Genomic DNA, 88,015 nt, shown 5'->3' with positions numbered 1-88,015 from the left:
ACCCCACCGCGAAACCCCCCCCCCCCCCCCCCCCCCCCCCCCCCCCCCCCCCCCCCCCCCCCCCCCCCCCTCCCCCCCCCCCCCCCCCCCCCCCCCCCCCCCGGTCCGCTGATGGGGACTCCCCGCGGCAGCTCCCTCCCGGGAGGGAGGCGGAACCCTCTTCGGCGGGATCCGCGCAGACCGCCGCCCCGGTTGACTGGAGATCAACGACGACCGGGGAGGAAGACCCATGCTGCGCAGGCGAATCGGACGACTGGCGGCCCGGACGGTGGCCCAGGCGGTGGCGGTGGCGGTGCTGGCCGGAGCGGCTGCGGTGCCCGCCGTGGCGGTGCAGGGCGCACCCGGCGACATCCGCGCCGCCATCGAGGCGGTGCCGGGGCTGCGGATCGTGGAGGAGAAGCCCGCCGCGCCCGGTCTGCGCTTCTTCGTCCTGACGCTGCACCAGCCCGCCGACCACCGCCACCCCGAGCGGGGCGGCTTCGAGCAACGGCTCACCCTCCTGCACCGGGGCACCGACCGCCCGACCGTGCTCTACACCAGCGGCTACACCGTCTCCACCAGTCAGTACCGCTCGGAACCCGCCGAACTGCTGGACGGCAACCAGGTGAGCACCGAGCAGCGGTTCTTCGGCACCTCCCGGCCCGAGCCCGCCGACTGGAACGACCTCGACATCCAGCAGGCCGCCGCCGACCACCACCACGTCATCGAGGCGCTGCGCGCCGTCTACCGGGCGCCGTGGATCTCCACCGGCGGCAGCAAAGGCGGCATGACCACCGTCTACCACCGCCGGTTCTACCCCCAGGACGTGGCCGGATCGGTCGCCTACTCGGCGCCGAACAACGTCGACGACCGCGAGGACTCCGCCTACCTGGACTTCCTGCGCACGGTCGGCACCCCCGAGTGCCGCAACGCCCTGCAGGCCGCGCAGCGCGCCCTGTTGGAGCGCCGCACCGCGCTGGTCGCCCGTTACCAGGCGTGGGCCAACTCCCGGGGCGACGGCTTCCGGCTGGTCGGCAGCGCGGACAAGGCGTTCGAGGCCGCCGTCCTGCGCGCGCCGTTCATGTTCTGGCAGGGGCGTGGCCAGACCGCCTGCCCGGCGGTGCCGCCCGCGGACGCCTCCGACGACGCGCTGTACGACTGGCTCTTCAGCGTCGCCCAACTGCCCGTCTACGCCGACGCGGTGGCCACCGAGTTCATTCCGTACTTCTACCAACTCGGCACCCAGCTCGGCTACTTCCCGGTCGACACCGACCGCCTGACCGACCTGATCCGCTACCCCGGCGCCACCGAGCCGCGCACCTTCGTCCCCCGCGACGTCCCCCTGCACTACCAGCCGCAGGCGATGCGCGACGTGGACCGCTGGGTTCGCACCCGCGGCGATCACCTGATGTTCGTCAACGGCGCCGCGGACCCGTCGGTCGCCGAGCCGTTCCGACTCGGGAGCGGCTCCCGGGACTCGTACACTTTCGAGGTGCCGGGCGGGACGCATTCGGTGCGGATCGCCCAACTGCCCGCCGCGGACGCCGAGGTGGCGACCGCCACCCTGCGCCGCTGGGCGGGTGTGTGACGGGCTGACGACCGGGGCGTGACCGGGCCCGCTCGTGCCGTCGCGTCCCGGTGCCCCGGCCACTCGTGCGGGTGAGATGCCGTGTCGTCGCTTCTGAACCCCTCCGTCCGCCCACGAGACTGACCGCACCGATCGGACCTACCGAAGGACATGTGATGGCGGAAGAGCTGTACGCGACGCTGAAGACCACCAAGGGCGACATCGGGATCCGGCTGATGCCGAACCACGCGCCCAAGACCGTCCGCAACTTCGTGGAGCTCGCCACGGGCGAGCGGCAGTGGACCGACCCGAACACCGGCCGGCCGAGCAACGAGCCGCTCTACGACGGGACGGTGTTCCACCGGGTCATCGAGGGCTTTATGATCCAGGGCGGCGATCCCCTGGGCAACGGCACCGGGGGACCGGGCTACGAGTTCGAGGACGAGTTCCACCCGGACCTGGCGTTCACCAAGCCCTACCTGCTGGCCATGGCCAACGCCGGGCCGGGGACCAACGGCTCCCAGTTCTTCATCACCGTCGGACCGACCACCTGGCTCACCGGCAAGCACACCATCTTCGGTGAGGTCGCCGACGAGGCCGGCCGGCGGGTCGTCGACGCGATCGCCACGACGGAGACGAACCCCCGCAACGACCGTCCGGTGCAGGACGTCGTCCTCGAGAAGGTCGTCATCGAGACCCGCTGACACGCGGTGCGCGCGGGCCGGAGCGCGTCGCGCGCTCCGGCCCGGCTGGGGGTGGGGCGGTCAGTACAGGGCGTCGCCCATCGGCGAGCCGTCGCCCGTGACGTACGCACGGATCGCCGCCAGGTACTCCTGGCGGCTGATGCGTCCGTCCCCGTCGCCGTCCAGCGCGTCGAACGCCGCGTCGGCGTTGTCGGCCCGGTTGCCCAGAGCGCGGCGCAGTGCGGTGAACTGCGTCCGGTCCAGGGTGCCGGCCCGGTCGGCGTCGGCGAGGTCGAACAGAGCGCCCAGGGCGTACTGGCAGACGTTGTCGAACTTGTCGGCGTCCACCCAGGCGGCGTACTCCTGGTAGGTCATCACGCCGTCGCCGTTGGCGTCCATCGCGGCCCAGGCCCGCTCGCCGGCGGCACGGGCGGCGACGACCAGGGGATCGTCGTCGGCGCGGCCGGTCGCCCGCTGGGCCCGCTCGATGCGGACGAAGTAGTCGTGCCGGGAGGCGACGCCGTCCCCGTCGGTGTCCAGCATCGCGTAGACACGGGCCTTCGGGCTTGCGGGATCGGCCGGGGCCGTCTGCGGCTCGGCGGAGGGGAGCGGCATGTCGGGTCTTCCTTCGTGTTCGAGGTGGGCGTCCGTCGCCGGGCTGGTCGTTCAGTGGGTGAGGCGCAGCACCAGGGTCGAGTCGAGGGCGGTCTCCCCGGCGGGGGTGCCGCAGCCGGTCCCCGAGCTGGTGCCGATGGCGTTGACGGTGTCGCCCGCGAAGCGCGTGCTGTCGGGGGTGACGGCGCCGGTGACGACCAGCGAGGCGGTGCCGTTCACCTTGACGACGTCGGTCCGGTCGAACCGGAAGGTGGAGACCGTCCCGTCGGTCCAGTGGACGGTCGTGGTCGAGGTGTCGCCGTGTTCGTCGCCGGTGCACTCGGTGGCCGGCATGGTGACGGTCCGCTCGAAGGTGCCGGTGCCCGCGTCGGCGCCGGCGGCGTCCGTACAGGACGCGGTGCCGGTCATGGCCAGGGTGTCGGGCACGGGGAGGTTGGTCCCGCCCGGGCCGACGGCGTGGGCGAAGACGCCGTGCCCCTTCAGCACGCAGGTGGCGTCGATCGCGGGCGCGGCGGCCTCGGCCCTGTTCGGGGCCCCGGTCAGCAGCGGCACGACGGCGAACAGGGGCACGGCGGCGGCCAGCAGCGCGCCCCGGACGGCGATCTTCATGCGTCTTCTCCCGATGGACTCGGCTTCGGAGTGGACGCACCCGCCCGCGGGCCCGCCCCCTGATGGCGGCCTTCCAGCCGCCCTGGGCATGATCAGGGGTGAGGCCCTCGCTGTCCCAGCGACCCGCCATGCGCGATCGCGGATTCGCCCTATCGGGTGGTCGCCGGGTGGTCGGCTTTACTCCTCGGTCGGCTCTACTCCTCGACAGCCACCCGGACGGTGTCCAGGCCGGGGTCCGCGGCGTCCGGGACGAGCATGCCGGCCTCGATGCCGGTGCGCAGGTAGCGGATCACCTCGCCGTTGAGCCGCTCGCCCGGCAGGGCGGCGGGGATGCCGGGCGGGTACGGGGTGAGCATCTCGGCGGCGATCCGGCCGGCGGCCTTCTCGACGGGGACCTGCTCGGTGGGCCCGAAGAAGGCGTCGCGGGGCAGCAGCACCTGTTCGAGGCGCAGTTCGGCGGGGTCGGGGACGTGGACCCGGCCGGCGGGGCGCAGGGTGGGCGCGATGTCGGCGAGTTCGGTGAGGGCGTCGAGGAGGACCTGCGTGGTGGTGCTGTCGTCGGCGTGGCTGAGCTGGGCGCTGATCCGGCGGTGGTCGCACACGTGCAGGTTGATCTGGTGGTGGGAGCGCAGCCAGTCGCCGGCGCGGTAGCCGGTGGTGCCGAGCGCGGAGATGTCGATGACGATCTGGAGCGGGTCGAGGTCGGCGGCGCGCCCCTCGCCGCAGAAGTCCGCGCGGCCGTGGACGTGCAGGCCGTCCAGCCGGTCGATGTCCCGGCGGAGTTCCTGGGCGAGGTGCAGGGCCCGGTCGTAGAGGTCGCGGCCGTGCTGGACCATCTGCCGGCGCCAGCCGTCGAGGGCGGCGTAGATCAGGACGGACGGGCTGGTGGTGCCGAGCAGGTCCTCGCGCTGGCTGAGCACGGCCGGGTCGATCCGGTCGCCCTGGAGGTGGAAGACCGAGCTCTGTTCGAGGGCGGACCCCATCTTGTGGACGGAGGTCACGCACACGTCGGCGCCGGCGTCCATGGCCCACCTCGGCAGCTCCGGGTGGAAGGGCAGGTGCGCCCCCCACGCCTCGTCGACGATCAGCGGGGCGTCCTGGCGGTGGCAGACCTCGGTGATCGCGGCGAGGTCCGCACAGGCGCCGTAGGGCGTGGGCGAGGTGACGAGTGCGCCGCGGGCGTCCGGGTGCCGCTCGAACGCGGCGCGGACGGAGTCGGCGGAGGGCGGGTGCGCGAGGTGCAGGTCCGGGTCCCACTGGGGGTCGACCCACGCCGGGCGGATTCCGGCGAGGATGAGGCCGGCCACGACGGATTTGTGGACATCACGGCCGACCAGCAGCTTCTCGTGGGGGCCGGCGACGGACAGCATGGCGGCCTTCACCGACAGCGAGCTGCCGCAGGTGGAGAAGAACGTGTGGTCGGCGCCGACGGCCTCGGCCATCAGCTCCTGGGCGTGCTCCAGGATGCCCCGGGAGGACGTCCGGTCGTCCAGGCCACCCGTCGCCAGGACGTCGGAGCGGAACACCTCGGCGCCGAGCGCCTGCAGGACGCGCGGGTCGGTGCCACGGCCCTGTCGGTGGCCGGGGGGCGTGAAGCCGGTCATCGGGTTGGCGTGGAAGGCCGCGAGGGCCTCGAGGACGGGGGCTTGGGACTGGTCCATGGGCCGCGCCTGCCCGGACGGGCCGGAAGGAAACGGGACGGCGAGGGTGGGGCCGTCGGCCCGCCGACCGACGGTTCGACCCGGGCCCGGAGGGTAACCGTGCGGATGTGCTGACCATCGGCGTGGAGGAGGAGTACGTCCTCATCGATCCGACCAGCGGCGTGCCGGTGGCCCGTGCGGCCGACGTCCAGGCAGCCGCGAACCGCCAACGCGCCCTCACCGAGGGCGAGGTCCAGCGGGAGCTGAGCCAGGCGCAGATCGAGGTCGCGACCCCGGTGTGCCGCAGTCTCGACGAGGTCGGCGGGCACCTGCTGAGGCTGCGGCACGGTCTGGCCCAGGCGGCCCGGGCGTGCGGCTGCCGCCTCGCGGCGACCGGCTCGGTGCCCTTCACCGACCGGCTGCGCGTCCCCGTCACCCGCGCCCCCCGCTACCTGAGGCTCCGGCGGGCCGCACCGGCCCTCGTCGACGAGCAACTGATCAACGGCATGCACGTCCACGTCGGCGTCCCGGATCGCGAAGCGGGCGTACGGGTCCTCAACGGCCTGCGGCCGTGGCTGCCGGTGCTCACCGCCGTCGGCGCGAACTCCCCTTTCTGGCACGGTCGGGACACCGGGTTCGCCAGCTGGCGCACGGTCGTCTTCGACCGGTGGGGGGTGTCCGGTCCGCCGCCCGCGTTCGCCGGCGCCGCGGACTACGACCGCCGCATCCACGCCCTCGTGGACCACGGGCTGATCGCGGACACCGGGCAGCTGTACTGGCACGCCCGGTTGTCCGAGCGGTACCCCACGGTGGAGATCAGGGCCATGGACGTGCAGCTCACGGTGGACGAGGCCGTGCTGGTCGCCGGGCTCGTCCGGGCGCTGTGCGCCAGCGCCCTCACCGGCGCCGACTGTCTGTTCCCCGAACTTCCGCAGTCCGAGCCCGAGTTCATCCGAGCGGCGGGCTGGTACGCCGCCCGGCACGGGATGACGGGCATGCTGCACGATCCGGTCACCGGCCGCCAGGCGCCCGCCCCACAGGTCACCGGAGCCCTGCTCGCCAGGCTGGACGACACCCTGACGGCCACCGGCGACCGGGACCGGGCGGCCTGGCTGCTCGGGCGCCTCCACCGGGACGGCAACGGCGCCGTCCGGCAACGGCGCGCGCTGCGCCGGGGGGGCCGTGCCGGGTTGGTCGGTCTGATCGTCGAAGAGACCGGTTGAACCACGGTGCCGCCCGCCGTCGGGAGGGGCGGATCCGACGGCCTGATCTACTGGGGGTACCTTTCCGTCCCCTCCCACCGATGTGCGAAGGGTGCACCCATGCGAGGGCAGGAGTCCGCAGCGGCGGCGCCGTCAGGCGTGGCTCCCGAGGTCGGCGACCTCGGCGGCTACCTGGTCGACGGCAGCGGGCGGATCGTCGCGGTCAACGACCACGGCCTCCGGCTGCTGCGGCTGAGCCGTACGGACGCGCTCGGCCACGACCACCACGAGCTGCTGCACCGCAGCCCGGACGGGAGCGCGGTCCCCCGGGCGCAGTGCCCGGTCCTGGACGCCGTGCTGTCCCGGGCCGCGTGCAGCGGTTCGAACCTGTGCTTCCTGCGCGGCGACGGCCTGCTTCTGCCCGTGCACTGGACGGCCACCCCCTGGCCCGGCGGCAGCGCCGGCAGCGGTGCGAACGGCGAGAACGGTGAGAGCGGGAACGGCGCGGTCGCCCTGGTGCTGTTCCACCCCAGCGCGGAGGACATGGCGGTCAACGCCCCGGGGACGCTGTCGGAGCTCGAACGGCTCGCGCTGCTCGCCGAGACCACCACCTCACTGACGTCGACCATGAACGAGCAGGAGACGGTCGACCGGCTGGCCGGGCTGGTGCTGCCGCGGTTGGCCGACTGGGCGGTGGTGGACCTCATCGACGACGGCGGTGACATCTGGCGCACCCGGGTGATCGAGTACCGGGACGGCCGCGCGGTCCGGCACCCGCAGCTGGAGGGGCCGATGCCCGCCCTCACCGAGCAGTCCACGCGGCCGCTGTCGCGTGCCCTGCGCGGAACCGCGGCCTCCCTGGCCGACCCGGGGCTCTACCAGGGCGAGCCCGACTCCGGCATCGCCGTCGTCCAACGCGAGCTGTTCCTCGCCACCGGCATGCACTCGGCCGCCATCGCGCCGATCCGCGGAGCGCGGGAGATCCTCGGCGCCCTCACCCTGGGGCGCAGCGCCAGCCCCGTGCCGTTCGCCACCCGTGACCTGTCGCTGCTGGAGGACATCACCCGCCGGGTGGGGCTGGCGATCTCGAACTCGCGTCTGTACCAGCGCCAGCGCCGGGTCGCCGAGACGATGCAGCGCCACCTGTTGCCCCGCCTCCCCGATGTGCCGGGGGTGGAGCTGCACGCCGGGTACCTGTCCGCGCCGGACGCCTCCCAGGTCGGGGGCGACTGGTACGACGCCTTCAGCCTCTCCGAGGACGCCACCGCCCTGGTGATCGGCGACGTCGTCGGCCACGACCTGGAGGCCGCCGCCGGCATGGCGCAGCTGCGCAACATGCTCCGTGCCCTCGCCTGGTCCCACCAGCGCCGGCCGAGCGGCGTCGTCGAGCAGCTCGACCAGGCCATGGGCCGCATCACCGACCTGCCCACCGCCACCCTCATCCTGGGCCACCTCACCCCGGACGCGGACGGCGGCTGGACCTGGACGTGGACCAATGCGGGCCACCCACCGCCGCTGCTGGTCACGTACGACGGCCGCGCCGACTACCTCCAGGCGCCGCGCAGCCTGCTCCTCGGCAGCGGTCTCTGCGCCGCCCGGGCCGACGCCTCCGTGCGGTTGCCGCCGGGCTCCACGCTCCTGCTGTACACCGACGGCCTCATCGAATCCCGGGCCAGCGGCATCGAGCCGGGCCTGGCCCGGCTCCGCCGCCACGCCGCGGCCCTCGCCCACCACCCCGTGGAATCCTTCTGCGACCGCCTGCTGGAGCGCGTCCGCCCGCCGGACAACGACGACGACGTGGCCCTTCTGGCCCTGCGCGTCCCGCGCCGCCACGGCCGCTGACCCGCGAGGGGTGCCGCGGAACGGGCGGTGCCCGGTGCGCGGCTGTCCCTCGGTGCCGGCGGCCGCCGCTTCAGCCGCGCCGCTCGGTGCCGTCCGGTGCTGGGGCGTCCCGCTTCGGGCCGTCCCGCTTCGGGCCGTCCGGTGCTGGGCCGTCCGGTGCCGGGGCGTCCCGCTTCGGGCCGTCCCGCCCGCCGTCCCGCAGTTCGGTGAGCACCGCCCAGGCGACCGACACCACCGGCACGGCGACGAGCGCGCCCAGCACCCCGGCCAGGACGGCCCCGCCGGTCACCGACAGGGCGATGGCCACCGGGTGGATGCGCACCGACCAGCCGAGCACCAGCGGGTGCAGCAGGTGTCCCTCGATCTGGCCGATGATCACGATCAGGGCGAGCACCAGCAGCGCGACCACCGGCCCGCGCGCCGCCAGGGCGACCAGCGCGGCGATGGCCAGGGCGATCGGGGAGCCGATCAGCGGGATGAGCGTGGCCACGAACTCCAGCACGATCAGCGGCAGGACCAGCGGCACCCGCAGCAGCGCCAGGGCGATGCCGACCAGCGCGGCGTTGGTCGCCGCCACGATCAGCACGCCCCGGGTGTACCCGGCGAAGGTGTGCCACGCGGCTTGCCCTGCCCGGCCGAGGACCGGGCGGGCGCGGACGGGCAGTTGCCGCTCGGCCCAGGACCACATCCGGTCGCCGGAATGCAGGAAGAACACCGAGCAGAACACCGCGAGGGCCAGTCCGGTGACGAACTCGACGGCCCGGCTCGCCCCGCTGAGCGCCGTGCTCAGCAGTGCGGAGCGGTGGGCGGAGATCCAGTTTCCGATCTTGGCCCGCAGGTCCGTGACGGTGCCGGGGCGCAGGTGGAAGGGGGCGCGGGTGAGCCAGTGGTCGATCCGGCCGAGGCCCCCGCTCAGCTCGTTGCTCAGCCGGTTCCACTCGTCGGCGACGTTCGTCCCGACCAGGGCCAGGACCCCGGCGACGACCACCATGGCGAGCAGGAACGCGAGCAGCACGGCGAGCGAGCGGGGCAGCGCCCGGGCGAGCAGGTCGACCAGCGGGCGCAGCACGGAGGTGATGACCAGGGCCAGGAACAGCGCGATCACCGGGAGCTGGAGTTCGCCGAGGATGCCGACGACCAGGTACGCCACCACCCCGAGCAAGCCCAGCCGCCAGGCGTAGCCGGCGGCGGTCCGCAGCCCGGCGGGCACGCGGTCGCCGGGCGGCGCCGGGCGACCCGGGCGGAGCGCCACCCGGGCCGGACGGGGCGCCACCCGGGGCGGGCGGCTGCCGAGCGGCCCGGGGTGGCGGCCGCGCCGGCCCGATCCGCCGCCGTTCACGTCCACGGGGCGCCTCCCTGACGACGGCCGGCCTCGATTCGGTCCTCGCGGCTACCCCCGGCGGGCGGGGCGGAAACGGCCCCGCTCACAGCTGGGCCATGAGCGTCACCAGCATCGCGGCCAGACCCACGGCGAGCCACGCCACGTAGTCGCCGAGCAGCCCGGAGTGCAGGCGGCGCAGCGGCAGCACCGTCGTCCGGTACAGCCCGCCGGTGCCGCGCCTCGGGTCGCGGCGCACGGCCGCGGTCGCGAAGCCGACCGCCAGCAGCGTGGAGAGCAGGCCCAGCCCGACCCCGGAGGCCGTCCACCAGGCCTCGGGAGCGGGGGCCGGGCCGGGGGCCGGGCCGGGATGCCCGAGGACGTCGGCGAGGTAGCCGGCCCGGTCGGTGAACGCCGTCGCCGCGGACGCCAGCGCCCGCCCGACTCCCGGCAGCACCCCCACGGCCAGGCATCCGGCCAGCAGCAGCGCGGGAACGGCGACCATCGGCTTCGGCACCCGGCCCTCGGCCGGACGGATCTCGGGTTCCTCGCCCTCCCCGGTGGTCGCGGCCACCTCGGGACGCTCGACGGGCGGAAGGCCGAACCCGCCGAAGACCCGCAGCCCGGCCCGCAGCACCGCGCCGCCGGTGAGCGCCGAGACCAGCACGAACACGGTGGGCAGCCAGCCGAGTTCACGCCCGGCGGCTTCCTCGGCAAGAGCCTTGCCGAGGCCGGTACCGTACGGGGGCAGTCCCGCCAGGGCGAGCGCACCGAGGATGAACAGCAGCCCGGGAAGCCGGAGTTCGCGCGCCCGGCCGTGCAGGCCGTGTTCGTCCACCGAGCCGTACCGGTCGAGCAGGACGCCGGTGAGCCCGAACAGGGCCGCCTTTGCGCCCGCGTGGCCGGCCACGTACACCGCCGCGCCGCTCAGCCCGGCCGGATCCAGCAGGGCGGCGCCGATCAGGAACAGGCCGACGTGGCCGACGGTGGAGAACGCGAGCATCCGCTTGAGGTGCCGCTGCTCCCAGCACATCGCGGCGCCGACCAGGGCGGTGATGACGCCCAGCGCGAGCAGGGTGTCCCGGACGACGGAGTCCGGGAGTCCGCCCGCTCCGGCGAAGACCACGCGGTGGATGCGCGCCACGCCGTAGACGCCGAGTTCGACCATCGCCCCGGACAGCAGCATGCACACCGGGCTCGGCGCGACGGCGTGGGCGTCCGGGAGCCAGAAGTGGAAGGGTGCCGCCGCGGCCTTCACCAGGGGGCCGGCCAGCACCAGGACGAACGCGATCACGACCAGGGCGTCCCGGCCGTGTCCCGCCGCGGCCCGTTCGTCCAGGGCGGCCCCGATCTGGGCGAGGCCGAGTTCCCCGGTGCGGGCGTACAGCAGGCCGATGCCGAGCAGGGAGAGGTAGGCGGCGGCCGAGTTGACCAGCCCGAAGGCGAGCGCCCCCTGCAGCGGCCGCGGGTCCTCGATCCGGTAGCCGGTCAGCGCGTAGGCGACGGCGCCCATCAGCTCGAAGAAGACGAAGGCGTCGAAGAGGTCCCCGGTGAGCGCGAAGCCGCACATCCCGGCCTCGAAGAGCAGCAGCAGGGCGGGGAACATCCCGCCGTGCTCACCGGAGGGTTCGTCGAAGTACTTCCAGGAGTAGCACAGGACGACCAGGACCAGGACGGCGACGAGCAGCGCGAGGCCACTGCCGATCCGGTCGGCGACCAGGACGATGCCCACGCTGTGGCCGCCCGCCGGCGTCCAGTCGCCCAGCCAGGACACCGCCCGGCTGTCGGGACCGGTGCGGGCCCACAGCAGGCAGAGGCAGACGACGTCGGCGGCGGCCCAGACGGTGGCGAGGGCGTCGCGGCCCGGGCGGGGCAGCCACCGGCCGGCGACGGCCAGAACGGCCGCGCCCAGCAGCGGGATCGCGACGGCCAGCGGGAGGAGGTCCGCGGTGCGCACCCGGCCTCACCCACGCAGCCCGGTGAGTTCCTCCGGGTCCACCGTGCCGTGCCGCTTGCGCAGTTGGATCACCAGGGAGAGCAGCAGCGCGGTGACGGTCGCCCCGACCACGATGTCGGTCAGCGTGAGGGCCTGCACGACCGGGTCGACCACCGGGGCGTCGGTCGGCAGGTCGGAGTAGACGGGGGCGGTGGCGCCGCTTCGGTAGCCGACGGCGAGCAGCAGGACGTACGTCGAGGACTGCGCGACGGCCAGGCAGCCGACCGCATGCACCAGATTGCGGCTGGTGACCAGCCCGTACAGGCCGGCGAGCAGGATCCAGCCGGCCACCAGGTAGGGGAAGACGCTCATGTGTCCACCTCGCTCCGCTCGCTCATGCGTCCACCCGGCGCCGTCGGCTGTGCCCGCTCTGCCTGCTCCGCTTGTTCGGTCGGCACCGCCCGTTCGGTCGGCTCTGCGGTCTGTGCCGGCTCCGCGGGTTCATCGGTCACTCCTTCGGGGGACGACTTCGACCGCCTGGTCCAGGAAGTGCGCGAGCAGCACCACCACGCCGGAGGCGACCTCCACCCCGACGGCGGCGTTGATCACCGCGACCAGCCCGCTGGAGGACATCTGGTTGAAGGTGCCGAACGGCAGGGTGTTGGTCAGGTAGGCGGCGCCCTGGGCGAGGCCGATCAGCCCGAGCCCGGCATACGCCCCGGCGGCCAGGGCGTCCGCCACGTCCAGCACCGCGAGCGGGCGGATCCGCTTGAGCACCACGTAGTCGGCGGCGACGTAGGCCAGGTGCAGGGCGGTGGCCAGCACCACGCCGCCCTGGAAGCCGCCGCCGGGGCTCAACTGGCCGTGGGCGACGAGGTATCCGCCGGCCAGCAGGGTGACCGGCAGCATCGTGGCGCCGAACAGCCGGGTGCTGGGCAGGACGGGTTCGGCGGCTGCGCGGCGCTTGTGCTCGTCCCGGGCCAGGCGCAGCAGTATCCCCGCGCCGAGCACCGAGCCGAACAGGATCGACTCCTCGCCGAGGGTGTCGAAGGCCCGCTGGTCGAAGTTGACGGAGGAGACGATGTTGGCCGTCTGCCGAGCCAGTCCGGCGGCCACCGCCCGTTCCCCGTACGGGTGCCGGGACCCGCCGAAGCCGGGGAGCTGGGTCGCGGCGGTGATCAGGGCGGCGGCGAGGACGGCTGCGGCGGTCAGGAAGAGCCGCAGTCGGGCGGTGCGGCTCACTCGCCGCTGTCCGAACGGTCGTCCGGCTGTTCCTCGCGGCGCACCCGGCGGACGGTCAGCAGGATCAGCAGCGGGGTGATCGCGCTGCCCACGCCGAGTTGGGAGAGCGCGACGTCGGGGGCCTGGAGGACGGTGAACAGGAGGGCGAGGCAGAGCCCGAGCAGGGCGAGGACGGCCGCCTGCCGGACCGGGTTGCGGGTGAGCGCGGCGGCGGTCGCGGTGATGGCGGTCAGCAGCAGTGCGATCACGATCAGGGCGTTGTTCACCGCTTCGTCTCCCGTTCGGCGCGGACGGTGGTTCTGGCGACGGCCATCGTGGTGACGGTCCCGCCGACCGCCAGCAGCAGGCCGATCACCAGCAGCTTCGCGGCCGCCCGGCCCGGCCCGGTGTCCACCGCGAGGGCGAGGGCGACCAGCGGGGCGCCCAGGGCGGCGGCGGGGGAGAGGGCGTGCAGCCGCAGGTAGGGGCCGGGCAGCAGGACGAGGGCGAGCGCGGCGAGCAGCAGTGCGGCGGTGCCGGCGCCCAGCAGGACCAGGGCGAGGGTGTGGCGGCCCATCACCGCTCCCTTCCGGCCAGGAAGCGGGTGAACACCAACGTCCCGGCGGGTGCGAGCACGGCGAGGTCGAGCGCCAGGTCGGTGTAGGAGCTGCGGCTGAACCCCTGGGCGAGCAGCAGCAGGACGACGGACGTCACCATGGCGGTGAGGTTGAGCGCGGCGAGGCGCTGCTCGGCGGCGCCGCGCAGCCCGAGCAGCAGGCAGGGGCCGATCGCGCCGACGGCGAGGAGGGCGGCCGTCAGCAGCCAGGCGTTCACGGGGCCTCTCCGGTCAACGCCCGCTCCAGCGCGGAGGCTTCGTCGCCGAGCGTGTGCACGCTGAGGCTGCCGACCTCGCCGTTCTCGGCGTCCACGGCGAACGCGCCGGGTGTCGAGGACAGCAGCGCCGCAGCCCAGGCCGCACCGGTGCCGGGGGCGAGTCGGACGGTCCGGAAGCCGCCGCCGCGCCGGTGTCGCGGGGACAGGACGGCGAGCGCGAGCCGACCGGTGTCGGCCAGCAGCGTTCGTGGGTACGCCCAGAGGGCGTGGGCCAGTCGGGCCCGTCCACCGACGGTGGCCCCGGAAGCGCGTCGCACCGCGACGGCGCCGGCCGCGCCGAGGCCGGCGATGCCGCCGCCGACCGCCACCTCCAGGGGCGTCACCGAACTGATCAGTACCGTGTTGAGCAACAGCAACACCCCCCACCAGAGCAGGAGTTCGACCGCCGTCCGCATCGCACCACCCCCAAGTCCTCGATGTCGGGGCGCCCGCCGCCGTGGCGGGCGCCCCAGGTCTACCGTCCGATCGGCGTACGCGTGTCGCACGCAACGCCGCCGGGGTCGCGATCGCCGTACCGGACCACCCGTTCGCCGGACGGCGGGGCCGAAACCTCCGATGATCGGCCCGGTCGGCTCAGTCGGGGGTCTCGTGCGGCTCGGACGGGTCGTCGGGCTCCGCGGACGGCTGCTCCGACTCCGGGGCCGGCTCCGTCACCTCGAACTCCGGGCCGTCCTGCGGTCCTTTCCCCGCGTCGGGTGCGGGCGGCGGTCCGCCCTCACCGGTCATCCGGGACTCAGGGGTCTCCACCGGCACCGGCGGGTCCTTCGGAACGGGCTTTCCCGGCTCGTGCATCGCGTTCACCTCCTGGGGCGGGACGGGCGGGTCGGGCCGGCAGTGCGAAGCCCGGGAGCGTCAGGGCTGGAAGAGCACCTTGACCACGCCGTCCTGCTTCTGTTGGAACATCTCGTAGGCGTGCGGAGCCTCGGTCAGCGGCAGGTGGTGGGTGGCGAAGCCCTCCACCCCCAGCGGGTCGCCGTCGCCGAGCAGTGGCAGCAGGTCCTCCGTCCAGCGCAGGACGTTGGCCTGTCCCATCCGCAGCCGCAGCTGTTTGTCGAACATGGTCATCATCGGCAGCGGGTCGGTCATCCCGCCGTAGACGCCGGACAGCGAGATGGTGCCGCCGCGGCGCACCATGTCCACCGCCAGGTGGAGGGCGTGCAGCCGGTCGAGGCCGACCCGGGTCATCAGCCGGGAGGCCACCGCGTCCGGCAGCAGCGAGGTCATCCGCTGGGCGGCGGTCGCGGCGGGGGAGCCGTGGGCCTCCATGCCGACCGCGTCGATCACGGAGTGCGGGCCGCGGCCGTCGGTCAGCTCCCTGGCGGTGTCGACCACCCGGGACCCGTGCCGGGCGAGGTCGAGCACCTCGACGCCGTTCTTCCGGGCGCGTTCCAGCCGCTCGGGCACCAGGTCGACGCCGATCACGGTACCTGCCCCGCGGTGGCGGGCGATGCGGGTGCACATGTCCCCGATCGGGCCGAGGCCGAGCACGGCGACGCTGCCGCCGGGCGGGATCTCCGCGTACTCGACCGCCTGCCAGGCGGTGGGCAGGACGTCGGACAGCAGGACGAAGCGGTCGTCCGGCGGCCCGTGCGGGACGGTGATCGGCAGCGTGTTGCCGAACGGGACTCGCAGCAACTCGGCCTGCCCGCCCGGTACTTGGCCGTAGAGCTTGGTGTAGCCGAAGAGGGCCGCGCCGGTACCGTAGGCGTGCACCTGGGTGGTCTCGCACTGGGACTGCAGGCCCTGCACGCAGGTGTGGCAGGTGCCGCAGGAGACGTTGAACGGCACGACCACGCGGTCCCCCGGCTCGACGGCGTGCACGGCGCTGCCCGTCTCCCGCACCACGCCCATCGCCTCGTGCCCGAGGATGTCGCCCTCGTCCAGGAAGGCCCCGAGGACCTCGTACAGGTGCAGGTCGGATCCGCAGAGACCGGTCGTGGTGACCTCCACCAGGATGTCCGTGGGCTCCTGGATCACCGGGTCGGGGACGGAGTCGACGCGGACATCGCGGCGCCCGTGCCAGGTCACGGCCTTCATACTGGCTCTCCCTCCGGTCGGACCGGGCCGGCGGCCGCACGGGGGCGGCCGCCGGCTGCCCGGCTCAGTCCTTGCCGACGTCCTTGACCTTCTCGGCGGCCTGCTTGAGGTCGCTCTTCATCTGCTTGCCACGGCCCTCGGCCTCGACGCCCGGGTCGTCCGTGGCCTTGCCGGCGGCCTCCTTGGCCTTGCCGTGGACCTTCTCCGCCGCGTTGCGCAGCTTGTCGTCGGTACCCATCGGGTGCACTCCTCTCGTGGCGGGGGCTGGTGACGCCCCGGCAGCGCGTCTGCCCCGCGCCGGGGAATCCACACCGGGAATTCCGCCCCGGCGATTCCGTCCGGGCGATTCCGCGCCGGGGACTCCACATCGGGCCGGGGCGTCAGCCGCCCGACGGTTCGGCGTGGGCGGGCAGCCCGTGGACGATCCGCCCGTCCGGGCCGGTCATGACGACCAGGCCGTCGAGGTGGGCGAGGTGGTACGGCTGGCCGCCGTCGACCATGATCATGTAGACCAGGCCGCAGGGTGCCACCTCGGCCCGGACCCGTTCGTCACAGTCCTGGTAGACCGGGTGCCCGTGCGGGCCCGGCGGACCGTCCAGGGAGACCAGGCACCGGCCGACGGGCGCCGGACACTCCACGAGCCACGCGGGGGGCGGTTCCACGGACACCGGGGCCGCCGTCATGACGCCGTCGGCTCGTTGTGGGCCCGGCTCGCCCGGCGTCCCAGGGCGGTCAGCCGGTGGACCGGGCCGCCGCGCGGGTGCCGGCTCGCGGCCAGGACGCCGGGCACGCCGTGCTCCGGGGCGCCACCCGCCCCCGGCAGCAGCCGTGCCGTCAGGGCCAGCAGGCGGTTCGTGGTGGCGGGTGCGACGCCGTGCGCCAGCACCGCGGCCTTGGCGAGCGGCGTCAGCACCAGCTCGCGCCGTCCGCTCTCGGCCGCCCGGACGATCCGCCGGGCGGCCCGCTCAGCGTCCATCGACACCAGCGGCAGCGAGGCGGCGGTCGCGAACCACGCGTACTCCCGGCCCGCCTGCCCGGCGAACTCGGCGGCGGTCTGCGAGCCGGTGCGCATCAGCCCCGGCAGGACGGTGGTGACCCGGATCCCGTACTGCGCCAGCTCCGCGCACAGGCCCTCCGACAGCCCGGTCAGCGCGAACTTGGCGCTTACGTACGGCAGCAGGTGCGGTGCCGGGATCCGCCCGCCGATCGAGCTGATCATCACGATCGACCCCGCGCCGCGGGCCCGCATCGACGGCAGCACCGCCTGGACCAGCCGCAGCGCCGCCATCGCCATCAGTTCGTGCGCCCGGCGGAAGTCCTGCTCCTGCATCGTCGAGACCGGGCCGACCTGGATCAGGCCGGCGTTGTTGACCAGCAGGTCGACCTCGGCGCCGAAGCGTTCCCGCACCGCCGCCAGCAGGTGGGCCGGCGCCTCGGCGTCCATCAGGTCACAGGTCGTCGCGGCCACCTCTCCTCGGCGGCCGCGCAGCTGCCGCAGGGCCCGCTCCAGCGCCAGTTCGTCCCGGCCGCAGATCATCACCGAGCAGCCGCGCTCCGCGAGTTCCCCCGCGATCAGCAGACCCAGCCCCCGGGAGGAGCCGGTCACCAGGGCCGTCCGTCCGGCCAGGCTCGTGCCGCGCATCGGTCGTACCTCCTTCCGGACCCGGGGTCCGACCCTGCCGCGTGTGTCCGGTCGGCCCGGCCGCAAACCCGGTGTGGTCCGGCGCGCCGGGGGAACCAGCCGTACCGTGACCAGACTGACCACCGCGGACCCGCACGGCCCCGGCTGGCGGCGGCTGCGCCGGGGCCGGGGCTTCGCCTACCGGGACGCCGACGGCGCCCCGCTGCGCGACGCGGCGGCCCTCGCCCGGGTGAAGGCGCTCGCGATCCCGCCGGCCTGGACGGACGTGTGGATCTGCCCCCACCCCCGCGGGCACCTCCAGGCCCTCGGCACCGACTCGGCCGGGCGCCGCCAGTACCTGTACCACCCCGAGTTCCGGGTCCGGCAGGAGGCCGCCAAGCACGACCACGTCCTCGCCGCGGCCCCGGCCCTCCCCCGGCTGCGCCGACGCGTCGAGGAGGACCTCGCCCGGCGCGGCCTCGGCCCCGAGCGCGTGCTCGCCTGCGCCGTGCGCCTGCTCGACCTGGGCTTCTTCCGCATCGGCGCGCCCGGCTACGAGCGCGCCAACGGCTCGTACGGCCTCACCACCCTGCGCCGCGACCAGGTGGCGGTGCGCGGCAGCCGGGTGCGCTTCGCCTACCGCGCCAAGTCGGGCCGCGAGCGCGACCTCACCCTGGAGGACCGCGCGGTGGCCGGCGTGGTCCGGGCGCTGCTGCGCCGCCGCGACCCGGGGCCGCGACTGCTCGCCTTCCGGGAGGGCCGGACCTGGACGGAGGCCGACGCCGCACGCCTGAACGCCTACCTGCGCGAGCACAGCGGCGCCGACCTGTCCGCCAAGGACTTCCGCACCTGGCACGCCACCGTGCTGGCCGCCGTCGGGCTGGCGGTCTCCTGGCCGTCAGCCGGGCTCCCGCCGGCCGCGCGCCGGCGCGCGGAGGCCCGGGTGGTCCGGGAGGTGGCCGACCACCTGGGCGACACGCCCGCCGTCTGCCGCGCCGCCTACCTCAACCCGCGCCTGTTCGAGCTGTACGACCGGGGCATCACCATCGCCCCCGCCCTGCGGGCGCTCGCGCCGGGGGAGGGGCGGGGCCTGCCCGGCACCGGTGAGGAGGTCGAGCGGGCGGTCATCGACCTCCTGAACGGTGCGGACGATCAGCCGCGCCGGCCGTCCGCCCAGGCCAGCAGCCGGTCGCGCGGCCAGGTGGTGACCAGCCGTTCGGGGCCGAGGCCGAAGCGCGCGGCGCGGGCATAGCCGGAGGTGAGCCAGTGCAGTTGCTCCGGTGCGTGGGCGTCGGTGTCGACGGCGAACAGGCAGCCGGCCTCGGCGGCCAGCCGCAGCAGCTCGTCGGGCGGATCACGGCGCTCGGGACGGCAGTTGATCTCCACCGCCGTCCCGGCCGCGGCGCAGGCGGCGAACACCGCCTCGGCGTCGAAACTGGACGGCGGCCGCCCGCGCCCGGTGACGATCCGCCCGGTGCAGTGACCCAGCACGTTCGTCCGGGGCTCGCGCACCGCCGCGACCATCCGGGCCGTCATCGGCTCCCGGTCCGCGCGCAGCTTGGAGTGCACGGAGGCCACCACCAGGTCGAGGCGGTCGAGCAGTTCGGGTTCCTGGTCGAGCGAGCCGTCCTCGAGGATGTCGCACTCGATCCCGGTCAGCAGACGGAAGTCCCCGGCGCGGGCGTTGTAGGCGGCGACGGCGTCGAGCTGGAGCCGCAGCCGCTCGGGGCTGAGGCCGTGGGCGATGGTCAGCCGAGGTGAGTGGTCGGTGAGCACGGCCCAGTGGTGCCCGAGCGCGCGGGCGGCGTCCGCCATCTCCTCGATCGGGTGGCCGCCGTCTGACCAGTCGGAGTGGAGGTGGCAGTCGCCGCGTGCGGCCGCCAGCAGCTCCCAGCCGGCGCGCGCCTGGGGACCCGCCGCCTCCTCCAGCTTGGCGAGGTAGGCGGGTGTGCGGCCGGCCGAGGCCTGGGCGATCACCTCGGCGGTGACCGGTCCGACGCCCCGCAGCCGGCGGGCCCGGTCGGCGTCCACCGGGCCGGGCGGCAGGGCGCGGAGCGCGTCGGCCGCGGTGTGGAAGGCCCGGACGCGGTACGTCGAGGCGCCGTTCCACTCCAGGAGGAAGGCGATCCGCCGCAGGGCCTCCGCCGGCTCCATCGCGGCGCCCGACTCAGGGCGTCGTCCCGCGCACCGCCGCTCACCGCCCCCGGGCGAGGGCGCCGGCGGCGGCGCCGAGCAGGGCCGCCCCGCCGGCGGCGAGCAGCCCGTGGTGCTGGGAGGCCCACAGTTGGGCGCTGTGCTCGCGGGCCTCCCGGTCGAACCGGCCGTGGGCGCCGTGGTCCGTGGCGGCGTCCGCCGGGGCCCAGAGGTTGGCCCGGTCCTGGCCGCGGTGCAGTTCGTCGTCCTGCTGGGCGGCGATCCCGGTGCGGGCCAGGTAGCGGTCGAGCAGGCCGGGGGCGAGCGCGTTGGCGATCAGGGTGGCCGCGGTGCTGCCGCCGACCCAGTACTCCCGGCGCCCGGGGTGGTCGGCGGCGTAGCGGACGGCCCGGGCGGCCAGCTCGGGCTGGAGGACGGGCGGGACGGGCCGGGCGCGGCCGCGCAGCCGGTTCAGCACCCAGTCGAACTGCGGGGTGTTGACGGCCGGCAGCTGCACCATGGTCACCCGCACCCCCGATCCGCTGGCCAGCAACTCGCACCGCAGCGCCTCGTGCCAGCCCTGGATGGCGTGCTTGGCGCCGCTGTAGGCCGTCTGCAGCGGGATCCCCCGGTAGGCGATCGCGGAGCCGACCTGCACGATCGTGCCGTGGTCGCGCGGCAGCATCCGGTTCAGTGCGGCCCGGGTGGCGTTCACGTAGCCGAGATAGGTGACGTCGGTGACCCGCCGGAATTCCGCGGCGCTGATCTCGGTGAAGGGTGCGAACACCGAGACGAAGGCGTCGTTGACCCAGACGTCGATCGGGCCGAACTCCGCCTCGGCCCGGGCGGCCACCGCCTCGCAGGCCTCCGGATCGGACACGTCCGCCAGGATGGTGCGCACCGGCGAGCCCGCCGACTCCGCCTCGGCCGAGGCGGCGCGCAGCCCGGCGATGCCGCGGGCGACCAGCACGAGCCGGTCGCCCCCGGTGGCGAAGGCCCGTACGCAGGCGCGGCCGACCCCGGCCGTGGCGCCGGTGATGACGACGGTGCGGGGCTTGGAACGCTTGCGTCTCGTCATGGCGGGGCGTCTTGCCGGGCGGGCGGCCCCGAAACGTCACGGATCCGAGCCCGTGTCGGGGTCGTCCGGCGGCCGGGTGTACTTGCCGTCGTGCCGGCGCAGGTGCCGGATGGGCAGCAGCAGCCAGCAGGACGCGAACCAGAACATGACGACGCCGGTGATCCAGCCGGAGATCGCCGACCCGGTCGCCACCCGCAGCAGGAGCAGCAGGGCCGCGCCGATCGTCAGTGCCAGCAGTACCAACCCGACGGCCACCAACCGGGCTGCGGCGTCGACCAGTTCGGGCTTCAGCCGACGCCCGGCGAAGATCCGGTGGTAGGCGACCGGGGAGGTCAGCGAGCCGGTGGCGAGCGCCCCGAGGACGACCGTCGAGACGTACAGACCCCGGTCGAAACCGCCGAGTTGGCCGAAGCGCGGCATGAACACCACGCTCAGCAGGAACCCGAAGAGGATCTGCGACCCGGTCTGGGCCACCCGCACCTCCTGCAGCAGCTCGGCCCAGCGCCGGTCCGCCCGTTCCTCGGGTGACTCCCGCCGACCGGTCCGGGGCCGCGGAAGGTGCCCGCGCTCGCTGTCCGGCGTCGCCATGCCGATCGCCTCCACCTCCTGTCCGTCAGGCGTGTAGCCGCGACCGGTCCGGGCAAACGCGGGTCATGGACGAGGAGCGAGTGGCCTTCCCGACCGTCCCCACGGGTCCGTCCGGGGGCTCGGCGGTCCGCGCCGCGCGGCATGATGGTCGGGACGGTACGTCGCCGTCCCGACCACTCAGGGAGCGCGCCATGCCACCGCCAGCCGAAGAACCCACCGGGGCCGACGGGGACCAGGCCCAGGGCGCCTTGCGCATCGCCGTGGCGCGCGCCGGCCCGGTGCGCGTGGTCACCGTCGCCGGGGAGCTGGACCACGACTCGGCGGACAGCCTGCGCACGGTGCTCGCCGACCCGGGCGACGACGGCGTCGACGGCGTCGAGCGGATCGTGGTCGACCTCGCGGGCCTGCGGTTCTGCGACTCCACCGGTCTGAACATCCTGCTGCACGCCCGGATCGAGGCCGAGGCCGCGGGGCTGCGCCTGGAGCTCGCGAGCCCGCGCCCGATCGTGGCCCGGCTGTTCGCGATCACCGGCGCCGACACCGTGCTGCGGATCCATCCGGACCTGAGCGCGGCATTGAAGTCCGCCGACGGGCAGTCCGGGGACGCGGACGAAACTCCCGGAATGGTGTGAGGGGGCTCGGCATGGACCGCTCCGGACCAGGACCGCAAGCGGCCGCCGGGGAGACCAGACGGCTCGTGTTCGACGGCAGCCAGGGCGCCGTCCAGCGCAGCCGCGAGTTCAGCCGTGAGGCGCTGCGGTCCTGGCACTGGTTGCCCACCGTCGACGACGAGCAGGAGGCCGTCGCCGAGGACGTCCTGCTGATGGTCTCGGAGCTGGTCACCAACGCCTGCCTGCACGCCCCCGGGGGTCCGCGCGAGCTGCGGCTGCGCTGGGACGGTGTCCGGTTGCGGGTGGAGGTAATGGACGCCAGTCCGGTGCGGCCGCGACTGCGTCCCTTCGCCGATCCGGGGCGGCCGGGCGGCCACGGTCTGCGGGTGGTGGACCGGCTCGCCGGTGCCTGGGGCAGTGTTCCCTCGGGCGCGGGGAAGTCGGTCTGGCTGGAGGTGCCCTCCCCGCTCGACCGCCGCGTCAGCCCCGCCCGGAAGGGCGGGGCTGACGCGGCGGAGTGGAGCGGAGGACCGGACGGCGAATGAGCCCGGCCGAACCGAGCTCGACCGAACGGCTCGTCAGCGCTGTCCGGGGTGCGGTTCGATGGGCGGTGCCGGGTCGGGGTCGGGCATCGGGAACGGCGGGACGGGCGGGGGCGCCGGATCGGGGTCCTCGCCCGGCCGGGGTGCCGGGTAGGGGTGGGGGATCGGCTCGGTGTCCGGATCCGGGGGTGTCGGAATGGTCATGGCGGAACCTCGCGGACCTCGTCGACGGGGCGCCGGGCGCGCTCAGCGGCCCAGCGCGTCGGCCAGTTCGTTCTTGTTCATCTTCGAACGGCCCTTGATGTTGCGGTGCTTGGCCTCGTTGTACAGCTGGTCGTAGGTCGGGCCCTGGGCACCCGTGTGGGAGCGCTGCCCACCGCGCCGGCTCGACGACATGTCGTGGGTCGAGGTACGGCTCGCGGTCTTCGACTCGCCGTGCCGGGCGCGTTCCTTGTTGACCGTACGGGCGGCGATCTCCTTGGCCCGCTTCTCGCTCTCACCCCGGTCGAGCGCGCTGTCCTTGATGTGCTCGTACTGGCGCTCGCGCTTGGGGCTGGATCCTCGGGGCATGACCGCCCTCCTCTCGTGTCCCAGTGCTGACGCCAGCGCGTCTACCCGGAGGAAATACAAGAAACCCACCCAAAACATGAATTCGAAGTCGCATGTCGGGTAGAACAGCCATGCGGTCGATGGACGAACGGCCGCCCGGCACCCGAACACGGGTGCACCGGGGCCCGCCCGATGGCGCGGGTCCTGGGGAAGAAGCCTCGACGCGCGGGTGCGAGCCCGCCGGGCGTCACCAGGCGTTCACCCCGTCACCTGGAGAGACCAGTGTCCACCTCCCTGGAAACACCTCGCACCGGCGACCGGACCGCCGCCGTGCCGTCGGGCACCGAGCCCGACCTGCCACCGAGGCCGACCGAGGCCGAACTGCGCTCGATGGGCAAGACCGAGGCGCGTGAACTCAGCGACGCGCTGTTCGAGCGCCTGGCCGGGCTCGCCCACGAGACCCACGCCTACAGCTACGTCCGCGGCACGATCATCGAACTCAACATGCCGCTCGTCCGGTTCATCGCGGCCCGCTTCCGGCACCGCGCGGAGGACATGGACGACATCCTCCAGGTGGGTACGATCGGCCTGATCAAGGCCGTCGACGGGTTCGATCCGGCACGCGGCGTCGAGTTCGTCACCTACGCCATCCCCACCATCGCCGGTGAGATCAAGCGGTTCTTCCGCGACACCTCCTGGCCGGTCCGGGTGCCGCGCAGCATGCAGGAGCTGTACCTGACCGTCGCCCGCGGCTCCGACCGGCTCGAACAGGAACTCGGCCGCCTTCCGCAACCCGAGGAGATCGCCGAGGACCTCCACCTCAGCGTGGCGGAGGCCACCGAGGGACTGGTGGCCGGCCGGGTCTACCGCCCCAGCTCGCTGGACGCCCTGCGCGAGCAGAACACCGACGAGACCGGCAGCGCGCTGCTGGACCGGCTCGGCAGCTGCGATCCCGGCATCGAGCTCGCCGACTTCCGCACCGCGGTGCGCCCGCTCCTGGCCAAGCTGCCCGAACGCGAGCAGAAGGTCCTCAAGCTCCGCTTCTGGGACGGCTGCACCCAGTCCGAGATCGCCGACCGGATCGGCGTCTCCCAGATGCACGTCTCCCGGCTGCTGAGCGCCACGCTGACCCTGCTGCGCGAGCAGCTGGAGGACGAGGACGCGCCCGGGTGGGCCGACGAACAGGAGGAAGCCGGCTGACCTTCCTCCCGGTCGGGCGTTTCCGGTCCCCCGCAGCGGTTACCCGCGCTGCGGGGGACCGTCGTGTCGAGGGGAAGGGCCGAGGCAGAAGAGAAGTCGCACGGAGCACGAGAAGCACGGAGCGCGAGAAGGAGGAGCACTGTGTCCCCGAAGGTTTCCGACCACATCCTGGAACGACTGCGTGCCTGGGACGTCCGCTACGTCTTCGGCTACCCCGGTGACGGCATCAACGGGCTGATGGCCGCCTGGGGCCGCGCCGACAACAACCCCGTCTTCGTCCAGGCCCGGCACGAGGAGATGGCGGCCTTCGAGGCGGTCGGCTACGCCAAGTTCTCCGGCCGCACCGCGGTGTGCGCCGCGACCTCCGGCCCGGGCGCGATCCACCTGCTCAACGGCCTGTACGACGCCAAACTCGACCACGTCCCCGTGGTGGCGATCGTCGGACAGACCAACCGCAGCGCCATGGGCGGCTCCTACCAGCAGGAGGTCGACCTGCTGAGCCTGTTCAAGGACGTCGCCGCCGAGTACTGCCAGATGGTGACCGTCCCCGAACAGCTGCCCAACGTGCTCGACCGCGCGCTGCGCACCGCCACCGCCCGCCGCACCGTCACCGCCGTGATCGTGCCCGCCGACGTCCAGGAACTGGACTACAGCCCGCCCGAGCACGCCTTCAAGATGGTGCCCTCCAGCCTCGGCAGCCCGCGCTGGACGGTCGTCCCCGAGGACGGCGAACTGCGCCGGGCCGCGGACGTGCTCAACTCGGGACGCAAGGTCGCGATGCTGGTCGGCCAGGGCGCCCGGCACGCCCGCGAGCAGGTCGAGCGGACCGCCGAACTGCTCGGCGCCGGCGTGGCCAAGGCGCTGCTCGGCAAGGACGCGCTGCCCGACACGCTGCCGTACGTCACCGGGGCGATCGGCCTGCTCGGCACCCGCCCCTCCTACGAGCTGATGCGTGACTGCGACACCCTGCTCACCATCGGCTCCAGCTTCCCGTACACCCAGTTCCTGCCGGAGTTCGGCCAGGCCAGGGCCGTGCAGATCGACCTCGACCCCTTCATGGTGGGCCTGCGCTACCCGTACGAGGTCAACCTCGTCGGCGACGCCGCCCGGACCCTGGACGCCCTGCTGCCGCTGCTGGTCCGCAAGGAGGACCGCGACTGGCAGCGCACCGTCAGCGACAACACCGAGCGCTGGTGGCAGGTCATGGAGCGGCGGGCCCAGGTCGGGGCGGACCCGATCAACCCCGAGTACGCGATCCACACCCTCGACCACCTGCTGCCCGACGACGCCATGGTCACCGCCGACTCCGGCTCCGCCGCCAACTGGTACGCCCGGCACCTGCGCTTCCGCGGCGGGATGCGCGGCTCGCTGTCCGGGACCCTGGCCACCATGGGCCCCGGCGTCCCCTACGCGATCGGTGCCAAGTTCGCCCACCCGGACCGGCCCGCCATCGCCCTGGTCGGCGACGGCGCGATGCAGATGAACGGCCTCGCCGAGCTGATCACCATCGCCAAGTACTGGCAGCGCTGGGACGACCCGCGGCTGGTGGTCGCGGTGCTCAACAACTGCGACCTCAACCAGGTCACCTGGGAGCTGCGGGCCATGGAGGGCGCGCCCAGCTTCCTCCCCTCCCAGGAACTGCCGGACGTCGACTACGCCGGCTTCGCCCGCAGCCTCGGCCTCGGCGCCGAACGGGCGGACGCGCCGGAGGACGTCCAGGACGGCTGGCAGCGAGCCCTTGCCGCCGACCGTCCGTTCGTGCTCGAACTGCGCACCGACCCGGCCGTGCCGCCGATCCCGCCGCACGCCACCTGGGACCAGATCCAGGCCGCCGCCACCTCCGTGCTGCGCGGGGACGCGGACCGCGCGGCGATGGTCCGCCAGGGCTTCAAGGCGAAGCTCCAGGAGTTCCTGCCGTCGTTCGGGGGCCGGCATGGCCGTCACTGAGCTGGCCCGGCGCGGCGTCGACCTCGCGGTGCGCAACGTCCGCACCGGGCGCTTCCAGCGCTCGCTGGCCATGGTCACCGGCGCCGGCTCCGTGATCACGGCCGCCGAGATCTACCTGGAGCACGACCGGGCCGGCTTCGGCAACCGCGTCATGTGGTGGCCGGTCCTGCTCGGACCGGTCGGCGCGGTGGCCGGGGTGGCCGGGGCACTCAGCCCGAAGATGGCCCGCACCCTGCTGCCGGTCGCCTCCGCCGCCATCACCGCCAACGGTCTCCAGGGCACCTGGCTGCACGTGCGCGGCGTCGCCCAGAAGCCCGGCGGCTGGGCGATGGCCCGCTACAACGTCGAGATGGGGCCCCCGCTGTTCGCCCCGCTGCTGATGAGCATGGTCGGAGGGATGGGCCTGGTCGCCGCCGTACTGCGCCGGGAGTCGCGCGATGCCTGAGCCGCGCTTCCCCGGCTACGACGCGCTCAGCCAGTCCCGCCACTGGGACCGCGAGACGGTGGCCGCCGTCCTGGCCCGCACCGGCCCGCTGCCCCCGCTGCGCTTCTTCACACCCGCCGAGGAGGCCACCGCCCGCGCCCTGCTCGACCTACTGCTCGACCACCCCGACGTCCCGCTGCTGCCGATGATCGACGCCCGGCTCGCCGAGATGGAGACCGACGGCTGGCACTACGCCGACATGCCGCCCGACGACGAGGCCTGGCGGCGCACCCTGCGCGCCCTCGACGAGGACGCGGACGGCCCCTTCGCCGCACTCACCGAGGTCCAGCAGCGGGCCCTGGTCGGCCGGGTCCAGGAACTCCACGGCGAGCGCTGGCACGGACTGCCCGCCCAGCACGTCTGGAGCCTGTGGACCAGGTACGCCTGCACCGCCTACTACTCCCACCCCACCGCCTGGAACGAGATCGGCTTCGGCGGCCCCGCCCACCCGCGCGGCTACCTGCGCCTGGGCGTCGACCGGCGCGAGCCCTGGGAGGTCGCGGACGCCCACTCGCGACCGCCCCGGCCGCCCGACGACCAGCCGCCCGCCCCGGTGCCGCCCGCCACCGACCCCGGCCGGCACTCCCGGCTGCGCGCCGCCGCCGAGACCGTACGGGCCAACGCGGCCGCCCAGCGCGACGTGCGCCGCTCCAACGCCTCCGCGTGGCTGCTGCCCGAGCACGGGCACGGCTTCGACCACACCCTGCTGCGCGACATGCGGCGCTACGCGGACTCAGACGAGGTCGACCTGCTGATCGTCGGCTGCGGCGCGGGCGGCGCCACCCTCGCCCAGCGGATGGCCCGCCGGGGCTGGAGCGTCGTCGTGCTGGAGGCCGGGCCGTTCTGGGACCCGCTCACCGACTGGGTCAGCGACGAGGCCGCCTCGCACCACCTGTACTGGACCGAGCCGCGGCTCATCTCCGGCTCCGACCCGGTGCCGCTCGGCTCCAACAACTCCGGCCGCGGCGTGGGCGGTTCGATGGTCCACTTCGCCGGCTACGCGCCGCGCCTCCACCCCTCGGACTTCCGCACCCACACCCTCGACGGCGTCGGTGCCGACTGGCCGATCGACTACGAGGACCTGCGCGAGTCCTACCGGCGCGTGGAGTACGAACTCCCCGTCGCCGGCCAGTACTGGCCCTGGGGCGACCCCCACCCCTACCCGCATCCCCCGCACCCCGTCGGTGGCAACGGCGAGGTCTTCCTGCGCGGCGCCGCCGCCCTCGGCATCGAGGCCCGGGTCGGCCCGGTCGCCATCGCCAACGGCCGCTTCGGCCGCCGCCCGCACTGCATCTACCGGGGCTTCTGCCTCCAGGGCTGCAAGGTCAACGCCAAGGCCTCCCCGCTGATCACCCACGTCCCCGACGCCCTCGCACACGGCGCCGAGATCCGCGCCGACTGCATGGCCGCGGCCGTCGAACTCGACCACGAGGGACTCGCCCGGGGCGTCCGCTACTTCCACCGCAGCCGCGAACATCTCCAACGCGCCCGCACCGTCGCCATCGCCGGGTACGCCATCGAGACCCCGCGGCTGCTGCTCAACTCCACCTCCAAGCGCTTCCCCGACGGCCTGTGCAACGACCACGACCTCGTCGGCCGCTACATGATGGTGCAGGGCGCCCCGCAGACCTCCGGCCGCTTCGAGGAGGAGATCCGCGCCTACAAGGCCCCGCCGCCCGAGGTGTCCACCGAGCAGTACTACGAGACCGACCCGGCCAAGCCCTACAAGCGAGGCTTCGCCATCCAGAACACCTCCCCGCTGCCGATCACCTGGGCCGAACACGTCGTCGCCCAGGGCCACTGGGGCGCCGACCTGCGCGCCTACCTCTCCGACTACGTCCACTGGGCCACCCTCGGCGCCGTCGCCGAACTGCTGCCCCAAGCCGACAACCGGGTCACCCTCGCCGCCGAGACCGACCGGCACGGCCTCCCGGTGGCCCAGTTCGCCTACTCCCAGTGCGACAACGACCGGCAGCTGATCGCCGCCGCCCGCGGGGTCATGGAGTCCATCCTGCGGGCCGCCGGGGCGAGCGAGGTCATCACCATCGACCGCTACGCCCACCTGGTCGGCGGCTGCCGGATGGCCGACCACCCGCTGGCCGGCGTGGTGGACCACCGGCTGCGCACCTTCGCCGTACCCAACCTGCTGATCACCGACGGCAGCGTGCTGCCCACCCAGGGCAGCGCCAACCCGGCGCTGACCATCATGGCCCTGGTCGACCGCGCGGCCGGCCTGCTGGCGGCGGGCGAACGCTCCGGACTGCGGGCGCCGTCGTGAACACGACCGGCCACAGCCGCGCACGCCCGCGGCCCCACCGGGGGCCGACCGGAAGGAGGAGACCATGACCACGACCCCGGCGGCGCTCTTCGACGTCGACGGCACCCTGCTCGACACCGCGTACTTCCACGCCCTCGCCTGGTGGGAGGCGCTCCGGCAGTACGACCGGACCGTCCCCACCTCCCGGGTCCACCGGGCCGTCGGCATGGGATCCGACCAGCTCCTCGACCACCTGCTCGGCAGCGAGCGGGACCACGGCGACGACGAAGCCATCACCAGCGCCCACGACGCCCTGTACGCCCGGTTCTGGCCGCAGATCCAGCCGCTGCCGCGCGCCGCCGACCTGCTGCGCGCCTGCGCCCACCGGGGCTGGCGGGTCATCCTCGCCACCTCCGCGTCCGAACGCGAGCTCGGGGTGCTGCGCCGGGTACTCGACGCGGACGACGTGATCAGCGCGGCCACCTCCGCCGACGACGTCAGCGCCACCAAGCCCGCCCCCGACCTGGTCCACGCCGCCCTGGACCTGGCGGAGGCGGAGCCCGAACACGCCGTGTTCATCGGCGACACCGTCTGGGACGTGACGGCGGCCGGCCGGGCGCGGGTGCCGTGCATCGCGGTGGAGACCGGCGGCTCCGACGCCCGGGAACTCCTCGGCGCGGGCGCCGCCGAGGTCCACCGCGACACCGCCGAACTGCTGGCCGACCTCGAGCGGAGCCTGCTGGGGCGGCCGGCCCGCTGAGACCGGGACGGCGGGCTGCCGCCAGGGGCCGCCGGTGGCACAGTGGGAGCAGGGCGGCACTCGCCGTCCCCCCCCCGCCCGGAGACGTCCCTCCCGGACGCACTCCGGCGGCTCCCTGCGGGAAGGCCGACCGGCTGGACGCGAGATGACCGACACGAGCCAGTTCCCGGACCCAACGGCGGGCCCAACGGCGGACCCAACGGCGGAGGCCCTGGCCGCGACCGTCCGTCGGCTCCAGGACGAGCTCCGGCGACTCCAGGCCGGGGCCCGCGGCCGTTCGGCCGTCGACCTGGCCACCGGGATCCTCGCCGAACGCCTCGGCCTCCTGCCCACCGAGGCGGCGGTCCACCTCGCCCGTCTGGCGCGCGAGGCGGGGGTGCCCGTGACCTCGCTGGCCGCCGAGGTCGCCGGACTGCCCGCCCCCGGGCCCGGCCTCCCGTCCGCGCCCGCCGACGCCGCCGCTACCGTCCCGTCCGCGCTCGCCGCCGTCCCCGACCTGCAGCGCGCCGCCGAATCGGTGCTGGAGCAGGTGGGGACCGCACTCGGCGCCCACGCCGTCGTCGTCTGGCAGCGCCTGCCCGGCGGCGTCCTCGCCCTCGCGGCGCACGCCGGGCTCTCCGCCGCCGAGGCCACCCCGTGGAGCCGCGTCCCGCCCGGGCTCCCCACGCCGGCGCAGCGCTCCGTCGCCGGGGGAACGGAGCTGTGGCCGGGAGAGCCGGGGAGCGAAGGCCCCTCGGTCGGTACCGGCTCGGCACGGGCGGTGCTGCCGATGGTCGACGGCGGCCGGTGCCGGGGCGCGCTGGAGGTCCTCTGGCAGGCGCCCGCCCCGGCCCTGGGCGGGCCGCAGCGCCGCCAGCTGCGGGCGCTCGCCGACCTGTGCGCGACCCTCCTGTGCGAGAGCGGGCCCGCCGCGCTGCCCGAGGACTCCCCGGACTTCCTGGAGGGGCTCGCCATGCCGGCTCTGCTGCTGGAGCCGATCCTGCGGGACGGCCGGGTCGTGGACTTCACGATCCTGCGGGCCAACACCCGGTTCCGCGATCCGCTGGGGCGCCCCCGGCCCCTGCTCGAAGGGGGCTCGCTGCTGGAGGCCTACCCGCTCGCCTCGGCCACCGGCCTGTTCCCGCGGCTGGTGCGGGTGCACGAGACCGGCGAGCCGCTGCCCGGGCAGAACCTGCGGCTGGTCTTCAGCCGCGGCGGGCTCGCCGTCCCCGACACCGTCCTGCTCGCGGTCGCGCCGCTGCACGGCCGGCTGCTGGTCGAGTGGCAGCAGGGGCGTGACCGGGAGCAGGGCCGGGCCGGGCTCGACGAGCGGACCGGGCTGCTGGACCAGGCCCAGCGGCTGGCCCGGGTGGCCGGGTTCGAGGAGAGCCCCGACGGCAGCCGGGCCCAGTGGAGCGCGGGTCTGCGCGAGCTCTTCGGCCTACCGCCGGAGGCCGACCCGGTGCCACTGGGACGGCTCACCCGGCACGTCCACCCCGACGACGTCCCGGCGGTCCGCCGCCTGCTGGACCGGGTGGGCCGCCGCCACCGCACCGCCTCCGCGGTCTTCCGGCTCGCCCAGCCCGACGGCACCCACCGCTACACCCGGGTGATCGCCGAGCCCGTCCTCGACGACGAGGGCCGGATCACCGCGATCCGCGGTGCCTACCAGGACGTCTCCGCCCAGCACTCGACCGAGGTCGCCCTCGGCGCCACCCGGGCCCGCCTCGCCGACACCGAGCACCAGGCGGCCGAGCGCGAGCAGCTGGCCCTGCGGCTCCAGCAGGCCATCCTGCCCGCCGCGCCGCCCGCCCTGACCACCGCCGGCCTCCAGGTCGCCGTGCGCTACCGCCCGGCGGCCCAGCGCGACCGGGTCGGCGGAGACTGGTACGACGTGCTGCCGCTGCCCGACAAGCGCGTCCTGCTGGCCGTCGGCGACGTGGCGGGCCACGGCGTCGGTGCGGCCACCGGGATGGTCGCCCTGCGGCACGCGCTGCGCGGCCTGGCCGTCACCGGGGCCGGCCCGGCGCGGCTGCTGGAGTGGGCCAACACGGTGGCACTGCGGGAGCCCGGCCAGGTCACCGCCACCGCCGTGTGCGCCCTGTTCGACCCGGCGGGCGGGCGGCTGCGCTGGGCCCGGGCCGGGCACCTGCCGCCGGTCCTGCTCGGGCCGGGCAGCGCCGAACTGCTGCCGCTGCCGCACGGCGTACTGCTCGGCGCCCTGGAGGACGCCTGGTACGAGGAGCACACGGTGCAGCTGGTGCCCGGCGACGTCCTGCTGCTGTACACCGACGGCCTCGTCGAGCGCCGGGACCGCCCGGTCGAGGAGTCCGTCGACCAGCTGATCCGCGCCGCCGGGTCCCCCGGCCGTGACCTGGAGGGCTACCTCGACCGGCTGCTCGCCCTCAGCTCCGCCGACACCGACGACGACACCTGCCTGATCGCCGTTCAGGTGGAGTAGGTGGCTGGGGGGCAGGCGGGCAGCCGGAGCGGGCCGGCCGGAGCGCGCCGGCGGGAGTGGCGGGCGCCCGGAGTGAATCCCCGCCGCCGGGGTAGCCGTGGAAGCGCCCCGAAACGCAGGGCCGAGGAGGAGGACGCGATGGACCACCGCGTCGAAGAACCCGATCCGCCCCGGCCGCCGCGCCCGCGGGTGGACGAATGGCCACACGGCGAGACCACCGGGCAGCTGCCCCCGGACCGCACCCAGGCGATCCTGGAGGCGGCGAAGCGGATCGCCTCGCTGCTGAAGGCCAAGGACCACCCGTTCGCGCTGGCGGGCGGCGTGGCCGCCTACGCGCACGGAGCCGTGGTGCGCCTCCAGCACGACGCCGACTTCTGCATCCGCCGGGAGGACGTCGACGCCGTCACCCGCACCCTGCGCGAGGCCGGGCTCCAGGTGTTCCTCCCGCCGGAGGACTGGCTGATCAAGGCCCGGTGCCTGGGCCAGGACATCGACCTCATCCTCGAACTCGCCAAACGCCCGGTCACCTCCGAGCTGCTGGAGCGCGCCGAAGTGCTGCCGGTGGACTCGGTGCACATGCCGGTGCTCTCCGCCACCGACCTGGTCGGCAGCCTGCTCGCGGCCTTCTCCGAACACCACTGCGACTTCGGGGCGGTGCTCTCGGTGGTGCGCCCGCTGCGGGAGAAGGTCGACTGGCGGCGGGTCCGCGCCGAGCGCGGGGACGCGCCGATGGCGGCCGCCTTCCTCTTCCTCCTGGAACGGCTCCAGGTGATCGAACCGGAGGAGGCCGCCCCATGAGAGCTTCCGACGACACCGAGTACCGGCTCGCCCATCTGCGCGACCGGCTGGCCGACGACGAGGTCGGCGAACTCGGCCTGCGGATCGAACTGCACGGCACTCACGTCACCGTGTCCGGCACGGTGGCGACCGAGCAGCGCCGCGTGGCCGTCCAGCGCATCGTCGCCGAGGCCCTGGCGGGCCTCACGGTGTACACCGACATCGCGCTGGCCGACGGCCGGCCGCCGGTGGGCGCGGAGGACCTGCCGTGATCCGGGTGGCCGCCGTGGGGGACATCCACCTGGGCCCGGACAGCCGGGGCGCGCTGAGGCCCGCCTTCACCTCCGTGGCCGGCCTGGCGGACCTGCTGCTGCTGGCCGGTGACCTGACCCGGCACGGCACCCCGGAGGAGGCCGTGGTGGTGGGGGAGGAGGTGGCCGGACTACCCGTGCCAGTGGTCGCGGTCCTCGGCAACCACGACTACGACGCCGGCCGGGCGGACGAGGTCACCCGGATCCTCAACTCCTACGGGGTGCAGGTGCTGGAACGCAGCTCGACCGTGGTCCGGGTGGACGGGCAGCTCGTCGGCGTGGCCGGTACCAAGGGCTTCGGCGGCGGCTTCGCCGGCCGTAGCGGCGGCGAGTTCGGCGAACCGGAGATGAAGGCCTTCATCCGGCACTCCCGGCACTGTGCGGACGGGCTGCGCGACGCACTGGACCGGCTCACCGCCGAGGGCTGCGACCTGCGGATCGCGCTGACCCACTTCGCCCCGGTGCCGGACACCCTGGCCGGGGAGCCGCCCGAGATCTACCCGTTCCTGGGCAGCTACCTGCTCGCCGAGGCCATCGACGAGGCCGGGGCGGACCTGGCCGTGCACGGCCACGCCCACCTCGGCACCGAACGCGGCCTCACCGCCTGCGGCGTGCGGGTGCGCAACGTCGCCCAGCCGGTCATCGGGCGGGCCTTCGCGGTCTACCACCTGCACGGCCAACCGGACGGCGCCGGACCCGGCAGTTGACCGGACAGCTGAACCGGCTGACGCGGCGGTTGCCGGCGGTCAGCTGCCGGGTCGGTCAGCTGCCGGGTCGGTCAGCTGCCGGGGGGAAGCGCCAGGCGGGCGGCGGACTCCAGCAGCATCGCGTGCACGAAGGCCTGCGGCAGGTTGCCGCGCTGCTGGCGCTGGGCGACGTCGTACTCCTCGGAGAACAGCCCCGCCGAGCCGCAGAGTCCGCGGGTGGTCTCGAACCACCGGGCCGCCTCCACGGTGTGGCCCTGCTGGTGCTCGGCGAGCGCCAGCAGGAAGCCGCAGAGCACGAACGCGCCCTCGGCCTCGGCGAGCGGGCGCTCGTCGTGCCGGAACCGGTAGGCGTAGTGCCCGTCGGTCAGTTCCTCGCGGCAGGCGCGCAGGGTGGCGACGGTGCGCGGATCGTCGGGGGAGGGGCAGCCGCGCACCGGCGGCAGCAGCAGGGCGAGATCGGGCGCCGGGTCGTCGGGGGAGCGCTGCCACCGGCCGGAGGGATGCAGCGAGTGCCGGGCGGTGTGCGCCAGCAGCCGGTCGGCCAGCGCGTTCCACTCGGCCGCGAGCCCGGCCGACAGCCCGGCCGCCCCGGCCACCTGCGGGCGGGTGACCGCGCGTAGACCGGCGGCGCAGATCAGCCGGCTGTGGGTCCACCTCCGCTCGCCCAACTCCCAGATCCCGGCGTCCGGTTCGCGCCACCGGGCGGCGATGGACGCGGCGGCGGTACGGACCGCGCGGTGGGCGTCGGGGCTCAGCCGGTCGTGCCGGGCGGCCGCCGCGAACAGCAGCAACGCCTCGCCGAAGGAGTCCAGTTGGAACTGCCGGGTGATCTGGTTGCCGACCTGGTCGTGGCCGCCCGGGTAGCCGGGCAGGTCGACGGTGCGCTGGTCGGGCACCCGGCCGCCGGTCACGGTGTACGCCGGGGCGATCCGCGGGCCGTGCTCCACCAGCCGGGCGGTGGTGAAGCGCACCGCGTCGTCCAGGAGGGGGTACGGGCCGCAGGCGGCGACGGCCTGCCCGGCCAGGCACTGGTCCCGGATCCAGACGTAGCGGTAGTCGTAGTTGCGGCCCTCCTCGGCGCGTTCGGGCAGGCTGGTGGTCGCCGCGGCGACCATGCCCCCGGTGACCGAGGAGGTGAGTCCGCGCAGCACCGCGTAGGAGAAGCGGGCGTCGCGCCCGTCCAGGGTGTGGTCGAGGGCCGGTACGGCGTCCCGCCAGCCGCGTTCGGTGGCGCGCCAGCACCGCTCGGGGTCGGGCGGCGGGCCGTCGGGGCCGCTGTCGCCGACCTCCAGGACGAGGTCCAGCCGCTCGCCCGGGTCGAGCGCGACCTCCGCGGTGAGCTGCCCGTCCGGGTCGGGGCGGGCCGTCTCGGCGCCCGTCCAGCGCAGGTGCATCCGCCCGGTGCGGATGGTCCAGCCGTCCGTCGCGCGGTGCGGGCTGCGGGCCCGGTCCGTTCCGAAGCCCTGGCCGGCCGCGAGCCGGATCCGCAGCCGGGCCGGTCCGTACTCGGCGGTGACGCGGCGCAGCAGGACCAGCCGGTGCGGATCGGCGGGCAGGGCCAGCGCCTCGCGGCACTCGACCACGCCCTGCTCGGTGACCCACCGGCTGCGGTGGATCAGTCCGCCGTTCTCGTAGTAGCCGCCGGGGACGAACCGGCCGACCGGCGTCACCGCGTAGACGCCGCTGCCGCCGACCAGGCCGGCGAACAGCGGGTCGGAGTCCCAGCGGGGAGCGCACAACCAGGCCACCTCACCGAGCGGGCCCACCAGCGCGCCGCGTTCGCCGTCGGCGAGGAAGGCGTACTCGCGCAGGCTCCAGGGCGGGAAAGCGGTCACAGGCACGCTCCTCGGTGCTCAGGCCACTTGGGGCAGGATCTGCTCGCGGTAGAAGTCGAAGAAACCTTCCTGCTCCTGGCCGATCTGGCCGACGTACACCTCGTCGAAGCCCGCCCCGACGTAGGCGCGCAGCTGGTCGGCGTGCTCCTGCGGGTCGTCGCCGCAGGTGACCGCGTCGGCGACCTGCTCCTCGGTGACCAGCTCGGTGGCCTGCTCGAAGTGCTGGGGAGTGGGCAGGACCTGGGCGAGCTCGCCGGGCAGCAGCTCGCTCGGCCAGAGCCGGTGGACGGTCTTGACCGCCCGCTCGCGGTCCTGCGACCAGCAGACCTTCACCCCGCCGATCACCGGCCCGGTTCCGCCCGCCGCGCGGTAGCGCCCGATCAGTTCGGTGTCCGGCGTCATGGTGACCAGTCCGTCCGCGAACCGGGCCGCCCGCTCGGCCGCCTTGGGGCCGAAGGCCGAGACGTACACGGGCAGCCGGCTGTCCTTCGGCGCGGTGTAGAGCCGGGCGTTCTCGACGGTGTAGTGGGTGCCGTGGTGGGAGACCGTGCTGCCGGTGAACAGTTCGCGCATCACCCCGACGGCCTCCTCCAGCATGTCGGCCCGTACGTCGAACGGCGGCCAGCGGTCGCCGAGGACGTGCTCGTTGAGCGCCTCGCCGGTCCCCACGCCGAGCCGCAGGCCGCCGTCCAACTGCACGTCCGCCGTCGCCGCCGCCTGGGCCGTCACGGCGGGGTGGAGCCGGACGGTGGGGCAGGTGACGAGGGTGGTCACCGGCAGCCGGGTGACCTGGGACAGCGCCCCGATCACGCCCCAGACGAACGGGCTGCTGCCCTGGGCGTCGTTCCACGGGTGGAAGTGGTCGGAGATCGCGAGCCGGGTGAATCCGGCCTGCTCCGCCATCCTGGCCTGCTCGACCAGCTGGGCGGGGGTGAACTCCTCGCAGGACAGGAAGTAGCCGAACGCGGTCATGTCAGCCTCGGTTTCCTCGGTCGGACCTCTGGTGCTCTGGTTCCTCCGCCCGAGCGGTTAACCGCACCCGGCCCGGTGAAACCTCCGCCCTGTTTGCCCCGCACGGCCCCGGGTAGCCAGTGGGGTCGATACCGGCGCCCGGCCGGGCGCCCCCATCCCTCGGAGGTGACCACCATGGACGCGCGCGAAGGCGGTCCGACCGAAGCCGTCCGCCCCCTCGACCGGTCCGACGTCAGCGGACCGGCCCGTTCTTGTCCGGCCCGTTCCGGTCCGTCGGGTGCACCCGAGGACGAGAGCGGAGAGCCGGGTGATGCGGAGACCTACGCCGTCCTCGGGGAGGACTGACCGGACGGAGACCGGTCGGGCGCAGCTCAGCGGCCTCGGCACCGGCCCCCGGCCCTCGCGCGCCGCCGGTCTGGCGGCCCACCACCGGCCCGGCCGCCGCCGCTCGGGCGCGGGCCACGGCGCCCGCTACCCGGCGCAGGCCGGAGGCCGGGCCGGCTGCTGACAGGGCCGGCTGACCGGAAGTCCTGCCGGTCGTCCTCGGAGCGTCAGCCGCGCGGGGTGAGCAGGATGACCGCCGCCGAGTACGGGGCGAGCGAGTCCGGCGCCGGCCCGTAGCGCACCGTGGGCGCCTCGTCGCCCTGCTGCCAGCCGAGGGTGCGGCTCACGCGGTAGGCGCCGGGCAGTTCGAGGTGGAACGCCTGGGCGTTCTGTGGATCCTTGTTGACCACGACCACCGCCAGGGTGCCGTCGGTCCGCCGGACGGCATGGGCGCCGAACGAAGGACTGTCGGAGCGGGCGGTCAGCAGGTCCCCGCCGCCCTTGAGGGCGGTGGTCAGCAGCTTCATCGTGTGGAACGGCGCGAACGGCGTCCCGGCCGGCGGCTCGCACGGCTGCGGGCCGGACCAGTCGGCCGGGCACTCGCCCGAGGAGAGCAGCCCGAGGTCCCCCCATTCGCCGGTCCCGAAGGGCTGCGGCCCGTTGTAGAGGGCCCACCAGTCGACCTGGGAGACGCCGTTCTCCATCAGCGCCAGGTTGTCCTCCAGCAGGTAGAGCGCGCCCGCCGCGCCCCGCTGGCGCGGGTCGCCCTGGTTGTTGAGGTTGGTCTCGCCGGCGACGATGTCGATCCGGTGCCCGGGCCCCGAGGCCCGGTCGAGGGCGGCGCGCACGGTCGCCATGGCGCGCCCGGTGGACGCCGGGTCCGCGAGCAGGGCGGCCTCGGTGGTGGCTCCGGCGAACCGCGCGTGGTACCAGTGCACATCGACGAAGTCGACCGCCCCGGCCAGCCCCGGGGTGCCGAGCACCGCCTCGTCCCACTCCTTCGCGCGCGCGTCGGGCCCCGGTAGGTCCAGCCGCGCCGGGTCGTACGGGAAGAGCTCGATGCCGACCCGGATGTCCGGGTCGACGGCCTTCATGGCCTTCGCGTACTCGATGCTGTTGCGCGCGTAGGCGGCCGGGGAGCGGTCCGGGTGGGCGTCCGGCTCGCGGACCTCCAGGTCGTGGCCGGGGCCCGGCGGGGTCGGGTCCGCGTTGCCCTGCCAGCCGTTGAGGTAGGTCTCCTCGCCGACCACCCAGTCGCGGACGCCGTAGCCGTGCGTCACGTTCGCGTAGCGCACCCAGTCGGCGGCCTCCTGGGGGCTGCCCGGCTTGGGGTCGGCGGCGGTGCTGGGGTGCTCGCGGGTGTCGGTCGGCCCCGTCCCGTAGTTGACGTGCACGAGCGTGCCGGCCCCGGCGGCCCGCGCCGTCCGGGCGAACCGGTCGAAGCTGAACCGCGGGGCCAAGTTCTCGTAGCCGTAGCCGCCCGGGCCGTTGTACGGGCCGTACGGGTCAGGGCTGAGCCAGCCCCCGTGGTCGAAGTGGTACAGGTCGCCGGGCCCGCCGGCGTTGAACGACAGGGTGGTGATGCCCGCCTCGCGGATCAGTCGCGGAGTGTCACTCCGGGTGAACTGCCCGCTCCAGAACGGCGTGTTGACGCCGACCGCGTCCGCCGGGACGGTGTTGGCGACCCGGCCGTCAATGCTGACGGTCACCGGGGCCGGTGCCGTGGCGGCCCGTGCCGCCGGGGCCACGGCCGGTCCGGCGAGTACCGCGACCGCGGTGGCCAGGACCGCAATCCGTTTCGACATGCTGTTCTCTCCCGCGTCGGAGTGTTCGGGTGATGCACCGTCAGCTTCGCCGAGCCCGGGACCGGCGCGGCAGACCGGTTCGTCACGGATCGGAGGTGACGCCTGTCAGCCCCCGGCCCGTGACCGCCGTCAGACGGCGGTGCTCCCACCCGGCTGCCCGGGTGGTGGATTCGGCCGCCCCTGTCGGGGAATCCGCTGGTAGGGGGCCGTGGAAGGAGACGGCGATGGCCAGACCGGTCTGGACGGGCGTGCTCACCTTCGGCCTGGTGACCGTGCCCGTGGCCCTGTACACCGCGACCGAGGACCACTCGGTCCACTTCCACCAGCTGCAGCGCGGCACCTCCGACCGCGTCCGCAACAAGCGCGTCAACGAGCGCACCGGCAAGGAGGTCCCGTACCAGGAGATCGTCAAGGGCTACGAGCTCAGCGAGGGCGAGTACGTGATCGTCGAACCCGACGAACTGGAGCAGATCTCGCCCGGCCGCTCGCGGACGATCGACATCTCCGGGTTCGTCGACCTCGACCAGGTCGACCCGATCTTCTTCGACCGCACGTACTACCTGGGGCCCCGCTCGCCCGAGTACGCGAAGATCTACGCGCTGCTGGCGAAGTCGCTGGAGCGCTCCAACCGCGCCGGGCTGGCGATGTTCGCGATGCGCGGCAAGGAGTACCTGACCGCCGTCCGGGCCGAGGGCGGGCTGCTGGAGCTGCACACCATGCACTTCGCCGACGAGGTCCGCGACCCGAGGCGGGAGGTCGACGGCCTGCCGGGCCAGGACGTGAAGCTCACCGCGCAGGAACTCCGGACGGCCGAGGAGCTGATCGGCATGCTCCAGATCGACTGGGACCCCGAGGAGTACCGCGACACCTACGCGGAACAGGTCCGCAAGCTCGTCGAGGCCAAGGCGGCGGGCCGGGAGATCGCCGTCTCCGAGGGCCCGCCCGCCGAGGCCACCAACGTCGTCGACCTGATGGACGTGCTGCGGCGCAGCCTGGAGGGCGCAAAGGGAGGCAAGCGCGAGCACGCCCCGGCGGCGGACAAGCGGAAGAAGCCGCGCGGCGCCGCTGAGCCGGAAGCACCGGCGGAGGACCTCGACGCGCTCACCAAGGCGCAGCTGTACCAGCGCGCCACCGAGCTGGACATCGCCCACCGCTCCACGATGAACCGCGACGAACTGCTGGACGCCGTCCGCAAGGCCGGCCGCACCGGCCGCAAGCGCCTGCGCGCGGCCTCCTGAGAGTGGGTGGCCAGGGGGGCCGGGCGGTCAGGCGGCCCGGAGCTCCTCCAGGGCGCCCTTCGACAGACTGGCCCGGACCAGCGCGGCGGCCAACCGGGCGTACTCCTCCGGCGGGATGAGGCGGCCGAGGCCCTCGGGGGTGTGCGGCAGCCCGAGGTCCTTCGCCGCCCGGCACGCCCGGTCGTCGAAGTACGGCCGCAGCCACGGCCACACCACCTGGACCTCCCGGCAGAAGATCTCCGCGCCGACCGGACCGATCCGCGGCACCTCCCGCAGCAGGGCGCGCAGCGCCCCCGGGTCCTCGCCGGCCTCCTCGCCCATTTGGCGCAGATCGCCGTGCCAGCGGTCCAGTACCAGCTGCGCACCCTCACCGAGTGCGGTCGCCGTGCTCTCGTCGTAGCGGACGTAGTGGGCCCGGCCCAGCGCGTCCACGCGCTCCTGCCACCCGGAGTCGGCCATCGCGCGCGGCGTCCGGAAGCCCGCCGCGGACAGCTCGCGGGCCGCGTTGACGGCGGTCTCGGCACTGATCCGGATCGAGCAGAGCACGGTGAGGACCAGCAGTCGGTACAGCGGCGACGGCTTGTCCTGCAGGGTGATCCCGGCCTCCTCGGCATAAGTGCGGCCGTGCTCGGCCAGCAGCCTGGCCGTGATGGTGTCCGTCGACATCGTCTGGTCACCTCCCTGGTGACGCTCGGTCAGCCGGCCCCGGACAGCCGCACCTCCAGGTGCCCGGAGAGCACCCTGGTCTCCAGCACCGGCTGCGGCGCCGTGGCGGGGCCGTGGGCGACCTGGCCGTCCCGCAGCCGGAACTCGCTGCCGTGCCACGGGCAGCGCAGACAGCCGTCGACGACGGTGCCCTCCGACAGCGGACCCGACAGGTGGGCGCAGCGTTCCGCCAGGACGTGGTACTGCTCCCCGTCGCGCACGACCACCACGGCGAGCTCGCCGGCGCTGCGGCGGACGGGCTCGCCCTCCGGGAACTCCTCGACCGGGCCGAGCCCGACCCAGTCCGCCGGGGCCACCCGGGGCACCGCGGCGGCCCGGTCGGGTCCGGCGGCCTGCCGGTAGGACAGGTGGCCGCCGAGCACCCCGCCGACCGAGACGGCGGTCAGCCCGGCCAGGCCGAGCAGCCGGCCGTGGCCGCGGTGACCGCGGCAGCGGGCCAGCAGCGAACCGCCGTACAGCAGCACCCCGGTGGTGTTGGCGAGCGCGTGCACCAGTCCGGTGCGCCGCCGCGGCGGGTCGAGCCGGGCCCAGTCCACCCAGCCCGCCAGGGCGGCCGGAACGGCGGCCGACAGGCCCGCCGCCACCAGGACGCCGGCCGAGCGGCGCCCGCCCGGCAGGAAGTCCAGCAGCGCCGCCGATGACCAGCAGCCGATCGGCAGTTGGACCAGCGCCGGATGGAGGGGGTGGCCCAGCCAGACCCCGTGCAGGGCGTCCCGGTAGGGCCCGAGCGGCAGCGACTCGGCCGCGTCGGCGAGCGGTCCGGCCGGGGTGTCCAGGAACTCCCAGTGCGCCGGTGCGTCCAGGGCGCGGCGCAGCCGCCGGGACCACCGATGGGATTGCAGAGTTGAGGCGTCCATACGGGGGCGGCTAGCCGAACGGCGCCCGGCCAAACCCGCAGGCCGGGATTCCCGGCGCCGGTGGCGTTTCCGGCCGCCCGCCAGGGGCAGCCGCCGGGTGTCGCAGCCGTATCCACCTGGGACGACACAGCCGCATCGCAGCCGCATCCACCTGGGACGACACCATGGCCACACCAGATCCCGATCCCGACCGCACTCCGGCGCTGGACGAACACGGCGCTCTGCCCGGTGGGGACACTCCACCGGCCGAGGGGGGAATCTCAGGCATCTCCCATCCGGAGCCGGTGGAAGTGCGGCGGGCCTGGGGGGCCTGGCCCGCCGTCCTGATCGTGCTGCTGGCGCTGCTGGTGTCCGCGATGCTCGTCGCCATGATCGTCGTGCTGGTCTGACCCACGGGCCGACCGACGGGCCGAGCGACGGGCCGCCGTCACCGGCCGGCCTCGGCGAGCGTCTCCCTGACGGTGACCAGGCACGGGTCGCAGTAGCGGTCCGGCGGCGGCGGGCCGGTGCCGTTGTCCGTCGGGACCACCCGCTGCGAGGGTTCGAGGACCCGCCCGCACAGTGACGCGGTGGCGTCGTCCTTCGCCACGACGTGCCACACCAGTCCGGGCGGCGACACTGCCGGGTCGTGCTCGGCCCACATCTCGTACACGGCGACCTCCGGGTCTCGGGGCTGGGTCATCTCATGCAACCCCGGGACACCGCGAGCGGCCACCGGACCGGACCCGGTGGGATGGTTACACCGGTACGGACGGGGCACACGCGCGGTCGGTCGGGAACGACCCGGCCGCAGCTCCCGAGGAGGCCCGGATGAGCATGGTGAAGGAGTCCGTCGAGGTCGACGTCCCGCTGCACGCCGCCTACAACCAGTGGACGCTGTTCGAGGAGTTTCCGCGGTTCATGGAGGGCGTCGACTCGGTGACTCAGCTGGACGACCGTCACAACCACTGGCGGACCAGCATCGGTGGCGTCAGCCGCGAGTTCGACACCGAGATCGTCGACCAGCTGCCCGACGAGCGGATCGCCTGGCGGACCATGGACGGCGACGTGGACCAGAAGGGCGTCGTCACCTTCGAGCGCCTGGACGACCAGCACACCCGCGTCAACATGGCCATCGACTTCCGGCCCGAGGGCATGGCGGAGAAGGCGGCCGACGCGATGGGCATGGTCGACCGGCGGGTGAAGGGCGACTTGAAGCGGTTCAAGGAGTTCATCGAGCAGCGCGGCCGGGAGGAGGGTGGCTGGCGGGGCCGGATCACCCCCGGCTGATCCCGCCACCCGGCTCGACGTGAGCGGCTCCGGTCCCTGCGGACCGGAGCCGTTCGCGTGTCCACGGGCGGTTCGGCGCCGCGGTGGCCGGTTCAGCGTCGCGGTGGCCGGTCGCCCTCGGCGTCCTCGCCGTCCGCCCCGCCCCCGGTGCCGGCGGTGTCCTCGCCGCCGGTCCTGCCCTCGACGGACTCCGGCGCCTCGATGCCCGGCACGTCCCGCAGGTCCTCGGGCTGCTCCGCCCCGGTGCGGCCGGCTTCCCCGCCGTCCGAGCGGATCCGTACCGCCGCCTCCTCGGCCGACAGGCCCGTGGTATCGCCGGTGGCCTCACCGCGCACGTCGGCGTGCGGGTCCGGGAGGTCGAGCCGACCGGCGGCGTCCTCGGGCAGACCCGCCACCGCCGTCCGCTCGTCGATCTCCGGCTCCTCCTGCGCCAGCCGGGCGTCCAGCGACTCGCCCTCGGCCTGCTCGGCGCCGGTCGTGCCGAAGGACTCGGCGGCCACCGGGGTGTCCCCGGGGACGGCCTCGATCTGGGGGTCCTCCGACCATTCGCGCGCGGGGGAGCCGTCCTGGAGGTCGGGGATGCCCTCGTCCTCCGGCTCGGCCCCCGGGTCGTGACGGCCCCGCTCGGGTTCCGGCAGCGGATCCGAGGGGTCCGGCACCGGTTCGGACGGCTCGGTACCGGTGGTGCGGCTCGCGCCGGCCGGCGGGTCGACGGCGACCGGCTCGCGGCGCGGCGGCCCCGCGTACTCCTCATCGGGCTGGACGCCCGGCACCGGCCCCTCGGCGACCTCCGGCTGCTGCTCCGCGCTCCCGGCGACGTTCGGCGTCCCGCCCTTGCCGATCGGCGACGGCCGGCGCTCGGGGCCCTGCTCCTCCTCCTCTTCGGCGGACCGTGCCCCGGCGGTGTCCGCGGGGCCGATCGCGCCGCCCATGTCGTGCAGCGGCCGTTCCTTCGGCGATCCGTTCATGGTTTCCTCCCTGCCGTGTACGGCCCCGTCGCCCGGGGCCGTCCACGCGCCTACCCGCCCGCCGGCGCTCACACCGGCCGGGTTGGCCCCGTCCGCGCGGGGTAGGCGCGCGGCATGGAGGACATCGGACCACCAGCGGACGGTCCGTCCGCCGACGACACCGACGCGTTCGACCTGTGCGACCAGTGCGGACAGATCGTCGCCACCGCCGACCTGCTCGGCGCCCTGGTGCCGGACTCCTCCGCCCTGCACGCCACCGACTCGGAGCTGGACGGCAAACGGGTGCTCACGGCCTGTTCCGTGGACCACCTGGCCATCCTGGTCGAGCACTACCGGCAACGCCCCTTCGTCCCCGAGGAGCAGTGGGCCGGAAAAGTCTGCCGGGCGCTCGCCGACTGCCACGAACCCGTCCCGCTGAGCGTGGTCGCCCGCCTGAGCGGCCTGTCCGAGCACCAGGCGGAGCAGGGGGTGGAGTGGCACAACGCCCGGGCCCGCGAGTGGCAGGCGCGCTACGGCGGCCCGGCGGACGCCGACGAGGACGAGTGAGGCGGCCGCCGCAACGGCGGGGGCTGCGTGAGGGCGCCGGGAAGACGACGGCAGGACGAACGGACGCCGGCCCCGGACTTACGGTCCGGGGCCGGCGTCCGCGTCGGCTCAGCTGTTGGGATCGGCCACGCTGATGTCCGCCAGCGCGGACCCCGGGTCGCGGTCCAGCGCGAGGTCGCCGAGCGACACCACGCCCACCGCCCGGCCGTCCTCCAGCACGGGCAGGCGCCGCAGCGCGTGCTGACGCATCAGGTCGACGGCGTGCCGGACGTCGTCCTCGGGGGCGACGGTGACCAGCTCGGCACTGCAGACGTCGCCGACGTTCGTGCTGTCCGGGTCCTTGCCCTCGGCGAGCACCCGGACGACCAGGTCGCGGTCGGTCACCAGTCCGCACAGCCGGTCGTCGTCGGCCACCAGGACGTCACCGATGGCGCTGTCACGCATGAACCGCGCCGCGTCCCGGATCGAGCACAGCCGGGGCACGGTGACCGGACCGGCGGTCATGACGTCCCTGATCTTCTGGGTCATGTCTCCTCCACGGCGGTTCGACGGATTCCCTGTCGGGGCGCGCCTGCCCGCCCGGCGCGCCCGGAAACGCACGGTGACGGACGCACCGGGCTGGAGGCACGGTGACGGAGCCCGGCGGAGGAGGTCACCCGTCCACGGCGGCGCGCAGCTCGGCGCGGTGGGCCGTCAGCCAGTCGGCGAAGTCCTGGAGCTGTGGATCGAGCAGCCGGGCGGCGCCCGGATCGCGCGGGGGGAGGAAGGTCCGCTCGCACTCCGCGTAGTACTGGAACATGTTCCCCGCCTCCTCCGCCCCCGGGAAGTCCCCGGCCCGGAAGGCGTCCGGGGTCACCGGCCGGTACGTCACCTGCTCGCCGAGCACCTTCGACATGGCCACCGCCATCTCGATGAGCGTCAGGGCCTCGCCGGCGATGCTCACGGTCGCGCCGATCAGGTCGCCGCCCCGCCGCAGGATGCCCAGCGCGGTGCGCCCGATGTCCTGGACGGCGACGCCCGCCAGTCGGCTCGTCCCCATCGGGAGCGCCAGCCGCAGGCTGCCGTCCTCGCCGCGTTCCGGGCCGAACGGGCCGAGCAGGTTCTCCCAGTAGAACGACGGCCGCAGGTAGGTGGTCGGCAACCCCGCATCGGCGAAGTACTGGTCGGCCTCGGCCTTGGCGTCGAAGTGCGGCACCTTGTAGCGGCCCTGGAGGGTGGGCATCCGGTCGTCGTCGAGCGGGATGCACGCGCGGGTGTCCTCCAGCGTCGACCAGACCGCGTGCCGCACGCCGGCGTGGCCGGCGGCTCGGGCGAGCGCCTCGGCCTGGGCCTTCTCGCGTTCGGCGGACATGTGCTCCCAGAAGTTCGTCACCAGGTACGCGCCGTACGCACCCTCGAACGCCTGCGCCAGGCTCGGCGGGTCGTCCAGGTCGGCCTGGACCACCTCCGCGCCCGCCCGCTCCAGGGCCCGGGCGGCGGGCGACTCCGGGTGCCGGGTGACGGCACGCACGGCGAAGTCACCGGCGGCTTCGGCGAGGATGGCGGCGGCGACGGCGCCGCCCTGGCGGCCGGTCGCGCCGACCACGGTCACGATTCGGGGCTCTGACATGAACGGGTCCTCACGGTGCGGCCGTGTCCGCCGCCGGCGGCTCCGGCTGGTCGTCCGGCTGGTTGTCGGCCTGCCGGCCCGCGGCCGGTGCCTCGGCGACCGACCGACGGGGCCGCGAAAGGGCGCTGCCGTCCATCACGGAGCGGCGGTCGGGCCCGTCCGGCGCGGGCTGCCGGCGGCCGGTGCTCGCGCGCATCGCCACGGCCCAGGACCTTCGTCTGATGCTCACCACGGACTCCGGTGTCTCGGGGCGGGCACCCTCGGCCCGCCGGTACCGCGCGGGTACCCGGATCGGATCCGGCCAATCCGGCATGCCCCCGGGCGAGCCGGGTACCCGCCGACCTCCGGGGCGGGACACCCGTGCCCGGGCGAAGGAAACCGCCGACCGGACGACTCGAGAACGACCGGGAACGGCCGATAGCGACCAAGGAAAATCAGGGAAGACCAGGAGGAGAGATGACCCACCAGACCAAGGTCCTCGCGATCGTGACGAACTACGGCGTCGAACAGGACGAACTCCTCGTACCCCTCAAGCACCTGCGCGACGACGGCGTGCAGGTCGACATCGCCGCCCCCGACCGCGACGACATCCAGACCCTGGTCGGGGACAAGGACCCGGGCGAGACCGTGCGCCCGACCCACACCCTCGGCGAGGTCGATCCCGCCGAGTACGACCTGCTGCTCATCCCCGGCGGCACGATCAACGCCGACACCCTCCGGCTGCGCCAGGAGGCGGTGGCCCTGGTGCTCGCCTTCACCAACTCCGGCCGGCCCGTCGCCGCCATCTGCCACGGCCCCTGGCTGCTGGCCGAGGCGGGCGTCGCGTACGGCAAGCGGCTCACCTCCTACGCCTCGCTGCGCACCGACCTCGCCAACGCCGGCGCGACCTGGACGGACGAGCCCCTGGTCACCGACGACGCGAACGAGTGGCGGCTGATCACCTCCCGCAACCCCGGCGACCTCGAACACTTCCTGAAGGGCATCGACTCCGCCCTGCGAGCCCGGGCCACCGCGGTGGGGTGAGCCGGACCGCCGGCTCCGCCCACCGCCGGCTCAGCCCACCGCGGTGGCGAAGGGGCCGTCAGCCGACGTACCGCCGGGCCCGGGAGGTGCGCTGCGGGCCCTCCAGGGTCCGCAGCGCCCGCTCCACCCTGGGCGGTACGGCCCTGCGCTCGCGGAGGACCCACGGCGTGCCGGCCGCGGCCTCGGCGAAGGCCCGTACGGACACCGCGTCCCGCGGTACCGAACGGGCCAGGAAGAGGGTGCGGCGCGCGGCGCGCCACAGCGGCCGCCGCAGCCAGGTGAACCAGAGGGTGTTGCGGATCCCGTGCTGCCGGCGCAGTGTCGCGTCCCGGGCCGGCGACGGGCGGTGATGCACCGTCAGATCGTCGGCATACAGCAGCCAGTGGCCGGCGGCCGCGAGGTCGGCGGCGAGCAGCTCCTCCTCGCCACCGAGCCACAGCCGGGGCGAGAAGCCGCCGGCGGCGCGGAACAGGTCGGTGCGCAGCACCGTGGCCCCGGCGAGGAAGGAGCCGAGTGCCGGACCGGGGAGCCAGCCCGGCCGGGGTAGGGGGGAGTCGCGCAGCTCCGCGACGATCGGGTCCTCCCGGGGCGGCTGGTCCGGGCGGCCCGGGTCGTGCACCACGATCCGCGCGGTGACCGCCGCCACCGGCGGGTGGGCGTCCAGGAGGCGGACCGCCTCGGCCAGCGAGCCGGGCTCCCACCAGGTGTCGTCGTCGCAGAAGGCGAGGTAGCGGGTCCCGACCTCGCGGGCGGCCAGGTTGCGGGCGCACGCACCCGCGTTGCGCCCGGCGGACAGCAGCCGGGCGCCGCCGGGATGGTCGCGCACCGCCCGTGCGGTGCCGTCGGTGGAGCCGTTGTCGACCACCAGGACGGGCGGCTGCTCGGGCAGGTCCGCCAACCGGTCGAGGGTGTACAGGAGTTCACGGCGGCGGTTGTGGGTGATGACGACGACGGTGACCGGCTGCTCCGGCTGCTCCCCGGCGGGCCGTGGCGGCTCGGACGGGGGCTGGCGGTTCACGGGTGGGCTCTGCGGGGCCGGGACGGGCGGGCGGTCCAGTGCCCGGGCCGCCCGCTCCACCCGCTGCGGAACCGCCCGGCGCCGCAGCAGGGCGGCGGGCAGCCGGGGCAGGGCGGACGCCAGGGCCCGGCGCGCCACCGGCAGGCGCGGGGCGGCGCGCAGCAGCGCGGCGGTGTGGCCGAGCGCCACCGGCCGGGACCGGCGCATCCAGTCGGTGAGCAGGGTGTTGCGCAGCTGCCGGGCTTCCCGCCCTGACCGGCCGTCCGGCGCGGGGTGGTGGTGGGCGACCACCTCGGGGCAGTACGCCAGGCCCCAGCCGTCGGCGGCGAGGTCGAGGGCCAGCAGTTCCTCTTCGCCGCCGAAGTGCAGCAGCCGGTCGAAACCGCCGACGGAGAGGAACGCCGCCCGGCGCACCACGGCCGCGCAGGCCAGGAAACCGAGGACGGACGGGCCGGGCAGGTCGGGCTCCGTGCCGAGCGGGCCGGCGGCCAGTTCCGCGTTGATCGGGTCCGGTCGACCGGCCGGGCCGACCAGGGTGGCTCCGGTGAGCAGGGCCAGCCGGGGGTGCCGGTCGAACAGGCGGGTGGCGGTGGCGAGGGCGCCGGGTGCCCACCAGGAGTCGTCGTCGCTGAACGCGAGGTACCGGGTGGGCAGCGCGGCGGCTCCGACGTTCCGGGCGGCCGCGCCGAGGTTGCGGCGCAGGGCGATGACCCGGACATCGGGGTGGCGCTCCCGCACGGCCCGTGCGGTGCCGTCGGTGGAGCCGTTGTCGACGACCAGGACGGGCGGGTGCTCGGGCAGCGCCGCGAGGTGTTCCAGGCTGGCGAGCAGCCTCGCCCGGCGGTTGCGGGTGATCACGACCACGCCGACGGCGGGAGAGGTCACGGCGGTGCTCCGGGGGAGTGGTGGGACGCGGGGCGGGGCGGGAGCGCGACCAGGGCGTCCAGGACTTCCTGCGGGGTGATCCGCAGGAGTCGGGCGTCCGGCCGGTCGGCGTGCGGGTCGCCGGGGCGCAGCCCGTCCGCCGGGCCCGGGTGCCAGAGCGCCCGGTGCGCCCGGGAGACCGGGGGACCCCACAGCGCCGGCGACAGCGGTCCGAAGAGGGTGACGGACGGGGTGCCGAGGGCGGTGGCCAGGTGCGCCGGGCCGGTGTCCCCCGAGACGACGGCCCGGGCGCCGGCGAGCACGGCCGCCAGTTCGGGGAAGGACAGCCGGCCGCCGAGGACGGTGGAGGGCGGCAGCCCGGCCAGTTCGGCGACGGCCCGGGCGAGGAGGAGTTCCGCCGGGCCGCAGGTCAGCACCACCGGCTGCCCGTGGGTGTGGAGGGCCCGGGCGACCGCCGCGAAGCGTTCGGGCGGCCAGCGGCGGGAGCCGTGGTCCGCGCCGGGGTGGAGCACGACGGCGCCCGGGGCCGGGCTGGGCCGGTCCGGCACCGGCACGCGCAGGTCGTCCGGATCGGTGGCGATGCCGTACCAGTCCAGCAGCCGGCACCAGCGCGCGCGCTCGCCGTCGTCCGACTGCCAGGCCGGGCCCGCCACCCCGGGACGGCTGGGATGGCTGAAGGCGATCAGGCGGCCCGGCCGCAGCTCGGTGAGCACCCGCAGACTGGGCGGCCCGTTGCCGTGCAGGTCGACGGCGAGGTCGGGCGGCGGACCGGCCCAGTCGAGGACGTCCGGGACGGCCCGGTCCGGACCGCCGGCGGGCAGCAGCTCGTCCACCGCGCCGATCGCGCCGACCGCGTCGGCGAGGGCGGCGGGCGCGGCCAGCACCAACCGGTGGCCGGGCAGGTGCCGCCGCAGCGCCCGCAGCGCGGGAACGGCGGTCAGCAGATCGCCGAGGCCCAACGCGCGCAGCACCAGGACGCTGGGGCCCGTCGGACCCCCGGCTGCGGGCGTCCGGGGACGCACCCCGGGGCCGGGCCGTCGGGTCGGGGCTCCGAGCCCGCCGGGCCGACCGGTCACGGCTTCGCTCCCACGGAGCCGTCCGCGACGACGGCGGCCGCCCGGGCCGCGCGCCCGGCCAGGGCGGTCGTGGAGTGGCCCGCGACGTACGGCAGCACCACCGCCTGGCCGCCCCAGTCGCGCAGCACCGTCGCCTCGGGGAGGGTGTCGACCGTGTAGTCGCCGCCCTTGACCCAGACGTGCGGCCGCAGCCCGGCCAGCAGCTCCTGCGGGCCGTCCTCGTCGAAGACCACGACCGCGTCCACGCAGCTCAGCCCGGCGAGGACCCGGGCCCGGTCGGCGGCGGGGTTGATGGGGCGTCCGCGCCCCTTGAGCCGCCGCACGGAGGCGTCGGAGTTCAGGCAGACGATCAGGCAGTCGCCGAGCCGCCGGGCGGCCTCCAGCAGGGACACGTGTCCGGTGTGCAGCAGGTCGAAGCAGCCGCCGGTCGCCACCACCGTGCCGCCGCGGGCGCGGACGGCGTCGGCGAGCGCCCGGGCGTCCCGGTGGGGCCCCGGCTCCGGCGCCTGGGTGTCCGACCAGACCGTGGGATCGCTCGCGCCGCCCCGGGCGACGAAGTCGGCGGCGGCGAGGACCGCGCGCCCGGCGGCCTCCTCGGGCAGCGCGCCCGCGGCGAGGGCGGCGGCGGCCACGGCGGCGAAGCAGTCGCCGGCGCCGCACGGGTCGCCGTGCGCGGTGAACGGGGCGGGCAGCACCAGCGGGTTCTCGGTGCCCCGGCTGAGCACCGCGCCCCGGGCGCCGAGGGTCACCGCGACGGCGGCCGCCTGCCAGCGCCGGGCCAGGAGGGAGGCGCGCAGCAGATCACCGGCGAGCGCCCCCGCGGGGCCGGGCGGGTCGGCCCGGCGGATGACCCGGCGCGCTTCGTCCCCGTTGGGGGTGGCGAGCCGGACGCCGCGCACGGGCGGGCCGCCGCGCGGGTGCGGGTCCCAGACGACCGGCACCCGGCGGGCCGCCTCGGCGAGCAGGGGGCGCAGGGCCCGGGCGGTGCCGTTGCCGTAGTCGGCGACCAGCACCGCGCCGGCCTCCCGGATGGCCCGGCGCACCTGCGGGCCTGCGGTCCCGGGCGTTCCGCCGCCGCGGTCGAACCGGACCAGTGGGCGTCCGCCGGCCCGGACCCGGGTCTTGACCGGCAGTTCGCCGACGAGGGGCAGCTCGGCGAGGCCGACCCGGGGCGCCAGCGCGGCCCGGACGGTCTCGGCCGCGGCGCTCTCGCCGAGCGCGGTGACCAGCAGCACCTCCGCTCCGGCCCGGTCGGCGAGGCGGGCGGCGAGCCCCGCACCACCGGGCCGGGCGTGTTCGGCGGTCACGTCGACCACCGGCGCGGGGGCGTCGGGCGTCAGCCGGCCGGCGTCGCCGTCGATGTCACGGTCCAGGAGGGCGTCGCCCACCACCACGAGGGGCCCGTTCATGCCGTCCTCCTTTCGGCGGACGCCGGGACCGGGGCCGTAGCGGTAGCCGAAGCCGGGGCCGCGAGCCGCCGCACGCCGTCCACCCGAGCGGCGCCGTCCGAGCGTGCCAGGGCGGCGTCGAAGGCCTCGCAGATCAGGTGCAGCGCGACCAGGTGGACCTCCTGGACGGTGGCGGTGCGGGTCGCCCGGACGGCCAGGACGTCGTCGGCCAGGTCGGCCAGCGGGTTGGGCGGCGGGCCGGTGAGGGCGAGGACGCGCAGGCCGGCGGCGTGGGCGGCCTCGGCGGCGGCGAGCACGTTCGGGCTGCGGCCGGAGGTCGACATCAGCATCAGCACGTCACCGGGGCGGCCGTGGGCGGTGACCTGGCGGGCGTACACGTCCGCGAAGCCGTAGTCGTTGCCGATCGCGGTCAGGCTGGAGGTGTCGGCGTGCAGGGCGATGGCCGAGAAGGGCGGGCGCTCCTCGCAGTAGCGGCCGACGAGTTCGGCCGAGAGGTGCTGGGCCTGGGCGGCGCTGCCGCCGTTCCCGGCGACGAGCAGCCGGCCGCCGCGGGGCAGCAGCTCGGCGAGGTCCCGCCCCCAGCGGGTGAGCGCGGCGAGTCCGTCGGAGCGCAGCCGGACCAGGGCGTTCTCCAGCGACAGGCAGTGCCGGGCGGCGCGGGCGCGGTCGGCGGCGGCGTCGGCCGGGTCGGGCGCGGGCCCGCCCGCGTGCGGGGCGGTGCCGTTCAGCCGATCGCTGCCGTTCAGCGGGTCGGCGCCCTGCCGGGGGTCGCTCAGCGGGTCACGCAAGGGGTCACTGCCGTTCAGCGGGTTCATCGGAGTGCTCCTTCCACGGAGTGGACGGACCGGTCGGGCCCGGACCGGTCCAGGAGTTCGCGGTAGACCAGCTCGGTCGCGGTGGCGATCCGGTCCCACCCGAAGTGGTCCAGGGCCCGCTTGCGCCCGGCCCGCCCGTAGGCGGCCCGCAGGCCGGGCCGGGCGAGCAGGTGGGCGCAGGCCTCGGCGAGCTCGGCGGGCCGGTCCGGCGGGACGAGTCGCCCGGTGCGGTGGTCGAGGACGGTGTCGAGCTGGCCGCCCACGGCGGTGGCCACGACCGGGACGCCGCAGGCCATGGCCTCTAGCGGGACGATGCCGAAGGGCTCGTACCGCGCCGGGCACAGGACGAGGTCGGCGCTGCGGATGAGCGCGGGCATGTCGCTCGGGGCGACCCCGCCGAGCAGCCACACCCGCTCGCCGACGCCGAGCGCCCGGGCGAGGTCGCGCAGCCGTTTGGCCTCCGGGTCGTGCGGCAGCTCCCAGGCCGGCGGTCCGCCGGCGAGCAGCAGCTCGGCGTCCGGCAGGGCGGCCAGGGCGCGGATCGCGGTGTCGGCCCCCTTGCGCGGGACGAGGCGGCCGATCTGCAGCAGCCGCGGCCGGCCGGAGCGGTCGGCGGTCGGCCCGTCCGGGCTGAAACGGCGGGTGTCGACCCCGCAGGGCACGATCCGGGACCGGCCCGGGTCGATGCCCATCGCCTGGAGTTCGCCCACCTCGTCCCGGCAGGTCGCCACGATCCGGGCGGCGCCGAGGCCGACGGTCGTCTCGATGGCGATCCGGCTGGGCGGGCTCGTGTCGGCGGTGCCCTGGTGGCGGCGCTTGACGGTGCCGAGCGCGTGGTAGGTGTGCACCACCGGCGGGCCGCCGTCGGCGCCCCCGTCGCACACCGCGGCGCCGAGCAGGGCGGCCAGGCCGGACATCCAGAAGTGTGAGTGGACGACGTCGGGGCGCTCCGCGTTCCAGTGCTCGCCGAGCCGGTCGGCGAACGCCGGCATGTAGGGCAGCAGGTGGTCCTTGGGCAGGGGGCGGGGCGGCCCGGCCGGCACGTGGTGCACCACGACGCCGGGGCCGAAGGGGACCAGCGGGTCCAGGTCCGGGTCGTCGCGGCGGGTGTGCACCGTGACGCGGTGACCGCGCCGGGCGAGGCCGGCGGCGAGCGCGGCGACGTGGACGTTCTGTCCGCCCGCGTCGACGCCACCGAGTACCGCCAGTGGGCTGGCGTGCTCGGAGACCAGTGAGATCCGCAGGCTTCTCATGAGCCCGTCACCTCCTCGATCAGTCGGTCCCAGTCGGTGAGGAACCGGTGGAGTCCGTAGCGCCGCAGCGCCGCCCGCCGGGCGAGGGCGCCGTCCCGGGCCGCGGCCTCGGGTTCGGCGACGTAGTGCCGTGCGGCCCGGGCGAGCTCCTCGGGCCGGGTGGAGATCACCCCCGCGCCCTCCGGGACCGCCGCGACCGCCTCCGTGGTGGCCAGGGCCACCACCGGCAGGCCGAGGTGCATCGCCTCCAGCAGGGACAGGCCCAGGGAGGTCCAGCGCACCGGGTGCAGGTAGAGGCGGCGGCGGGCGAGTTCGTCGTGCAGACGGGCCTGCGGCAGGTCGGCGGTGCGGCACCGGCTGGGGGGCAGGCCGAGGTGCTCGGCCAGGCCTTCCGTCCGCATGCCGAACACGTCCAGTGGCGCCGCCCCGGCCAGCTCGGGGAGCAGGTCGGTGCCGGTGGTCCGGCCGCGCCGCACCGGCTCGTTGACGACCACGGCGGCGCGCGGGAGTTCGCCGGTGTAGCGGTGCCCCGGGTCGACGATGCCGTGCTCGATGACCCGGGTGGGCGTGCGTCCGTTGTCCCAGAACAGCCGGTTGAAATGGGTCACGTGGACGAGCGTCAGGTCCGGACGGTCCGCCATCGGGTGCCGGGCGTCGGGGACGGGGCCGGGTGGGGCGTTGTGCTCCAGGTAGACGGCCGGCACGTCCCGCCCCGGTCGCCGGCCCAGCCAGCGCCGGACGAGGTCCTCCTCGTGCGGGCGCTGGAGGACCACCAGGTCCACCGGGGTCTCCCGGAGCCGACGGGGGCTCAGTTCGTGCACGCTCCCGGGCCAGTCGTAGGTCAGGGCGCGGCCCCGGCCGTCGGGCCCGCGGTCGGGCAGGACGGGGACCAGATAGGTGTGCGGGCCCTGGACGAACGCGGTGGTCCAGGAGCCGTGCACGTGCCAGAGCAGGATGTTCACGGGATCACCGCCCGGAGGTCGGGGTGGGCGCGGGGCGATTCGGCGAGCAGCCGGTCGACGGCCGCCGCGATGTCGGCGCCGGTCAGGCCGGACAGGCAGGGGTGTCCCGGGACGGGGCAGACCCGGGCCCGGGTGTCGGCGCACGGCGCGTCCTGGCGGCCGAGCAGGACGGACGGCACCCCGTACGGGCGCCAGCGCCAGGCGGGCACCACCGGGGCGAACAGCGAGACCACCGGGGTGCCGACGGCGGCCGCCAGGTGCGCCGGGCCGGTGTTGCCCGCCACCACGGCGTCCGCGCCGGCCAGCACTCCGGCCAGCCCGGGCAGGTCGGTGGCCCCGCCGAGGTCGGTGCCGTGGCGCCCGCTCACCGCCGCGGTCAGCGCCCGCTCGCCGGGGTGGCCGGTGACCACGACCCGCCGCCCGGAGCGCGCCAGCGCCTCGACGGCCTCGGCGGCGAGCGCGGTGCCCGGGGCGCGGGCCGGTGCGGCGGAGCCCGGGTGGACCACCACGTACGGTCCGGGGCCGGTCAGGTGGCGGGCGTCGGGCGGCGGCACGGTGCGCAGGGCGCCGTCGTCCCCGGCCGGGAGGCGGAAGCCCGCCGCCACGGCCAGGTCGAGGGCGGCCTCGGCCTCGTGCCGCCCGGGTGCCCGGCGGTGCCGCAGGTCCAGCAGCGAGCCGGGGTAGTCCGTGCTGTCCGCCGCGATCCAGGGCACGCCGGCCAGGCGCAGCACGAGGGCGGTCGGCAGCGGGCTCTGGTGGAAGGAGGTGAGGATCAGGGCCCGGGAGGGGCGGTGCCGGGCGATGGCGGTGACGGCCCGCAGGACGTCCGCCCGGCGGACGGGGGGCGCCGGCACGCTCACCCACGGGGCGTCCCACACCAGCACCTCCTCCACGCCCGGCAGCAGCCGGGCGGCGGGCGCGCCCTGCGGGCCGCACAGCATGACCACCGGGTCCGGGCCGGCGGCCGCGGCCCGCACGGCCGGCCCCGCGAGCAGGACGTCACCGAGACTGTCGAGCCGGACCACCAGGGTGCTCACCGGTGCCCCCCGGGGCCGTCCGCCTCGGAGAGCACCAGATCCACGGCCGAGGGCAGGTCGGGGGCGGTGCGCCCGGCGCGGGCGACCTCCGGGGCGAGGGTGGCCGCCGTCGGGACGAGTACCGAGCCGGCCCCGGCCGCGCGGGCCGCCGCGACGTCGGCGCCGATGTCGCCGATCACCACGGCCCGGTGCGGGGGGACGCCCAGCGCGGCGCAGGCGGCGAACACCAGCCCGGGCGCGGGCTTGCGGCAGTCGCAGCCGTCGTCCGGCCCGTGCGGGCAGACCGCCCACACGTCGAACGGCCCGAGCAGCTGCTCGATCCGCTCGCGGACCAGGGCCACCGCCTGACGGGTCAGCAGCCCCCGGGCCACCCCGGACTGGTTGCTGACCACGCCGACCGGCACGCCGCGGGCCCGCAGCCGGTCGAGCGCCAGGGCGGCCCCCGGCATCGGCCGGACGAGGGACGGATCGCCGTTGTACGGCACGTCCTCCACCAGGGTGCCGTCCCGGTCGAAGAGCACCGCGGCGGGCCGCCGCACGGCGGCCGGGCCGCGCCGGCCCGGTCCGGGCCGGAACAGCCACGGGGCCGGTGGTGCGGAGGTGCCGCGTTCACGGGAGAGGTTCGACATGCCCGGGCGGGTGTCCGGGGCCGCCGGAACCAAACGTCGGCCCGGCGGCTCTCCCCGTCCTGGTGACGCACCGTGAGCAGGGCTGGGATGCCCGGGTACGGGCCGGCGGGCGCTCAGCGGTCAGCCCTGGACTTCGGCGGCCGGGGCGGCGGCGGGCCGGCGCGGGGCGGTCGCGGCCGACCAGGGCGGCGCGTTCCGGTGACGCAGGGTGCCCAGCAGCCGGTGCCGGACGGCGGCCGGCGGGATCAGCGCGCTGGTCTGGAGCATCGCCCGGATCTCGGCGGCCGTCCGCGGGCCGGGCAGGATCCGGGCGAGGGCGAACTCGGCGGTGCCCAGCAGCCAGGCGCAGGCCGCCGCCCCGGCGGCCCGGCGCGCCCCGAACAGCGGCAGCACGGCCGCGGCCAGGCCCGCGGTGGTGACGACGGCGTGCCGGCGCAGCCGGCCCCGTCCGGCGCCCGCGCGCTCCCACCAGTCCGGGCCGTGGAGGCGGACCATCAGCGCGTCGTCGGCGTTGCCCGCCTGGGCGCGCAGGGACACCCAGGGATCGGCGGCCCGGACGGGGTGCGCGGTGCTGCGGTGCCCCCGGGTGAGCTCCCAGTCCGCCCCGATCAGCCGCAGGGCGAGGTCGGCGTCCTCCCGGAACGCCCGCCGGAACCGTTCGTCGAAGCCGCCGACGGCCACCAGCGCGGCCCGGCGGCAGGCGAGGTCGGCGGTGATCCAGCGGGCGTCGGCGAGTCCGGCCGTCGTGCGCTCCCAGTCGGTGGGGCGCCGCCCGCCGGGCAGCGGGACGACGATCCTGCCCTGCACGGCGGCGACACCGGGGCCCGCCGAGTCCAGGTCGGCGGCCAGCTCGGCGGCCCAGGACCGGCCGGGCACGGTGTCGTCGTCCAGGAACACCACCCAGGGTTCGCGCACCGCCCGCCAGCCGGTGTTGCGGGCCGCGGCGGGCCCGTTGCCGCAGCCGGGCAGCACGGTCAGCCGGTCGCGCAGGGCGGCGGGCACGGTGAGGTCCAGCGGCGTGCAGTCGGACAGCGGGCGGTCGTCCACGACCACGACGTGCCGGGGCGCGGGGCCCCGGCTCGCCGCCAGCGCGGCCAGGCAGGCGTTCAGTTCCGGTCGGCCGATGGTGGGGACGACCACCGCGTACGGGGCGCTCACGATCGGCCCCCCGCGGTGAACATCCGGCCGCGGCGGATGGCGAACGGGCCGAGGGCCAGCAGGTCGACGGGGGCGGAGCCGAAGCACTCCAGGGCGTCGCGGGGGTCGTCGACCATGGGCCGTCCGGCGGTGTTGAGGCTGGTGTTCACCACGACGGGCAGCCCGGTGGCCTCCTCGAAGGCGGTGAGCATCCGGGCCACCAGCGGCTCGTCCTCCGGGTCCACGCTCTGGATCCGCGCGGTGCCGTCCACGTGGACGACCGCCGGGATGCGGTCCCGCCACTGCGGCCGGACCTCGTGCACGAACAGCATGTACGGGCTGGGCAGCGGCCCGTCGAAGATCTTCCCGGCGCGCTCGGCCAGCACCATCGGGGCGACCGGGCGGAACTGCTCGCGGCCCTTGACCTCGTTGAGCCGCTCCAGGTTCTCCGCCCGGCCCGGGTGGGCCAGCAGCGAGCGGTGGCCGAGGGCGCGCGGGCCGAACTCCGAGCGGCCCTGGAACCAGGCGACGATGCCGTCCGCCGCCAGGGTCTCGGCGACGGTGCGCGCGATGTCCGGGGGCCGCTCGTACGGGACGGCCGCCCGCCGCAGCCAGTCCTCCAGCTCCTGGTCGGACCAGCCCCGGCCGAGCGCGGCGCCGGGCATCGCGGCGGTCTGCTCCCCGCCGGTGGCGGCGAGGTGGAGGGCGGCGCCGAGGGCGGTGCCGGCGTCGCCGGCGGCGGGCTGCACCCAGACCCGGTCGAACGGGCCCTCCCGGGCGATCCGGGAGTTGGCGACGCAGTTCAGCGCCACGCCGCCGGCCATGGTGAGCAGCCGGTCGCCGGTGCGGCCGTGCAGCCAGCGGACGAGGTCCAGCAGGACCTCCTCCAGCAGCCGTTGGGCCGAGCAGGCGAGGTCTGCGTGGTCGCGCGTCCAGCTGTGCCCGGGGGCCAGTGCGGGGGCGAAGCGCTCCCACACCACCCGGTCCGCGTGGAAGCCGCCGTCGCCCGTCGAGTGGACCAGCCGGCGCAGGTCGGGCAGCATCCGCGGGGAGCCGTACGAGGCGAGCGCCATCACCTTGTACTCGTCGCTGGAGCGCTGGAAGCCGAGGTGGGCGGTGAGCTCCTCGTACAGCAGGCCGAGCGAGTGCGGCAGCCGCTGGGCCGCGAGCGGTTCGATCTGCCGCCCGGTGCGGCGGGCGGCCAGGTGGGAGGCCGACTCGCCGCGGCCGTCGAGCACCAGCACCGAGCACGGGTCGCCCGCGCCGTCGACGGCCAGCGCCGCGGAGGCCGCGTGGGCCAGGTGGTGCGGGACGAAGCGCACCACGGACGGATCCAGGCCGGGCAGGGCGTCCGCGAGGAAGGTCGGCGCGAGGCGGGCGTACTGCTGGCGCAGGTGGTCCCAGGGGTCGTCCAGGCCGAGTTCCCGCGCCGGACGGGCCAGCGACGGGTCGTAGGAGTAGCCGACCAGGTCGAGGTCGCCCGGCTGCAGCCCGGCCTCGGCCAGGCACCAGCGGGCGGCCTGCTGGGGCAGCTCCCACGCGGAGAAGGGGACCGGCCGCTTGCCGTGCTTGCGCCGGGAGAACCGTTCCTCCTCCGCGGCGGCCACCGTACGGCCGTCCACCACGAGGGCGGCGGCCGGGTCGTGGAAGAGGGCGTTGATGCCGAGGACGCGCATGTGTCGGACTCCTCTTGGGTCGGGACCGGGTCAGTCGTGGTGCCGGAACCAGGCGATGGTGCGGGCCAGGCCCTCGCGCACGGGCGTGCGCGGCGACCACTGGAGCTTGTCGCGGGCGAGGGTGATGTCCGGACGGCGCACGGCCGGGTCGTCGACCGGCCGTTCGATGAACCGGAGCTCGGACTTGGATCCGGTCAATTCGATGATCAGCTCGGCGAGTTCACGCATGGTGAGCTCGGTGTCGTTGCCGATGTTCACCGGCCCGGTCAGGTCCGAGTCGATCATGGCGAGCAGTCCGGCCACGGTGTCGTCCACGTAGGTCAGCGACCGGGTCTGCCGGCCGTCGCCGGTCACCGTCAGCGGTTCCCCGGCCAGCGCCTGGCGGATGAAGGTCGGCACCGCCCGGCCGTCGAAGGCGCGCATCCGGGCGCCGTAGGTGTTGAAGAGCCGCACGATCGCGGTGTCCACGCCGTTGGCGGTGGCTTCGGCGGTGGTCATGGCCTCGGAGAACCGCTTCGCCTCGTCGTAGACGCTGCGCGGCCCGACCGGGTTGACGTTGCCCCAGTAGCGTTCCGTCTGGGGGTGCTGCAGCGGGTCCCCGTACACCTCGGAGGTCGAGGTCAGCAGGAAGCGGGCGTCGTGCCGGCGGGCGAGCGCGAGCGCGTTGCGGGTGCCGAGGCTGCCGGTCTCCAAGGTGTGCACCGGCAGCCGGAGGTAGTCCAGCGGGGATGCCGGCGAGGCCAGGTGGCAGACCAGGTCGACCGGACCGGACGGGGCGAAGGGCTCGGACACGTCGGCCCGGCACAGTTCGAACCCGTCGCTGCCGACCAGATGGGCGACGTTCTCGGGGGATCCGGTGCAGAAGTCGTCCACGCAGAGCACACGGTAGCCACGGCCGAGCAGCGCAGTGCACAGGTGGGAACCGACGAAGCCGGCCCCTCCGGTGACGACGGCCCGGGGCGCGCGGACGCCGCCGGTACGGGACTCGGGACTCGTCATGGCCGTTCCTTCGGCGCCGGCCCGGTGGCGGGGCCCGCCGGGCCGACGGGCAGAGGGGGTCTGGGGGACGTGGCCGGACCGCCCCGGGTGCCGGCCACGTCGGGGGTCAGCTGTCCTTGAACAGGGCCTTGCTGACGTCGTTCGGGCCGTCGAAGTTCTTCTGGTCGAGTCCCGAGATGCGGTCCACGAGGGCGTCATCGGCTCCGTTGGAGCGCGCGGCCTCGGCGAGGTCGTCGCGGTCGGCCGGGTAGCTGACGCCCCGCAGGGCCTTCTGGACGTCAATGGGGCTGAACGAACTCATCAGGCGTCTCCTTCGACGAAGGTCGCGGAGCCCGGGCGGGTACCCGGCGGCCGGGCGACCATGCGCGCGGCACGGCCCGAATGTCGGCGGCCGGGGCGGGACGGGGTGGCGGCCGTCCGGCTCGGCCCGCCCGACCAGCCCGGTGAGTCCCGATGAGTCCGGTGAGTCCGCCCCGCTCCGCCCGGAGCGGCCGCATACCCGGCCACCGGCCACGCCCGGACGGTCGCGCCGGGCGTGGCCGGTGGCCACTCGGGGGTCCGGGTCGGTGTTCATTCCGGAGGCGGGGCGCGGCGGGGACGGGTGTCCGGTGCCGGTCAGCGCCGCAGGAGCAGGTCCGCCGCCGCCTCCGGCCCGTCCGCCCACCGACAGGCCGTCAGCGTGCAGGGCGCGGACGGGTCGTTCATCGGCCGCCCGGCCTCGGGGACCCTGATGGCGTGTGCGCCGGTCGCGAGGGCGGCGGCGAGCACGGTGTCCTCGCAGCCGATCACCGTGACCCGCGAGGGCGGCAGGCCCAGCTCCCGGCAGGCGGCCGTGACCAGGGCGGCGGCGGGCATCCGGCAGGCGCAGGCGTCGTGCGCCGCGTGCGGACACACCGCCCACACGTCGATCGGCCCCAGCAGCGCCTCGGCCCGGGCCTGGACGGCCATCACCTCCGCGCGTCCGAGCAGTCCGCGGGACACGCCCGGCTGGTTGCTCAGCACGCCGACGGCGAAACCGGCTCCGCGCAGCGCCGTCAACGCGGCCCGGACGCCGGCCATCGGGTGGACCATCGCCGGATCGCCGTTGAAGGCGACGTTCTGGAGGAGCGTGCCGTCGCGTCCGAACAGCACGGCGCCCGCCGGGCCGTCCACAGGGCGGGCGCCCGGGCGGACGAACAGCCAGGGCTCGAGCCCGTCGGTGTGCTCCGTGACGGGACGGGGCTGCAGAACGGTCGTGGCGGTTTCTCCTCGGTACGTCATGCCCCTGCGGGTTGCCATCGCCCGGGAAGTCAAACGGCCGCTTCGGGTGGACGCCGCCGGTCTCGGCCGTCTCGGTCGGTCCCAGCCGTCTCAGCGGTCTCAGTCGGCGGAGTCCCGGCCGGTGGAGTCCCGGCCGGGGGAGAAGCGCTCCCGGTAGCGGCGCACCGCCTGGTCGAGCGCCCGGCGGCCCACCCAGGCGAGCGGCTGCGGGTCGGCGATCAGCGGCTCGTGGTCCGGCCCGCAGCCGACCACCCGGCCGGTCAGCACCCAGGGCCGGCGTTGCGGGCAACTCTCCGCCAGGTCCGCGTACTTCATCACCCGGCGGGCGACCCAGTCGGCGGCCGGACGCGGCCACCAGGGCTCCGGCCGCAGCGGCGTCACGGACAGACCCGGCAGCGGGACGTCCGCCTCGTAGTCCCTGCTGCCGGCGCCGTCCGCGACGGGACCCTCGGAGTACCGCAGGTAGACGTCGAGGTCCCCGGTCGCGAGCCAGGTCAGCAGGGAGAGGTCGTCGATCAGGCCCATCCGGTCGGCGCCGGTGTCTGGGCCGGTTGGCTCGTGCATCGCTCGCCCAGCCTCGTGGACATTGGCCGTCCCAGCGGTCGTTCCGAAGCCGGGACGTACCCGCGCGGCTGCCCGGAATCGGTGGCGGCAATCGCACCGGCCACGCGCTGGGTCCGGCTCGGATTTGGCCCGGGTTTGGCCCGGATGCGCCCGGGGACACGCCGGACCGGCGGGGGCCGTCGATGAGGAGACGAGCCATGTCGAACGATGCCATCGTCCTGCTGCGGGAGGACCACAAGGAAGTCCGCCGCCTGTTCCGCGAGTACCGGAGCCTGGCCGAGGGCGCCGGCGGCGGCGACGGCGACGACGGGGCCCGGCACCGGACCGTCCAGCAGATCATCGAGTCGCTGACCGTCCACACCTACCTGGAGGACGAGCTGGTCTACCCCAGGATCCGCCGGGAGGTGCCCGACCTCGCGCGGGACATGGACCGCGCCGAACAGGAGCACCACGTCGCCGACCTGCTCTGCGAGGAGCTGAGCCGGATGTCCCCCGGGGACGACGGCTACGACGCCAAGGCGGCCGTCCTGATCGACACCGTGGAACGGCACATCGCGCAGGAGGAGGCCGACTGGTTCCCCCGGGTGCGGGCCGTGCTCGGCCGCAAGGAACTGCGGGAGATGGGCGAGCGGATGCAGGCCGTACGCGAGACCGCGCCGCGCCACCCGACCTCCGGCGGCGTACTGCACCGCATCGCCGACGCGCTGGAGGGCTGACCCGGCCCGCTCGCCCGGCCTCTCGCCCGGCCCCCGATCCCGGGCTCGCCTGATCCGGGGCCCGGCTGACCCGGGCCCGGCTGACCCGGGCCCGGCTGACCCGGTCCGCGAGCTCCCGGGCCCCGCGTGACGCCCGGTGCGCCGCCGCTCGTGTGAACCCGGGTTTCACCACGGCGCGCGGGGGCAGCCGAGCGGCAGCCCGCCGATGAACCGACGGCGGGGAAGGAAAGGGACGAGGAGCATGGGACACGGCGGAAACGTCATCGCGGAGCTGACGACCGATCACCGCGAGGTGGAGGAGCTGTTCGACAAGGTCCAGGCGCTGCCGGCCGGCGACGAACGGCGCCGCAAGATCGTGGACGAGTTCACGATCGAGCTGGTGCGGCACTCGGTGGCCGAGGAGGAGTACCTCTACCCCGCGGTGCGCGAACATGTGCCCGGAGGTGGGCCGATCGCGGACAAGGAGATCTCCGACCACGCGACGGTCGAGCGGCTGCTGAAGGAGCTGGAGGGCATGGAGGTCACCGACAGCCGCTTCGACCCCCTCGTCGACAAGGTGGTGTCCGAGGTCAGGGAGCACATCGCCGACGAGGAGCGGAACCTCTTCCCCGCGCTCGCCGAGGTCTGCTCCCCCCAGGCGCTGGCCGACCTCGGTGACAAGATCCGGACGGCGAAGAAGCTCGCCCCGACCCGGCCCCACCCCTCCGCCCCGGACACCCCGCCGGCCAACAAGCTGCTCGCGCCCGGCGCTGGACTCGTGGACCGGGCCCGGGACTTCGTCACCGGCCGCGGCAGGTCCTGAACCACGGGGGCGGGCCCGGGAGCCGGGCCCGCCCACTGAATCTCGGAGGTGGGAGATGCGGGAGCGAGTGGACCGGATCGCGGACCCGTGGGGCGACCGCACCCCCTACGGCCCCGGCGACTCCTGGCCGGCACGGGTCGACACCTTCCTGCAGCCCGGCGTCACCGCCGACCGGGTGGAGCGGTGGGTGCGCACGGCATCACTGCTGCACTCCAACGGCGACGCCATGGACGTCGCCGTCCTGGACGGCCGGATCGCCGGAGTGCGCGGACGGGCCGGCGACCGGGTGAACCGAGGCCGGCTCGGGCCCAAGGACCTGTTCGGCTGGCAGGCCAACCACGCCGCCGACCGCCTGACCCGCCCGCTGGTCCGCGAGCACGGGCGGCTGGTGGAGACGGACTGGGACACCGCGATGAGCGTCGTGGTCGCCCGGTCGAAGCAGCTGCTGCGCGACCGCGGACCGGGCTCGATCGGCTTCTACACCACCGGCCAGCTGTTCCTGGAGGAGTACTACACCCTGGCGGTGCTGGCCCGCGCCGGCATCGGCACAAACCACCTGGACGGCAACACCCGGCTGTGCACCTCCACCGCCGCCGAAGCGCTGAAGGAGACCTTCGGCTGCGACGGCCAGCCCGCCTCCTACACCGACGTGGACCACTGCGACACCCTGGCCCTGTTCGGCCACAACATGGCCGAGACCCAGCCCGTGCTGTGGATGCGCGTCCTCGACCGGCTGGCCGGCCCCGAGCCGCCCCGCCTGGTCTGCGTCGACCCGCGCCCCACCCCGGTCGCCCGCCGGGCCGACGTCCACCTCGCCCCGCGCGCCGGGACGAACGTCGCCCTGCTCAACGCCCTGCTGCACGAGCTCATCCGCACCGACCGGATCGACCGCGACTTCATCGAACGGCACACCGTCGGCTTCGACGAACTCGCCGAACGCGTCGCCCGCTGCACCCCGGGCTGGGCCGAGTCGATCTGCGACGTCCCCGCCCGGGACATCGGCCGCGCCGCCGAACTCCTCGGCGGCGCGGAGAAGTTGCTCTCCACCGTGCTCCAGGGCGTCTACCAGTCCCACCAGGCCACCGCCGCCGCCTGCCAGGTCAACAACCTCCAGCTGATCCGCGGCATGCTCGGGCGCCCCGGCTGCGGGGTGCTCCAGATGAACGGCCAGCCCACCGCCCAGAACACCCGCGAATGCGGTGCCAACGGAGACCTCCCCGGCTTCCGCAACTGGGAGAACGACCGGCACGTCGCCGACCTCGCCGAGGTCTGGAACGTCGAACCCGAACGGATCCCGCACTACACGCCGCCCACCCCGGCGATGCAGATCTTCCGCTACGCCGAGCAGGGCTCCATCCGGATGCTCTGGATCTCGGGCACCAACCCGGCCGTCTCCCTGCCGGAACTCCACCGCATCCGCGGCATCCTCGGCCAGGAGCGGCTGTTCACCGTCGTCCAGGACCTCTTCCTCACCGAGACCGCCCGGCTCGCGGACGTCGTCCTGCCGGCCGCCACCTGGGCGGAGAAGACCGGCACCTTCACCAACGCCGACCGCACCGTCCACCTCTCCGAGAAGGCCGTCGAACCGCCCGGCGAGGCCCGCCCGGACCTGGACATCCTGCTCGACTACGCCCGCCGGATGGACTTCCGGGACCGCGACGACGGCCCCCTCGTCCACTGGCACGACCCGGAATCGGCGTTCGAGGCCTGGAAGGCGTGCAGCCGCGGGCGGCCCTGCGACTACAGCGGCCTGAGCTACCGGAAGCTCCGCGGCGCCGGCGGCATCCAGTGGCCCTGCACCGACGAGGCACCCGAGGGCACCGAACGGCTCTACACCGAAGGCATCAGCTGGGCCGCCCCCGACACCTGCGAGACGTACGGCAAGGACCTGGTCACCGGCGCCGCCGTCTCGGAGACCGAGTACCGGGCCCTCAACCCGCACGGCAAGGCGGTGCTGAAGGCCGCCGAGTACCTGCCGCCGCACGAGGACACCAGCGCCGAGTACCCGCTGCAGCTGACCACCGGCCGTACCCTGTACCACTTCCACACCCGCACCAAGACCGGCCGTGCCCCGCAACTGGACGCCGCCGCCCCCGAGGTTTGGGTGGAGCTCTCCGCGGTCGAGGCACTGGCCCGCCACCTCGGCGAGGGCGACCTCGTCGAGGTCACCAGCCCGCGCGGGTCGGTGCGCGGGCGACTGCGGATCACCGGCATCCGCGACGGCATGGTGTTCCTGCCCTTCCACTACGGTTACTGGGACACACCGGGCGGCGACCGCCCGGCCGGGCCGGAGGCGGGCCGGGCCGCCAACGAGACCACCGTCACCGACTGGGACCCGGTGTCCAAGCAGCCGCTGTTCAAGACCGCCGCCGCCCGGATCACCCTGATCGAACGCGGCGGCGGCACCCCCGCTCCCGCGCCCACCACCACCGCCTCCGCCCCCGCCGACCCGACCCTGACGACCCCCACCACCGGCGATCCGACGGCGCTCGCCACCCAGCACACCGACCCCGGGGAGAACCGGACATGAGCGCCATCACCCTCACCCTGCGCGCGCTCCACGACGGCGAGCGCCGCCTGGAGCGGGACCTGCTCGCCGCGGCGGAGCGCCACAGCGCCGAACACGAGGTCCACCACGTCACCACCGACCTCGCCCGCTGGTCGCGCGAGCACAGCCGCCGGATCGCCGAGGCCGCCCGGGCCCACGACCTCGACCTTCCAGGGCCCGACGACGACCCCACCCCCGGCCCGATCGGCCAGCTCCGGGAGAAGGCCGCCGCGGCGCTCGGCCGCCGCCCCGAACCCGGCCTGCTCCTGCTGCACGACCTGCGGGAGCTCCATCTCGGCGCCGCCGGGAACTCGCTGTACTGGGAGATGCTCGCGCAGGGCGCGCAGGCCACCCGGGACACCCCGCTGCTCGCCATCGCCGCGGACTGCCACCCGCAGACGCTCCGTCAGATGCGCTGGACCAACACCATGGTGAAGGTCCTCGCCCCGCAACTGCTCAGCAGCCTCTGACGTGCCCGGACCACGCCTCGTGCCAGGGCCCTCCACCCCCCGCCCCCGCGCCGCCACGGCGACGGGCACCGGACCGCCCCCCGAGACCACGACCGGTCGGCCGACGGGCGTGGGGTGGACCTTCCTCACCAACCACGCCCGCGTCCTGGTGCAGATCACCCGCGACCCCGGCATCCGGGTGCGCGACATCGCCGCCCACTGCCTGCTCACCGACCGGGCGGTGCAACGGATCATCGCCGACCTGGAGCGGGACGGCTACCTCACCCATGAGCGCCGGGGCCGTGCCAACCGCTACCAGGTGCTCCCGGGCAAACAGCTGCGCCACCCGGCCGACGCCGGCCCGACCCTCACGGAGTTGCTGGCCGTGCTGCTCCGATGACGGCTGCTCCGCTGACGCCCGTCGGCGGGCCGCCGACGGGCGGACGGCGTGACCAGGCAGGGCCTACTCCACGGCCTTCTGGAGACCGACCCGGACGAAGTGCAGCAGATCGGCGACCGTGAGCGCGGTCAGCCCGGAGCAGACGAGCCGGGTCGCCCCGGGAGCCAGCACCGACGCTCCGGTCAGGCCGGTGGCGATCCACAGGCCGGTGCAGAACGGACAGGTGATCAGCTCGCCGACGGCGCGGCGCGCACCGGTGCCGCGCACCTCCTCGTTGAGCTCGGACGGACCGGCCTGGCCGCGGAACCGGGCGAACGGCAGCCTGAACGGGCTGGTCACCGGATCCTTGGTGAGCAGCCGGGACAGCCGGTGCACGGCGCCCGCGGTCAGCAGCACGTCCCAGGGGCCGGGCTGCGGCAGCGGCCGCCCCGTACGCCGGGCCAGGGCGGCGAGCGCCCCGGTGCTGCCGAGGTACACCGCCATGGCGGCGAGGTAGCCGGCGATCGGCTGCTCGCCGTCCGGTTCGTAGGCGCGTCGCTCCCGGCGCACCGCGGTCTCGAGGTCGTCGCCGGTCGAGGTTTCCCGGTCGGTCATGGCAGGCTCCGGAGTCGGGGGAGGGCCGTCACCACCGGTACGGCCTCCCGGGCGGAGTGGATGGTTCGGGTCCGCGTGTGCCCGTTCCGGCCCGACCCATACCTGGCCCGCGGCTACCGCCCGTAACGGTGCGGACTCGGTTCCCGAGGCCCGACCGCTCGACGGCCGCCGGTCAGCCGGCCGGCCCGACCGGTGCCCGTCCCACCCGCCCCGGCTCGGCGTCCGCGGCGGCCCGCTCGACGGCCCGGCGGGTGGCCGGGTCGGCCGGGTGGCGTGCCACCAGGTGCAGGTCCGGATCCTCGGCGGCGATCAACTTGGCCTGGCGGAACGTCAGGTAGCCGAGCCGCGGGTGGCTGAAACGCTTCAGCGCCGGAGTGAAGCCCGCCACGTCATGGCGTTCCCAGCGCGCGGGGAATCCCGGGTCGGCGGCCGAGACGTCCGCGACGATCTCGGCGAAGCGCGGGTCGCCCGGGTGCCGGTCCGCGGAGGCGCGGAACTGCGCCAGCACCGCCCAGGACTCCGCCTCCCAGTTCTTCAACACGGTGCGCATCGGCTGCCAGCCGAAGTAGAGCCAGATCATGTTGCGCCGCTCGACCGGGATTCCGTCCAGCCCGCCGTAGATGGCCGCCTCGGAGGCGTTGTGGGCGAGGATGTCCCAGTGCCGGTCCAGCAGACAGGCCGGGGTCGGGGACAGCGCCGCGACGGTGGCGCGCAGGTGGTCGCCGACGGCGGGGCAGCCCTCGGCCGCCGGGTGGTCCGGCGCCGAGTCGCTCTCGCCGGCCAGGTCGAAGACGTGGCGCCGTTCGGCGGCGGTCAGCCGCAAGGTGGTGGCCAGGGCGTCGAGGACCTGGGCCGAAGCGGCGATCGGGCGTCCCTGTTCCAGCCAGGAGTACCAGGACACGCTCACCCCCGACAGCAGCGCGACCTCCTCGCGGCGCAGCCCCGGCGTCCTGCGCCGGGGGCCGCCGGTCAGGCCGACGTCGCCCGGGGTCAGGCGGTGCCGCCGCGAGCGAAGGAAGGCGCCGAGTGCCGCCCGGCGCTGTGCTTCACGATCGTTCATGGTGGCCCCCAGGGTATGTCCCCGCCGAGGGGCGGCGGCGGCCGGGCCGAGGACCGTCACGGCCGAGCCTGTTACTCCCGCTCCCAGGATGATCCGTCCACGCCTGACGGCCGGGGAGGCCCTGCGGCGCACCGACGATGGGACACATGACGACGACCACCCCCTCGCTGGATCCGGCCGCCGCCCGCCCGGACGTCCGGGTGCCGCGGCCGCTCACCGCCGCCGCGTTCACGGCGAACCTCGACCGCTTCGCCATCGGCCCGGTGCTGGTCATCGTGGCGGCCGCCCTGCACGTCCCGCTGACCGCCGCGGTGGCGGTGGCCGGCGGCTACGCACTCGCTTACGGCCTGTCACAGCCCTTCTGGGGTGTGCTGTCCGACCGGATCGGACGGCTGCGCGTGATCCGGGCGGCCCTGGTCCTCGCCGCGCTCGCCGGCCTCGCCTCGGCCGCCGCACCGAACCTCGCGGTACTCACCGCGCTGCGCGTCGTGGCCGGCTTCGCCTTCGGCGCCGTCGTCCCGTCCTCGCTGAGCTTCGTCGGCGACGCGGTCGCGCCCGAGCGCCGGCAGGGCGCGCTCGCGGACCTGATGGCGGTGCTCGGCCTCGGCAGCGGGCTGGCCGCGCTGTTCGCCGGTGCGGTCGCCGACTGGCTGAGCTGGCGCCTGGTGTTCGTCGTACCGGCGGTCGTGGCCGCCGCTGCGGCGGTCGCGCTGCGGCGCGCCGTCGAGCCGCAGCGCGCCCCGGCCGGCAGCCTGGCCGGGCAACTCGGCGCCGTCCTGCGCAGCCGCTTCGCTTACGTCGTCACCGCGCTCGGCGTGATCGAGGGAGCGGTGCTGCTCGGCGGCCTGACCTTCGTGGCTCCCGCCCTGCAGCACCGCGGCGTCAGCGATGCCGCGGCGGGCGCCCTCACCGCCCTGTACGGGGCGGGGACGCTGGTGTTCACCCGCGCCGTCAAGCCGCTGACACGCCGGATCCCGGCGCACGGGCTGGCCGCGATCGGGGGCGCGGTCACGGTCGTCGGATACACGGCGGCGGCCGTCGCACCGGGTGTGGGGACGTACGCCCTGGTGGCCCTGCTGCTGGGCGCCGGCTGGGCGTTCCTGCACTCGACGCTCCAGGCGTGGGCCACCTCGACGGTGCCCGAGGCGCGCGGGACGGCGGTCTCCTGCTACGTCGCGGCGCTGTTCGTCGGCAGCGCCCTGGGCGCCGCGCTCGGCGGCGGCGCGGCCGGGCACGGGCGGTTCGACGCGGTCTTCGGCACGGCCGCCGTCGCGACCGTCCCGCTGACGGTGGCGGTGGTCGTCGGGCGCCGCCGCTTCACCGCCCGCGGCTGACCGACCGCCCCGAGCTCCGCTGCCGGGTGGCGATCCGGGCGGCCGACCGGATCAGCGCCGCTTCCAGACGGCGAGGAGAGTCTGCCTCCTGCTCCGGCGTCAGCGCTTCCGGCAGCGGGTCGAACGGCGCGATGTCCCGGGCGGCCCGGCGCCGGTCACCGTGTCCCCTTCTTCGCCAGCCACTCGGCGAGCACGGCCGCCTGGCTGTGGTCCGGGTCCTTGGTGGCGGTCAGCAGGGTGAGCCGGTCGTGGGCGGCGAGGTCGCGCAGGTGGCCGGCGGCCTCGCGGTGTTCGGCGTCGGTCAGCTCCGCGAGGTAGCGGCGGCGGAACTCGGCGAACCGGTCCGGGTCGTGGCCGTACCAGCGGCGCAGCCCGGTCGACGGGGCGACGTCGCGCAGCCACTCGTCCAGGTGGGCGTCCTCCTTCTTCATCCCGCGCGGCCAGACGCGGTCCACCAGGACTCGCCGCCCGTCCTCGGGCGAGGTCTCCTCGTAGATGCGCCGGTAGGCGATCCGTGCGGCCATGACGGCTTCCTCTCGGTCGGGCCCGCTGCTGGGTCGGGCGGCCGGGTGCGGTGACGCGCGTTCCTCACCAGGGTGGGCCCCGGCGGGGAGGATCCGCACTCGGACGGGGGACCCGGGGCGACGGCGGCGGTGGTGCCGCAGCGTGGCGCCCCGGCGCGCCGGGGCGCCGACGCTAGGGTCGCTCCCGGCGCGCGAAGCCGTGTACTCCGTGGAGGACGACGACCCGGGGCGCCGGCGCGGGGCGCGTCATCGGCTCCGTCGCGGAGGTTTCATGACTGCGTCCGACACCGCGCCGTCGCGCGCCCAGGTCCGGGTCCGGCGTGGCAGCACGCTGCTGCGGTGGCTGTTCACCACCGACCACAAGGTGATCGGGAACCTCTACCTGGCGACCGCCTTCGGGTTCTTCCTGGCGGGCGGCGCCATGGCGCTGCTGATGCGGACGCAACTGCTGGGCCCCGACACCGGGTTTCTGTCGAACCTGCAGTACAACCAGCTGTTCACCATGCACGGCACGATCATGCTGCTGCTGTTCGCCACCCCGACCTTCGCCGGCTTCGCCAACGCGATCATGCCGCTGCAGATCGGCGCGCCCGACGTGGCCTTCCCCCGGCTGAACGCCTTCACCTACTGGGCCTTCCTGCTGGGCGGGCTGATGGTGCTCAGCAGCTTCCTCACCACCTACGGGGCCCCGGCCTTCGGCTGGTTCGCCTACGCCCCGCTGAACGGCCCGGCCCACGCGCCGGGGACGGGCCCGGACCTGTGGGCGTTCGGCCTGGTGGTGGCCGGTCTCGGGACGATCCTGGGCTCGGTCAACTTCATCACCACCATCACCTGCCTGCGGGCCCCGGGGATGACCCTGTTCCGGATGCCGATCTTCAGCTGGAACGTCCTGTTCACCTCGATCATGGTGCTGCTGGCCTTCCCGGTGCTCACCGCCGCCCTGCTGATGCTGGAGGCGGACCGCAAGTTGGGCGCGCACGTCTTCGACCCGGCGAACGGCGGGGCGCTGCTGTGGCAGCACCTGTTCTGGTTCTTCGGCCACCCCGAGGTGTACATCGTCGCGATCCCGTTCTTCGGCATCGTCACCGAGGTCATCCCCGTCTTCAGCCGCAAACCGGTGTTCGGCTACTACGGGATGATCGGCGCGACCATCGCCATCACCGCCCTGTCGATGTCGGTGTGGGCCCACCACATGTTCGCCACCGGACAGGTGCTGCTGCCGTTCTTCTCGATGATGTCCTTCCTGATCGCGGTGCCCACGGGGGTGAAGTTCTTCAACTGGGTCGGGACGATGTGGAACGGCTCCCTGTCCTTCGAGACCCCGATGCTCTGGTCGATCGGGTTCATGGTGACCTTCCTGTTCGGCGGGCTGAGCGGCATCCTGCTGGCCGCTCCGCCGGTGGACTTCCACGTCACCGACAGCTACTTCGTGGTGGCCCACCTCCACTACGTCCTGTTCGGGACGGTCGTGTTCGCGACCTTCGCGGGTTTCTACTTCTGGTGGCCGAAGCTGACCGGGAAGATGCTCAATGAGCGGCTCGGCAAAGTGCACTTCTGGATCCTCTTCGTCGGGTTCCAGGCCACCTTCCTGGTGATGCACTGGCTCGGCGCCCAGGGGATGCCGCGCCGCTACGCGACCTACCTGGACGTGGACGGCTTCACCTCCCTCAACGTGCTCGCCACGATCGGCTCGTTCCTGCTCGGGGTTTCCAATCTGCCGTTCTTCTACAACGTCTGGACCACCACCCGGCACGGCGTCCCGGTCGGCCAGGACGACCCCTGGGGCTGGGGCCGCTCACTCGAATGGGCGACGTCGAGCCCGCCGCCGGAGCACAACTTCCACGCGCTGCCCCGGATCCGCTCGGAGTCGCCGGCGTTCGACCTGCACCACCCGGAGGTGGGCACGGAGCAGCGGCCGGGCGGCGGAACCGACCTACCGTACGGCGGCCAAGGCAGCCAGGGCGGACGGCGCGGACAGGGCGGACAGGAGGGCGGGCGATGAGGAACGAGGGCTGGCTGTTCACCATCATGACCGTGTTCTTCGCGGTGACCGGGCTGATCTACGGGCTCTGGGCCCGGGAACCGGCCGGCAAGGCGATCCTGACGGTGGCGTTCCTGATGTCGGGACTGGTCGCGCTGTTCTGGTTCGTCCAGCACCAGCGGCACGGCGGCGGCCGGCCGCAGGACCGCAAGGACGCCGAGGTCGCCGAGGCCACCGGCCCGCTGGGCTTCTTCCCGCCCCGCAGCGGCTACCCCGTGCTCGCGGCGGTGGGGGTCACGGTCTTCGCGCTCGGCCTGGTCTACGCCCGGTGGCTGCTCGTCGTCGGGGGCCTGGTGCTCGCCGTCTCCGTCTTCGGGTTCACCTTCCAGTACCGCGACCACGGCGGCGGGGACTGATCCGGCGGAGCAGCCGGCCCAGCGGCCCGCCCCGGGGCGGACCGGCCGGCTCCTCGGGCCGGGGGTGCTCCGGTGCGGTCAGGACGGCCTCCACCCGGCGCTCCTCCTGCTCCAGCGTGGTCACGGCGACCCCGTCCCCGTAGTACCAGGAGCCGAGCGCGGCCCGCACCCGCTCCGTCCGCGGCGCGTCCACCGGCGGCGACTGCGACAGCGGTTCCTCGCGCACCAGCATCGCGTAGCGCTCGGCCGCCGACACCGGCCGGTGGCCCCCGACGAAGCCGCCGTAGGTCGACTGCCCGATCCGGCCGGTCTCGTCCCCCCCCAGCAGCCGGGCCCGGTCCCGGGCCTGCAGGGCCAGGCAGAGCCGCCGGGTGACCATGAAGGACAGCGGCGGCAGCACGAACACCGACACCCGCAGCACCCAGGTCAGCGCGTTCACCGAGACGCCGAAGGCGTACGCGATCACGTCGTTGCCGCCGGCGATCAGCAGCACCGCGTAGAAGACGATCCCGGCCACCCCAAGCCCGGTGCGGGTCTGCGTGTTGCGCGGCCGGTCGCACAGGTGGTGCTCCCCGCCGTCAGGCGTGAGCCACCGCTCCAGGAACGGGTAGCCGAACAGCGCCCCGAACAGCAGACCGGGCACCACCAGGGCGGGGAGGAACGCGTTCCACGACACCGTGTGCCCCACCACCCCGGTCTCCGCGGCCGGCATCAGCCGCAGTGCCCCCTCGATGAAGCCGATGTACCAGTCCGGCTGGGCGCCGGCCCCGACGACGTCGGGCCGGTAGGAGCTGTACCGCCAGATCGGGTTGATCTCCGCGAGCACGGCGGACAGCGCCAGGACACCGGCGATCGTGAACGCGAGGCCGGTGGTGCGGGCGAGGAACTGCGGGAAGAAGGGCTGCCCCACCACGTTCCGGTTGGTCCGGCCGGGCTTCGCCCACTGGGTGTGCTTCAGCACCACCACCAGCGTCAGATGCGCCCCGATCAGGGCCAGCAGCACGCCGGGCACCAGCAGGATGTGCAGGGTGAAGAGCCGTGGGACGATCTCGTGCCCGGGGTACTCGCCGCCGAAGGCGAAGAAGCTGAGGTAGGTGCCGACGACGGGCACCGAGAGCAGGACGCCCTCGGCGATCCTGAGCCCGGTGCCCGACAGGGTGTCGTCCGGCAGCGAGTAGCCGGAGAACCCCTCCAGCAGCGCCAGGGTGAACATCGTCACCCCGATCACCCAGTTCAACTCGCGCGGGCGACGGAAGGCGCCGGTGAAGAACACCCGCAGCAGGTGCACACAGATCGACGCGGTGAACAGCAGCGCGGACCAGTGGTGGATCTGACGGACCAGCAGGCCGCCGCGCACCTCGAAGCTGATCCGCAGGGTCGAGGCGTACGCCTCGGACATCCGGACGCCGCGCAGCGGCAGGTAGGAGCCGTGGTAGTCGATCTCGCTCATGCTCGGGTTGAAGAAGAAGGTGAGGAAGACCCCGGTCAGCAGCAGGACGACGAAGCTGTACAGCGCCAGCTCGCCGAGCAGGAACGACCAGTGGTCCGGGAACACCTTGCGCAGCAGTTCCTTGCCGGCCTCCATGAGCGGAAGGCGCCGGTCGAGGGCCCGCGCGGCACGCACCCCGGGCGGCGGTCCGCTCGCGCCCGTCCGCGCCCGCGCCCGCGTCCGTTCGCCGGAGTCCGGCAGGCCCGCGGAAGACGTGTCGCTACCCTGGTTTCCGTCCATAGCGGGCAACCTAGTGCGAAACGCCCGTCACGGGCGTGCAGGTCCACGCGATCCTCCCTCCGTGCGAGGGCGGAGCAACCCCATCGGAGCAAGGCCCCCGGGCGCGCTGCCGTCGCGCGGCCGGGTGGGCTGCCCGCGGTCACCCGCTCCGACGGTGCCGCACGGCGGCCGCCCCGTGTGCCGCGGCGCGGACCAACAGCCGCTCCACGGCGGGGACATGGCGCGGCGCCACGGCGGCCACGCCGACGGCGGCCGCGACACCCGCCCAGCCGACCGGCCCCAGCGGGGTGCAGCCGAAGAACCGGCTGACACCGGGGGTCTGGACGAGCACCGCGAGCGCCGCCGCGGAACCGAGGACGGTCACCACGACCAGCCCACTGCTCCGCCGGTCGCTGAGCGTCTGGACGAGCTGGGCGCCGACCACGCCGCACAGGGCCATGGTGCTCGTGCGCCGCGCCGAGCCGGGGGTGACGGTGCCGATCAGCCAGGCGGTGGCCCCGCCGAGCGCGGTGACCATGCCGCGCTGGCGGATCTGCCGGCTCAGCGGCTCACCGAGCGCCGAGATGCCCTCGGACGCCGACGGGACGGTGTCGTCGGACGGGGTGCCGGGAGCCTCCCGGCCGTCCGGGCCGTCCGGGCTGTCCGAGCTGCCCTGGCTGCCCTGGCCGTTGCGAGCGGCCGGGCTGTCGGTGTCGCGCGGGGTGGCCGCCATCGCCATCGCCGGGAACATGTCGGTGAGCAGGTTGACCAGCAGGATCTGCCGGGTCGACATCGGCGCGCTGCCGGACAGCAGCGTGCCGAGCACCGAGAAGCCGATCTCACCGGCGTTGCCGCCGATCAGGATGCTGATCGCGTCCGCCACGCTGCGCCACAGCGCGCGCCCCTCGGCGACGGCGTCGGTCAGGGCCGTCAGCTCGTCGCCCGTGATGACCAGGTCGGCCGCGTTGCGCGCGGCCGCCGAGCCGCGGGCGGCGACGCCGACGCCGATGTCGGCGGCGCGGATCGCGGCCGCGTCGTTCGCGCCGTCGCCGACCATCGCCACCACCCGGCCCGCCTCCCTCAGCGCCTCGACGACCTGCAGCTTCTGTTCGGGGGCGACGCGCGCGACCACGCCGCAGTCACGCAGCCGCCGGGCCCGTCCGGCCCGGTCCAGGGCGGCCAGGTCCTCACCGGTGACCAGCTCCACGTCCTCGGGCCAGCCCAGGGAGACGGCAACGGCCCGGGCGGTGGCCGGGTGGTCGCCGGTGAGCATGACGGGCCGCACCTGCGCCCGCCGCAGGCCGTCGATCAGGGCCGCCGAGCCCGCGCGCGGGGTGTCGGCGAGCGCGACGAAGCCGACCAGGCGCAGCTGTCCCAGCGGCAGGTCGAGCGCCTGGTCGTCGCCGTCCCAGTCCCGGGCGGCGACGGTGAGCACCCGCAGGCCCTCGTCGGCGAGGGCGGTGACCGTCGCGCTCATCCCGTCCCCGGCGTCGGTGCAGGCCGGCAGGACGACCTCCGGCGCGCCCTTGACCACCAGCAGCCGGCGGCCGTCCCGGTCCGTACCGGTGGCACCGGCGTAGCCGCGACTGGCCTCGAACGGCAGGCTCTGGGCGGCGGTCCAGGCCGGTTCGGGGGCGGCGGCGAGGACCGCCTCGTCGGTGGAGTGGGCGTGGGCGACCAGTCCGTCGTCGGGCGGCGGGCAGGCCCGGGCGGCCATCCGCAGGACGGCTTCGGCCTCGGGCGCGTCGCTCGGGTGGAGGCGGCCGTCCGCCGTGCCGATCCGGCTGACCCGCAGGCGGTTCTCGGTCAGGGTGCCGGTCTTGTCGAAGCAGACGGTGTCCATCCGGCCCAGCGCCTCCAGCACCCGCGGGGTGCGCACCAGCAGCCCGTGCCGGCTGAGCCGGCGGGCGGCCGAGAGCTGGGCGACGGTCGCCACCAGCGGCAGCCCCTCCGGCACGGCGGCCACCGCAACCGCGAGCCCGCCCTGGACGGCCTCGCGGACCGGGCGGCCCCGGAGCAGGGCGAGCGCCGCGACGGCCGCGCCGCCGAACAGGGTGAACGGCAGGTTGCGATCGGTCAGTTGACGCAGCCGGGCCTGAACGCCGCCGGGCGGGGGCGTCCGGGCGGCGAGGTGGGCGGCGCGGCCGGCCTCGGTGTCCCGGCCGGTTCCCACCACGACGGCCCGGGCCTGCCCGGCCACCACGGTGGTGCCCTCGAACACCATGCACCGCCGGTCGGCGACCGGAGCCTCGGGGGTGGCGTCCACCTGCTTGGTGACCGGAAGCGACTCGCCGGTCAGCGCGGACTCGTCGACCTCCAGGTCGTCGACGTCGAGCAACCGGGCGTCGGCGGGCACCACCTCACCGGTGGTCAGCTCGATCAGCTGACCGGGCCTCAGTCGGGCGGCGTCCACCGTGCCGGTCCGTCCGTCCTGGACCACGTGCGCGACCTGACGCTGCGCCAGCTCCAGGGCGGAGATGGCGTTTTCGGCCCTGAGCCGCTGCACCCCGCCGACCAGCGCGTTCATGGTCATGGCTCCGGCCACCAGCAGGGCGTCCACGGGCGAGCCCAGCAGGGCGGACGCCGTCGCCCCGACGAGCAGGATCGGCGTGAGCGGGTCGTCCAGTTCGGCGCGCACCGCCCCGGCCAGGTGGACGGCCTGCCGGGCCGGGGCCAACACCGGGTGCCGGGCCGTCCGGCGCAGGGCGTCCCCCGCCGTGCGCAGTGCGGCAGGGGCGGGCCGGGCCCCGACGGCTCTCAGCCGGGCCAGCGCCTCGCGCGGCGGCAGCGCGTGCCAGGCGATCCGCGGCGGCGGGTGCGGGGCGCCCCGGGTGGAGACCCGCAGTGCGGCGCGCCAGCCGGAGAACAGGGCGGCGGCCGTCGCGAGGTTGACGGGGGAGAGGCGGGCCGCGATGGGGAAGGTGCCGTGCGCCCGCCTGCCGCGGGTGAGGACCAGCAGGCCGGACAGGGCGGTGCCGGCCTCGGCGAGCGTGGTCGAGTGCCGGGCCACCGTCCGGGCGGCGGGGATCGCCGCCAGCAGCCGCCACACCGCGTCCAACCCGTGCAGGGCCAGCAGGTCCGCTCCCCACACCACCGCGCCGGCGTCATCGGTGACGGCGACGGCGAGGTCGCCGCGGAGCAGGGCGGCGAGGACCTCGCCGGCGGCCTCAGAGGGCGCCCGGCCGCCGGCGGCGGGGACATGGGCGACGGTGAGCACCACTCGGCCGGCCCGCTGGAGTTCGGCGATGACCTCGGCCAACGGCCTTTCCGCACCCACGAGTTGGTCGGCCAGAGCGCCGAAGTCGCCGAGCGTTCCGTCGTCGGCGAGGACGACGTGGAGCCCGGCGCGGCGGGCCGCGTCCAGGGCGGCCTCGGCGCGCGGGTCGATCTCACGGGCTATCAGGACGGTGCCCACGTCGACTCCGTCGGCGGTGGCGATCATCAGCCCGGTGTCGGAACCGCGCTGGTCGGGAACGGGGCGCAGGCGGACCGGCGGAAGGTCGGTACCAGTTCCGGCCTCGGCGTCGGTATCCGTCTCGCCCTCGGTGTCGGTCTCCGCGGTGCCGAGGGCGGCGGAAGCCGCCAGCCACAGCCGGTCGTGGTCCCAGTCGGGAGCGTTGGGGTGGACGTGAAGGACCGTCCGCGTGCTGCCGCGCAGGGCGTCCGGGTGCAGGACGACGGTGTCGACGAGTTCAAGGCGCCGCAGCCGGTCCGGGTCGCGGACCAGCACGCCCTCGCGGGCGAGTTCGGTGCCGAGCGCGGCGGTGAAGGCGTCCGGCCCGTACCGGGCGGCCTTCGGGTTCCCGGCGACCAGGGCCTCGGCGGCCTCCGTGAGGTCACGGGCGATCAGCGCGGTCGAGGCGGCGCCGAGCAGAGTGCCGACCACTGCCTGGTCGGCGTACTCCTCGGCGGGCAGCGGGCGCAGCGGCGGTCGGGCGCTCCGGTCGGGCGCCACGCTGACCCGGCCCGCCGCGCAGACGGTGTCATGGGCGTTGTCGAAGGCGGCCGCGGCGCCGACCGCCTCCAGCAGACGGCCGGTGCGGAGCACCGCGTCCAGGACCAGCGCGGTGGGGGACCGCCCGATGCCGTGGGCGGCGGCGCCCGCGGCCGCCAGCACCAGGTCGGTGGTGGTGCTTCCGAGACGGCGCCGCAGCTCCCGGCGGACGTCCGGATCCTCGGTGAGCAGGCCCGCGCCCGCGGTGACCAGCCGGGGGGCGCTCCGCAGGTGGATCGTCCGCGCTCCGACGGCGGTGGCGAGGCCCACGGCGTCGCAGGCGAGACCGAACGCCTGGGTGCGGACACCGCGGATGCGGTCCGGGTGGGCCGCCTCCAGAACGTCCTCGTCGGCCTCCTCGTCGGCCGCCTCCAGCCGCTCCTGGGCGGCGAGTTCGGCGGCCCGGCCCACCACGCGGTCGGTGACGGCGTCCTCGGTCAGCTGCACGACCAGCCGGGCCAGGCCGCCGTCCCAATAGGCGGCGACCACGTCCGGCCGTCGGGCCAGTCCCACGGCCACCTTGCGGGCGGCGGCCTCCACGTTCCGCGCCCGGCGGCCCGCACCCGGCCCGGGGCGCAGCGGCAGCTGCAGCCGGGAGCCGGCCCGCCAGTACCCCCGGCCGGCCTCGGCGGCGTTCACGGCCACCCGGCCGACCCGCCGCGCCGTGGCGATCGCCTCCGCGGCGCCGTGCGCGCCGGTGCGCACCCCGACCCCGGCCGCCTCGGACGCCGCCTGCGCGGCGGTCCGGGCGACCGGGACGGCGCGGCGGGCGACCGCCGTCGGCACCGCGAGCGCCAGCCCGGCGCCGGTCGCGGACAGTCTGGTCAGCAGACGCGGAAGCATCCGGCGGCCCGCCGTTCAGGACACCGAGCCGGTGCGGCGCTGGGCCGCCCGGCCGGTCGTGCCACGGGCGGCCGAGCGGCCGGAGCGCGTGGCGGCGGCCGGCCCCGACGCCTTGGTCGGACGGCTCTTGGCCGTCGTCCGGCCCTGGCCGGTGGAGGCCGGCTTCCGCGGGCTCGGCCCGGCCGGGGCTGCTGCGGGCTCCTCGGCGCCCGCGGGCCGCGGCTGGGTCAGCCAGACGGCCGCCGCGCCGGCCGCTGCCACCGGCCACTCGACGGCGCCCAACGCGCCGAGCAGCCCGGCGCCGGCGTAGGCGGCGATGCGGCGTGCCCGGGGCGACACCAGACCGACGGTGTCCAACATGCCGTTGACGGCGCTGCCGACGGCGTCGGCGCCCGGCACCCGGTGGACGGTGGCGGTCACCGCGTCCACCGGGTGGAGCAGCATCGACGGTCCGGACGGCGGCCGCGAAGGGCCGGTTGTGGTGGGTTCGTGCTCGTTCATGATCGTCTCGCCCGGTTCGAAGCGGTCCAGGACCTCTTACGGCGTATGCACCGGACAGACCGGGCCAAACAGTCCGACAGGGGTTCTCTCCCTCCATGGTCCGTCCGGGCCTGGCGCTCCGCCCGGTCCGCCCGGTCCGGACGTTACGGGCGGCGCCCTCCGGGTAGGCGCCGCCCGGTAACCGGGGGCCGAGAACAGGACCGAAGGGAACTCCCCATGTTGCTGCTAGGACTTCTGTTGATGGCGGCGTCCGGCGCCTTCGTCGGGCTCCTGATCGCCGACAACCTCTCCGGCGGGCCGGAGTACCAGGTGACGATCCTCGGCAACGACCTCGTGAAGCTCGACAGCCTCGGGATCTTCCTGTCCGGGGTCGCCCTCGCCCTGCTGTTGTGCCTGGGCCTCGCGCTGATGTGGTCGTCCCGGCGCTACGCCCGCGGGACGGGACGGCACACGTACCGCGGTGCCCGCCCGGTGGAGCCCGCCGACCGGCCGGTGTACGGCGACGACGGGGGACGGCGGGCTCCCGTGATGCCGGAGGAGCGTGCGGCCGAACAGGGCGGCCGGGCCGGCGACGTCCGAGGCGAGGCGGGACGGCGGCGCGGCCGACACCTCTTCGGGCACTGAACCCGCCTCCCGAGAGCGCGAAGCGGTCCGGCCACCTCGGTGGCCGGCCCGCTTCGCGTGACGGCCGGTCCGACCGACCGCCGACGGGCCTTCCGTGTGTGGCTCGGCCGACCAGCTCACCTCGCGTTGCCGGGCAGCGGGAAGGAGTGGTGCTCGTGGGCCACCAGCCACCGCCCGTCCTCCTTCCGGAGCCCGACGGTGAGCCGCAGCCGTTGAGCCGGTCGCTCGGCGAGGTCCTGCCGGGTGCCGCAGCGCAGCAGGGCGTGGGCGAAGGCCACGTCCGCCCCCGCGGTGACCCGGAGCGACTCCAGCTCGAAGGAGGCGCCCTGCGCCTGCCACTCGAAGAACGGCGGCCAAGCGGCCCGGTACGCGTCGATGCCGAGGACGCCCTCGTACGGCGGCGGTACGTCGAACATGACGATGTCCGCGGTGTGGTCGGCGACGACCCCCTCCAGATCGCCCGCGTGCACGGCCGCGACCCAGCTCCGGATGAGGTCCTCGATCTGCTTCTCGTCGCTCATGACCATGGTCAGGATGCTGCGCCGCCCGCGCCCTCCCCGCAACGGCAGCCGCCGGCCCCGCCGCCGCCCCGTTGCGTTAGGAAACCTCTTTTCGGGGAAGCCGCCCCGCCGGATCATGAAGACGGCCGCGCGAGGAGGCGACCAGGATGGACCGGCAGGAGCCGATACCGCCGCTCAGCACCACGGACGACCGGCGGAGCGGCCACCGGCCGGACACCGTGCTCCGCCGCTTCTGCCTGTGGCTGCGCGGCCGGGCCTGGGACGTGACCAGCGGGCTGCGGCCGCGCACCGTGCTCGCGCTGATCGTGCTGTCCCTGGCCCTGTTGGCGACCGGCCTGCGGACCTCCGCCGAGCCCGTGTTCTTCTGGGCGTTCACCGGGGGCTGGGCACTGGCACTCGCCGTCGCCTTCGCCGTGCTGTGCGCCTGCGCTGGGCGCGGCCGCGACACCGCCGGGCTCCCGGTCCGTGAGCTGCCCCGGGAGGAAGGACCGGCGCTCCGGGGCCGGGACGCGGACGAGGAGGCCAGGCCGTGAGCAGCCCCGACAGCCGGGGCCTCAGTCCTGCGGCTGCGCCCGGACGATGACCACCGGGCAGCCGGCGTGCTGCGCGCAGCGCGTGCTCACCGAACCGAGCAGCGCCCGGGTGAAGCCGCTGCGGCCGTAGCCGCCGACCACCAGCACCTCGGCGCCCCGGGCCGCGTCCAGCAGGACGTCGGAGGGATCGCCCATCACCATCGCCCGCCGGATCTCGACGGGCTGCTCGCCGTCGAGCACGGCCCGGAGGCCATCGGCGAACCGGCGTTCGGCCAGTTCCCGGTCGAGGGTGTGGTCGACCACGGGTGCCGACCAGCCGAGGTGGCTCGGTGGCTCCCACGCGCCCACCGCCTCCACCACGCCGCCGATCAGTGCGGCGTGCTGGGCCGCCCAGCGCAGCGCGGCGTGTGACGCCGGCGAGCCGTCCACGCCGACCACGACGCGGGGTACCGAGTCGTTCGCGTCCATCTGTACCGTCCTGTCGGTCATCGCCCTCCCACCACGGTGCGGGCCGTCCGGGGCTGCTGCCAGTACGGCCCGGCACTCGGGTGACAGAGCCCGGGAAGTCCGTGCTTCCTCAGCCGAACCGGTGAAGATCACCGGGCAGGTCATCGAGCGGATGGCGGAGTGGCGGAACCGGCCGCTGGGTCCCGTCTGTCCGGCGGTGGCACGGGCTCATTCGGTGATGGGGTGACGCGGGGCCTGCGGGCCTTCGACGGTGATCCACCGCTGTTCGGTGAATTCCTCAAGCCCGTCCGCCGGACTTGCCGCAGCCGCTGTTCCGCACCCCGCCGAAGGGAGTCTGCGGTTCGTCGTCGAGGGTGGGGTACGGCCCTGAGGACATGCCACGATGCCACGACGGTGAGAGGAGGCCCCGTTCAGGCCGTGAGACAGCGGGAAGCTGCTCAGCGCCTCGTCTCGTACCTGGTCAGGACCACGCCGCCGGGGAACGTCCGCGTCTCCACCAGCTTCAGGTTCACCCAGTTGTCCAGCGCGGTGAAGAACGGCGTGCCGCCGCCCACCAGGACCGGATGGGCGGCGATCACGTACTCGTCGATCAGCCCGGCGCGCATGGCCGCCCCGGCGAGCGTTGCGCCGCCGATGTTCATCGGGCCGCCGTCCTCGGCCTTGAGCCGGGTGATCTCGGCGATCGCGTCGCCGGTGACCAGGCGGGTGTTCCAGTCGACCTGGTCGATCGTCGAGGAGAACACCACCTTCGGCGTGTCCCGCCAGTTCCGCGCGAACTCGATCTCCGCCGGGGTGGCGTCGGGCTGCTGGTCGCCGGTCGGCCAGTAGGAGCTCATGGTCTCCCACAGCTTGCGCCCGTACAGCGACAGGCCACTCGCCTGCTCGAGGTCGAGCCACCACTGGAACAATTCGTTGCTCGGCGGTCCGCTCCAACCGATGTCGTCGCCGGCCGCGGCGATGTAGCCGTCCAGCGTCAGGTTCATGCCGTAGATCAGTTTCCGCATGGCCCAGCCTTCCGTCCGTGGTCCGGCGTAGAGACCCGCGCGGCTCGGGAAACTCATCATCGGTGCGCGGTCCGGGCTCGCCGGTGGTCCTCGTGCTCGGGGTTCGCGGCGAGACCCTACGGGGCACCCTGCACTACCGCTACCACGCCGAGCCGGAAGCCGTCCTGGTGCTCACCCTGGTGGTCGACGCCTGACACGGCGCGGCCAAGGCGCACCTGGAGGCCACCGCCCCGGCCTGAACGAGCGCCTCGCCGCGGCGGTGGGCGGCCGGGCCGTGACCTCCGTCAACGGCGCCGCCGTCACCCAGTCCTCCACCGCCATCCCGGGCATCGCCCTGTACACCGGACTGCTGCGCGGTGTCCTCGGTGCGCGAATGATCCCGCCGGTGCGTCAACTGGCCGAGCTGGGGGATAAGTTGACCGGCGCGGCGCCGCTCGTCACGGACGATGAGGGCCGCGTCCGGCTGGACGCCTGGGAGCTCGCCGACGACGTCCAGGCCGCCGTCGCGCAACGCTGGGAGGCCGCCACCACGGCCACCGTCGGGAGCCTCGCCGACCTCGACTGGTTCCGCGCCGAGGTCCGGCGCCTGTACGGCTTCTCGGTGCCGGGCGTCGACTACACCGCCCCCGTGGCCACCGACATCCCCTGGCCCGACCACACCCACTGAGCGGCCGAGGAAACCGGCCGGTCCGAGCCCCCGGAAGGCCCACCCGGCGTGTGGAGGGAGCGGAACCGGCCGATCCTCGACTCATGGCATCGATCATCGTTCTGTTCGAGCTGGAGCAGGACGAGGCCCTCGGCCCGGACGGCGTGGAGCCGGTGGTGCTCGCGGTGCACGCCGCGGGCGCCGACCCCGACGCGCCCGAGGACCCGCTGCCGCGCACGCTGTGCGGTCTCGACACCGATGCGATGGAGCACTCCCACTACCGCGCCCTGCGCCCCGGCGACCCCTGGTACCCGCTCCCGCTGGCGGACCGGCGGTGCCGCGCCTGCGAGGCGGCGCTCCGGGCGCAGTGAGCGGCCAGGCGCCGGACCGCTCGGGCGGGGCGGACAAGGCGGACGAGGTCGACGGGCCAGACGGTCCGGGTGGGCCGGGCGGGGATTTCGACACCGTCGCGGACGCCCTCTACGGCGTGGCGCCGTCGGCGTTCACCCGGGCCAGGGACCAGGCCGCGGCCGACGCCCGGCGCGCCGGGGAGCGGGATCTCGCCTCCCGGATCAAGGCCCTGCACCGGCCGACCGTCGCCGCGTACGCCCTCAACCGCTTGGTGCGCGATCACCCTTCGGAGCTCGGCGCGTACCTCGACCTGGGCCGGGACCTTCGTCGGGCGCAGGCGGAGCTGGCGGGGCCCAGCCTGCGGGAGCTGTCCGCCCGTCGGCACCGGGTGGTCGCGGCGCTGACCTCCCGGGCCCGCGAGGCGGCCGCCGCCGGCGGCGTCGAGCCGGCCGAGGGGCAGCTGCGGGAGATCGAGGAGAGCCTGCGGGCGGCCTCCGCCGACGAGGAGGCGGCGGCCGCCCTGGCCGGCGGCCGGCTCACCGCCGGCGTCCGGCAGACCTCGGCCCTGCCCGCGCTGCCGGACGTCGCGGCGGTCGCGAGGACGGAGCCGAAGCAGCAGCGCGGCCGAACGGCTCGACCCCGGCCGCCGCGGGCACGCGAGGAGGAACCGGACCGGTCGGCCGCCGAACAGGAGACCCGGCGCCGCCGCGCTCAAGCCGAAGCCGCCCGGGCCGAAGCCGCCCGAGCTGAAGCCGCCTTGGCGGAAGCGGAGCAGGCGCGCCGGGCGGCTCTGCGCGACCGTGACCGGCTGACCCGCCAGGCGGAGCGGCTGGCCGCCGAACGCGATCGGGCCGGGCAGCGCGTCGAGCGGGCGCGGACCGAACTCCGGGAGGCGGAACAGCGGAGCGAGGCCGCCACGACGGCGCTCGCCCGGTGCGAGGCCGAGCGGGACGACGCCGCCGTTCGGGTCGCCGAGACGGAGCGGCAGGTACGGAAGGCGGCGGAACGCGTGGCCGCCGCTGGCGGCGCCGCCGGTGACCGGGAAGACGGGTCCTGACGTGGCCGGACCGTCGGGCCGCTCTCAGCTGCCGGCGCGGTCATCCGTCCGCCGGGCCCGGCGGCGTACCGTCACCCGTTCGACGCCGGTGCCGACGGCGAGCAGCGCGAACAGGAGCGCCGCCACGGCGCAGTACACGGTCGTCTCCGTGTCGTCGCTGACCACACCGGCGAGGACCGCGAGCACCACCGCCGTCAGTGCGAACAGTCCGGCGAACGACTTGGCCGCGAACCGCCGGGCCGGCGGGTCACCCTCGTTGGGCATGCCGACTCCCTCGACCTTCGGGGTCTCTTCCGGTTCCCGGCAGCTGCGCCTAACCGGCTCACCGGGGACCAAACACCGCCGCGTCCGGTGACGACCCCTACCGCGCGCCCGTACCCGTCGCATCCCGACGGACGGGCGCTGCCACCCAGCGCAGCGGGTGGGCGGGAATTCCGGCGCGCATTGCGCCCGCCGCTGATGCGGCATCACCTTTCTCATAAAAAAAGTTCGCCGCGTCCGGCCTTTTTCGTTTTTGAATAACGATTGGCTCTCGGGGCTATCCGGAATTCCCTCCGGGGTCCTACGCTGCGGCGCGTGTCGATATTCCGAAGGCTCCGTGCTTCCGGGCCGCGTCTGCGGCCGGAGCTCGACGACGTCCAACTCGGCCGCGTACGGCGGCAATTGAGCTCCATCGGGAGGCTGGGTCCGGACGACGTCCAGATCGACCAGGTCGAGCGGCTGCTCCAGGAATCCGGTACCGACTGGGACCGCCGCGGGCACCGTTTCGCGGTGCTCGCCGAGTCCGCCGCGCAGTCGACGTTCGCCCGGTCCTGGCGGCGGCGCCGCCCGCGCAGCGCCGACGCGCTGGTCTTCGACGCCTGGGTCGAGTTGGTCCGGGGCCGGCAGGGCGGGGGGATGGAGGACGCCCGCGCCGCCGCCGACCAGTGCTACCGGGCCGCCGAGGCCGAGCCCGCCGACCCCGGGCCCTGGGTGGTGCTGCTCTCGATGCTGCGGCTGATCCGTGCCGACTCGCGTGAGCTGTTCGCCGTCTGGGCCGAGGTGACCGCGCGCGACCCGTGGAACCGCGAGGCCTACCTGCAGATGCTGCGGTACCTGTCGCCGGAGGAGTGCGGCTCGCGCAGCAGCCAGCTGGACTTCCTCGACACGCTCCGGGCCTCGGTGCCGTCGGCCGCGCCGGTCGTGGGCGTCGAGCTGACCGCCCTGGTCGACGAGTACACCCGGACGACGGCCAAGGGCGGCGTCGAGGGTCTGATGGCCCGCCGCCAGTGGACCCACGTCCGGGCCGCCGGCGCGCTGGACGCGGCCCTGACCGGCTGGCCGCGCCAGGGCGCCCTGCGCCACGCGGCGGCCCTGGCCGACCTCAACCTGCTGGCCTACGCCCTCGTGCAGGCCGGCCGCGTCCGTGAGACCGGCGACACCTTCCACGCGATCGGTGACACCGTCACCGCCTGGCCGTGGTCGCTCGACGGCGATCCGCTCCAGGGGTTCGGGTACTGGCAGGCCAAGGGCCTGGCCTGGGGCGCCTGAGGCCGCCCCCGGGCCCCAGGCGCCCCTACTCGCCCTCCAGCGCCGCGACCAGCCGGGGCACCTCGCCGGCGGCCACGGCCAGGGCCAGGTGGTCGTGGTAGTCCCGGCTGTGCACGATGAGCCCGTCGCGGACCCGCAGCACCAGGATGTTGGCCATCTCGAAGGAGCGCCCGGTGCCCCGGTGGAGCACCCGGTAGTCGAACTCGGCGACGATCACCTCGGGGTCGTCGGTCTCCCGCACGACCACGTTCTGCGCCCGCAGCTCCAGCGGCGAGTGCGCGCCGACCTGCTCGAACCGCTCCGCGAGCACGGCCCGCCCCTCGAAGCGGCGCGGGCCGACCGGCTGGAACACGGTCTCCACCACCGCGTCCTCGGCGTAGAGCCCGGCCAGTTCGCCGAACCGCCCCTCGGTGATGCCGTCCAGGAGCGCGCGGAAGACCTCGCGCGGTGACGGAGTTTCGGACATGATCAACCCCCAAGGATCGTGTCACTGGAATCGGACCAGCGACTCCGCTTTGAACGACACGGACTGACCACTCCGGTTGTCCATGGGGTACGTCCGTGATCGCCGCGGACAGGAGGGAGACCGGCATGGGCGAGGCCGCGGACCGGCCGCTGCGCGCGGACGCCGCGCGCAACCGCGCCAGGCTGCTCGACGCCGCCACCGAGGTGTTCGCCGACCGCGGCGTCGGCGTGCCGACCGAGGAGATCGCCCGCGCCGCCGGGGTCGGGGTCGGCACCCTCTTCCGCCACTTCCCCACCAAGGAGGCGTTGCTGGAGGCGGTCATGGTCCGCAGACTGGAGACGATCACCGCCCGCACCGCGCAGCTCGCCGCCGAGGCCGAACCCGCCGAGGCCTTCTTCGCCTGCTTCCGCCTGGTCGTCGAACAGTCCGCGGGCAAGCAGGAGTTCACCCGCGCCCTCGCCGAGGCCGGGGTGGACGTGCACGCCTCCCTGCGGGAGTCGACCGCGCTGATGCGGGCCCAGCTGTCCGGGCTCCTCGCCGGGGCGCAGCGGGTCGGTGCCGTACGGCCCGAGGTAGGCCTGCCGGAGCTGATCGCCCTGCTCGTCGGCGTCGGCGCGGCGACGGATCAGCTGACGGCCGACCCGGAGGCCCGGGAGCGGATCTTCGACGTGGTCTTCGCCGGGCTGCGGCCCGCCTGACGGCGCCTCGCGCGCGCCCGGCACGCGGAAGGAGCTCCCGGACCCCGGGCGGGCCCCCTCGGCCAGGCGCGCCCGTGGGCTGCTGACCGGCCGGTGGCCGAGCGGGTGCACGCCGTCGTCACGGCCGCCGCCCCGGTGCTCGCACCGAAGCTCTGGTACGGGATGCCCGCCTACGCGCTGGACGGCAAGGTGGTCTGCTTCTTCCAGAGTGCGGAGAAGTTCAAGGCGCGCTACGCCACGCTCGGCTTCAGCGACCTGGCCACGCTGGACGACGGCCCGATGTGGGCGGCCGGCTTCGCCCTGACGGAGGTGACGCCGGAGGTGGCGGAGAAGATCGCCGCACTGGTGGAGCGGGCGGTTCGCTGAGCGGGCGCGCCGCCGCCCGCCCCTCCCGGCGGCTACCAACCCCCCTCGGCGGCTACCCGGCCGCCTCCGGCAGCAGGCCGAGACCGGCGAGGGCCTGTCGGCCGGCGCGGGCGTGGTCCCCGCCGGCCAGCAGGAGCGTACGCGCCGCCTGGTAGGGGCAGCCCGCCGCCTCGAAGGCCGCGGCGGTGGCGAGCAGGCGCGGGCCGTCGCCGTCCAACAGGGCCTGCGCCCGGTCCAGTTGGGCGGTGGCGACGGGGTTGCCGGCGACCCGGCTGCGGGCGGCGTCGATCCGGTCCTGGGCCTTGGGGCGTCCCGGCCCGGCCCGGCGGGCCCCGGCCCCACCGGGGCAGGGGCTCCCAGGACTCTGCCCCGGCGCCGTCCGGCGGCGGGGGAGTTTCGGGACAGTGGTGTCCCACCCGAGTGCCGCCGTGCCGCGCTACC

At 75.1% G+C, this 88,015-nt stretch carries 93 protein-coding genes and 3 pseudogenes; 38 read left to right on the top strand and 58 right to left on the bottom strand.

Annotation, left to right across the window (positions count from 1 at the left end):
* Positions 1-229 precede the first annotated feature (229 nt).
* Together ACZ4WV_RS24355 and ACZ4WV_RS24350 are read left to right on the top strand one after the other, a co-directional pair.
* On the top strand, positions 230-1,567 hold the full coding sequence (locus tag ACZ4WV_RS24355) for a S28 family serine protease (protein WP_465750084.1): 1,338 nt from the start codon (positions 230-232) through the stop codon (positions 1,565-1,567).
* Between the two features lie 155 nt (positions 1,568-1,722).
* A complete protein-coding gene (locus ACZ4WV_RS24350; RefSeq protein ID WP_465750082.1) occupies positions 1,723-2,250 on the top strand; it encodes a peptidylprolyl isomerase in 528 nt (175 codons plus the stop codon).
* A 60-nt stretch (positions 2,251-2,310) separates the two neighbouring features.
* On the opposite strand, the gene ACZ4WV_RS24345 is transcribed toward ACZ4WV_RS24350, so the two are convergent.
* The 3 genes from ACZ4WV_RS24345 to ACZ4WV_RS24335 form a co-directional block, all read right to left on the bottom strand.
* Positions 2,311-2,844 carry an EF-hand domain-containing protein gene (locus tag ACZ4WV_RS24345; protein ID WP_465750080.1) on the bottom strand — a complete coding sequence of 178 codons (534 nt, stop codon included), beginning with the start codon at positions 2,842-2,844 and terminating at the stop codon, positions 2,311-2,313.
* A gap of 51 nt (positions 2,845-2,895) precedes the next feature.
* Positions 2,896-3,453: a hypothetical protein gene (locus tag ACZ4WV_RS24340; protein WP_465750078.1), complete on the bottom strand. Its 558-nt coding sequence runs from the start codon at positions 3,451-3,453 to the stop codon at positions 2,896-2,898.
* A 194-nt stretch (positions 3,454-3,647) separates the two neighbouring features.
* Positions 3,648-5,114 carry an aminotransferase class I/II-fold pyridoxal phosphate-dependent enzyme gene (locus ACZ4WV_RS24335; protein ID WP_465750076.1) on the bottom strand — a complete coding sequence of 489 codons (1,467 nt, stop codon included), beginning with the start codon at positions 5,112-5,114 and terminating at the stop codon, positions 3,648-3,650.
* Between the two features lie 107 nt (positions 5,115-5,221).
* On the opposite strand from ACZ4WV_RS24335, the gene ACZ4WV_RS24330 reads away from it, so the two are divergent.
* Both ACZ4WV_RS24330 and ACZ4WV_RS24325 read left to right on the top strand, forming a co-directional pair.
* Positions 5,222-6,316 carry a carboxylate-amine ligase gene (locus ACZ4WV_RS24330; RefSeq protein ID WP_465750074.1) on the top strand — a complete coding sequence of 365 codons (1,095 nt, stop codon included), beginning with the start codon at positions 5,222-5,224 and terminating at the stop codon, positions 6,314-6,316.
* A gap of 99 nt (positions 6,317-6,415) precedes the next feature.
* The gene (locus ACZ4WV_RS24325) at positions 6,416-8,137 is read left to right on the top strand and encodes a PP2C family protein-serine/threonine phosphatase (protein ID WP_465750072.1); all 1,722 of its coding nucleotides are present in this window, start codon (positions 6,416-6,418) and stop codon (positions 8,135-8,137) included.
* A 70-nt stretch (positions 8,138-8,207) separates the two neighbouring features.
* On the opposite strand, the gene ACZ4WV_RS24320 is transcribed toward ACZ4WV_RS24325, so the two are convergent.
* The 13 genes from ACZ4WV_RS24320 to ACZ4WV_RS24260 all read right to left on the bottom strand — a co-directional run bounded on the left by ACZ4WV_RS24320 (position 8,208) and on the right by ACZ4WV_RS24260 (position 17,185).
* Positions 8,208-9,482, bottom strand: a complete 1,275-nt coding sequence (locus ACZ4WV_RS24320) for an AI-2E family transporter (RefSeq protein ID WP_465750071.1) — start codon at positions 9,480-9,482, stop codon at positions 8,208-8,210.
* 79 nt (positions 9,483-9,561) lie between these two features.
* Entirely contained in the window at positions 9,562-11,412 is a 1,851-nt protein-coding gene (locus tag ACZ4WV_RS24315; RefSeq protein WP_465750069.1) for a complex I subunit 5 family protein, read from the bottom strand.
* A gap of 6 nt (positions 11,413-11,418) precedes the next feature.
* On the bottom strand, positions 11,419-11,763 hold the full coding sequence (locus ACZ4WV_RS24310; RefSeq protein WP_465750067.1) for a sodium:proton antiporter: 345 nt from the start codon (positions 11,761-11,763) through the stop codon (positions 11,419-11,421).
* 129 nt (positions 11,764-11,892) lie between these two features.
* Positions 11,893-12,633 (bottom strand): MnhB domain-containing protein, encoded by a 741-nt coding sequence (locus ACZ4WV_RS24305; protein ID WP_465750065.1) that lies wholly within the window; start codon positions 12,631-12,633, stop codon positions 11,893-11,895.
* Positions 12,630-12,899 (bottom strand): Na(+)/H(+) antiporter subunit B, encoded by a 270-nt coding sequence (locus ACZ4WV_RS24300; RefSeq protein ID WP_465750063.1) that lies wholly within the window; start codon positions 12,897-12,899, stop codon positions 12,630-12,632. The genes ACZ4WV_RS24305 and ACZ4WV_RS24300 overlap by 4 nt, the downstream gene beginning before the upstream one ends.
* Positions 12,896-13,189, bottom strand: a complete 294-nt coding sequence (locus ACZ4WV_RS24295; RefSeq protein ID WP_465750061.1) for a monovalent cation/H(+) antiporter subunit G — start codon at positions 13,187-13,189, stop codon at positions 12,896-12,898. The genes ACZ4WV_RS24300 and ACZ4WV_RS24295 overlap by 4 nt, the downstream gene beginning before the upstream one ends.
* Positions 13,189-13,446: a monovalent cation/H+ antiporter complex subunit F gene (locus ACZ4WV_RS24290; protein WP_465750059.1), complete on the bottom strand. Its 258-nt coding sequence runs from the start codon at positions 13,444-13,446 to the stop codon at positions 13,189-13,191. The genes ACZ4WV_RS24295 and ACZ4WV_RS24290 overlap by 1 nt, the downstream gene beginning before the upstream one ends.
* The gene (locus ACZ4WV_RS24285; RefSeq protein ID WP_465750057.1) at positions 13,443-13,901 is read right to left on the bottom strand and encodes a hypothetical protein; all 459 of its coding nucleotides are present in this window, start codon (positions 13,899-13,901) and stop codon (positions 13,443-13,445) included. Before ACZ4WV_RS24285 ends, ACZ4WV_RS24290 begins: the two co-directional genes overlap by 4 nt.
* Positions 13,902-14,079: 178 nt before the next feature.
* A complete protein-coding gene (locus ACZ4WV_RS24280; protein ID WP_465750055.1) occupies positions 14,080-14,298 on the bottom strand; it encodes a hypothetical protein in 219 nt (72 codons plus the stop codon).
* A 60-nt stretch (positions 14,299-14,358) separates the two neighbouring features.
* Positions 14,359-15,543, bottom strand: coding sequence for an alcohol dehydrogenase catalytic domain-containing protein (locus tag ACZ4WV_RS24275; RefSeq protein WP_465750053.1), 1,185 nt, complete (start codon positions 15,541-15,543; stop codon positions 14,359-14,361).
* Positions 15,544-15,607: 64 nt separating this feature from the next.
* Positions 15,608-15,781, bottom strand: a complete 174-nt coding sequence (locus tag ACZ4WV_RS24270; RefSeq protein ID WP_465750051.1) for a CsbD family protein — start codon at positions 15,779-15,781, stop codon at positions 15,608-15,610.
* Positions 15,782-15,923: 142 nt separating this feature from the next.
* A complete protein-coding gene (locus ACZ4WV_RS24265) occupies positions 15,924-16,226 on the bottom strand; it encodes a hypothetical protein (protein ID WP_465750049.1) in 303 nt (100 codons plus the stop codon).
* Positions 16,223-17,185, bottom strand: a complete 963-nt coding sequence (locus tag ACZ4WV_RS24260) for an SDR family NAD(P)-dependent oxidoreductase (RefSeq protein ID WP_465750047.1) — start codon at positions 17,183-17,185, stop codon at positions 16,223-16,225. Before ACZ4WV_RS24260 ends, ACZ4WV_RS24265 begins: the two co-directional genes overlap by 4 nt.
* A gap of 106 nt (positions 17,186-17,291) precedes the next feature.
* On the opposite strand from ACZ4WV_RS24260, the gene ACZ4WV_RS24255 reads away from it, so the two are divergent.
* Positions 17,292-18,416, top strand: a complete 1,125-nt coding sequence (locus ACZ4WV_RS24255) for a DNA topoisomerase IB (protein ID WP_465750045.1) — start codon at positions 17,292-17,294, stop codon at positions 18,414-18,416.
* On the opposite strand, the gene ACZ4WV_RS24250 is transcribed toward ACZ4WV_RS24255, so the two are convergent.
* From ACZ4WV_RS24250 to ACZ4WV_RS24240, 3 genes are read right to left on the bottom strand one after another with little or no spacing between them, the layout of a single operon-like run.
* On the bottom strand, positions 18,317-19,318 hold the full coding sequence (locus tag ACZ4WV_RS24250) for a PHP domain-containing protein (protein WP_465750043.1): 1,002 nt from the start codon (positions 19,316-19,318) through the stop codon (positions 18,317-18,319). The two genes, ACZ4WV_RS24255 and ACZ4WV_RS24250, sit on opposite strands and share 100 nt — an antisense overlap.
* Before the next feature lie 40 nt (positions 19,319-19,358).
* Entirely contained in the window at positions 19,359-20,375 is a 1,017-nt protein-coding gene (locus tag ACZ4WV_RS24245; protein ID WP_465750041.1) for an SDR family oxidoreductase, read from the bottom strand.
* 36 nt (positions 20,376-20,411) lie between these two features.
* Positions 20,412-20,963 (bottom strand): DUF6328 family protein, encoded by a 552-nt coding sequence (locus ACZ4WV_RS24240; RefSeq protein WP_465750039.1) that lies wholly within the window; start codon positions 20,961-20,963, stop codon positions 20,412-20,414.
* A gap of 191 nt (positions 20,964-21,154) precedes the next feature.
* Between ACZ4WV_RS24240 and ACZ4WV_RS24235 the strand changes: the two genes are divergently transcribed.
* Together ACZ4WV_RS24235 and ACZ4WV_RS24230 are read left to right on the top strand one after the other, a co-directional pair.
* On the top strand, positions 21,155-21,595 hold the full coding sequence (locus ACZ4WV_RS24235; RefSeq protein ID WP_465750037.1) for an STAS domain-containing protein: 441 nt from the start codon (positions 21,155-21,157) through the stop codon (positions 21,593-21,595).
* Between the two features lie 11 nt (positions 21,596-21,606).
* Positions 21,607-22,119, top strand: coding sequence for an ATP-binding protein (locus tag ACZ4WV_RS24230; protein ID WP_465750035.1), 513 nt, complete (start codon positions 21,607-21,609; stop codon positions 22,117-22,119).
* A gap of 33 nt (positions 22,120-22,152) precedes the next feature.
* On the opposite strand, the gene ACZ4WV_RS24225 is transcribed toward ACZ4WV_RS24230, so the two are convergent.
* Both ACZ4WV_RS24225 and ACZ4WV_RS24220 read right to left on the bottom strand, forming a co-directional pair.
* On the bottom strand, positions 22,153-22,320 hold the full coding sequence (locus tag ACZ4WV_RS24225) for a hypothetical protein (protein WP_465750033.1): 168 nt from the start codon (positions 22,318-22,320) through the stop codon (positions 22,153-22,155).
* A gap of 42 nt (positions 22,321-22,362) precedes the next feature.
* Positions 22,363-22,686 carry a plasmid stabilization protein gene (locus ACZ4WV_RS24220; RefSeq protein ID WP_465750031.1) on the bottom strand — a complete coding sequence of 108 codons (324 nt, stop codon included), beginning with the start codon at positions 22,684-22,686 and terminating at the stop codon, positions 22,363-22,365.
* Between the two features lie 171 nt (positions 22,687-22,857).
* Between ACZ4WV_RS24220 and ACZ4WV_RS24215 the strand changes: the two genes are divergently transcribed.
* The 9 genes from ACZ4WV_RS24215 to ACZ4WV_RS24175 all read left to right on the top strand — a co-directional run bounded on the left by ACZ4WV_RS24215 (position 22,858) and on the right by ACZ4WV_RS24175 (position 33,548).
* The gene (locus ACZ4WV_RS24215; protein ID WP_465750029.1) at positions 22,858-23,865 is read left to right on the top strand and encodes a SigB/SigF/SigG family RNA polymerase sigma factor; all 1,008 of its coding nucleotides are present in this window, start codon (positions 22,858-22,860) and stop codon (positions 23,863-23,865) included.
* A 141-nt stretch (positions 23,866-24,006) separates the two neighbouring features.
* Complete coding sequence (locus ACZ4WV_RS24210) at positions 24,007-25,812, top strand: thiamine pyrophosphate-requiring protein (protein WP_465750027.1); 1,806 nt, start codon at positions 24,007-24,009, stop codon at positions 25,810-25,812.
* Positions 25,799-26,257, top strand: coding sequence for a hypothetical protein (locus ACZ4WV_RS24205; RefSeq protein WP_465750025.1), 459 nt, complete (start codon positions 25,799-25,801; stop codon positions 26,255-26,257). The genes ACZ4WV_RS24210 and ACZ4WV_RS24205 overlap by 14 nt, the downstream gene beginning before the upstream one ends.
* Complete coding sequence (locus ACZ4WV_RS24200) at positions 26,250-28,574, top strand: GMC family oxidoreductase (RefSeq protein ID WP_465750023.1); 2,325 nt, start codon at positions 26,250-26,252, stop codon at positions 28,572-28,574. Before ACZ4WV_RS24205 ends, ACZ4WV_RS24200 begins: the two co-directional genes overlap by 8 nt.
* A 64-nt stretch (positions 28,575-28,638) precedes the next feature.
* On the top strand, positions 28,639-29,313 hold the full coding sequence (locus ACZ4WV_RS24195; RefSeq protein WP_465750021.1) for an HAD family hydrolase: 675 nt from the start codon (positions 28,639-28,641) through the stop codon (positions 29,311-29,313).
* Between the two features lie 145 nt (positions 29,314-29,458).
* Complete coding sequence (locus ACZ4WV_RS24190) at positions 29,459-31,753, top strand: SpoIIE family protein phosphatase (protein ID WP_465750019.1); 2,295 nt, start codon at positions 29,459-29,461, stop codon at positions 31,751-31,753.
* 138 nt (positions 31,754-31,891) lie between these two features.
* A complete protein-coding gene (locus tag ACZ4WV_RS24185) occupies positions 31,892-32,551 on the top strand; it encodes a nucleotidyltransferase family protein (RefSeq protein ID WP_465750017.1) in 660 nt (219 codons plus the stop codon).
* Positions 32,548-32,802 (top strand): hypothetical protein, encoded by a 255-nt coding sequence (locus ACZ4WV_RS24180; protein WP_465750015.1) that lies wholly within the window; start codon positions 32,548-32,550, stop codon positions 32,800-32,802. The genes ACZ4WV_RS24185 and ACZ4WV_RS24180 overlap by 4 nt, the downstream gene beginning before the upstream one ends.
* Positions 32,799-33,548, top strand: a complete 750-nt coding sequence (locus ACZ4WV_RS24175; protein ID WP_465750013.1) for a metallophosphoesterase family protein — start codon at positions 32,799-32,801, stop codon at positions 33,546-33,548. The genes ACZ4WV_RS24180 and ACZ4WV_RS24175 overlap by 4 nt, the downstream gene beginning before the upstream one ends.
* Before the next feature lie 71 nt (positions 33,549-33,619).
* Here the strand turns inward: ACZ4WV_RS24175 and ACZ4WV_RS24170 are convergent, their stop codons facing one another.
* From ACZ4WV_RS24170 to ACZ4WV_RS24160, 3 genes are all read right to left on the bottom strand, one after another.
* Entirely contained in the window at positions 33,620-35,389 is a 1,770-nt protein-coding gene (locus tag ACZ4WV_RS24170) for a glycoside hydrolase family 15 protein (protein WP_465750011.1), read from the bottom strand.
* Between the two features lie 12 nt (positions 35,390-35,401).
* Complete coding sequence (locus tag ACZ4WV_RS24165) at positions 35,402-36,355, bottom strand: TIGR03557 family F420-dependent LLM class oxidoreductase (protein WP_465750009.1); 954 nt, start codon at positions 36,353-36,355, stop codon at positions 35,402-35,404.
* 551 nt (positions 36,356-36,906) lie between these two features.
* Positions 36,907-38,484, bottom strand: a complete 1,578-nt coding sequence (locus ACZ4WV_RS24160) for a hypothetical protein (RefSeq protein ID WP_465750007.1) — start codon at positions 38,482-38,484, stop codon at positions 36,907-36,909.
* 224 nt (positions 38,485-38,708) lie between these two features.
* Between ACZ4WV_RS24160 and ku the strand changes: the two genes are divergently transcribed.
* Positions 38,709-39,722: a non-homologous end joining protein Ku gene (gene ku / locus ACZ4WV_RS24155; protein ID WP_465750005.1), complete on the top strand. Its 1,014-nt coding sequence runs from the start codon at positions 38,709-38,711 to the stop codon at positions 39,720-39,722.
* 27 nt (positions 39,723-39,749) lie between these two features.
* On the opposite strand, the gene ACZ4WV_RS24150 is transcribed toward ku, so the two are convergent.
* On the bottom strand, positions 39,750-40,388 hold the full coding sequence (locus ACZ4WV_RS24150; RefSeq protein ID WP_465750003.1) for an endonuclease: 639 nt from the start codon (positions 40,386-40,388) through the stop codon (positions 39,750-39,752).
* Positions 40,389-40,417: 29 nt separating this feature from the next.
* Positions 40,418-41,305, bottom strand: coding sequence for a Rieske (2Fe-2S) protein (locus tag ACZ4WV_RS24145; protein WP_465750001.1), 888 nt, complete (start codon positions 41,303-41,305; stop codon positions 40,418-40,420).
* 164 nt (positions 41,306-41,469) lie between these two features.
* Here ACZ4WV_RS24145 and ACZ4WV_RS24140 point away from each other — a divergent pair, with 164 nt between their 5' ends.
* On the top strand, positions 41,470-41,694 hold the full coding sequence (locus ACZ4WV_RS24140; RefSeq protein ID WP_465749999.1) for a DUF6480 family protein: 225 nt from the start codon (positions 41,470-41,472) through the stop codon (positions 41,692-41,694).
* Positions 41,695-41,732: 38 nt separating this feature from the next.
* Here ACZ4WV_RS24140 and ACZ4WV_RS24135 read toward each other — a convergent pair whose 3' ends face one another.
* Positions 41,733-41,987 (bottom strand): hypothetical protein, encoded by a 255-nt coding sequence (locus ACZ4WV_RS24135; RefSeq protein WP_465749997.1) that lies wholly within the window; start codon positions 41,985-41,987, stop codon positions 41,733-41,735.
* Positions 41,988-42,115: 128 nt separating this feature from the next.
* Between ACZ4WV_RS24135 and ACZ4WV_RS24130 the strand changes: the two genes are divergently transcribed.
* A complete protein-coding gene (locus tag ACZ4WV_RS24130; protein ID WP_465749995.1) occupies positions 42,116-42,574 on the top strand; it encodes an SRPBCC family protein in 459 nt (152 codons plus the stop codon).
* A gap of 92 nt (positions 42,575-42,666) precedes the next feature.
* Here the strand turns inward: ACZ4WV_RS24130 and ACZ4WV_RS24125 are convergent, their stop codons facing one another.
* Positions 42,667-43,542 (bottom strand): hypothetical protein, encoded by an 876-nt coding sequence (locus ACZ4WV_RS24125; protein WP_465749993.1) that lies wholly within the window; start codon positions 43,540-43,542, stop codon positions 42,667-42,669.
* A gap of 114 nt (positions 43,543-43,656) precedes the next feature.
* On the opposite strand from ACZ4WV_RS24125, the gene ACZ4WV_RS24120 reads away from it, so the two are divergent.
* The gene (locus tag ACZ4WV_RS24120; RefSeq protein WP_465749991.1) at positions 43,657-44,088 is read left to right on the top strand and encodes a hypothetical protein; all 432 of its coding nucleotides are present in this window, start codon (positions 43,657-43,659) and stop codon (positions 44,086-44,088) included.
* A gap of 108 nt (positions 44,089-44,196) precedes the next feature.
* Here ACZ4WV_RS24120 and ACZ4WV_RS24115 read toward each other — a convergent pair whose 3' ends face one another.
* The 3 genes from ACZ4WV_RS24115 to ACZ4WV_RS24105 all read right to left on the bottom strand — a co-directional run bounded on the left by ACZ4WV_RS24115 (position 44,197) and on the right by ACZ4WV_RS24105 (position 45,926).
* A complete protein-coding gene (locus tag ACZ4WV_RS24115) occupies positions 44,197-44,616 on the bottom strand; it encodes a CBS domain-containing protein (RefSeq protein ID WP_465749989.1) in 420 nt (139 codons plus the stop codon).
* 124 nt (positions 44,617-44,740) lie between these two features.
* Positions 44,741-45,697, bottom strand: a complete 957-nt coding sequence (locus tag ACZ4WV_RS24110; protein ID WP_465749987.1) for an NmrA/HSCARG family protein — start codon at positions 45,695-45,697, stop codon at positions 44,741-44,743.
* Positions 45,698-45,707: 10 nt separating this feature from the next.
* Positions 45,708-45,926 carry a hypothetical protein gene (locus tag ACZ4WV_RS24105; RefSeq protein WP_465749985.1) on the bottom strand — a complete coding sequence of 73 codons (219 nt, stop codon included), beginning with the start codon at positions 45,924-45,926 and terminating at the stop codon, positions 45,708-45,710.
* 227 nt (positions 45,927-46,153) lie between these two features.
* Between ACZ4WV_RS24105 and ACZ4WV_RS24100 the strand changes: the two genes are divergently transcribed.
* Entirely contained in the window at positions 46,154-46,720 is a 567-nt protein-coding gene (locus ACZ4WV_RS24100) for a type 1 glutamine amidotransferase domain-containing protein (protein WP_465749983.1), read from the top strand.
* A 58-nt stretch (positions 46,721-46,778) separates the two neighbouring features.
* On the opposite strand, the gene ACZ4WV_RS24095 is transcribed toward ACZ4WV_RS24100, so the two are convergent.
* From ACZ4WV_RS24095 to ACZ4WV_RS24025, 15 genes and pseudogenes are all read right to left on the bottom strand, one after another.
* The gene (locus ACZ4WV_RS24095; RefSeq protein ID WP_465750100.1) at positions 46,779-47,663 is read right to left on the bottom strand and encodes a glycosyltransferase family 2 protein; all 885 of its coding nucleotides are present in this window, start codon (positions 47,661-47,663) and stop codon (positions 46,779-46,781) included.
* A 531-nt stretch (positions 47,664-48,194) separates the two neighbouring features.
* Positions 48,195-48,596, bottom strand: a pseudogene (locus ACZ4WV_RS24090) (glycosyltransferase family 2 protein); the annotation flags it as partial.
* A gap of 23 nt (positions 48,597-48,619) precedes the next feature.
* On the bottom strand, positions 48,620-49,594 hold the full coding sequence (locus ACZ4WV_RS24085) for a glycosyltransferase family 9 protein (protein ID WP_465749981.1): 975 nt from the start codon (positions 49,592-49,594) through the stop codon (positions 48,620-48,622).
* A 101-nt stretch (positions 49,595-49,695) separates the two neighbouring features.
* Positions 49,696-51,108 carry a D-glycero-beta-D-manno-heptose 1-phosphate adenylyltransferase gene (gene rfaE2, locus ACZ4WV_RS24080; RefSeq protein ID WP_465749979.1) on the bottom strand — a complete coding sequence of 471 codons (1,413 nt, stop codon included), beginning with the start codon at positions 51,106-51,108 and terminating at the stop codon, positions 49,696-49,698.
* On the bottom strand, positions 51,105-51,923 hold the full coding sequence (locus ACZ4WV_RS24075) for a D-sedoheptulose-7-phosphate isomerase (protein ID WP_465749977.1): 819 nt from the start codon (positions 51,921-51,923) through the stop codon (positions 51,105-51,107). The genes rfaE2 and ACZ4WV_RS24075 overlap by 4 nt, the downstream gene beginning before the upstream one ends.
* Positions 51,920-53,176 (bottom strand): glycosyltransferase, encoded by a 1,257-nt coding sequence (locus ACZ4WV_RS24070; RefSeq protein ID WP_465749975.1) that lies wholly within the window; start codon positions 53,174-53,176, stop codon positions 51,920-51,922. Before ACZ4WV_RS24070 ends, ACZ4WV_RS24075 begins: the two co-directional genes overlap by 4 nt.
* Positions 53,173-54,138, bottom strand: coding sequence for a glycosyltransferase (locus tag ACZ4WV_RS24065; protein WP_465749973.1), 966 nt, complete (start codon positions 54,136-54,138; stop codon positions 53,173-53,175). The genes ACZ4WV_RS24070 and ACZ4WV_RS24065 overlap by 4 nt, the downstream gene beginning before the upstream one ends.
* Positions 54,135-55,175 (bottom strand): glycosyltransferase family 9 protein, encoded by a 1,041-nt coding sequence (locus tag ACZ4WV_RS24060; protein ID WP_465749971.1) that lies wholly within the window; start codon positions 55,173-55,175, stop codon positions 54,135-54,137. Before ACZ4WV_RS24060 ends, ACZ4WV_RS24065 begins: the two co-directional genes overlap by 4 nt.
* The gene (locus ACZ4WV_RS24055; RefSeq protein WP_465749969.1) at positions 55,172-55,804 is read right to left on the bottom strand and encodes a D-glycero-alpha-D-manno-heptose-1,7-bisphosphate 7-phosphatase; all 633 of its coding nucleotides are present in this window, start codon (positions 55,802-55,804) and stop codon (positions 55,172-55,174) included. Before ACZ4WV_RS24055 ends, ACZ4WV_RS24060 begins: the two co-directional genes overlap by 4 nt.
* A gap of 120 nt (positions 55,805-55,924) precedes the next feature.
* Complete coding sequence (locus ACZ4WV_RS24050; protein ID WP_465750098.1) at positions 55,925-56,965, bottom strand: glycosyltransferase family 2 protein; 1,041 nt, start codon at positions 56,963-56,965, stop codon at positions 55,925-55,927.
* Positions 56,959-58,617: a carbamoyltransferase family protein gene (locus ACZ4WV_RS24045; RefSeq protein ID WP_465749967.1), complete on the bottom strand. Its 1,659-nt coding sequence runs from the start codon at positions 58,615-58,617 to the stop codon at positions 56,959-56,961. Before ACZ4WV_RS24045 ends, ACZ4WV_RS24050 begins: the two co-directional genes overlap by 7 nt.
* Positions 58,618-58,647: 30 nt before the next feature.
* Complete coding sequence (locus ACZ4WV_RS24040; RefSeq protein WP_465749965.1) at positions 58,648-59,616, bottom strand: UDP-glucuronic acid decarboxylase family protein; 969 nt, start codon at positions 59,614-59,616, stop codon at positions 58,648-58,650.
* 106 nt (positions 59,617-59,722) lie between these two features.
* Positions 59,723-59,917 (bottom strand): DUF2795 domain-containing protein, encoded by a 195-nt coding sequence (locus ACZ4WV_RS24035; RefSeq protein WP_465749963.1) that lies wholly within the window; start codon positions 59,915-59,917, stop codon positions 59,723-59,725.
* A 314-nt stretch (positions 59,918-60,231) separates the two neighbouring features.
* On the bottom strand, positions 60,232-60,876 hold the full coding sequence (locus tag ACZ4WV_RS24030; protein WP_465749961.1) for an HAD-IIIA family hydrolase: 645 nt from the start codon (positions 60,874-60,876) through the stop codon (positions 60,232-60,234).
* 99 nt (positions 60,877-60,975) lie between these two features.
* Positions 60,976-61,440 carry a DUF6098 family protein gene (locus ACZ4WV_RS24025; protein ID WP_465749959.1) on the bottom strand — a complete coding sequence of 155 codons (465 nt, stop codon included), beginning with the start codon at positions 61,438-61,440 and terminating at the stop codon, positions 60,976-60,978.
* 197 nt (positions 61,441-61,637) lie between these two features.
* Here ACZ4WV_RS24025 and ACZ4WV_RS24020 point away from each other — a divergent pair, with 197 nt between their 5' ends.
* The 5 genes from ACZ4WV_RS24020 to ACZ4WV_RS24000 all read left to right on the top strand — a co-directional run bounded on the left by ACZ4WV_RS24020 (position 61,638) and on the right by ACZ4WV_RS24000 (position 66,355).
* A complete protein-coding gene (locus ACZ4WV_RS24020; RefSeq protein ID WP_465749957.1) occupies positions 61,638-62,156 on the top strand; it encodes a hemerythrin domain-containing protein in 519 nt (172 codons plus the stop codon).
* 241 nt (positions 62,157-62,397) lie between these two features.
* Positions 62,398-62,958 (top strand): hemerythrin domain-containing protein, encoded by a 561-nt coding sequence (locus ACZ4WV_RS24015; protein WP_465749955.1) that lies wholly within the window; start codon positions 62,398-62,400, stop codon positions 62,956-62,958.
* A 55-nt stretch (positions 62,959-63,013) separates the two neighbouring features.
* Complete coding sequence (locus tag ACZ4WV_RS24010; protein ID WP_465749953.1) at positions 63,014-65,488, top strand: molybdopterin oxidoreductase family protein; 2,475 nt, start codon at positions 63,014-63,016, stop codon at positions 65,486-65,488.
* Positions 65,485-65,976 carry a hypothetical protein gene (locus tag ACZ4WV_RS24005; RefSeq protein WP_465749951.1) on the top strand — a complete coding sequence of 164 codons (492 nt, stop codon included), beginning with the start codon at positions 65,485-65,487 and terminating at the stop codon, positions 65,974-65,976. Before ACZ4WV_RS24010 ends, ACZ4WV_RS24005 begins: the two co-directional genes overlap by 4 nt.
* Before the next feature lie 109 nt (positions 65,977-66,085).
* A complete protein-coding gene (locus tag ACZ4WV_RS24000; protein ID WP_465749949.1) occupies positions 66,086-66,355 on the top strand; it encodes a helix-turn-helix transcriptional regulator in 270 nt (89 codons plus the stop codon).
* Positions 66,356-66,418: 63 nt separating this feature from the next.
* Here the strand turns inward: ACZ4WV_RS24000 and ACZ4WV_RS23995 are convergent, their stop codons facing one another.
* Both ACZ4WV_RS23995 and ACZ4WV_RS23990 read right to left on the bottom strand, forming a co-directional pair.
* Complete coding sequence (locus ACZ4WV_RS23995; protein WP_465749947.1) at positions 66,419-66,949, bottom strand: DUF1360 domain-containing protein; 531 nt, start codon at positions 66,947-66,949, stop codon at positions 66,419-66,421.
* A gap of 172 nt (positions 66,950-67,121) precedes the next feature.
* Positions 67,122-68,009 carry a helix-turn-helix transcriptional regulator gene (locus ACZ4WV_RS23990; protein WP_465749946.1) on the bottom strand — a complete coding sequence of 296 codons (888 nt, stop codon included), beginning with the start codon at positions 68,007-68,009 and terminating at the stop codon, positions 67,122-67,124.
* Between the two features lie 146 nt (positions 68,010-68,155).
* Between ACZ4WV_RS23990 and ACZ4WV_RS23985 the strand changes: the two genes are divergently transcribed.
* Positions 68,156-69,343, top strand: coding sequence for an MFS transporter (locus ACZ4WV_RS23985; protein ID WP_465749944.1), 1,188 nt, complete (start codon positions 68,156-68,158; stop codon positions 69,341-69,343).
* A gap of 155 nt (positions 69,344-69,498) precedes the next feature.
* Here ACZ4WV_RS23985 and ACZ4WV_RS23980 read toward each other — a convergent pair whose 3' ends face one another.
* Positions 69,499-69,867 (bottom strand): DUF488 domain-containing protein, encoded by a 369-nt coding sequence (locus ACZ4WV_RS23980; RefSeq protein ID WP_465749942.1) that lies wholly within the window; start codon positions 69,865-69,867, stop codon positions 69,499-69,501.
* A 271-nt stretch (positions 69,868-70,138) separates the two neighbouring features.
* Between ACZ4WV_RS23980 and ctaD the strand changes: the two genes are divergently transcribed.
* On the top strand, positions 70,139-71,869 hold the full coding sequence (gene ctaD / locus ACZ4WV_RS23975; RefSeq protein ID WP_465749940.1) for an aa3-type cytochrome oxidase subunit I: 1,731 nt from the start codon (positions 70,139-70,141) through the stop codon (positions 71,867-71,869).
* On the top strand, positions 71,866-72,264 hold the full coding sequence (ctaF, locus tag ACZ4WV_RS23970) for an aa3-type cytochrome oxidase subunit IV (protein ID WP_465749938.1): 399 nt from the start codon (positions 71,866-71,868) through the stop codon (positions 72,262-72,264). Before ctaD ends, ctaF begins: the two co-directional genes overlap by 4 nt.
* Here ctaF and qcrB read toward each other — a convergent pair.
* The 3 genes from qcrB to ACZ4WV_RS23955 form a co-directional block, all read right to left on the bottom strand.
* A complete protein-coding gene (qcrB, locus tag ACZ4WV_RS23965) occupies positions 72,227-73,993 on the bottom strand; it encodes a cytochrome bc1 complex cytochrome b subunit (RefSeq protein ID WP_465749936.1) in 1,767 nt (588 codons plus the stop codon). The genes ctaF and qcrB overlap by 38 nt on opposite strands.
* 139 nt (positions 73,994-74,132) lie before the next feature.
* Positions 74,133-78,809, bottom strand: a complete 4,677-nt coding sequence (locus ACZ4WV_RS23960; protein WP_465749934.1) for an HAD-IC family P-type ATPase — start codon at positions 78,807-78,809, stop codon at positions 74,133-74,135.
* Positions 78,810-78,824: 15 nt separating this feature from the next.
* Positions 78,825-79,310, bottom strand: coding sequence for a hypothetical protein (locus tag ACZ4WV_RS23955; protein WP_465749932.1), 486 nt, complete (start codon positions 79,308-79,310; stop codon positions 78,825-78,827).
* A gap of 240 nt (positions 79,311-79,550) precedes the next feature.
* On the opposite strand from ACZ4WV_RS23955, the gene ACZ4WV_RS23950 reads away from it, so the two are divergent.
* On the top strand, positions 79,551-79,934 hold the full coding sequence (locus tag ACZ4WV_RS23950; protein ID WP_465749930.1) for a hypothetical protein: 384 nt from the start codon (positions 79,551-79,553) through the stop codon (positions 79,932-79,934).
* Between the two features lie 116 nt (positions 79,935-80,050).
* Here ACZ4WV_RS23950 and ACZ4WV_RS23945 read toward each other — a convergent pair whose 3' ends face one another.
* Positions 80,051-80,455, bottom strand: a complete 405-nt coding sequence (locus ACZ4WV_RS23945) for a YybH family protein (protein ID WP_465749928.1) — start codon at positions 80,453-80,455, stop codon at positions 80,051-80,053.
* A gap of 146 nt (positions 80,456-80,601) precedes the next feature.
* Between ACZ4WV_RS23945 and ACZ4WV_RS23940 the strand changes: the two genes are divergently transcribed.
* Positions 80,602-80,988 carry a hypothetical protein gene (locus ACZ4WV_RS23940; RefSeq protein WP_465749926.1) on the top strand — a complete coding sequence of 129 codons (387 nt, stop codon included), beginning with the start codon at positions 80,602-80,604 and terminating at the stop codon, positions 80,986-80,988.
* A 21-nt stretch (positions 80,989-81,009) separates the two neighbouring features.
* Here ACZ4WV_RS23940 and ACZ4WV_RS23935 read toward each other — a convergent pair whose 3' ends face one another.
* Together ACZ4WV_RS23935 and ACZ4WV_RS23930 are read right to left on the bottom strand one after the other, a co-directional pair.
* A complete protein-coding gene (locus ACZ4WV_RS23935) occupies positions 81,010-81,477 on the bottom strand; it encodes a universal stress protein (protein ID WP_465749924.1) in 468 nt (155 codons plus the stop codon).
* A gap of 416 nt (positions 81,478-81,893) precedes the next feature.
* Positions 81,894-82,460, bottom strand: a complete 567-nt coding sequence (locus ACZ4WV_RS23930) for a dihydrofolate reductase family protein (protein WP_465749922.1) — start codon at positions 82,458-82,460, stop codon at positions 81,894-81,896.
* Positions 82,461-82,522: 62 nt separating this feature from the next.
* Here ACZ4WV_RS23930 and ACZ4WV_RS23925 point away from each other — a divergent pair, with 62 nt between their 5' ends.
* The 4 genes and pseudogenes from ACZ4WV_RS23925 to ACZ4WV_RS23910 all read left to right on the top strand — a co-directional run bounded on the left by ACZ4WV_RS23925 (position 82,523) and on the right by ACZ4WV_RS23910 (position 84,514).
* A complete protein-coding gene (locus ACZ4WV_RS23925; protein WP_465749920.1) occupies positions 82,523-82,654 on the top strand; it encodes a hypothetical protein in 132 nt (43 codons plus the stop codon).
* 3 nt (positions 82,655-82,657) lie between these two features.
* Positions 82,658-83,127: pseudogene (locus ACZ4WV_RS23920) on the top strand (enoyl-[acyl-carrier-protein] reductase FabV); the annotation flags it as partial.
* A gap of 83 nt (positions 83,128-83,210) precedes the next feature.
* Complete coding sequence (locus ACZ4WV_RS23915; RefSeq protein ID WP_465749918.1) at positions 83,211-83,477, top strand: hypothetical protein; 267 nt, start codon at positions 83,211-83,213, stop codon at positions 83,475-83,477.
* On the top strand, positions 83,474-84,514 hold the full coding sequence (locus ACZ4WV_RS23910) for a hypothetical protein (protein WP_465749916.1): 1,041 nt from the start codon (positions 83,474-83,476) through the stop codon (positions 84,512-84,514). The genes ACZ4WV_RS23915 and ACZ4WV_RS23910 overlap by 4 nt, the downstream gene beginning before the upstream one ends.
* Positions 84,515-84,538: 24 nt before the next feature.
* On the opposite strand, the gene ACZ4WV_RS23905 is transcribed toward ACZ4WV_RS23910, so the two are convergent.
* Positions 84,539-84,778 (bottom strand): hypothetical protein, encoded by a 240-nt coding sequence (locus tag ACZ4WV_RS23905; protein WP_465749914.1) that lies wholly within the window; start codon positions 84,776-84,778, stop codon positions 84,539-84,541.
* A gap of 312 nt (positions 84,779-85,090) precedes the next feature.
* Between ACZ4WV_RS23905 and ACZ4WV_RS23900 the strand changes: the two genes are divergently transcribed.
* On the top strand, positions 85,091-86,044 hold the full coding sequence (locus tag ACZ4WV_RS23900) for a hypothetical protein (protein WP_465749912.1): 954 nt from the start codon (positions 85,091-85,093) through the stop codon (positions 86,042-86,044).
* Between the two features lie 25 nt (positions 86,045-86,069).
* Here the strand turns inward: ACZ4WV_RS23900 and ACZ4WV_RS23895 are convergent, their stop codons facing one another.
* Complete coding sequence (locus ACZ4WV_RS23895; RefSeq protein ID WP_465749910.1) at positions 86,070-86,510, bottom strand: nuclear transport factor 2 family protein; 441 nt, start codon at positions 86,508-86,510, stop codon at positions 86,070-86,072.
* A gap of 125 nt (positions 86,511-86,635) precedes the next feature.
* Between ACZ4WV_RS23895 and ACZ4WV_RS23890 the strand changes: the two genes are divergently transcribed.
* Together ACZ4WV_RS23890 and ACZ4WV_RS23885 are read left to right on the top strand one after the other, a co-directional pair.
* Entirely contained in the window at positions 86,636-87,208 is a 573-nt protein-coding gene (locus ACZ4WV_RS23890) for a TetR/AcrR family transcriptional regulator (RefSeq protein ID WP_465749908.1), read from the top strand.
* A gap of 81 nt (positions 87,209-87,289) precedes the next feature.
* Positions 87,290-87,574, top strand: a pseudogene (locus ACZ4WV_RS23885) (iron chaperone); the annotation flags it as partial.
* A 52-nt stretch (positions 87,575-87,626) separates the two neighbouring features.
* On the opposite strand, the gene ACZ4WV_RS23880 reads toward ACZ4WV_RS23885, so the two are convergent.
* On the bottom strand, positions 87,627-87,791 hold the full coding sequence (locus tag ACZ4WV_RS23880) for a hypothetical protein (RefSeq protein WP_465749906.1): 165 nt from the start codon (positions 87,789-87,791) through the stop codon (positions 87,627-87,629).
* Positions 87,792-88,015 lie beyond the last annotated feature (224 nt).

The sequence above is a fragment of the Kitasatospora sp. NPDC029312 genome, assembly GCF_055569215.1.
This window is presented reverse-complemented; position numbering and strand designations above follow the sequence as displayed.

Coding starts and splice junctions, on each gene's coding strand:
- ACZ4WV_RS24325 (WP_465750072.1), top strand. CDS start 6,416: ATGCGAGGGCAGGAGTCCGCAGCGGCGGCGCCGTCAGGCGTGGCTCCC.
- ACZ4WV_RS24125 (WP_465749993.1), bottom strand. CDS start 43,542: ATGAACGGATCGCCGAAGGAACGGCCGCTGCACGACATGGGCGGCGCG.
- ACZ4WV_RS23915 (WP_465749918.1), top strand. CDS start 83,211: ATGGCATCGATCATCGTTCTGTTCGAGCTGGAGCAGGACGAGGCCCTC.
- ACZ4WV_RS24195 (WP_465750021.1), top strand. CDS start 28,639: ATGACCACGACCCCGGCGGCGCTCTTCGACGTCGACGGCACCCTGCTC.
- ACZ4WV_RS24335 (WP_465750076.1), bottom strand. CDS start 5,114: ATGGACCAGTCCCAAGCCCCCGTCCTCGAGGCCCTCGCGGCCTTCCAC.
- ACZ4WV_RS24280 (WP_465750055.1), bottom strand. CDS start 14,298: ATGCACGAGCCGGGAAAGCCCGTTCCGAAGGACCCGCCGGTGCCGGTG.
- ACZ4WV_RS24200 (WP_465750023.1), top strand. CDS start 26,250: ATGCCTGAGCCGCGCTTCCCCGGCTACGACGCGCTCAGCCAGTCCCGC.
- ACZ4WV_RS24030 (WP_465749961.1), bottom strand. CDS start 60,876: ATGACGTACCGAGGAGAAACCGCCACGACCGTTCTGCAGCCCCGTCCC.
- ACZ4WV_RS24310 (WP_465750067.1), bottom strand. CDS start 11,763: ATGAGCGTCTTCCCCTACCTGGTGGCCGGCTGGATCCTGCTCGCCGGC.
- ACZ4WV_RS24295 (WP_465750061.1), bottom strand. CDS start 13,189: ATGGGCCGCCACACCCTCGCCCTGGTCCTGCTGGGCGCCGGCACCGCC.
- ACZ4WV_RS24285 (WP_465750057.1), bottom strand. CDS start 13,901: ATGCGGACGGCGGTCGAACTCCTGCTCTGGTGGGGGGTGTTGCTGTTG.
- ACZ4WV_RS24140 (WP_465749999.1), top strand. CDS start 41,470: ATGGCCACACCAGATCCCGATCCCGACCGCACTCCGGCGCTGGACGAA.
- ctaF (WP_465749938.1), top strand. CDS start 71,866: ATGAGGAACGAGGGCTGGCTGTTCACCATCATGACCGTGTTCTTCGCG.
- ACZ4WV_RS24185 (WP_465750017.1), top strand. CDS start 31,892: ATGGACCACCGCGTCGAAGAACCCGATCCGCCCCGGCCGCCGCGCCCG.
- ACZ4WV_RS24230 (WP_465750035.1), top strand. CDS start 21,607: ATGGACCGCTCCGGACCAGGACCGCAAGCGGCCGCCGGGGAGACCAGA.
- ACZ4WV_RS24135 (WP_465749997.1), bottom strand. CDS start 41,987: ATGACCCAGCCCCGAGACCCGGAGGTCGCCGTGTACGAGATGTGGGCC.
- ACZ4WV_RS24020 (WP_465749957.1), top strand. CDS start 61,638: ATGTCGAACGATGCCATCGTCCTGCTGCGGGAGGACCACAAGGAAGTC.
- rfaE2 (WP_465749979.1), bottom strand. CDS start 51,108: ATGAACGGGCCCCTCGTGGTGGTGGGCGACGCCCTCCTGGACCGTGAC.
- ACZ4WV_RS24120 (WP_465749991.1), top strand. CDS start 43,657: ATGGAGGACATCGGACCACCAGCGGACGGTCCGTCCGCCGACGACACC.
- ACZ4WV_RS23990 (WP_465749946.1), bottom strand. CDS start 68,009: ATGAACGATCGTGAAGCACAGCGCCGGGCGGCACTCGGCGCCTTCCTT.
- ACZ4WV_RS24070 (WP_465749975.1), bottom strand. CDS start 53,176: ATGAGAAGCCTGCGGATCTCACTGGTCTCCGAGCACGCCAGCCCACTG.
- ACZ4WV_RS24045 (WP_465749967.1), bottom strand. CDS start 58,617: ATGCGCGTCCTCGGCATCAACGCCCTCTTCCACGACCCGGCCGCCGCC.
- ACZ4WV_RS23950 (WP_465749930.1), top strand. CDS start 79,551: ATGGCGGCGTCCGGCGCCTTCGTCGGGCTCCTGATCGCCGACAACCTC.
- ACZ4WV_RS24275 (WP_465750053.1), bottom strand. CDS start 15,543: ATGAAGGCCGTGACCTGGCACGGGCGCCGCGATGTCCGCGTCGACTCC.
- ACZ4WV_RS24055 (WP_465749969.1), bottom strand. CDS start 55,804: ATGTCGAACCTCTCCCGTGAACGCGGCACCTCCGCACCACCGGCCCCG.
- ACZ4WV_RS23930 (WP_465749922.1), bottom strand. CDS start 82,460: ATGCGGAAACTGATCTACGGCATGAACCTGACGCTGGACGGCTACATC.
- qcrB (WP_465749936.1), bottom strand. CDS start 73,993: ATGGACGGAAACCAGGGTAGCGACACGTCTTCCGCGGGCCTGCCGGAC.
- ACZ4WV_RS23935 (WP_465749924.1), bottom strand. CDS start 81,477: ATGACCGACAGGACGGTACAGATGGACGCGAACGACTCGGTACCCCGC.
- ACZ4WV_RS24205 (WP_465750025.1), top strand. CDS start 25,799: ATGGCCGTCACTGAGCTGGCCCGGCGCGGCGTCGACCTCGCGGTGCGC.
- ACZ4WV_RS23905 (WP_465749914.1), bottom strand. CDS start 84,778: ATGCCCAACGAGGGTGACCCGCCGGCCCGGCGGTTCGCGGCCAAGTCG.
- ACZ4WV_RS23945 (WP_465749928.1), bottom strand. CDS start 80,455: ATGAGCGACGAGAAGCAGATCGAGGACCTCATCCGGAGCTGGGTCGCG.
- ACZ4WV_RS24005 (WP_465749951.1), top strand. CDS start 65,485: ATGAGCGCCATCACCCTCACCCTGCGCGCGCTCCACGACGGCGAGCGC.
- ACZ4WV_RS24355 (WP_465750084.1), top strand. CDS start 230: ATGCTGCGCAGGCGAATCGGACGACTGGCGGCCCGGACGGTGGCCCAG.
- ACZ4WV_RS24340 (WP_465750078.1), bottom strand. CDS start 3,453: ATGAAGATCGCCGTCCGGGGCGCGCTGCTGGCCGCCGCCGTGCCCCTG.
- ACZ4WV_RS23960 (WP_465749934.1), bottom strand. CDS start 78,809: ATGCTTCCGCGTCTGCTGACCAGACTGTCCGCGACCGGCGCCGGGCTG.
- ACZ4WV_RS24345 (WP_465750080.1), bottom strand. CDS start 2,844: ATGCCGCTCCCCTCCGCCGAGCCGCAGACGGCCCCGGCCGATCCCGCA.
- ACZ4WV_RS24260 (WP_465750047.1), bottom strand. CDS start 17,185: ATGCGCGGCACGAGCCTGGCCGGACGGACGGCCCTGGTGACCGGCTCC.
- ACZ4WV_RS24115 (WP_465749989.1), bottom strand. CDS start 44,616: ATGACCCAGAAGATCAGGGACGTCATGACCGCCGGTCCGGTCACCGTG.
- ACZ4WV_RS24150 (WP_465750003.1), bottom strand. CDS start 40,388: ATGTCGACGGACACCATCACGGCCAGGCTGCTGGCCGAGCACGGCCGC.
- ACZ4WV_RS23955 (WP_465749932.1), bottom strand. CDS start 79,310: ATGAACGAGCACGAACCCACCACAACCGGCCCTTCGCGGCCGCCGTCC.
- ctaD (WP_465749940.1), top strand. CDS start 70,139: ATGACTGCGTCCGACACCGCGCCGTCGCGCGCCCAGGTCCGGGTCCGG.
- ACZ4WV_RS24180 (WP_465750015.1), top strand. CDS start 32,548: ATGAGAGCTTCCGACGACACCGAGTACCGGCTCGCCCATCTGCGCGAC.
- ACZ4WV_RS24160 (WP_465750007.1), bottom strand. CDS start 38,484: ATGTCGAAACGGATTGCGGTCCTGGCCACCGCGGTCGCGGTACTCGCC.
- ACZ4WV_RS24225 (WP_465750033.1), bottom strand. CDS start 22,320: ATGACCATTCCGACACCCCCGGATCCGGACACCGAGCCGATCCCCCAC.
- ACZ4WV_RS24265 (WP_465750049.1), bottom strand. CDS start 16,226: ATGACGGCGGCCCCGGTGTCCGTGGAACCGCCCCCCGCGTGGCTCGTG.
- ACZ4WV_RS24015 (WP_465749955.1), top strand. CDS start 62,398: ATGGGACACGGCGGAAACGTCATCGCGGAGCTGACGACCGATCACCGC.
- ACZ4WV_RS24035 (WP_465749963.1), bottom strand. CDS start 59,917: ATGAGTTCGTTCAGCCCCATTGACGTCCAGAAGGCCCTGCGGGGCGTC.
- ACZ4WV_RS24100 (WP_465749983.1), top strand. CDS start 46,154: ATGACCCACCAGACCAAGGTCCTCGCGATCGTGACGAACTACGGCGTC.
- ACZ4WV_RS24110 (WP_465749987.1), bottom strand. CDS start 45,697: ATGTCAGAGCCCCGAATCGTGACCGTGGTCGGCGCGACCGGCCGCCAG.
- ACZ4WV_RS23985 (WP_465749944.1), top strand. CDS start 68,156: ATGACGACGACCACCCCCTCGCTGGATCCGGCCGCCGCCCGCCCGGAC.
- ACZ4WV_RS23940 (WP_465749926.1), top strand. CDS start 80,602: ATGGACCGGCAGGAGCCGATACCGCCGCTCAGCACCACGGACGACCGG.
- ACZ4WV_RS24190 (WP_465750019.1), top strand. CDS start 29,459: ATGACCGACACGAGCCAGTTCCCGGACCCAACGGCGGGCCCAACGGCG.
- ACZ4WV_RS24250 (WP_465750043.1), bottom strand. CDS start 19,318: ATGGAGCCGGCGGAGGCCCTGCGGCGGATCGCCTTCCTCCTGGAGTGG.
- ACZ4WV_RS24235 (WP_465750037.1), top strand. CDS start 21,155: ATGCCACCGCCAGCCGAAGAACCCACCGGGGCCGACGGGGACCAGGCC.
- ACZ4WV_RS24130 (WP_465749995.1), top strand. CDS start 42,116: ATGAGCATGGTGAAGGAGTCCGTCGAGGTCGACGTCCCGCTGCACGCC.
- ACZ4WV_RS24025 (WP_465749959.1), bottom strand. CDS start 61,440: ATGCACGAGCCAACCGGCCCAGACACCGGCGCCGACCGGATGGGCCTG.
- ACZ4WV_RS24220 (WP_465750031.1), bottom strand. CDS start 22,686: ATGCCCCGAGGATCCAGCCCCAAGCGCGAGCGCCAGTACGAGCACATC.
- ACZ4WV_RS23995 (WP_465749947.1), bottom strand. CDS start 66,949: ATGACCGACCGGGAAACCTCGACCGGCGACGACCTCGAGACCGCGGTG.
- ACZ4WV_RS24215 (WP_465750029.1), top strand. CDS start 22,858: ATGGCGCGGGTCCTGGGGAAGAAGCCTCGACGCGCGGGTGCGAGCCCG.
- ACZ4WV_RS23895 (WP_465749910.1), bottom strand. CDS start 86,510: ATGTCCGAAACTCCGTCACCGCGCGAGGTCTTCCGCGCGCTCCTGGAC.
- ACZ4WV_RS24040 (WP_465749965.1), bottom strand. CDS start 59,616: ATGACGAGTCCCGAGTCCCGTACCGGCGGCGTCCGCGCGCCCCGGGCC.
- ACZ4WV_RS24240 (WP_465750039.1), bottom strand. CDS start 20,963: ATGGCGACGCCGGACAGCGAGCGCGGGCACCTTCCGCGGCCCCGGACC.
- ku (WP_465750005.1), top strand. CDS start 38,709: ATGGCCAGACCGGTCTGGACGGGCGTGCTCACCTTCGGCCTGGTGACC.
- ACZ4WV_RS24350 (WP_465750082.1), top strand. CDS start 1,723: ATGGCGGAAGAGCTGTACGCGACGCTGAAGACCACCAAGGGCGACATC.
- ACZ4WV_RS24165 (WP_465750009.1), bottom strand. CDS start 36,355: ATGACCGCGTTCGGCTACTTCCTGTCCTGCGAGGAGTTCACCCCCGCC.
- ACZ4WV_RS24145 (WP_465750001.1), bottom strand. CDS start 41,305: ATGGACGCCTCAACTCTGCAATCCCATCGGTGGTCCCGGCGGCTGCGC.
- ACZ4WV_RS24270 (WP_465750051.1), bottom strand. CDS start 15,781: ATGGGTACCGACGACAAGCTGCGCAACGCGGCGGAGAAGGTCCACGGC.
- ACZ4WV_RS24245 (WP_465750041.1), bottom strand. CDS start 20,375: ATGACGAGACGCAAGCGTTCCAAGCCCCGCACCGTCGTCATCACCGGC.
- ACZ4WV_RS23890 (WP_465749908.1), top strand. CDS start 86,636: ATGGGCGAGGCCGCGGACCGGCCGCTGCGCGCGGACGCCGCGCGCAAC.
- ACZ4WV_RS24075 (WP_465749977.1), bottom strand. CDS start 51,923: ATGAACCCGCTGAACGGCAGTGACCCCTTGCGTGACCCGCTGAGCGAC.
- ACZ4WV_RS24010 (WP_465749953.1), top strand. CDS start 63,014: ATGCGGGAGCGAGTGGACCGGATCGCGGACCCGTGGGGCGACCGCACC.
- ACZ4WV_RS23980 (WP_465749942.1), bottom strand. CDS start 69,867: ATGGCCGCACGGATCGCCTACCGGCGCATCTACGAGGAGACCTCGCCC.